General features: G+C 58.7%; 130 protein-coding genes and 1 pseudogene (1 of these 131 running past the window's edge). 71 read left to right on the top strand and 60 right to left on the bottom strand.

The features are described 5' to 3' along the window. Window positions 1-935 carry the 3' portion of a pyruvate kinase gene (gene pyk, locus GOW09_RS20260; protein ID WP_152456997.1) on the top strand. 511 nt of this gene lie to the left of the window's left edge, so 935 of the gene's 1,446 nt are visible here — the last part of the coding sequence; the start codon falls outside the window, past its left edge; it ends in the stop codon at window positions 933-935. Between the two features lie 12 nt (window positions 936-947). Here the strand turns inward: pyk and GOW09_RS20255 are convergent, their stop codons facing one another. Further along, the gene (locus GOW09_RS20255) at window positions 948-1,409 is read right to left on the bottom strand and encodes an Lrp/AsnC family transcriptional regulator (protein WP_174829475.1); all 462 of its coding nucleotides are present in this window, start codon (window positions 1,407-1,409) and stop codon (window positions 948-950) included. A 198-nt stretch (window positions 1,410-1,607) separates the two neighbouring features. Here GOW09_RS20255 and GOW09_RS20250 point away from each other — a divergent pair, with 198 nt between their 5' ends. The 5 genes from GOW09_RS20250 (at window position 1,608) to GOW09_RS20230 (ending at window position 5,674) form a co-directional block, all read left to right on the top strand. Further along, a complete protein-coding gene (locus GOW09_RS20250; protein WP_170344758.1) occupies window positions 1,608-2,045 on the top strand; it encodes a universal stress protein in 438 nt (145 codons plus the stop codon). Between the two features lie 13 nt (window positions 2,046-2,058). Next, window positions 2,059-3,609, top strand: a complete 1,551-nt coding sequence (locus GOW09_RS20245; RefSeq protein ID WP_171120377.1) for a sodium:alanine symporter family protein — start codon at window positions 2,059-2,061, stop codon at window positions 3,607-3,609. A gap of 182 nt (window positions 3,610-3,791) precedes the next feature. After that, a complete protein-coding gene (gene rpmI, locus GOW09_RS20240; RefSeq protein WP_010443552.1) occupies window positions 3,792-3,992 on the top strand; it encodes a 50S ribosomal protein L35 in 201 nt (66 codons plus the stop codon). A gap of 14 nt (window positions 3,993-4,006) precedes the next feature. Beyond that, entirely contained in the window at window positions 4,007-4,372 is a 366-nt protein-coding gene (gene rplT / locus GOW09_RS20235; protein ID WP_152457001.1) for a 50S ribosomal protein L20, read from the top strand. Window positions 4,373-4,498: 126 nt separating this feature from the next. Beyond that, window positions 4,499-5,674: a peptidase S41 gene (locus GOW09_RS20230; RefSeq protein ID WP_171120375.1), complete on the top strand. Its 1,176-nt coding sequence runs from the start codon at window positions 4,499-4,501 to the stop codon at window positions 5,672-5,674. 90 nt (window positions 5,675-5,764) lie between these two features. Here the strand turns inward: GOW09_RS20230 and GOW09_RS20225 are convergent, their stop codons facing one another. Further along, entirely contained in the window at window positions 5,765-7,156 is a 1,392-nt protein-coding gene (locus GOW09_RS20225; RefSeq protein ID WP_171120373.1) for an aspartate aminotransferase family protein, read from the bottom strand. 221 nt (window positions 7,157-7,377) lie between these two features. Between GOW09_RS20225 and GOW09_RS20220 the strand changes: the two genes are divergently transcribed. Then, a complete protein-coding gene (locus tag GOW09_RS20220; protein ID WP_171120371.1) occupies window positions 7,378-9,006 on the top strand; it encodes an acyl-CoA synthetase in 1,629 nt (542 codons plus the stop codon). Here GOW09_RS20220 and GOW09_RS20215 read toward each other — a convergent pair. From GOW09_RS20215 to hmgA, 8 genes are all read right to left on the bottom strand, one after another. Beyond that, a complete protein-coding gene (locus GOW09_RS20215) occupies window positions 8,985-9,338 on the bottom strand; it encodes a DOPA 4,5-dioxygenase family protein (protein WP_171120369.1) in 354 nt (117 codons plus the stop codon). The two genes, GOW09_RS20220 and GOW09_RS20215, sit on opposite strands and share 22 nt — an antisense overlap. An 86-nt stretch (window positions 9,339-9,424) precedes the next feature. Beyond that, window positions 9,425-10,063 carry a maleylacetoacetate isomerase gene (gene maiA, locus GOW09_RS20210; protein WP_171120367.1) on the bottom strand — a complete coding sequence of 213 codons (639 nt, stop codon included), beginning with the start codon at window positions 10,061-10,063 and terminating at the stop codon, window positions 9,425-9,427. A gap of 11 nt (window positions 10,064-10,074) precedes the next feature. Further along, window positions 10,075-10,272, bottom strand: a complete 198-nt coding sequence (locus tag GOW09_RS20205; RefSeq protein ID WP_171120365.1) for a DUF2783 domain-containing protein — start codon at window positions 10,270-10,272, stop codon at window positions 10,075-10,077. A gap of 5 nt (window positions 10,273-10,277) precedes the next feature. Then, entirely contained in the window at window positions 10,278-11,888 is a 1,611-nt protein-coding gene (locus GOW09_RS20200; protein ID WP_171120363.1) for an FAD-dependent oxidoreductase, read from the bottom strand. 135 nt (window positions 11,889-12,023) lie between these two features. Next, entirely contained in the window at window positions 12,024-12,974 is a 951-nt protein-coding gene (locus tag GOW09_RS20195) for an MBL fold metallo-hydrolase (RefSeq protein ID WP_039541551.1), read from the bottom strand. 10 nt (window positions 12,975-12,984) lie between these two features. Next, the gene (gene fahA / locus GOW09_RS20190; RefSeq protein WP_171120361.1) at window positions 12,985-14,241 is read right to left on the bottom strand and encodes a fumarylacetoacetase; all 1,257 of its coding nucleotides are present in this window, start codon (window positions 14,239-14,241) and stop codon (window positions 12,985-12,987) included. A 21-nt stretch (window positions 14,242-14,262) separates the two neighbouring features. After that, entirely contained in the window at window positions 14,263-14,886 is a 624-nt protein-coding gene (locus tag GOW09_RS20185; protein ID WP_171120359.1) for a LysE family translocator, read from the bottom strand. Then, on the bottom strand, window positions 14,883-16,238 hold the full coding sequence (gene hmgA, locus GOW09_RS20180; RefSeq protein ID WP_152457011.1) for a homogentisate 1,2-dioxygenase: 1,356 nt from the start codon (window positions 16,236-16,238) through the stop codon (window positions 14,883-14,885). The genes GOW09_RS20185 and hmgA overlap by 4 nt, the downstream gene beginning before the upstream one ends. A 57-nt stretch (window positions 16,239-16,295) precedes the next feature. Here hmgA and GOW09_RS20175 point away from each other — a divergent pair, with 57 nt between their 5' ends. From GOW09_RS20175 to GOW09_RS20125, 11 genes and pseudogenes are all read left to right on the top strand, one after another. Next, window positions 16,296-16,748, top strand: coding sequence for a MarR family winged helix-turn-helix transcriptional regulator (locus GOW09_RS20175; protein WP_171120356.1), 453 nt, complete (start codon window positions 16,296-16,298; stop codon window positions 16,746-16,748). 60 nt (window positions 16,749-16,808) lie between these two features. Beyond that, window positions 16,809-18,059, top strand: a complete 1,251-nt coding sequence (locus tag GOW09_RS20170; protein WP_171120354.1) for an adenylate/guanylate cyclase domain-containing protein — start codon at window positions 16,809-16,811, stop codon at window positions 18,057-18,059. A gap of 438 nt (window positions 18,060-18,497) precedes the next feature. Next, window positions 18,498-19,472, top strand: coding sequence for an MHYT domain-containing protein (locus GOW09_RS20165; protein WP_371808063.1), 975 nt, complete (start codon window positions 18,498-18,500; stop codon window positions 19,470-19,472). Window positions 19,473-19,620: 148 nt separating this feature from the next. After that, window positions 19,621-20,475, top strand: a complete 855-nt coding sequence (locus tag GOW09_RS20160; RefSeq protein ID WP_171120351.1) for a xanthine dehydrogenase family protein subunit M — start codon at window positions 19,621-19,623, stop codon at window positions 20,473-20,475. A gap of 11 nt (window positions 20,476-20,486) precedes the next feature. Continuing rightward, window positions 20,487-20,981 carry a (2Fe-2S)-binding protein gene (locus tag GOW09_RS20155; protein ID WP_152457016.1) on the top strand — a complete coding sequence of 165 codons (495 nt, stop codon included), beginning with the start codon at window positions 20,487-20,489 and terminating at the stop codon, window positions 20,979-20,981. Beyond that, window positions 20,978-23,404, top strand: coding sequence for an aerobic carbon-monoxide dehydrogenase large subunit (locus GOW09_RS20150; RefSeq protein ID WP_171120349.1), 2,427 nt, complete (start codon window positions 20,978-20,980; stop codon window positions 23,402-23,404). The genes GOW09_RS20155 and GOW09_RS20150 overlap by 4 nt, the downstream gene beginning before the upstream one ends. Window positions 23,405-23,463: 59 nt before the next feature. Further along, window positions 23,464-24,339 carry a MoxR family ATPase gene (locus tag GOW09_RS20145; protein ID WP_171120347.1) on the top strand — a complete coding sequence of 292 codons (876 nt, stop codon included), beginning with the start codon at window positions 23,464-23,466 and terminating at the stop codon, window positions 24,337-24,339. After that, a complete protein-coding gene (locus GOW09_RS20140; protein WP_171120345.1) occupies window positions 24,336-25,523 on the top strand; it encodes a VWA domain-containing protein in 1,188 nt (395 codons plus the stop codon). The genes GOW09_RS20145 and GOW09_RS20140 overlap by 4 nt, the downstream gene beginning before the upstream one ends. After that, window positions 25,520-26,305 carry an XdhC family protein gene (locus GOW09_RS20135; RefSeq protein WP_171120343.1) on the top strand — a complete coding sequence of 262 codons (786 nt, stop codon included), beginning with the start codon at window positions 25,520-25,522 and terminating at the stop codon, window positions 26,303-26,305. The genes GOW09_RS20140 and GOW09_RS20135 overlap by 4 nt, the downstream gene beginning before the upstream one ends. A 103-nt stretch (window positions 26,306-26,408) precedes the next feature. Beyond that, a complete protein-coding gene (locus GOW09_RS20130) occupies window positions 26,409-26,861 on the top strand; it encodes a carbon monoxide dehydrogenase subunit G (RefSeq protein WP_171120341.1) in 453 nt (150 codons plus the stop codon). 117 nt (window positions 26,862-26,978) lie between these two features. Next, window positions 26,979-27,110, top strand: a pseudogene (locus GOW09_RS20125) (XdhC family protein); the annotation flags it as partial. Window positions 27,111-27,248: 138 nt separating this feature from the next. Here GOW09_RS20125 and GOW09_RS20120 read toward each other — a convergent pair. Continuing rightward, on the bottom strand, window positions 27,249-28,058 hold the full coding sequence (locus GOW09_RS20120; protein ID WP_152457022.1) for a division plane positioning ATPase MipZ: 810 nt from the start codon (window positions 28,056-28,058) through the stop codon (window positions 27,249-27,251). Between the two features lie 217 nt (window positions 28,059-28,275). Between GOW09_RS20120 and GOW09_RS20115 the strand changes: the two genes are divergently transcribed. Both GOW09_RS20115 and GOW09_RS20110 read left to right on the top strand, forming a co-directional pair. Continuing rightward, the gene (locus GOW09_RS20115; protein ID WP_171120338.1) at window positions 28,276-29,163 is read left to right on the top strand and encodes an AEC family transporter; all 888 of its coding nucleotides are present in this window, start codon (window positions 28,276-28,278) and stop codon (window positions 29,161-29,163) included. Between the two features lie 77 nt (window positions 29,164-29,240). Further along, window positions 29,241-30,848: an MFS transporter gene (locus GOW09_RS20110; RefSeq protein WP_171120336.1), complete on the top strand. Its 1,608-nt coding sequence runs from the start codon at window positions 29,241-29,243 to the stop codon at window positions 30,846-30,848. Here the strand turns inward: GOW09_RS20110 and GOW09_RS20105 are convergent. The 3 genes from GOW09_RS20105 to rplS all read right to left on the bottom strand — a co-directional run bounded on the left by GOW09_RS20105 (window position 30,845) and on the right by rplS (window position 31,854). Next, the gene (locus tag GOW09_RS20105; RefSeq protein ID WP_152457025.1) at window positions 30,845-31,072 is read right to left on the bottom strand and encodes a hypothetical protein; all 228 of its coding nucleotides are present in this window, start codon (window positions 31,070-31,072) and stop codon (window positions 30,845-30,847) included. The two genes, GOW09_RS20110 and GOW09_RS20105, sit on opposite strands and share 4 nt — an antisense overlap. A gap of 165 nt (window positions 31,073-31,237) precedes the next feature. After that, complete coding sequence (gene rpmE / locus GOW09_RS20100; RefSeq protein WP_050605278.1) at window positions 31,238-31,459, bottom strand: 50S ribosomal protein L31; 222 nt, start codon at window positions 31,457-31,459, stop codon at window positions 31,238-31,240. 11 nt (window positions 31,460-31,470) lie between these two features. Next, window positions 31,471-31,854 carry a 50S ribosomal protein L19 gene (gene rplS, locus GOW09_RS20095; protein ID WP_152457026.1) on the bottom strand — a complete coding sequence of 128 codons (384 nt, stop codon included), beginning with the start codon at window positions 31,852-31,854 and terminating at the stop codon, window positions 31,471-31,473. A 370-nt stretch (window positions 31,855-32,224) separates the two neighbouring features. On the opposite strand from rplS, the gene GOW09_RS20090 reads away from it, so the two are divergent. Beyond that, window positions 32,225-33,025, top strand: coding sequence for a GH25 family lysozyme (locus GOW09_RS20090; protein ID WP_171120334.1), 801 nt, complete (start codon window positions 32,225-32,227; stop codon window positions 33,023-33,025). Here the strand turns inward: GOW09_RS20090 and GOW09_RS20085 are convergent. The 11 genes from GOW09_RS20085 to ffh all read right to left on the bottom strand — a co-directional run bounded on the left by GOW09_RS20085 (window position 33,022) and on the right by ffh (window position 40,359). Continuing rightward, entirely contained in the window at window positions 33,022-33,447 is a 426-nt protein-coding gene (locus tag GOW09_RS20085; RefSeq protein WP_171120332.1) for a hypothetical protein, read from the bottom strand. The two genes, GOW09_RS20090 and GOW09_RS20085, sit on opposite strands and share 4 nt — an antisense overlap. A gap of 139 nt (window positions 33,448-33,586) precedes the next feature. Beyond that, a complete protein-coding gene (trmD, locus tag GOW09_RS20080; RefSeq protein WP_171120331.1) occupies window positions 33,587-34,390 on the bottom strand; it encodes a tRNA (guanosine(37)-N1)-methyltransferase TrmD in 804 nt (267 codons plus the stop codon). After that, the gene (locus tag GOW09_RS20075) at window positions 34,387-35,202 is read right to left on the bottom strand and encodes a hypothetical protein (protein WP_171120387.1); all 816 of its coding nucleotides are present in this window, start codon (window positions 35,200-35,202) and stop codon (window positions 34,387-34,389) included. The genes trmD and GOW09_RS20075 overlap by 4 nt, the downstream gene beginning before the upstream one ends. Then, window positions 35,202-35,705: a ribosome maturation factor RimM gene (gene rimM / locus GOW09_RS20070; protein ID WP_171120329.1), complete on the bottom strand. Its 504-nt coding sequence runs from the start codon at window positions 35,703-35,705 to the stop codon at window positions 35,202-35,204. Before rimM ends, GOW09_RS20075 begins: the two co-directional genes overlap by 1 nt. A 148-nt stretch (window positions 35,706-35,853) precedes the next feature. Further along, window positions 35,854-36,489 carry a 5,6-dimethylbenzimidazole synthase gene (gene bluB / locus GOW09_RS20065; protein ID WP_171120327.1) on the bottom strand — a complete coding sequence of 212 codons (636 nt, stop codon included), beginning with the start codon at window positions 36,487-36,489 and terminating at the stop codon, window positions 35,854-35,856. Window positions 36,490-36,501: 12 nt separating this feature from the next. Next, window positions 36,502-36,891, bottom strand: coding sequence for a 30S ribosomal protein S16 (gene rpsP / locus GOW09_RS20060; protein ID WP_010437590.1), 390 nt, complete (start codon window positions 36,889-36,891; stop codon window positions 36,502-36,504). A gap of 40 nt (window positions 36,892-36,931) precedes the next feature. After that, window positions 36,932-37,228 (bottom strand): chorismate mutase, encoded by a 297-nt coding sequence (locus tag GOW09_RS20055; protein ID WP_171120326.1) that lies wholly within the window; start codon window positions 37,226-37,228, stop codon window positions 36,932-36,934. Then, window positions 37,225-37,764 (bottom strand): GNAT family N-acetyltransferase, encoded by a 540-nt coding sequence (locus tag GOW09_RS20050; RefSeq protein ID WP_171120323.1) that lies wholly within the window; start codon window positions 37,762-37,764, stop codon window positions 37,225-37,227. Before GOW09_RS20050 ends, GOW09_RS20055 begins: the two co-directional genes overlap by 4 nt. Then, window positions 37,761-38,312 (bottom strand): GNAT family N-acetyltransferase, encoded by a 552-nt coding sequence (locus GOW09_RS20045; RefSeq protein ID WP_171120321.1) that lies wholly within the window; start codon window positions 38,310-38,312, stop codon window positions 37,761-37,763. Before GOW09_RS20045 ends, GOW09_RS20050 begins: the two co-directional genes overlap by 4 nt. After that, window positions 38,309-38,866, bottom strand: coding sequence for a GNAT family N-acetyltransferase (locus tag GOW09_RS20040; RefSeq protein WP_171120318.1), 558 nt, complete (start codon window positions 38,864-38,866; stop codon window positions 38,309-38,311). Before GOW09_RS20040 ends, GOW09_RS20045 begins: the two co-directional genes overlap by 4 nt. Next, on the bottom strand, window positions 38,863-40,359 hold the full coding sequence (gene ffh, locus GOW09_RS20035; protein ID WP_171120316.1) for a signal recognition particle protein: 1,497 nt from the start codon (window positions 40,357-40,359) through the stop codon (window positions 38,863-38,865). The genes GOW09_RS20040 and ffh overlap by 4 nt, the downstream gene beginning before the upstream one ends. 251 nt (window positions 40,360-40,610) lie before the next feature. On the opposite strand from ffh, the gene GOW09_RS20030 reads away from it, so the two are divergent. Continuing rightward, entirely contained in the window at window positions 40,611-41,498 is an 888-nt protein-coding gene (locus GOW09_RS20030) for a sulfotransferase domain-containing protein (RefSeq protein ID WP_171120314.1), read from the top strand. Here the strand turns inward: GOW09_RS20030 and GOW09_RS20025 are convergent. Continuing rightward, window positions 41,495-42,019, bottom strand: a complete 525-nt coding sequence (locus tag GOW09_RS20025) for a hypothetical protein (RefSeq protein WP_171120312.1) — start codon at window positions 42,017-42,019, stop codon at window positions 41,495-41,497. The two genes, GOW09_RS20030 and GOW09_RS20025, sit on opposite strands and share 4 nt — an antisense overlap. Window positions 42,020-42,297: 278 nt before the next feature. On the opposite strand from GOW09_RS20025, the gene GOW09_RS20020 reads away from it, so the two are divergent. Beyond that, window positions 42,298-42,828 (top strand): prolyl-tRNA synthetase associated domain-containing protein, encoded by a 531-nt coding sequence (locus GOW09_RS20020; protein ID WP_171120310.1) that lies wholly within the window; start codon window positions 42,298-42,300, stop codon window positions 42,826-42,828. On the opposite strand, the gene GOW09_RS20015 is transcribed toward GOW09_RS20020, so the two are convergent. Beyond that, the gene (locus GOW09_RS20015) at window positions 42,829-43,566 is read right to left on the bottom strand and encodes an aspartate/glutamate racemase family protein (RefSeq protein ID WP_171120308.1); all 738 of its coding nucleotides are present in this window, start codon (window positions 43,564-43,566) and stop codon (window positions 42,829-42,831) included. A 70-nt stretch (window positions 43,567-43,636) separates the two neighbouring features. Next, a complete protein-coding gene (locus tag GOW09_RS20010; RefSeq protein ID WP_171120306.1) occupies window positions 43,637-44,218 on the bottom strand; it encodes an FMN-dependent NADH-azoreductase in 582 nt (193 codons plus the stop codon). Between the two features lie 120 nt (window positions 44,219-44,338). Between GOW09_RS20010 and GOW09_RS20005 the strand changes: the two genes are divergently transcribed. The 3 genes from GOW09_RS20005 to GOW09_RS19995 all read left to right on the top strand — a co-directional run bounded on the left by GOW09_RS20005 (window position 44,339) and on the right by GOW09_RS19995 (window position 46,667). Beyond that, on the top strand, window positions 44,339-45,217 hold the full coding sequence (locus tag GOW09_RS20005) for a LysR family transcriptional regulator (protein ID WP_171120304.1): 879 nt from the start codon (window positions 44,339-44,341) through the stop codon (window positions 45,215-45,217). Next, a complete protein-coding gene (locus GOW09_RS20000) occupies window positions 45,214-46,128 on the top strand; it encodes a DMT family transporter (protein ID WP_152457043.1) in 915 nt (304 codons plus the stop codon). The genes GOW09_RS20005 and GOW09_RS20000 overlap by 4 nt, the downstream gene beginning before the upstream one ends. Window positions 46,129-46,253: 125 nt before the next feature. Continuing rightward, window positions 46,254-46,667, top strand: a complete 414-nt coding sequence (locus tag GOW09_RS19995) for a universal stress protein (protein ID WP_171120303.1) — start codon at window positions 46,254-46,256, stop codon at window positions 46,665-46,667. Here the strand turns inward: GOW09_RS19995 and GOW09_RS19990 are convergent. Further along, a complete protein-coding gene (locus GOW09_RS19990) occupies window positions 46,664-46,999 on the bottom strand; it encodes a metalloregulator ArsR/SmtB family transcription factor (RefSeq protein WP_171120302.1) in 336 nt (111 codons plus the stop codon). The two genes, GOW09_RS19995 and GOW09_RS19990, sit on opposite strands and share 4 nt — an antisense overlap. Window positions 47,000-47,230: 231 nt before the next feature. On the opposite strand from GOW09_RS19990, the gene GOW09_RS19985 reads away from it, so the two are divergent. The 6 genes from GOW09_RS19985 to GOW09_RS19960 all read left to right on the top strand — a co-directional run bounded on the left by GOW09_RS19985 (window position 47,231) and on the right by GOW09_RS19960 (window position 50,836). Beyond that, window positions 47,231-47,563 (top strand): AtpZ/AtpI family protein, encoded by a 333-nt coding sequence (locus GOW09_RS19985; protein WP_152457046.1) that lies wholly within the window; start codon window positions 47,231-47,233, stop codon window positions 47,561-47,563. Window positions 47,564-47,565: 2 nt separating this feature from the next. After that, window positions 47,566-48,324: a F0F1 ATP synthase subunit A gene (locus GOW09_RS19980; RefSeq protein ID WP_152457047.1), complete on the top strand. Its 759-nt coding sequence runs from the start codon at window positions 47,566-47,568 to the stop codon at window positions 48,322-48,324. Between the two features lie 48 nt (window positions 48,325-48,372). Next, window positions 48,373-48,597, top strand: coding sequence for a F0F1 ATP synthase subunit C (locus GOW09_RS19975; RefSeq protein WP_005981269.1), 225 nt, complete (start codon window positions 48,373-48,375; stop codon window positions 48,595-48,597). Between the two features lie 86 nt (window positions 48,598-48,683). Further along, window positions 48,684-49,235: a F0F1 ATP synthase subunit B' gene (locus tag GOW09_RS19970; protein ID WP_171120301.1), complete on the top strand. Its 552-nt coding sequence runs from the start codon at window positions 48,684-48,686 to the stop codon at window positions 49,233-49,235. Window positions 49,236-49,240: 5 nt separating this feature from the next. Next, window positions 49,241-49,801: a F0F1 ATP synthase subunit B gene (locus GOW09_RS19965; protein WP_152457049.1), complete on the top strand. Its 561-nt coding sequence runs from the start codon at window positions 49,241-49,243 to the stop codon at window positions 49,799-49,801. Window positions 49,802-50,002: 201 nt separating this feature from the next. Beyond that, entirely contained in the window at window positions 50,003-50,836 is an 834-nt protein-coding gene (locus tag GOW09_RS19960) for a hypothetical protein (RefSeq protein ID WP_171120300.1), read from the top strand. Between the two features lie 42 nt (window positions 50,837-50,878). Here the strand turns inward: GOW09_RS19960 and GOW09_RS19955 are convergent, their stop codons facing one another. Then, window positions 50,879-51,649: a FadR/GntR family transcriptional regulator gene (locus GOW09_RS19955; RefSeq protein ID WP_171120299.1), complete on the bottom strand. Its 771-nt coding sequence runs from the start codon at window positions 51,647-51,649 to the stop codon at window positions 50,879-50,881. 150 nt (window positions 51,650-51,799) lie between these two features. Between GOW09_RS19955 and GOW09_RS19950 the strand changes: the two genes are divergently transcribed. The 4 genes from GOW09_RS19950 to GOW09_RS19935 all read left to right on the top strand — a co-directional run bounded on the left by GOW09_RS19950 (window position 51,800) and on the right by GOW09_RS19935 (window position 57,445). Beyond that, a complete protein-coding gene (locus tag GOW09_RS19950; RefSeq protein WP_171120298.1) occupies window positions 51,800-52,993 on the top strand; it encodes a PLP-dependent aminotransferase family protein in 1,194 nt (397 codons plus the stop codon). A 44-nt stretch (window positions 52,994-53,037) separates the two neighbouring features. Then, window positions 53,038-53,445: a hypothetical protein gene (locus tag GOW09_RS19945; RefSeq protein ID WP_171120297.1), complete on the top strand. Its 408-nt coding sequence runs from the start codon at window positions 53,038-53,040 to the stop codon at window positions 53,443-53,445. 140 nt (window positions 53,446-53,585) lie between these two features. Continuing rightward, window positions 53,586-57,041, top strand: coding sequence for a chromosome segregation SMC family protein (locus GOW09_RS19940; RefSeq protein WP_171120296.1), 3,456 nt, complete (start codon window positions 53,586-53,588; stop codon window positions 57,039-57,041). Window positions 57,042-57,094: 53 nt separating this feature from the next. Beyond that, entirely contained in the window at window positions 57,095-57,445 is a 351-nt protein-coding gene (locus GOW09_RS19935; protein WP_171120295.1) for a hypothetical protein, read from the top strand. 12 nt (window positions 57,446-57,457) lie between these two features. Here the strand turns inward: GOW09_RS19935 and GOW09_RS19930 are convergent, their stop codons facing one another. From GOW09_RS19930 to cobD, 4 genes are read right to left on the bottom strand one after another with little or no spacing between them, the layout of a single operon-like run. Further along, complete coding sequence (locus tag GOW09_RS19930) at window positions 57,458-58,144, bottom strand: hypothetical protein (RefSeq protein ID WP_171120294.1); 687 nt, start codon at window positions 58,142-58,144, stop codon at window positions 57,458-57,460. Between the two features lie 49 nt (window positions 58,145-58,193). Then, complete coding sequence (locus tag GOW09_RS19925; RefSeq protein WP_171120293.1) at window positions 58,194-59,357, bottom strand: lytic murein transglycosylase; 1,164 nt, start codon at window positions 59,355-59,357, stop codon at window positions 58,194-58,196. Between the two features lie 12 nt (window positions 59,358-59,369). Beyond that, the gene (cbiB, locus tag GOW09_RS19920; RefSeq protein WP_171120292.1) at window positions 59,370-60,290 is read right to left on the bottom strand and encodes an adenosylcobinamide-phosphate synthase CbiB; all 921 of its coding nucleotides are present in this window, start codon (window positions 60,288-60,290) and stop codon (window positions 59,370-59,372) included. Continuing rightward, window positions 60,287-61,252, bottom strand: coding sequence for a threonine-phosphate decarboxylase CobD (gene cobD, locus GOW09_RS19915; RefSeq protein ID WP_171120291.1), 966 nt, complete (start codon window positions 61,250-61,252; stop codon window positions 60,287-60,289). Before cobD ends, cbiB begins: the two co-directional genes overlap by 4 nt. A 185-nt stretch (window positions 61,253-61,437) precedes the next feature. Between cobD and GOW09_RS19910 the strand changes: the two genes are divergently transcribed. Then, window positions 61,438-61,800 carry a response regulator transcription factor gene (locus GOW09_RS19910; RefSeq protein WP_117869888.1) on the top strand — a complete coding sequence of 121 codons (363 nt, stop codon included), beginning with the start codon at window positions 61,438-61,440 and terminating at the stop codon, window positions 61,798-61,800. On the opposite strand, the gene GOW09_RS19905 is transcribed toward GOW09_RS19910, so the two are convergent. After that, a complete protein-coding gene (locus GOW09_RS19905; RefSeq protein ID WP_171120289.1) occupies window positions 61,782-62,771 on the bottom strand; it encodes a glutathione S-transferase family protein in 990 nt (329 codons plus the stop codon). The genes GOW09_RS19910 and GOW09_RS19905 overlap by 19 nt on opposite strands. Window positions 62,772-62,983: 212 nt before the next feature. On the opposite strand from GOW09_RS19905, the gene GOW09_RS19900 reads away from it, so the two are divergent. Beyond that, window positions 62,984-63,337 (top strand): hypothetical protein, encoded by a 354-nt coding sequence (locus tag GOW09_RS19900; RefSeq protein ID WP_170344817.1) that lies wholly within the window; start codon window positions 62,984-62,986, stop codon window positions 63,335-63,337. A 165-nt stretch (window positions 63,338-63,502) separates the two neighbouring features. Here GOW09_RS19900 and GOW09_RS19895 read toward each other — a convergent pair whose 3' ends face one another. Further along, complete coding sequence (locus GOW09_RS19895) at window positions 63,503-64,675, bottom strand: MalY/PatB family protein (RefSeq protein WP_171120287.1); 1,173 nt, start codon at window positions 64,673-64,675, stop codon at window positions 63,503-63,505. Window positions 64,676-64,769: 94 nt separating this feature from the next. Here GOW09_RS19895 and def (GOW09_RS19890) point away from each other — a divergent pair, with 94 nt between their 5' ends. From def (GOW09_RS19890) to speB, 6 genes are read left to right on the top strand one after another with little or no spacing between them, the layout of a single operon-like run. After that, window positions 64,770-65,288, top strand: coding sequence for a peptide deformylase (gene def, locus GOW09_RS19890; protein WP_171120285.1), 519 nt, complete (start codon window positions 64,770-64,772; stop codon window positions 65,286-65,288). Next, a complete protein-coding gene (gene def, locus GOW09_RS19885) occupies window positions 65,285-65,779 on the top strand; it encodes a peptide deformylase (protein ID WP_171120283.1) in 495 nt (164 codons plus the stop codon). Before def (GOW09_RS19890) ends, def (GOW09_RS19885) begins: the two co-directional genes overlap by 4 nt. A gap of 2 nt (window positions 65,780-65,781) precedes the next feature. Beyond that, a complete protein-coding gene (gene fmt, locus GOW09_RS19880; RefSeq protein ID WP_171120281.1) occupies window positions 65,782-66,696 on the top strand; it encodes a methionyl-tRNA formyltransferase in 915 nt (304 codons plus the stop codon). 6 nt (window positions 66,697-66,702) lie between these two features. Beyond that, window positions 66,703-66,939, top strand: a complete 237-nt coding sequence (locus tag GOW09_RS19875) for a hypothetical protein (protein ID WP_170344822.1) — start codon at window positions 66,703-66,705, stop codon at window positions 66,937-66,939. A 1-nt stretch (window position 66,940) separates the two neighbouring features. Then, window positions 66,941-67,177, top strand: a complete 237-nt coding sequence (locus tag GOW09_RS19870; protein WP_171120279.1) for a GlsB/YeaQ/YmgE family stress response membrane protein — start codon at window positions 66,941-66,943, stop codon at window positions 67,175-67,177. Between the two features lie 60 nt (window positions 67,178-67,237). After that, window positions 67,238-68,059 (top strand): agmatinase, encoded by an 822-nt coding sequence (gene speB, locus GOW09_RS19865; protein ID WP_152457068.1) that lies wholly within the window; start codon window positions 67,238-67,240, stop codon window positions 68,057-68,059. A 1-nt stretch (window position 68,060) separates the two neighbouring features. Here the strand turns inward: speB and GOW09_RS19860 are convergent, their stop codons facing one another. The 7 genes from GOW09_RS19860 to GOW09_RS19830 form a co-directional block, all read right to left on the bottom strand. Next, complete coding sequence (locus tag GOW09_RS19860; protein WP_152457069.1) at window positions 68,061-68,663, bottom strand: alpha/beta hydrolase; 603 nt, start codon at window positions 68,661-68,663, stop codon at window positions 68,061-68,063. 65 nt (window positions 68,664-68,728) lie between these two features. Further along, entirely contained in the window at window positions 68,729-69,352 is a 624-nt protein-coding gene (locus GOW09_RS19855) for a trimeric intracellular cation channel family protein (RefSeq protein ID WP_171120277.1), read from the bottom strand. Then, a complete protein-coding gene (gene rnhA / locus GOW09_RS19850; protein WP_152457071.1) occupies window positions 69,349-69,816 on the bottom strand; it encodes a ribonuclease HI in 468 nt (155 codons plus the stop codon). The genes GOW09_RS19855 and rnhA overlap by 4 nt, the downstream gene beginning before the upstream one ends. Next, the gene (locus GOW09_RS19845) at window positions 69,809-70,396 is read right to left on the bottom strand and encodes a class I SAM-dependent methyltransferase (protein ID WP_171120275.1); all 588 of its coding nucleotides are present in this window, start codon (window positions 70,394-70,396) and stop codon (window positions 69,809-69,811) included. Before GOW09_RS19845 ends, rnhA begins: the two co-directional genes overlap by 8 nt. Further along, complete coding sequence (locus GOW09_RS19840; RefSeq protein WP_171120273.1) at window positions 70,393-70,845, bottom strand: DUF3429 domain-containing protein; 453 nt, start codon at window positions 70,843-70,845, stop codon at window positions 70,393-70,395. The genes GOW09_RS19845 and GOW09_RS19840 overlap by 4 nt, the downstream gene beginning before the upstream one ends. Then, window positions 70,842-71,792 (bottom strand): 4-hydroxy-3-methylbut-2-enyl diphosphate reductase, encoded by a 951-nt coding sequence (gene ispH, locus GOW09_RS19835; protein WP_171120271.1) that lies wholly within the window; start codon window positions 71,790-71,792, stop codon window positions 70,842-70,844. Before ispH ends, GOW09_RS19840 begins: the two co-directional genes overlap by 4 nt. A 190-nt stretch (window positions 71,793-71,982) precedes the next feature. Continuing rightward, window positions 71,983-72,558, bottom strand: coding sequence for an NYN domain-containing protein (locus GOW09_RS19830; protein WP_117869875.1), 576 nt, complete (start codon window positions 72,556-72,558; stop codon window positions 71,983-71,985). 141 nt (window positions 72,559-72,699) lie between these two features. Here GOW09_RS19830 and folK point away from each other — a divergent pair, with 141 nt between their 5' ends. From folK to GOW09_RS19775, 11 genes are all read left to right on the top strand, one after another. Then, the gene (gene folK, locus GOW09_RS19825; protein WP_171120268.1) at window positions 72,700-73,269 is read left to right on the top strand and encodes a 2-amino-4-hydroxy-6-hydroxymethyldihydropteridine diphosphokinase; all 570 of its coding nucleotides are present in this window, start codon (window positions 72,700-72,702) and stop codon (window positions 73,267-73,269) included. Between the two features lie 94 nt (window positions 73,270-73,363). After that, window positions 73,364-73,717 carry a DNA-directed RNA polymerase subunit omega gene (rpoZ, locus tag GOW09_RS19820; protein ID WP_117869873.1) on the top strand — a complete coding sequence of 118 codons (354 nt, stop codon included), beginning with the start codon at window positions 73,364-73,366 and terminating at the stop codon, window positions 73,715-73,717. Window positions 73,718-73,743: 26 nt separating this feature from the next. Then, window positions 73,744-75,876 carry a bifunctional (p)ppGpp synthetase/guanosine-3',5'-bis(diphosphate) 3'-pyrophosphohydrolase gene (locus GOW09_RS19815; RefSeq protein WP_117869872.1) on the top strand — a complete coding sequence of 711 codons (2,133 nt, stop codon included), beginning with the start codon at window positions 73,744-73,746 and terminating at the stop codon, window positions 75,874-75,876. Window positions 75,877-75,892: 16 nt separating this feature from the next. Continuing rightward, window positions 75,893-76,591 (top strand): DUF2062 domain-containing protein, encoded by a 699-nt coding sequence (locus tag GOW09_RS19810; RefSeq protein ID WP_171120266.1) that lies wholly within the window; start codon window positions 75,893-75,895, stop codon window positions 76,589-76,591. Further along, window positions 76,584-77,330 (top strand): pyridoxine 5'-phosphate synthase, encoded by a 747-nt coding sequence (locus tag GOW09_RS19805; RefSeq protein WP_171120263.1) that lies wholly within the window; start codon window positions 76,584-76,586, stop codon window positions 77,328-77,330. Before GOW09_RS19810 ends, GOW09_RS19805 begins: the two co-directional genes overlap by 8 nt. Next, window positions 77,327-77,950, top strand: a complete 624-nt coding sequence (locus GOW09_RS19800; protein ID WP_171120261.1) for a LysE family translocator — start codon at window positions 77,327-77,329, stop codon at window positions 77,948-77,950. The genes GOW09_RS19805 and GOW09_RS19800 overlap by 4 nt, the downstream gene beginning before the upstream one ends. Next, window positions 77,950-78,420, top strand: coding sequence for a hypothetical protein (locus GOW09_RS19795; protein WP_171120259.1), 471 nt, complete (start codon window positions 77,950-77,952; stop codon window positions 78,418-78,420). Before GOW09_RS19800 ends, GOW09_RS19795 begins: the two co-directional genes overlap by 1 nt. A 4-nt stretch (window positions 78,421-78,424) precedes the next feature. Then, a complete protein-coding gene (gene acpS / locus GOW09_RS19790) occupies window positions 78,425-78,844 on the top strand; it encodes a holo-ACP synthase (protein WP_171120258.1) in 420 nt (139 codons plus the stop codon). 60 nt (window positions 78,845-78,904) lie between these two features. Next, complete coding sequence (lepB, locus tag GOW09_RS19785) at window positions 78,905-79,744, top strand: signal peptidase I (RefSeq protein ID WP_152457082.1); 840 nt, start codon at window positions 78,905-78,907, stop codon at window positions 79,742-79,744. Further along, window positions 79,741-80,433, top strand: coding sequence for a ribonuclease III (gene rnc / locus GOW09_RS19780; protein WP_152457083.1), 693 nt, complete (start codon window positions 79,741-79,743; stop codon window positions 80,431-80,433). Before lepB ends, rnc begins: the two co-directional genes overlap by 4 nt. A gap of 4 nt (window positions 80,434-80,437) precedes the next feature. Continuing rightward, complete coding sequence (locus GOW09_RS19775; protein WP_171120256.1) at window positions 80,438-80,956, top strand: GNAT family N-acetyltransferase; 519 nt, start codon at window positions 80,438-80,440, stop codon at window positions 80,954-80,956. Between the two features lie 2 nt (window positions 80,957-80,958). Here GOW09_RS19775 and GOW09_RS19770 read toward each other — a convergent pair whose 3' ends face one another. Then, on the bottom strand, window positions 80,959-82,341 hold the full coding sequence (locus tag GOW09_RS19770; RefSeq protein ID WP_171120254.1) for a multicopper oxidase family protein: 1,383 nt from the start codon (window positions 82,339-82,341) through the stop codon (window positions 80,959-80,961). A gap of 159 nt (window positions 82,342-82,500) precedes the next feature. Between GOW09_RS19770 and era the strand changes: the two genes are divergently transcribed. From era to GOW09_RS19755, 3 genes are all read left to right on the top strand, one after another. After that, window positions 82,501-83,409, top strand: coding sequence for a GTPase Era (gene era, locus GOW09_RS19765; RefSeq protein WP_171120252.1), 909 nt, complete (start codon window positions 82,501-82,503; stop codon window positions 83,407-83,409). Beyond that, window positions 83,406-83,735: a DUF1491 family protein gene (locus tag GOW09_RS19760; RefSeq protein WP_152457087.1), complete on the top strand. Its 330-nt coding sequence runs from the start codon at window positions 83,406-83,408 to the stop codon at window positions 83,733-83,735. Before era ends, GOW09_RS19760 begins: the two co-directional genes overlap by 4 nt. A 110-nt stretch (window positions 83,736-83,845) precedes the next feature. Then, entirely contained in the window at window positions 83,846-84,169 is a 324-nt protein-coding gene (locus tag GOW09_RS19755) for a SemiSWEET transporter (RefSeq protein ID WP_152457088.1), read from the top strand. Window positions 84,170-84,225: 56 nt separating this feature from the next. Here the strand turns inward: GOW09_RS19755 and GOW09_RS19750 are convergent, their stop codons facing one another. Then, on the bottom strand, window positions 84,226-84,615 hold the full coding sequence (locus GOW09_RS19750; RefSeq protein WP_152457089.1) for a VOC family protein: 390 nt from the start codon (window positions 84,613-84,615) through the stop codon (window positions 84,226-84,228). Between the two features lie 290 nt (window positions 84,616-84,905). Further along, window positions 84,906-85,157 (bottom strand): hypothetical protein, encoded by a 252-nt coding sequence (locus GOW09_RS19745; protein ID WP_152457090.1) that lies wholly within the window; start codon window positions 85,155-85,157, stop codon window positions 84,906-84,908. Between the two features lie 194 nt (window positions 85,158-85,351). Here GOW09_RS19745 and recO point away from each other — a divergent pair, with 194 nt between their 5' ends. After that, window positions 85,352-86,077, top strand: a complete 726-nt coding sequence (gene recO, locus GOW09_RS19740; protein WP_171120249.1) for a DNA repair protein RecO — start codon at window positions 85,352-85,354, stop codon at window positions 86,075-86,077. On the opposite strand, the gene GOW09_RS19735 is transcribed toward recO, so the two are convergent. The 3 genes from GOW09_RS19735 to GOW09_RS19725 all read right to left on the bottom strand — a co-directional run bounded on the left by GOW09_RS19735 (window position 86,061) and on the right by GOW09_RS19725 (window position 88,989). Beyond that, complete coding sequence (locus GOW09_RS19735; RefSeq protein WP_171120247.1) at window positions 86,061-86,453, bottom strand: META domain-containing protein; 393 nt, start codon at window positions 86,451-86,453, stop codon at window positions 86,061-86,063. The genes recO and GOW09_RS19735 overlap by 17 nt on opposite strands. A 40-nt stretch (window positions 86,454-86,493) precedes the next feature. Further along, complete coding sequence (locus GOW09_RS19730) at window positions 86,494-87,048, bottom strand: hypothetical protein (protein WP_171120385.1); 555 nt, start codon at window positions 87,046-87,048, stop codon at window positions 86,494-86,496. A gap of 249 nt (window positions 87,049-87,297) precedes the next feature. After that, window positions 87,298-88,989: an acyl-CoA dehydrogenase family protein gene (locus tag GOW09_RS19725; RefSeq protein WP_171120245.1), complete on the bottom strand. Its 1,692-nt coding sequence runs from the start codon at window positions 88,987-88,989 to the stop codon at window positions 87,298-87,300. A gap of 144 nt (window positions 88,990-89,133) precedes the next feature. Here GOW09_RS19725 and GOW09_RS19720 point away from each other — a divergent pair, with 144 nt between their 5' ends. Next, window positions 89,134-89,898, top strand: coding sequence for a sulfite exporter TauE/SafE family protein (locus tag GOW09_RS19720; RefSeq protein WP_171120243.1), 765 nt, complete (start codon window positions 89,134-89,136; stop codon window positions 89,896-89,898). Window positions 89,899-89,902: 4 nt separating this feature from the next. On the opposite strand, the gene GOW09_RS19715 is transcribed toward GOW09_RS19720, so the two are convergent. The 3 genes from GOW09_RS19715 to GOW09_RS19705 all read right to left on the bottom strand — a co-directional run bounded on the left by GOW09_RS19715 (window position 89,903) and on the right by GOW09_RS19705 (window position 92,729). Further along, entirely contained in the window at window positions 89,903-90,457 is a 555-nt protein-coding gene (locus GOW09_RS19715; protein ID WP_254705346.1) for a hypothetical protein, read from the bottom strand. 24 nt (window positions 90,458-90,481) lie between these two features. Then, complete coding sequence (locus tag GOW09_RS19710; protein WP_152457096.1) at window positions 90,482-90,772, bottom strand: hypothetical protein; 291 nt, start codon at window positions 90,770-90,772, stop codon at window positions 90,482-90,484. A gap of 358 nt (window positions 90,773-91,130) precedes the next feature. Then, window positions 91,131-92,729 (bottom strand): phosphoenolpyruvate carboxykinase, encoded by a 1,599-nt coding sequence (locus GOW09_RS19705; RefSeq protein ID WP_152457097.1) that lies wholly within the window; start codon window positions 92,727-92,729, stop codon window positions 91,131-91,133. On the opposite strand from GOW09_RS19705, the gene GOW09_RS22420 reads away from it, so the two are divergent. The 8 genes from GOW09_RS22420 to GOW09_RS19665 are packed head-to-tail and all read left to right on the top strand — an operon-like array spanning window position 92,728 to window position 98,495. Beyond that, window positions 92,728-93,051 (top strand): hypothetical protein, encoded by a 324-nt coding sequence (locus GOW09_RS22420; RefSeq protein WP_217360294.1) that lies wholly within the window; start codon window positions 92,728-92,730, stop codon window positions 93,049-93,051. The two genes, GOW09_RS19705 and GOW09_RS22420, sit on opposite strands and share 2 nt — an antisense overlap. A gap of 21 nt (window positions 93,052-93,072) precedes the next feature. Then, on the top strand, window positions 93,073-93,777 hold the full coding sequence (locus GOW09_RS19695) for a response regulator transcription factor (RefSeq protein WP_170344852.1): 705 nt from the start codon (window positions 93,073-93,075) through the stop codon (window positions 93,775-93,777). A 59-nt stretch (window positions 93,778-93,836) separates the two neighbouring features. Continuing rightward, complete coding sequence (locus GOW09_RS19690) at window positions 93,837-95,528, top strand: sensor histidine kinase (protein ID WP_170345114.1); 1,692 nt, start codon at window positions 93,837-93,839, stop codon at window positions 95,526-95,528. A gap of 4 nt (window positions 95,529-95,532) precedes the next feature. Further along, window positions 95,533-96,003, top strand: coding sequence for an HPr kinase/phosphorylase (locus GOW09_RS19685; protein ID WP_171120241.1), 471 nt, complete (start codon window positions 95,533-95,535; stop codon window positions 96,001-96,003). Continuing rightward, window positions 95,988-96,881: an RNase adapter RapZ gene (rapZ, locus tag GOW09_RS19680; RefSeq protein WP_254442765.1), complete on the top strand. Its 894-nt coding sequence runs from the start codon at window positions 95,988-95,990 to the stop codon at window positions 96,879-96,881. Before GOW09_RS19685 ends, rapZ begins: the two co-directional genes overlap by 16 nt. Then, complete coding sequence (locus GOW09_RS19675; protein ID WP_152457103.1) at window positions 96,878-97,270, top strand: PTS sugar transporter subunit IIA; 393 nt, start codon at window positions 96,878-96,880, stop codon at window positions 97,268-97,270. The genes rapZ and GOW09_RS19675 overlap by 4 nt, the downstream gene beginning before the upstream one ends. 16 nt (window positions 97,271-97,286) lie before the next feature. Further along, the gene (locus tag GOW09_RS19670) at window positions 97,287-97,556 is read left to right on the top strand and encodes an HPr family phosphocarrier protein (protein ID WP_152457104.1); all 270 of its coding nucleotides are present in this window, start codon (window positions 97,287-97,289) and stop codon (window positions 97,554-97,556) included. Window positions 97,557-97,595: 39 nt separating this feature from the next. After that, on the top strand, window positions 97,596-98,495 hold the full coding sequence (locus GOW09_RS19665; RefSeq protein ID WP_171120236.1) for a lysophospholipid acyltransferase family protein: 900 nt from the start codon (window positions 97,596-97,598) through the stop codon (window positions 98,493-98,495). Between the two features lie 73 nt (window positions 98,496-98,568). Here GOW09_RS19665 and GOW09_RS19660 read toward each other — a convergent pair whose 3' ends face one another. After that, window positions 98,569-99,444 (bottom strand): 3-hydroxybutyryl-CoA dehydrogenase, encoded by an 876-nt coding sequence (locus GOW09_RS19660; RefSeq protein ID WP_171120234.1) that lies wholly within the window; start codon window positions 99,442-99,444, stop codon window positions 98,569-98,571. A 163-nt stretch (window positions 99,445-99,607) separates the two neighbouring features. Here GOW09_RS19660 and GOW09_RS19655 point away from each other — a divergent pair, with 163 nt between their 5' ends. Then, window positions 99,608-100,411 carry a DUF6473 family protein gene (locus tag GOW09_RS19655; RefSeq protein ID WP_254442764.1) on the top strand — a complete coding sequence of 268 codons (804 nt, stop codon included), beginning with the start codon at window positions 99,608-99,610 and terminating at the stop codon, window positions 100,409-100,411. Between the two features lie 50 nt (window positions 100,412-100,461). On the opposite strand, the gene GOW09_RS19650 is transcribed toward GOW09_RS19655, so the two are convergent. From GOW09_RS19650 to GOW09_RS19625, 6 genes are all read right to left on the bottom strand, one after another. Next, entirely contained in the window at window positions 100,462-101,391 is a 930-nt protein-coding gene (locus tag GOW09_RS19650; protein ID WP_152457107.1) for an electron transfer flavoprotein subunit alpha/FixB family protein, read from the bottom strand. Beyond that, window positions 101,391-102,149, bottom strand: a complete 759-nt coding sequence (locus GOW09_RS19645) for an electron transfer flavoprotein subunit beta/FixA family protein (protein WP_152457108.1) — start codon at window positions 102,147-102,149, stop codon at window positions 101,391-101,393. The genes GOW09_RS19650 and GOW09_RS19645 overlap by 1 nt, the downstream gene beginning before the upstream one ends. 191 nt (window positions 102,150-102,340) lie before the next feature. Then, entirely contained in the window at window positions 102,341-102,913 is a 573-nt protein-coding gene (locus GOW09_RS19640; protein ID WP_171120232.1) for a cob(I)yrinic acid a,c-diamide adenosyltransferase, read from the bottom strand. After that, window positions 102,914-103,117, bottom strand: coding sequence for a twin transmembrane helix small protein (locus tag GOW09_RS19635; RefSeq protein ID WP_152457110.1), 204 nt, complete (start codon window positions 103,115-103,117; stop codon window positions 102,914-102,916). A gap of 78 nt (window positions 103,118-103,195) precedes the next feature. Next, window positions 103,196-104,023 (bottom strand): SDR family NAD(P)-dependent oxidoreductase, encoded by an 828-nt coding sequence (locus tag GOW09_RS19630; protein ID WP_171120229.1) that lies wholly within the window; start codon window positions 104,021-104,023, stop codon window positions 103,196-103,198. 69 nt (window positions 104,024-104,092) lie between these two features. Then, on the bottom strand, window positions 104,093-104,722 hold the full coding sequence (locus tag GOW09_RS19625; RefSeq protein WP_253284302.1) for an SH3 domain-containing protein: 630 nt from the start codon (window positions 104,720-104,722) through the stop codon (window positions 104,093-104,095). Between the two features lie 203 nt (window positions 104,723-104,925). On the opposite strand from GOW09_RS19625, the gene parC reads away from it, so the two are divergent. Then, the gene (parC, locus tag GOW09_RS19620) at window positions 104,926-107,274 is read left to right on the top strand and encodes a DNA topoisomerase IV subunit A (protein WP_171120227.1); all 2,349 of its coding nucleotides are present in this window, start codon (window positions 104,926-104,928) and stop codon (window positions 107,272-107,274) included. Window positions 107,275-107,370: 96 nt separating this feature from the next. Continuing rightward, window positions 107,371-107,961, top strand: coding sequence for a hypothetical protein (locus GOW09_RS19615; protein WP_171120224.1), 591 nt, complete (start codon window positions 107,371-107,373; stop codon window positions 107,959-107,961). On the opposite strand, the gene GOW09_RS22415 is transcribed toward GOW09_RS19615, so the two are convergent. Then, window positions 107,942-108,131, bottom strand: a 190-nt coding sequence (locus GOW09_RS22415) for a hypothetical protein (protein WP_216597966.1), incomplete at its 5' end; no start/stop codon positions are given. The genes GOW09_RS19615 and GOW09_RS22415 overlap by 20 nt on opposite strands.

Raw genomic sequence — 108,131 nt, 5'->3', positions numbered from 1 at the left:
TGTCGGCCAAGGACCGAGAGGATCTGGAGTTTGTCTGCCAACTGGGTGTCGACTGGTTGGCGCTGAGCTTCGTGCAGCGCGCCAAGGACGTTTTCGAGGCTCGCGCGCTTGCGGATGGCCGTGCTGCGATCCTGTCCAAGATTGAAAAACCTGCCGCAGTTGAGGCGTTTGACGACATCCTTGACGCGTCGGACGGGATCATGGTGGCACGCGGCGATCTGGGTGTGGAACTGCCTGTTTCTGCCGTGCCTCCGATCCAGAAACGACTGGTCCGTAAATGCCGTGGGGCAGCCAAGCCCGTCATCGTCGCCACACAGATGCTGGAAAGCATGATCGAAAGCCCGATGCCGACCCGTGCCGAAGTGTCGGACGTTGCGACGGCGATCTACGAAGGCACTGATGCCATCATGCTCAGCGCGGAATCGGCAGCCGGTGCCTATCCGATCGAAGCGGTGCAGACGATGAACAAGGTTGCCATCGAAGTCGAAGCCGACCCGACATATACGCAGATCATCGCGGCGTCGCGTACCGCCAAGGGAACCACCGTTGCGGACGGGATTGTTGCCGCCGCGCGTGAAATAGCCGAGAAAACCGATATCAAGGCGATCTGCTGCTTTACGCAAAGTGGCACGACAGCCGCATTGACCGCGCGCGAACGTCCCGGTGTTCCGATTATCGCGATGACGTCGCTGATGGGAACGGCGCGCAGACTCTGCCTGAGCTGGGGGTGCAATTGCGTCATGACGCCCGAGCTCGAGCGGTTCAAAAGCGCGGTTGTAAACGCAGCGCGCGCCGCAAGGGCAGGGGGCTTTGCAACTGAAACCGACCAGATCGTTGTCACCGCCGGGGTGCCGTTCAACGTACCGGGTACCACCAACATTCTGCGCGTGGCGCCCTGTGACGAGCGACTGATCTACAGCACGGATCCCGAATAACCGGAACGGGTATCAAGGCCCGGACACCCGTTGGCCAACCGGCTCTTTCACGGCCTCCATGACCGTGAATGAGCTGGTTTGGTGAATCCCGGGCAGCTTGTTGATTTTCTCACCCAGTATCATCCGGAAATGCGCGATATCGCGGGTGCGGACAGTCAGCAGGTAATCGAACGACCCCGCCACCATCAGGCAGCTTTCGATTTCCGGCACATCGCGTACGGCCTCGTTGAATTTATCCAGGGATTGCTCGGCCGTTGCGGTCAGCGACACCTGTACGACGGTCAGAAGGGCCAGCCCCATTCTCTCTTTGTCGACGATGGCGCTGTAGCCCTTGATATAGCCGTTCTTTTCCAGCCGTTTCACGCGTTCCGAACAGGGCGTATTCGTAAGGTTTACGCGCGCCGCAAGCTCAACTATTGAGAGCCGGCCATTGGCCTCAAGCTCGTGCAGGATGCGCTGATCGATATTGTCCAATTCTCTACTAATCAGTAAATCTTCCTGTTTTTTTAGTGCAGAACGATAATTTACACTGAGTATAGGCCAAAAAAATCCCCAATTCCTAGTGAAAATTCCTGATACTTACCAAAGGGCGGTCTTATTGAAAGTTCCAAGTTCCGGCTGCCCTGCCGGGGGCACGGGCCCCGGCCAAATGAAAAAAAATGGAGGAACGACATGACAACAAAGATTGTCATAGGACTCGACGGGACAGAGACCGGTGAGCGCGTGATTGCCTTTGCCAAGGATTTGGCAAGGTTGATCGGCTCGTGTGAACTGGTGGTCGCTTATGTGATCGAATGGTCCCCTTACACCTTTCAGACACCGGAAGAAAACGCACAGCGTCACAAGCGAAGGGAAGAAGAGGTTGATCTGGCAACGTCGCGTATCGTGACACCTGCCGTTGAGGCCCTCAGAGAGGCTGGTTTCGAAGCGCAGGGTGTTGTTCGTCATGGCGACGTGGCGGAGACCTTGAACGCCATTACAATGGAAATGGGCGGCTCGCAGATCGTTGTCGGCCGGTCTTCGGCAGACGGGATCAAGAAACGTATCTTCGGCAGTTCGACGCAAAACCTTGTGATGCATGCCGACGTTCCGGTCACGGTTGTGAACTGAAGGGAGGGACAAAATGAGAATGCTTAAACACCTCGGCGCCTCAACGGCCGCCGCCATTGTCGCCAGCCCTGCCTTTGCGCAAGAAGCTCCGGGGCTTGATGAAAAAATCAACCAGACTTTCGCTAATCTGACCGGTCCATTCGTCAGCTTCATCTTCGCGCCATTCCCCGGGACCAGTTTCCCATGGATCGTGATGTGGCTGGTGATCGCTGCGACGGTTTTCACGCTGTATTTTGCTTTTGTGCAGATGCGGTTTTTTGGCCACGCAATCAGTCTTGTCAAAGGTGACTATTCCGACCCCAATGATGCGGGCGAGGTCAGCCATTTTCAGGCTCTGGCCACAGCGCTTTCCGGTACAGTCGGTCTGGGCAATATCGCGGGTGTTGCTGTTGCCGTCGGCATCGGCGGACCGGGTGCAACCTTCTGGATGATCCTGGCGGGTCTTCTGGGGATGGCGTCGAAATTCACCGAATGTACGCTGGGCGTGAAGTACCGCAACGAGTACGAAGACGGCACCGTTTCGGGTGGCCCGATGTACTATATGTCCAAAGGGTTCAACGAACTGGGCTTGCCGGGTGGCAAGATCCTGGCGGTTTTGTTCTCGATCTTCTGTATCCTTGGCGCGCTGGGTGGGGGCAACATGTTCCAGGCCAATCAGGCGCATCAGCAGATCGCGGGAATCGTGGGTGACTATCCGGGCTGGATTACCGGGCTGGTCTTCGCAGCGGTTGTTTTCATGGTCATCGTCGGCGGCCTGAAGTCTATCGCACGGGTGACCGAGAAGGTGGTACCGTTCATGGGCATTCTCTATGTTCTGACCGCTCTGGTCATCATCTTGATGAATGCGGATATGATCGGCTGGGCCTTTGGTCAGATCTTCGCCGGCGCCTTCACCGGTCTGGGTGTTGCGGGCGGCATGGTCGGGGCGTTGATCCAGGGCTTCAAACGTGCGGCGTTTTCGAACGAAGCGGGTGTTGGCTCGGCAGCGATTGCGCACTCGGCTGTTCGGACCAAGGAACCGATCACGGAAGGCTTCGTTTCCTTGCTGGAACCGTTCATCGACACCGTGGTGATCTGCACAATGACCGCTCTGGTCATCATCATCACCCAGCAATTGATCATCGATCCCGAAACCGGCAACTACATGCTGAATGAGGCCGGCACGGCGATTGCCACTGTTGACGGCAACTCGGGTGTCAGCCTGACCTCTGCCGCCTTCGGCAGCGCGTTCGGTTTCTTCCCGTATATCCTGGCGGTTGCGGTGATCCTGTTTGCCTTCTCGACCATGATCAGCTGGTCCTACTATGGCCTCAAAGCCTGGACTTACCTGTTCGGTGAGGGCCACGCCAAGGAGCTGGTGTTCAAGGTCATCTTCTGCATCTTCGTTGTTATCGGCGCGGCGGCCAATCTTGGCCCTGTCATCGACTTCTCGGATGCGGCAATCTTTGCGATGGCGGTCGTGAACGTGTTTGCGCTCTACTTCCTGATGAAGGTGGTGCGTGAAGAACTGGCCAGCTATGCGAGTCGACTGAAGACCGGCGAAATCCGCAAATTCGAACACTAAATCAAACCACCGGGGCGGCCTTTGTCGCCCCGGTGCCTGATCAGCCTGTAAAAAGCGCAGATTCTGGTCCAAACCCCCTTGCCAGTATAGTCGAACTTGCGTAAACGGCGCTTCTGATCGCGTGACCGGCCGAGATGGCATGCCGAGTCGCGTCTGAAACCGAACCCCGAAAGGAGACGGAAATGCCTAAGATGAAGACAAAGTCGAGCGCCAAAAAGCGCTTTAAGGTGACTGCGACCGGTAAGGTCCTTGCTGGCCAGGCCGGCAAACGTCACGGCATGATCAAGCGGACCAAGAAATTCATCCGCGATGCCCGTGGCAACACCACCCTGTCCGCCCCCGACGCCAAGATCGTCAAGGGCTACATGCCCTACGACCGCTAAGAGGAGATTAAGAGATGTCCCGCGTTAAAGGTGGAACCGTAACTCACGCCCGTCACAAGAAGGTTATCAAGGCCGCCAAAGGTTACTATGGCCGCCGCAAGAGCACCTTCAAGGTTGCCCGTCAGGCCGTCGACAAGGCGAACCAGTATGCAACCCGCGACCGTAAAAACCGCAAGCGCAACTTCCGCGCGCTGTGGATCCAGCGTATCAACGCTGCTGTCCGTTCGCATGACGAAGCACTGACATATTCCCGCTTCATCAACGGCCTGAACCTGGCCGGTATCGAGGTGGACCGCAAAGTTCTGGCCGACCTGGCCGTGCACGAACCGGAAGCGTTCGGCGCGATCGTCGCCAAAGCTCAGGCAGCTCTGACCGCCTGATCCTCTTTCGAGAGACAGTGAAAGAAAGGCCGTCCCATTTGGGGCGGCTTTTTTGTTTTCCATAGATTGGGCGTCGGTGTTAAGCACACTCTGGACATCGTCCAGCAGTCGTGCGCACCTTAAACTATGTCGCTGGTACAAGACTTTGAGCAAGTTTTAGAAACTGCCTTGCCACGCGATCCCAGCTTTCGGCGGATCGAACAGACGGCGATAGACAGTTGCATTAGTGATGCCCGAAGATACGCTTCAGAAGGTCTAAAAGAGGCCTTTCTGTTTTCAACAATGCGCCTACTGGCACTTCCCGACAACGGGCACACACGGCTGATTCCGAATGATGCCATCTCGGTGCTCCCGCTGAGATTCGTGAGCATCGGAACTGCCATCCAGTTAGTTGGTACGGCACCAGAAACAACTGCGCCCAGAGGAAAGCTGGTTGCAGTCAACGGCACACCGTTAAGCCAAATCGAAGCCGCCTCACAAACATTTCTGGCAGGAACGCGCCAAAGGAAACGGGTAATCGGATCGACTATACTCGTGTGGCCCTATGCTTTGGCTCGTCTCGGTTTTTCCTCAAAAGACGAAACTACCGAGTATCGCGTGCAAGACGAGAACGGTCAGATATCCGAATTCGAAGTGGAAAACGGCCATACGGTTCCTGCATCAACGCTCTACCCGAGAAACGAGCATGGCCGGGCCGATCCGGCTTGGGCACCCGAGAGACTTGTGGAGACTAAGGGCTGGCGGGGACTTGGGCTTTCGATACTGTTGCCCAGTTTTCTCGATTCAGGAGAAGGTGCGCTGCCGAAAGCCATCTCAGGTGCAGCAGAACAAGTAAGCGTTTGCTCGGAAAATACGCTCTTGATTGACATTCGTGGAAACACCGGTGGCGACTTTCTCAAAACGATGCCCTTGATCGACGCCATCTCTGAAAACGCAAGCAGGCAGGTTGTTGTGCTTGTCGATAAATTCACGTTTTCGGCTGCGATAGTTTTTGTCGCCATCCTCAAACATCGATTGGGACCTAGGCTCAAGCTCGTAGGGGAGGAAATGGGTGACGGGTTGATGTTTTTTGCCGAGGGAGGTTCGCTCGATTTGCCCACCAGCGGGGCGGTCGTTCGATACTCATCGGCTTTTCACGATTGGGAGAACGGAACCAGCGATGAAACCACACCAGCCGAGATCGCGCGGCAACTAGTTCCGGCTGGAACACTGGATTTGGATTGGGAATTGATCACCGAACCTACCGCTGAAGATGCACACGGCGCGTTCTATCAACGAATTCTCAGAAGTCTGAGAAATTAGACGAATGGCAGGAGAGCCCGCGTAGATGCCACGCGAACGCAAAAAAACCGGCGCATTCAGCGCCGGTTTTCGTAAATTCATTGAGGGAATTCACCCGAACACACGCCCCAGCGCGCCATCGACCGCGTCGGTGATCTGGTCGATGTCATCAGCCGTGGCGATCAGGGCGGGCGAGAAGCACAGCGTGTTGTTGCGGCTTGGGATCGAGCGGTTTGTGACACCGATGATCACGCCCTGGTTCATACAGTCGGCCACAACCGCCTGCGCCAGTTTCTCGTCCACAGGCTCTTTGCTGGTACGGTCTGCGACCAGCTCGGCACCCAGGAACAGGCCCTTGCCGCGCACGTCGCCAATGACCTTGTGTTTTTCCATCAGCGCCTGAAGGTTGCCCATCATGCGGTCACCCATGGCCGCGCAATTGCCCAGCAGGTTTTCATCCTCGATGATGCGCATGTTTTCGATTGCAGCAGCCGGACCGGCAGTGCAGCCACCAAAGGTCGAGATGTCGCGGAAATAGCTCATCGGGTCCGAAGCATCATCCTTGAACATGTCAAAGACTTCCTCGGTGGTGACCATGCAGGCAATCGCGGCATAGCCCGAGGCGACGCCCTTGGCCATGGTCACGAAATCCGGCTTGATGCCGTATTGCTGATAACCGAACCATGTGCCGGTGCGGCCCACGCCGCAGACAACTTCGTCGATATGCAGCAGCACGTCGTATTTCTTGCAGATCTCCTGCACGCGCTGCCAGTATCCTTCGGGCGCTTCGATCACGCCGCCACCTGCGGTCACCGGCTCGAGGCACAGTGCGCCAACGGTGTCGGGGCCTTCGCGCAGGATGACCTGTTCGATCTGATCTGCGGCCCATTCGCCAAAGTTCTCTTCGGGGGCACCGTCCAGTTCGTGCTTGCGGTATTCCATGCAGTGGGGCACGCGCACGAAATCTGGCGCAAAGGGGCCGTATTGTGCGGTGCGCTCGTCCTGACCGCCTGCCGACATGGTCGCCAGAGTCGAGCCGTGATAATCGCGGTCACGATACAGGATCTTGGTCTTCTTGCCGCCGTATTTCTTGTGCGCGATCTGGCGCACCATCTTGAACGCCTTCTCGTTCGCCTCGCTCCCTGAGTTGGTGTAATACACGCGGCTCATGCCGGGCATCTTGTCGATCAGTTGCTCGGCAAAGATCGCGCCGGGGATCGAGCCGGCCGAATTGGCGAAATAGCACAGCTTCATCAGCTGGTCGTAAACGGCCTTGCAGATCGATTCGCGGCCATAGCCGACGTTGACAGTCCAGACGCCGCCGGAAACCGCATCCAGATGCTCTTTGCCTTTCTGGTCCCAGACGCGCATGCCCTTGCCTTCAACAATGATGCGGGGGTCATTGGTTTCAAAGGGTTTGTGCTGGATCAGATGATGCCAGATATGGGCGCGGTCGGCTTCGACCACGCGGGAAAGATCGTTTTCGTTGAACGTGCCGTCCATGACAAGTCCTTTCAGTGAGGTGCGGTGCACGGGGTGCGGAAATGGCGTGCCCCGGCATATGTTTAAGATGCTTCAGATCACCGCGAATGGCCGGATCTAAGTAGGGCCAGATCGCACCATCCCGTATTGCCAGTCAATAAGGGTATCGTAATACTACGGATTTGTCAGAGCACCAAGTTTGTGCTCAAGTCGCGCAAACCGAGTGCAGGGAGGATCAGCAGTTGGCAGCGACGAATATCTATGAGCGTCATTTGGACAAATGCCGGGCGAATTACACACCCTTGTCGCCCCTCTCGTTCATTGAGCGCACGGCGCAGGTTTATCCCGATTACCCGTCGGTCGTTTATGGTGAGCGGCGGTATACTTGGGCTGAAACCTATGCCCGGTGCCGCCGGCTGGCGGGGGCCCTGAATGCGCGGGGTATCGGAAAGGGTGATACCGTTTCAATTATCGCCGCAAACATCCCCGAGATGTACGAAGCGCATTTTGGTGTGCCCATGGCGGGTGCCGTTTTGAATGCCATCAACACGCGTCTGGATGCTCCGATAGTCGCTTTCATCCTGAACCACGCCGAAGCCAAGGCCTTGTTGGTTGACCCCGAGTTTTCCGGCGTCGTGAAAGAGGCGCTGGAGCAGGTTGATCATGATATTCTGGTAATCGACATCGAGGATCCCAGCTTTGAAGGCGGTGAAAGGCTTGGCAGCCTGACCTATGACGCCCTGATATCAGAGGGAGACCCCGAATTTGACTGGTCACTGCCCGAGGATGAATGGGATGCGATCACGCTGAACTATACGTCCGGCACAACGGGCAATCCCAAGGGCGTGGTTTATCACCACCGCGGCGCCACGCTGAATGCACAATCGGATTTGCTGGACTGGGATATGCCCAAGCATTCGATCTATCTGTGGACCTTGCCGATGTTTCACTGCAACGGATGGTGCTTCCCCTGGGCCATGGCCGCCAATGCGGGCGTGTCCGTCTGTCTGCGCGCCGTGCGTGCCGAGCCGATCTATGCGGCATTCCGTGATGAGAAGGTCACCCATTTCTGCGGTGCTCCCATCGTTTTGAACATGCTGGCCCACGCGCCGGATGAACTGAAAGACTTTGACCATCAGATCAAGGTTATGACCGCGGGCGCTCCGCCGCCGGCCGCCGTGATCGAAGCGATGGAAGCTATGGGGGTCGAGGTCACGCACGTTTATGGCCTGACCGAGACCTACGGGCCCTCGGTCGTTTGTGCGTGGAAGGATGAATGGAACGACAAGGGACCCGAAGACCGTGCTGCCCTGAAAGTAAGGCAGGGCGTGCGGTATACGGCGTTGTCTGGCCTGATGGTGGCCGATCCCGAAACGATGGAGCCCGTGCCCGCGGATGGCGAGACCATGGGCGAGATCTTTATGCAGGGCAACGTGGTGATGAAAGGGTATCTCAAGAACCCTGATGCCACCGATGGGGCCTTCAAGGGCGGCTGGTTCGCATCCGGCGATTTGGGCGTCATGCACCCGGATGGCTATATCGCGCTCAAAGACCGGTCCAAAGACATCATCATTTCAGGCGGCGAGAACATCTCCTCCGTCGAGGTCGAGGGCATTCTCTACAAACACCCGGCAGTCATGGAAGCCGCGGTTGTGGCCCGGCCAGACGAGAAATGGGGCGAAACCCCCTGTGCCTTTGTCGAACTGAAGCCCGGTACAACCGCGACCGAGGCAGAGCTGATTGCCTTTTGCCGGGACAACATGGCCCATTTCAAAGTGCCCAAGACCGTGGTGTTTGGCACCCTGCCGAAGACTTCAACCGGCAAAGTGCAGAAATTCGTTCTGCGGGATCAGGCGCGGGCGCTGGGCTGAAGCGTGTCAAAGATCGACAGGTCCAGATCCAGCATTTCACCCATCCAAATCGCGCGATCGCGGTGATCGGCCAGATGGTCGCCGGTTTCCGGGTGGGTGAAAACGGTAAGGCCCCGCCGGTTCAGCATCAACCACGGAGTGACCTGATCGAAAGCATCAGCCGCAAAACTCAATTGGCAGCTCCAGCGCGGGTGGGGGCCGACATTGCGGCTATGCATGCGTCCCATCCGGACGGGGAACAGACGGGCGGCCTCTTCGCAGACCTGTTGCGCCGTGTGCTGCGTGTCGGCGTCGTAATAGACATGGGCGTGGTATCCGTTGATCTCGGGCATCAGAACCTCTTTTGCTTTGATGAAACAAAGCTAAGTCCGATTGCGACGGACGCCTAGGCACACCGGCACACAGGACCTGTGCAAGCTTATTGGGGTGCGTGCCTGTCAGGATGCGCCGCAACAAATGCGGGATGATCGGCGCAGGCCTTTTCGACACCCAGCAGACGGGGCATGTCCGACAGGTCGACCTTCCACCGGCGTGCATTGTAGATCTGCGGGATCAGGCAGATGTCGGCGAGGCCGGGCTGTGAACCAACGCAATAGGGGGTTTGTTCAAACTCACCCAACATAGTCTCGAAGGCCTGCAACCCCGGCCGTATGAAGTGCCGCATCCACTCTCCGGGCATGTCGGTCGGGTCTTTGCTGAGGGTGGTCGCATGGCGAGCAACTGAAAGGTTGCAAACAGGGTGAATGTCCACCGCAATCGCATAGGCCAGCGCCTGCACGCGTGCGCGCCCTGCTGCATCGTCGGGCAGAAGGTTCAATTCACGTGTCTTGTCCAGATAGTCGAGAATGGCCAGAGACTGTGTCAGCCGCTGCCCGTCAATATCCAGCACCGGAACCAACCCTTGTGGATTTCGCGCGATATGTGCATCGCCCTTGTGTTCGCCGCCCACCAGGTCGACGACAACCGCGCGATAGTCGATCCCGGCCAGATTCAGGGCGATCCGCACCCGATAGCTGGCCGAGGACCGCCAATAGTCATAAAGGACGGTTTTGCTCACATTCGAATCCGTCACTTGTCGGCCAGGGTGGCGGCGCGAATAGCGTCAGACAACACCGCCTTGTCGCCGATGTGATTGGCCAGCACCAGAACCAGTCGGGCGTTCAGCGCGTCACTGTCGGCTTTTTCAAGCCCTTCATGCGCGGCCAGCAGCTCGGCATAGAAGTCGTCAGCATCGTCGATATTCGGTGATAGGATCAGGTCTGACATCGCGCTCACTCCTTGCCACAGGCTCTGCGGATTGCATGGCGGAAACTGTTTTCTTCATAACTGTCCCGGCGCGCCGCCACGTGCTGATCAGGACGGATCAGATAAACCGCGCTGGTTGCGTCGCCCAGATAGCGACGTTTCAGCGCCAGGGTCTGGTCATCCTTGACCGACAGCGCCAACCGCGTGACCTCGACCCCGACTTCTTCCAGCACTTCTGGGGCATCCGCATCAATCGTCAAAAGGGTGAATTTGCCTGCCAGTTTGGGCAACAGGAACGCATCACCCAGCGGCGCATCCGGGCAGGCCGAGCCGGGGCGCGTTTCGGCTGGGCCATCCAGCGCGTCGGCAGAATTGAGGGTCGAGCCGTCATAGGTGCAAGGTTGACTCAGGCGTCCTGAATTCACCAAAGGACGCGCAAATTCGTACTTCTCGCTGAGGTCCAGAACCGCATCCCGCAGAACCCGCGACATTTCGGATTTTGGAGTGATGAAATCGGTTGAGCGGCTGGATTTCTGGATGTTCTCATCAGCCCCGTGCACGCGTTCCGCGTTGTAGCTGTCCAGCAGGCTTTCGGGAGCTTTCCCATCCAGCACCAGTTTCAGTTTCCAGCACAGGTTGTCAGTGTCTTGCAGGCCGGAGTTGGCACCGCGCGCGCCAAAGGGGCTGACCTGGTGCGCGCTGTCGCCTGCGAATAGGACACGCCCTTTGCGGAAGCTCTCCATGCGGCGGCACTGGAATGTATAGATCGAGACCCACTCCAGCTGAAACTCGACGTCATCGCCCAGCATCGCCTTGAGGCGCGGGATCACATTCTCGGGGCGCTTTTCGCGTTCCTTGTCGATGTCCCAACCCAGTTGCAGGTCAATACGCCAGACATTGTCGGGTTGTTTGTGCAAAAGCGCGGATTGCCCGCGATTGAACGGCGGGTCAAACCAGAACCAGCGTTCCGAAGGGAAATCGGCATCCATGATCACGTCCGAGATCAGGAAATTGTCTTCGAAAACACGCCCTTCGAAATCGATGCCCAGCATGCGCCGGGTGGGCGACGCGGCACCATCGCAGGCGATCAGCCATTCGGCCTCGAGTGTATAGGGGCCTTCGGGGGTTTCGACCTCCAGCCGAACATGATCTTCGTGCGTACCGATTGCGTCAACCTTGTTGCGCCCGCGAATTTCAATCGGTGCGCCTTTTGCCTGCAACTCGCGCACGCGTTCCACAAAGAAGTTTTCAAAATGGTATTGCTGCAAGTTGATGAAGGCCGGGTTGGCATAACCTTCGTCCGGCTGAAGGTTGAAATCATAGACCTGACGGTCGTCGAAAAAGACCTTGCCCCGGTCCCACAGCACGCCTTTGTCGACCAATCGCTGGCCGCAACCCAGCCGGTCTGCGATTTCCAGCGTACGCTGAGAAAAACAGATGGCGCGGCTGCCGAAGCTGACTTTGTCATTCTCGTCCAGAACCACAACTTCGACCCCTTGCTGGGCCAGATCGATGGCGGCGGCCAGACCAACCGGCCCCGCACCGATCACGATGACCTTGTGCCTGACGGGCGTCGGGCTGTCCTGATCCGGGCTGCGTTTATATCCGTAAAGCGGCGTTTCAAAGATCTTGTTCATGGGCTCCCCCCCGAAACAGATGCACCGATGTGCTGCATGTCCTGTCCCCCGGCGACGGGCGCCGGAGGTCTTAGTTTATGGTTTCATCGAATCCCGCCGCAAAAAACGATCTGGATCAAACTCGACCGTTTTTCGTCAGCCTTGCAGGGCTTCCCACATCTCGAGGTCGCGCTGGGCGGTCCAGATGCGGGGCGTGTCAATGCCGCGCGCCTCGTCATAGGCGCGGGCCACGTTGAACGGCAGGCAGTGCTCGTAGATTGCGTAGTCGGCGAACTTCGGATCACATTCAGCGCGGACTGCGTCCCAGGCCTCTTTCAGGGACCCGCCGCGCGCCGCGACCTTCGCCGCCGGCCGGTATGTGCTTTCGACAAAATCGCGGGTGTTCTCGATGGCCGCATTCACCATGTCCTTGCCAACCAGCGCATCGCCGCGCCCCGGTGCGATGGCGTCGACATCGAACCACTTGATCTCGTCCAACGTGTCACCCCAATCGCTGAAATGACCGTCACCGCAATAGCAGGCCGAGTGATATTCGACGATATCGCCGGTGAACATCACGTTCTGATCCGGCACATGGATGACGATATCGCCTGCCGTATGCGCGCGGCCCAGATGCATCAGGTCGATCCGGCGGTTGCCCAGATACACCGTCATCGTATCGCTGAAGGTGGTGGTGGGCCATGTCAGGCCGGGGATGCTTTCATGCCCTTCAAAGAGGCGCGGGAAGCGCTGGAATTCGCTGTCCCAGTCTTCCTGACCCCGCTCGACAACCATGGCGCGGGCCATGTCCGACATCAGGATCTGCTGCGCGCCGAACGCGCTTGCGCCCAGAACACGCACTGCGTGGTAGTGGGTCAGGGCCACATGCGTGATCGGTTTGTCGGTGACGGAACGCACGCATTCGATAACCTTATTTGCCAGACGCGGAGTCGCCTGCGCCTCGACGATCATCACGCTGTCGTCACCGATGATCACACCCGAATTCGGATCGCCTTCAGCAGTAAAGGCATAAAGCCCTTCTCCGACTTCAGTAAAGCTGATCTTTTTTTCCGACATGTCCCCCTGGGACGCGAATGCCTTGGCCATGGTGGGTTCCTTATCGTGAATATGGGTTTTCAAGAGCGGGCAAAACGGTGCCGACACATTCACCGAAGCCGATCGTGTAGCCGTCGCCCTGGGCTGCGCCGGTAAGGGTCAACGTGTCGCCATCCTCGATGAAGCTGCGGGTTTCACCGCTGTCCAATGTCAGAGGTTCCTTGCCGCCCCAGCTAAGCTCCAGCAACGAGCCACGTTCAGGTTTGGTTGGCCCGGAAATGGTTCCCGATCCCAGCAGGTCGCCCGTGTTCATGGGGCATCCTGATGTGGTGTGATGCGCCAATTGCTGCGCAGCGGAATAGTACATCTGGTTGTAATTGGTCCGGGCAATCGTCGTGGCGGGTTGTCCGGCAGGTGCCATGGTGATCGCCAGATCGATGTCATAGAGCATCGGCCCGCAATCCTTGAGGTGATCCAGCAACTCGAACTCGCGGGATGGCGTGTCACAGCGGAATGGCTCGAGCGCCGCCTTGGTCACGATCCACGGGCTGATCGAGGTTGCCGTGGCCTTTGCCTGAAACGGGCCCAGCGGCTGATATTCCCATGCCTGAATGTCGCGCGCAGACCAGTCATTCAGAAGCACGTAACCGAAGATATTGTCATCCGCTTCCTGCACGGTGATCGGACCATCCGAGGGCGTTCCGACAATCGCGCCCATCTCAAGCTCGATGTCAAAACGGCGACTGGGCAGGAAGGCGGGCAAGTCCTGATCGGGGGCTTTCAACTGACCCCAGGGGCGGCGAATATCCGTGCCTGAGACCACGACCGAAGATGCGCGGCCGTTGTAACCAATGGGAATGTGCAGCCAATTCGGCGGCAGGGCGTTTTCCGGCCCCCGGAACATGGTGCCCACGTTGAAGGCATGGTTTCGGCCTGCGTAGAAATCGGTGTATTCGCTGACCGCAAAGGGCAGATGCATTTCCGCATCGGCCTGTTTGAAAAGCAGCGGTTCGACCTTGGCTTGTTCATCTGACCCTTCGGCCAGCAGGCTGATCAGCCGCGCGCGCAGCGCGGTCCAGACGGCTGGGCCTTCCTCCATCAGAGGGTTCCAGAACGGCATGTCGAACAGCGGCTCATCGCTCAGGGTGATCAACCCCTCGGCTTCGGCGGCCGTGACGTCGAGGATCATGTCGCCGATGGCCACACCGCAGCGGGGATCATCACCTTCGGTCGAGAAGACACCGTAAGGCAAATTGTTCAGTGGGAACGGATGTGTCGCGTCATTGGCCGACGCCACCCAGGATGTCATTAGAGGCATACGATGTCCCTGTTTTGTTGGTTAAGCAGAAGGGCGAAGGGATTTCAGCCCCAACAAGATAGCAGCGAGGATCATGAAGCTGCCGCCAATGCGGTCAAGCCACAGCTTTGCCGGACCTTGCAAACGGCGAGCCAGCCAGCTTGCGCTGCCGCCATATGCGCTCAGGAGCATCCCGTCCATGACCAGATAGGTAGACGACAGAATGGCGAATTGTGGCCAGAAGGGCAGGGCTGCGTCAATGAACAGCGGAAACAGTGCTGCAAAAAAGACCACGGCCTTGGGATTTGCGGCGGAAGTAATGAACCCCTGCATCCAAAGCGATTTACGGCTGGCCTTGGGCGCGGTTTGCGTTTCAGACATACGGGCCTTTAGGATCTGCTTAATCCCTAGATAAACCAGATAGGTGACACCAAGCCACTTGATGACCGTCAGTGCGGTTGCAGATGTGGCGATCAGGGCGGCTAGGCCCAGCCCCGCCGCCAGCATTTGCAGAAAGTTCGCCGTCAGATCTCCGGCAGCGGTGAACAGCCCGCGCCGAAGCCCGTTAGTCGCTGAGTTTGACAACATCAGCAACTGGCTGGGTCCCGGTGTGCTCATCAGCAGCAGGACCGTTGCCACATAGGTGATCCAGATATCCAAGCTCATTTCTTGCCCGGCGTTCCGTCGAACTTCTTCTCAAGCGATGTCCAGCAGTCGATGTAATCATCCTGCAACGGCGCTTCGGTGGCGGCAAACGGGGTCAGGTGCTGCGGGAAGCGGGTTTCGAACATGAACGACATTGTCTGGTCCAGCTTGTCCGGCCCCAGGTTGGAGTATGACGCCTTGTCGAAGGCTTCCCTGTCGGGGCCATGCGGGATCATCATGTTGTGCAGGCTTGTGCCGCCGGGAACAAAGCCCTGAGGTTTCGCGTCGTACTGGCCGTAGATGTTGCCCATCAGCTCGGACATGATGTTCTTGTGGTACCACGGCGGGCGGAACGTGTCTTCCATCACCATCCAGCGTTCGCGGAACAGGACAAAGTCGATATTGGCCGTGCCGGGCTGGCCGGACGGAGCCGTCAGAACGGTAAAGATCGACGGGTCGGGGTGGTCAAACAGGATCGCGCCGACGGGGCAATAGTTGCGCAGGTCGTATTTATAGGGCGCATAGTTGCCGTGCCATGCCACGACATCCAGTGGGCTGTGGCCGATCTTGGTTGTGTGGAATTGCCCGCACCATTTGATTGTCACGGTAGAAGGGGTTTCACGATCCTCATAAGCGGCCACCGGTGCCTTGAAGTCGCGCGGGTTGGCCATGCAGTTGGCACCGATTGGTCCGCGCCCCGGCAGTTCAAACTTCTGACCGTAATTCTCGCAGACAAAGCCGCGCGCAGGGCCTTCCAGAACCTCGACCCGGTACAGCAAACCGCGTGGAATGATCGCGATTTCCTTGGGTTCCAAGTCGATGATTCCCAGTTCTGTCGCAAATCGCAGGCGCCCTTCCTGTGGCACAACCAGCAATTCGGAATCAGCCGAGAAGAAATAGTCATCCACCATGGATTCCGTGACCAGATAGATGTGGCTTGCCATGCCGACCTGCGTGTTCACGTCACCTGCGGTCGTCATGGTCCGCATACCCGTCATCCAGTTCAGACCTTCGTCGGAATGCGGGATGGGATCCCAGCGGTACTGGCCAAGGCTGATCACATCCGGATCAATGCAGGGGGCCGATTTCCAGTAGGGCAGGTCAATTTTTTCATAACGATGTGAATGCTTTACGGATGGGCGAATACGATAGCACCAGGTGCGCTCGGGTGGGTTGGCGGTAAAGGCCGTGCCACTCAGCTGCTCTCCGTAAAGACCATAGTTGCACCGTTGCGGGCTGTTCATCCCTTGCGGCAGGGCCTCGGGCAGGGCCTCGGTTTCAAAGTCGTTCCCAAAGCCTGGCATATAGCCTGCATGAGTTCCGACAGGCGTCGCAGCCTGTGTCAGCGTATGCGGATCAGTCGGACGATTCATTGCGTTTTCCTCCGTTTGCTGCTTGTCGGTTAATAGTTGATTTTGTAACTAACAAGCATGACACACGATGAATCCGAAAAAAATGATGACTTTTATCTGCAAAATTTTCTGCCCTTCCTGCTGAATCAGGCGGCCGAACGGGCTTCGCTAGAGTTTCAGGCAGTTTACAAGGGCCGTTATGGGATGCTCAGAACCGAATGGCGGGTATTGTTCCATCTGGGTTTGTTTGGCGAGATGACTGCCAAGGAAATCGGTGAGCGCGCCAGAATGCACAAAACCAAAATCAGCCGTGCTGTCGCCAAGCTGGAACAGCGTCGATACCTGAAACGCACACGGGACGAAGCGGATCGGCGGGCGGAATGGTTGACACTAACACCAGCAGGGCAAGCTGTGTATCGTGACCTGCGCGGCGTTGCTGCCAATTACGATGCGAAACTGTCAGGCCTGTTCAAACCGGAAGAGGCTGCGTTGTTGCGACAAATGCTGCAAAGGTTGGCTGGTTTGGACTGACCTGTGGCAATTGACGCGGCCCGCCCCCAAATGGGGATCATACTTGATACGGACAACAAAATGACATTGCCAGATTCCGCTTCAGTTTTCTCACATTCCCTGATCGAATGGCTGGTCAACAAGGGGTTAGAGGGCGCCGGGCAAGAAGAGCTGTTGGAAGGGTTTTGTGCCCGATTGGTGGAAATGGGTATTCCGTTGATGCGCTTTCATGCGGCGCAGTCGACCTTGCATCCGGTTTACGGAGGTACCGGTTACAGCTGGTACAACGGCGCGGGCGGTGAATCCGAGAAGTTTGAATACACGGAAACGCCCAGCGAAGTTTGGCAGCAAAGCCCACTCTATGCGCTGCTGAACGATGATCTGGATGAAATCCGGGTCAAACTGGTCGACCATAATGAACCCAGCCGCTTTCCCTTGTTGAATGATCTGCGTGAAATCGGAGCGACAGACTATTATGCCACCGGCCTGTCATATGAAGGGGCCAGTCAACTACGCCCCGACGGCACGAAAAAGGTCAGCGATGGTGTTCTGATGTCCTGGACCAGCGACGCACCGAACGGATTCGAAGACAGCGATCTGAACAAAATACAAACTGTACTGCCGCATCTGGGGCTGGCGCTCAAATCCGCCAAGAACCAGGATCTGGCCAAGGATCTGATGCGGGTTTATCTGGGGCGGGATGCCGGTCGCCGGGTTCTGTCGGGTGAAATTCGGCGTGGGTCTTTGCAGCAAATCGATGCTGTGATCTGGAATTTCGACCTCGAAGGCTTCACCACGCTGTCCGAAGACCTGCCGGGGCATGAGATCATCAACATGCTGAACGACTATCTGGCCGTCGCCGTGGGTGTGGTGCATGACAAGGGCGGCAACATCCTGAAATTCATGGGTGACGGCCTGATGGCAATGTTCGATGTCGGAGAGATCGACGAAGACGCCCGTGCCGCGCTTGATGCTGTGCCCTTGTTGCAGTCCCGCATGGATGAACTGAACGCAAGGCGCCGCGCGCAAGGTCTGCCGGTGGCCAACTATACGCTGGCCCTACATTCGGGCGAGATTCTCTATGGCAATATCGGGTCCGAGACCCGGCTGGACTTCACTGTGATCGGCCCGGCTGTCAACCAGGCCGCCCGCATTGCGGGAATGCACCGGTCTTTGGGTCAAAGGATCCTTATCTCGGACGATGTCGCCCGCGCTGCACAGCCCTGCGCGCAGGAGCTTGTCTCGGTCGGCCGCTACATGCTGCGCGGCGTGAATGAACCAAAAGAGTTGTTTACGGTGTACAGTCCCGGCGGGCCCTCAGAATCCGATTGAAACTGCGGCTATTCCTTCCAGCGGTTCCGAAACTGAAAGTCTTGATGGAACGCCTTTAACCCGCCGGGTTTGAGCGGCGGTTTGGACCGGATGTTCGACTATAGTGTGAATATGAACATTAAGCTGGTTAGAGCCCAAAGCCGTCGATGACTCATCTCACAGCAGTCCTGCCCAACGAGCAATAAACGCTGAGGTAGACTCTGGTCCTTGTTTGCAATGGCCGTGCAGGAATTTGTTTCCGCCGGATGAACCTTTGCCAGGTACAGGCAAAGATTGAATTAAGAAATCCGCTGCGGCATTGTCCGGCCCATGGAATTTCTGGACTTCGGACATAACCCTTGGTTGGTGGTTACATCGTTCGTTGTGGCGCTAGTTGCTGGGGCCACGGGATTGTCTTTGACGAGGGATTTGTCCGAAAAGTCGCTTTCACAACGCAGGTTGGCCATCGCGTTGGGTGCCGTTGCTTTGGGTGGTGGGATCTGGTCAATGCACTTCGTGGCTATGCTTGGCCTAAGGCTGCCCATCCTGTTTTACTATGATGCCGCAATCACGCTCGCATCTGCGCTTATTGCGATCCTTATGGTCGCCTTGGCGCTTGTCCTTTTGCATTTCACTGAGCGCTCCAGGGGGATCATCATTGCTGCCGGAGCAATCGTAGGCGCGGGCATCTTGGCGATGCACTATGTGGGAATGGCTGGCATGCAGCTTTGCAAACCCGTTTATACCCTTCAAGGGGTGCTCGGGTCGTCGGTATTGGCTATTGTCCTGTGCATTCTGGCGATCGGCATTGCCTATAATGAGCGTTCCAACAGGACCATCGCGATCGGCACGCTATGTTTTGGCGTAGCTGTCTTTTCAGTGCATTTCCTGGCCATGGCAGGAACCAATTTTGTAGCCTTGAAAGATATCCGAGAGTTTGGGCCCGTCATCAGCAACGAAGTGATGGCCGTTGGGGTGATCCTGTCGAGCTTTGTTATCTTCGGCGCATTTTTGTGGGTCGGCACAACTTATCTTGTGCCTATGCAAGCCACAGAGATCCCGATGACAGGCGTGGCCCAAGACGAGCCTTCACCAGATCAGACCCCACCCATTCGCATCCCCTGTGAAAGAGACGGAGGCAAGGTCTTTATTGCCGCGCCTGACGTTGCATTTGTCAGGGCGGATGGTCACTACACGCAGGTCTACACCCGCACAGAAAAATACTTTTGCGTCTGGCCGATCACTGAAGCGGTCAAACGGCTGGAGCCAACTGGCTTTTTGCGCGTGCATCGCAGCTATATCGTGAACCCCAAAAAAGTCGCGCGGTTTGAACGGACCAAAGACAAGGGACAATGCACCTTTGGTGAGGCCGATCTTCCCCCGGTGCCGGTCAGCCGATCAAACCTGAAAGCAGCAACGACCGCCTTTGGGTAACGCGTGGTAATTCAGGCAGCGCAACTCGTGCGTCCTGAAGCGCATTTCGTGCAAAATTAGCGAAAACAAAGTGTTTTCCCGGGTCAACAACCCGACGTCGCGCGAGCTTCTCTAACAGCCAGAACAGTTGCTGCAGGGAGGAGAGGCAATGATTCCAGCTGCCTTTGAATACTATAGACCTAAGGATTTGGCGGGCGCCCTGTCCGTACTTGTGGAGCACGGAGATGACGCACGGGTCCTCGCAGGGGGGCACAGTCTGATACCCATGATGAAGCTCCGCATGGCCGAAGTACCGCATCTGATCGACTTGCAGGATGTGGAGGGATTGAGCGGCATCTCCATTGAGGGCGATAGCATCCGCATCGGCGCGATGACGACGCAACATGACATCATCGACAACGCTCAATTGACGTTGGCTGCTCCGATCATGCGCGAGGCTTCTTTGCAGATCGCAGACCCGCAAGTGCGTTACATGGGCACGGTTGGCGGCAACGTTGCAAACGGCGACCCGGGTAATGACATGCCGGGCTTGATGCAGTGTCTGGACGCGACTTTCACTTTGGTCGGGCCGGATGGCCAACGCAAAGTCGCGGCCCGTGATTTCTACGAAGCGGCTTATATGACTGACCGTGAGGATGAAGAGATCCTGACAGCGGTGGAGTTCGATGCACCAAAGGGCGGGTACGCCTACGAAAAGCAAAAGCGCAAAATCGGCGACTACGCCACTGCGGCTGCTGCGGTTCTTTTGACTAAAGAAGGTGGGACTTGCACCTCGGCTTCCATCGCGATGACCAATCTGAGCGACACTCCAGTTCATTCTGAAAAAGCTGGTGCTGCGCTTGTCGGCACGTCCGTGGATGATGCGGCAATCAAAGCGTCGGTGGACGCGATGTTGGGCGACATTGACCCCACACAGGACAACCGTGGTCCCATTGAATTCAAACGTCACGCAGCGGCGATTATCTTGCGCCGTGCGATCGAAAACGCCTGGGCCAGAGCCTGAGGAGAGAGATCATGTCAAAAAAGAAACATTTCACTCTAACAGTGAATGGCGAGGAGCAAGAGTTCCTGGCTGAACCGCGCGAACTGCTGATCCACACCCTGCGCGAACGGCTGCGCAAGACCGGTCCGCACATTGGTTGCGAGACCTCGCATTGCGGCGCTTGCACTGTGACCATGAACGGCAAATCGGTGAAGTCCTGTACCGTGTTCGTAGCACAGGCTGACGGTGCCGAAATCACCACGATCGAAGGGCTTGGTAACCCGGACAGCCTGCACGTGCTGCAGGAAGCTTTCAAAGAACACCACGGTCTTCAATGCGGCTTCTGCACACCGGGTATGATCACCCGCGCATCCAAGCTTTTGGAAGAAAACCCGAACCCAACTGAAGAAGAGGTGCGCTTTGGCATGGCGGGTAACCTCTGCCGCTGTACCGGGTATCAGAACATCGTCAAATCTATCCTCGCCGCCGCGGCCGAGATGAACTCTGCGAAGGAGGCGGCACAATGAACAAGGAACTGACCCGCGAAGAACGCGCCGACGCACTGGGAGGAATGGGTTGCAAACGCAAGCGCGTTGAAGATGCCAGGTTTACCCAAGGCAAAGGCAATTACGTTGACGACATCAAACTGCCCGGCATGCTGCATGGTGATTTCGTGCGTTCGCCCTATGCCCACGCCAAGATCGTGTCGATCAATGCCGAGGCCGCTTTGGCGCTGGACGGTGTGATTGCCGTACTGACCGCCGAAGACCTCGCCCCTCTTGGTCTGCACTGGATGCCGACGCTGGCGGGCGACAAGCAGATGGTTTTGGCTGACGGCAAGGTGCTCTTCCAAGGTCAGGAAGTGGCTTTTGTGGTGGCAAAGGACCGTTATATTGCAGCCGATGCAGTCGAGCTGGTCGAAGTGGAGTATGAAGAACTCCCCGTTTTGACCGATCCCCACGAAGCATTGGAATCCGACGTGGTTCTTCGCGAAGACCTGATGGGCGAAGGTGGAGCGATTCCAGATGGGGCCCACGGCCCACGCAAACACCCTAACCACATCTTTACCTGGGAGGTTGGCGAGAAGGATGCGACCGAGCAGGTAATGGGGGAGGCTGACGTGGTCGCTGAAGAGATGGTGTATTACCATCGCACGCACCCATGTCCGCTCGAAACTTGTGGCTGCGTGGCTTCGATGGACAAGGTCAACGGCAAGCTCACGCTGCACGGCACGTTCCAGGCGCCTCACGCTATTCGCACAGTGGTCAGCCTGATCTCGGGCATTGAAGAGCACAATATCCGCGTGATCTCGCCCGACATCGGTGGCGGCTTTGGCAACAAGGTTGGGGCTTACCCCGGCTATGTGTGCTCGGTCGTGGCCTCGATTGTCACCGGCGTTCCGGTGAAATGGGTCGAGGACCGTATGGAAAACCTGATGACCACCGCTTTTGCCCGTGACTACTGGATGAAAGGTAAGATCAGTGCCACCAAAGAGGGTAAAATCACCGGCCTCTGGTGCCACACGACCGCAGACCATGGTGGCTTTGACGCCTGTGCCGACCCGACCAAGTTCCCGGCTGGGTTTATGAACATCTGTACCGGGTCTTACGATATTCCGACTGCGTATTTGGCAGTGGACGGCGTTTACACCAACAAAGCGCCGGGCGGGGTCAGTTATCGCTGCTCCTTCCGTGTAACCGAAGCCGCTTACTTCATCGAACGTATGATCGAGGTTCTGGCGATAGAGTTGAACATGGACGCGGCCGAGCTGCGCCGGATCAACTTCATCAAGAAAGAGCAGTTTCCCTATCAGTCCGCGCTTGGGTGGGAGTATGATTCCGGCGACTATCACACTGCGTGGGACAAGGCACTAAAGGCCGTCGATTACGAAGGGCTGCGTGCAGAACAAGCTCAACGGATCGAGGATTTCAAGGCGGGCAAAACCCGAAAGCTGATGGGCATCGGCCTGACGCATTTCACCGAAATCGTCGGTGCTGGACCCGTCAAAAATTGTGATATCCTTGGTCTTGGCATGTTCGACAGCTGTGAAATCCGCATTCACCCGACCGGCTCAGCGATCGCACGCCTTGGCACCATCTCGCAAGGCCAGGGCCATGCCACGACCTTTGCACAGATACTCGCAACCGAGATCGGCCTGCCGGCGGATAGTATTACCATCGAAGAGGGTGATACGGATACCGCGCCCTACGGTCTTGGAACATACGGCTCGCGCTCGACGCCGGTAGCCGGTGCCGCGACCGCGATGGCAGGGCGCAAGATCCGCGCCAAGGCACAGATGATCGCGGCCTACCTGCTGGAAGTGCATGACGATGATGTCGAATTCGACGTGGATCGTTTCGTGGTCAAGGGCGCGCCTGAAAAGTTCAAGACGATGAAGGAAATCGCCTTTGCCGCCTACAATCAGGCCATTCCGGGCATCGAGCCGGGTCTGGAGGCGGTCAGCTACTATGACCCGCCGAACATGACCTATCCCTTTGGCGCCTACGTCTGCGTGATGGACATCGATGTGGACACCGGTGTGACCGACATTCGCCGCTTCTATGCGCTGGATGACTGCGGCACGCGCATAAACCCGATGATCATCGAGGGCCAGGTGCACGGTGGTTTGACCGAGGCGCTGGCTGTCGCTCTGGGGCAAGAGATCGCCTATGACGAGATGGGCAACGTCAAGACCGGCACATTGATGGATTTCTTCCTGCCGACCGCATGGGAAGTGCCGAATTACGAGACCGATCACACCGTTACCCCCAGCCCGCACCACCCAATAGGTGCCAAGGGTGTCGGTGAAAGCCCTCATGTGGGCGGCGTGCCCTGTTTCTCCAACGCGGTGAATGATGCCTTCCGTGCCTTTGGCCTGCGTCACACCCATATGCCGCACGATCACTGGCGGATCTGGAAGACAGCAAACGAACTGGGCCTTCACGGCTAAGCTTCCGGCGCGCGCGGCAGGGATGGCTGCGCGCGCCTCATAAACCACTTGAGGCTCTGATGACCTGGACCGATCTCCAATCTGCACTTGTAGAACAGAACTACGTCGCCTCAGACGATCTGGCGGTGTCGCTGCATCTGGCTTTGTCATTGCGCCGCCCTCTACTGCTGGAAGGCGCGGCGGGCGTAGGAAAAACCGAAGTTGCCCGAGTACTGGCTGCGGCCCAGAACACGCAGTTGATCCGCCTGCAATGCTATGAAGGTCTGGACGCCTCTCAGGCGATCTACGAGTGGAATTACCAACGACAACTACTGGCGATCCGTGCGTCCTCTGAAGCAGGCGAGACCGGCAAGGCGGTCGAGGATCGGATATTCTCGCGTGAGTATTTGTTGGAGCGCCCCTTGCTGTCGGCGATCACGCAAGACGTTTCTCCGGTTTTATTGATCGATGAAATCGACCGCGCAGACGAAGAGTTCGAAGCTTTCCTGCTCGAGATCCTCGCTGATTACCAAATCACCGTTCCGGAGCTTGGCACCATCAAAGCCACCGCCGTGCCAACAGTTATACTGACCTCGAATGGCACCCGCGACTTGTCGGACGCGCTAAGGCGCCGCTGCCTTTTCGCTTATGTCGATTATCCTGACAGGATAACGGAACTCGCGATCCTGAAGGCCCGGTGTGCTGGGATTGAAGCGCAGCTGGCCGATCAGGTGATCGGGTTCGTCCAGACGCTGCGCAAGGAAGAGCTTGAGAAGGTGCCCGGAATCGCGGAGACACTGGATTTTGCCGCCGCGCTCATGGGGTTAGGGATCGCTGATCTGACGGAAAACCCGGCAGCCCTCCAAGCCACACTCACGACACTTCTAAAAACGCAGAGCGATCGCGCACATATAACCAGCGAAGTGGCACAACGCATCGCGGGGAAGGCCGCATGACCCGCGTGACCCGCTTTGCTGGCCGAGATCCCGGCGCTACGGCGCGCATGGCAGGGTTCCTGGCCCATTTGCGGGAGAATGGCCTGCGCCTTGGCGTGCAGGAAACCGAAGCAGCTCTGACGGCGTTGACCTGTGTTGAGGCAGCCAACCCTGAAGAGGCGCGTTGCGCACTCAAGGCCGTCTGCACGGGATGCAAGGACGAAGCGCAGAGGTTTGATCCGCTGTTTGATAGTTTCTGGATGGATGCCGGTCGCGTGCGAACAAAGGTCATGCCGAAAATGTCGACCCACCCCAAGGGCGACGACAGCGTACATTCGTCACGAGATGCCAAAGGAGAAGACGTTGGAGGCGCTGGCGATGCGACAGCGCCAGACGGAGGTGACGGTGATGCCGAAAGTGATGGCGACGGTAAGCTGATCGCCACCGAAATGCGCAACCTGTCCCGGCGCGATCTACGTGATCTGGTACGGGCAGAAGAGATTGCCGAGGCCGAAGAAGTTGCTCGCCGCCTCGGACAAGCGCTGCGCGACCGCCGCTCCCGCCGCCGCATCGCTGCCCGCAAGGGCGATCGACTGCATTTCCGCAAAACAATCCGGCGCAGCCTGGCGACAGGGGGCGAACCCATCCGACTCATCAAGCGCAAACGCCCTGATCGTAGCCGTAAAATCGTAGCGCTATGCGATGTTTCCGGCTCTATGACCGTCTATGCGCAAGTATTCCTGGCCTTTTTGGCCGGCCTGATGCGCGGTGATCCAACCGCCGACGCATACCTGTTTCACACACGCCTCGTGCGGATAACCGAGGCTTTACGCGATAAGGACACGATGCGCGCCATCGGTCGGATGTCCTTGATGGCGGATGGGTTCGGCGGAGGTTCCAAAATCGGGGAAAGCCTGGATCGATTTGCATCTACCTACGCGCGCCGTTTTGTCGATGGGCGTTCAGTCGTGATGATCCTCTCGGATGGCTATGACACCTCTTCCCCTGACCACATTGACGCGGCGCTGACCAAGCTGCGCAAACGCGGCTGCCGCATTCTTTGGCTGAACCCGCTCAAAGGCTGGCGCGACTATGCGCCCGTCGCAGCGGGCATGACGGCAGCCTTGCCTCATTTGGACCTCTTTTCCGCCGCCAACACGCTGGCGGACCTCGCCGCGCTGGAGAAGGAGTTGGTATCGCTATGACCCCCGCTGAGTTGTTTTCATCTGACTTGGCAGAAACAGCCCAATCACTGCGCGCAAAGGAACAACCTTTTGCCTTTGCAACAATCGTGCGCACTGCCGGAACCACCGCGGCAAAACCCGGCGCAAAGGCAATCATTGGTGCGGATGGCACCATATTGCACGGGTTTCTTGGTGGCGGCTGCACCCGTGGCGCTGTGAGGCGAGCCACCTTGGAAGCCCTCGAAACCGGCGCACCCAAGCTTGTGTCGGTCGCGCCGGAAGACTTTTTGAACGATATCGGCGTCAGTGCCGGAGCAATGGTGGAGGGCGTATTCTATGCGCGCAACGGTTGTCCCTCTCGTGGCACCATCGACATTTTTATTGAGCCCTGTCTTCCGATGCCAGAGTTGACAATACTCGGAAACTCGCCGGTCGCAGAGGCTTTGGCACAAATCGCACCGCATTTTCACTGGTCAATCTCACGTGCTGTGGATGAGGAGAATGCACTTGGAAAGATGAGTGCGATCGTCGTGGCGACGCAAGGGCAAGGTGATCTTGACGCCTTGCGCGACGCGCTTGCTTGTGAAGCAAACTATGTCGCCTTTGTGGGCAGTAAGAAGAAATTCGCGGCCCTGTCTGAAAAGCTCTCCGAAGCTGGTGTGCCCGAGGTCACACTCGCGATGGTTTCAGCCCCAGCTGGTTTGGACATTGGTGCTGTCACACCTGAAGAAATCGCGCTTTCCATCCTGGCGGAACTGATCACCGTGCGCAGGAATTCCGTAGAAAGGAACCCAAATGCGTAAACTTTTCAAAATCTTAACTCGTGGTTTCAAGCCATCTACAGAGCAGGCTGAGGTGCTTGCCACGATTAAATACCCCTGTTGCTGAACAAAGAAAGGAACCGCCATGGAACTGGCCGACGAAATTATCATCGATGCCCCTAGGGATGTGGTTTACGCAGCTTTGAACGACCCCGAGATACTTAAACGTTGTATTCCCGGGTGCGAAGAACTGATCAAGAAATCCGACACCGAACTTGAAGCCAAAGTTGTACTCAAAGTTGGCCCCGTGAAAGCGAAATTCAGCGGAGATGTGGTGCTCAAAACCGATGGCGCGCCAGAGACGTTTTCGCTGGATGGCCAAGGCAATGGTGGCCCGGCTGGACATGCAAAAGGCGGAGCCGACGTCACACTGACTGAAAATGGGTCTCAGACCATTCTGCGCTACGAAGCCAAGGCCGTGATCGGCGGCAAGCTGGCGCAACTTGGGAGCCGTCTTATCCAGAGTACAGCAAAGAAACTCGCCGCCAAATTCTTCAAATCCTTTGCAGAAGTCATGTCGGAAGAACCCGTTTCTTGATCCACACGTCCTGAACACCGGGTTGATGTCCTTGGCCATGCAGTTGACCAGCTAAACGTTGGTAAGCTGTTTGTTCTGATCACATCGATCAGTATCAAGGGCTGAACGGCGCGCGAAGTAGGTTCGCGCGCCGTTGTCTCTTCAAGCGGGAGGATGGTCGGCTATATGTCCAATGGCTGCATTGACCGGGACATCCGACTAAAGGTGGTCTCGGTGCTTGAAACCGGCGGCACGGCCAAAACGATCTGAAACGTTGCAGGGTCTTCTTTCTTTGCTCTCAAGCTTCCATGCGGGACGTCTTTGCAGCTGTTTCTGAATGCAAGTCCAGAACCAAAGAACATTCATACTGCCTAAAAAAGTCCGCATAGCGGCCGCCGGGACAGCTGATCAGAAGTCAATCTCCACACCCGGCAGATTCAGCTCTTTCATCATGTCACGCAGTTCCTGCCGGGCTGCGATGTTCGAGATGTTCAGCTGTTTGACCCCGATATCCTTGAGGTCCAACAGTGTCAGGCCACGCGGGAACAGCTCGCGGAAGATAACCCGTTCGGAAAAGCCCGAGGCGACGCGGAAGCCGATGCGCTGGGACAGCATTTCGATCGCGCGCTGCATCTTTTCCTTGTTGACCATGCGCTGCGTACCGACCCGGTTGCGGACAACGACCCAGTCGATCGGCTTCAGCCCCGCCTGTGCCCGCAGTTGACGAGCGTTCCAGACCATTTCGGAATAGACGGACGGGCCAAGGATTTTTTCGCCCTTCGAGTCGATCCGCGCCAAAAGGTCAAAGTCAATGAAACTGTCGTTCAACGGGGTGATCAGCGTGTCGGCCAGCGAATGCGCCACCTGACTCAGACGGGTGTGAGACCCCGGGCAGTCGATCAGAATAAAGTCGCTGTCGCTTTCCAGCTGGGATACGGCAGCAGACAGGCGATGGTCATAGATGTTCTCGCCCGGTTTCAACGTTGCGGCATCGATCTCGGGCAGGTCGTGATGGCGCGGGCTGGGCAGAGTCAGGTCCGAGCTTTTGAGGAAATTGTTGCGGTTCTCGAAGTATCGTCCCAGACTGCGCTGACGCAGGTCCAGATCCAACGTGCTGACCTTGTGTCCCAATCGGGCCAGCGCGGTCGCCACATGCATCGACACGGTCGATTTGCCTGCGCCACCCTTTTCGTTCCCGACCACAATGATATGTGCCATGCTTGTATTCCCAAGTCCCGCCGTGCTTCACTACACGTTGTTGTCAGCCACTATATGTTGTGTCGGCGGCGAAGGAAAGAACCTCAAGCGGCGCTTTCGGGCAATATCAGACTCTAATCGGGAAAACCCAACGCTGCGCACGGGTTACACAGAGCGCTTGCCATTGCAATGGCACTGATTCACTGTCGACAAACGGTTTCGGCAAGGAGATTTTTGCTTGGAGCACCTGTTCCTGAACGTTTTGAACGTGGTTCTGCCCGTCCTGATCTGCGCTGGAATTGGATATGTTCTTGCCGTGATTCAGGCGCCTTTCGACAACAAGGTCATTGGTGGGATCGTTTCAAAAGTAGGCTATCCGACATTGATCATTTCTCATCTGTCGAACACCAAACTGGCCGTGGGCACGTTTCTTGACATGATGACGGCCGCTGCCCTTGCGGTGGCCGGTTTCGGGGTGTTGGGGTATGTCGTGCTAAAGGTTCTTCGCTTGCCGGTGAGGGCATTTCTGACGCCGTTGATGCACGGCAATGTCGGCAACATCGGCCTGCCAATCACTTTGCTGGCGCTGGGCGATGCAGGTATGGCCTATACCATGGCGTTCGTGGTGGTTGTGCTGATCAGCATCTTTACCGTCGGCATGTGGATCCCGGCCGGAGAATTCTCGACCAGGAAACTGGCGACGTCCCCGATTATCTATGCCGTGGGCCTCGCCCTGATCCTGATGGCAACGGGACAAAGCCTGCCGCAACCGGTCGCAAAGTCCTTTGACATCTTGGGTGGATTGTCGATCCCGCTCATGCTGCTGACCCTGGGGCATACGCTCGCGACGCTGCGTGTGAAAAGCCTGGGTCGCGCGGTTCTGCTGACGGCCCTGCATCTGGCGATGGCGGTTGCAATTGCCAGTGTTCTGATCTGGTTGTTTGGTTTCACGGGAACCGAGCGGGGTGCGCTGATCCTGTGTTGCCTGATGCCTTCATCCGTGGCGACTTATCTGTTTATCGACCAGCATGTTCCGGAATACGGGCCGGATGTGGCGGGGTTCATTCTTGTCTCGACGCTCAGCACTTTGCTGGTGCTGCCCGTTGCGCTGTCATACTGGATCTGATGCAACCCTATGCGCAGGGCCAGAAATCGTTAAACTGATGATGTTTGTATTCAAACTTCTTGGTCAGTGGGTGTTTTATGGGCGATGAGAGCTCGGTCAGTGTATCTCCGCAGTCCCGCGCCCGTGTGGTGCTGGCCATGACGGCCATCTGCATGATGGTCGTGGGGTTCAACACAACTGCTGTGACCACCATATTGCCCAATCTCAGGGCCGAATTCGATTTGACCCCGTCAGGTTTGCAATGGGTGATGGCCACGTATTCCGTGACCAGCGCCACGCTTGTCTGCATCGTCAGCCGGCTGGGTGACATTACCGGCAAGATGGGCGTGTTCTTTTTCGGCATGATCGTCTTTGCAATCGGGTCTTCCTTTGCGCTGTTGGCGCAGGACGGGGCGATGCTGCTTATCGGGCGCGGCGCGCAAGGCGCGGGCGCGGCTGCTTTGTTCGGCACGTCCCTGTCATTGTTGACGGCGGCCACGCCCGAAGAGCAGCGCGCCAGCGTTACCGGCATCTGGGGGGCGATTGTCGGTCTGGCGATCGGTGTCGGGCCCATCGTCGGTGGCGCTTTCGGCCATTATGTCAGCTGGCGCGCCGTCTTTGCAGCCGACCTGGTTCTGTTGGCTGTGGCCTTTGCCATCGGGCTGCATGTCAGCAAACGGAAATACGTTCCCGATACCCGTCTTGCCGGGGCAAAGTTCGATTATGCGGGGGCCGTTGCCATTCTGTTTTTCCTCGGGCCATTGTCCTTTGCGCTCAGCAACGGGGAAAGCGGCGGGTGGACTTCGCCTTTGACACTGGTGCCGCTGGTCGTGGCGGCCGTGTCGACAATTGCCCTTGTCATCGTATCCCGCCGCAGCGACGACCCTTTGATCGAGCTTCGGTACTTTCGCCATCCGCGTTATCTGATGGCCGCGGCGGGGATGTTCTTTACTGGCTTCACGCTGTTCTGCTTCTTCGTCTATTTCAATACATTCGTCCAATCGCCTGATGCCTTTGGGTATTCGTCCATCGATGCGGGTCTGGCGATCATGCCGCTCAGCCTCAGCATGTTTGTGATCTCGGTCACTGCACCCCGCTTTCTTGCCCCCTACAGCTTTCAATGGCCGATCGCCATTGGCCTGGGGGCGATGGCCTGCGGGTTCCTGCTGCTGATGACAACAACGAACACAACGCAGTTTTCCGAAATCTGGTGGAAGCTGCTGATCGTCGGTGTCGGATTGGGCATCTGCTTTTCGCTGTTGCCACGTCTGGGCCTGCGCCTGCTGCCCGAGCAGCATGTGGGGCAGGGTTCGGGGGTCATCAACGCCTGTCTCTATTTCGGAGCAACCCTTGGTGCCGTGGTGGGCGGTCTGGCCGAAGCGATCACCAGACGCCGAGGTCTGTCCGAGGTGATCGACGCGCTGCCTGCCGTGTCAACCCAGCGCGAGGATCTGGCCCATGCGCTGGCACATGGAACGCCGAACCAGATACAGCAATTGATCTCGGGGATGGATCCGTCTGCGGGAGATACATTGGCGAAGGCCCTGCGGGATGTGCAGGACAACGCCTTTGACAATGCCATGTTGGTTGCCGCGATTGCGGCGCTGGCCGGAATGACGCTGGCGCTGATGTTGCTGCGCGGGCCGGTTCCCCCTGTACACAGTGCGGCGGAATTGACCCGCAATCCGCGACAACCAAGCTCCTAACCGCCGAGGTAGACCCCTTTCTGAGGGCGAAAAAAGACCTTCTGATCGTGTAGCTTGCCCAGAAGTTCGTGAATACGCCGCAACGTGTCTTCCCGGTCGGTCCTGCTGTCCTCTGGTTCATCCGAAGCAGCATGTGACAACGAAGCGATCGAGTCGCGCAACGCCGTTTCAATCAGATCCATATCATCGACTGAAAGCTCGATCATGTCGTTGTACTGGGGCATGTCCGGGTCTCCGTGGAAGCTGAGGGTTGTTCACACGGAGTGTAACATCACTGGGTCTTTGCAAAAACGCACCTTGTCCGGTTTCGCGTCCATAAGACACATGGAAGCTTCCAGAAAAAAGGCCGCCCCCATGGGACGGCCTTTCGAAATCGAAACAAGTCAGACTTAGAAGCCCAGACCTTCGTATTTCTTTTTGAACTTCGACACGCGGCCGCCGGCGTCCATCAGGCGCGACGAACCACCAGTCCATGCAGGGTGCACGGAGGGGTCGATTTCTAGAGCCAGCTGGTCGCCTTCGGCGCCCCAGGTGGATTTCATCTGAACCACTGTGCCATCGGTCATTTTGACGTCGATGACGTGATAATCGGGATGGATGTCTTTTTTCATCTTTCCGTTCCTTACGCTTCGGCGCCAGCCTTGGGCTTGTAGTTCGTGACCTCTGCGATACGCGCGGATTTACCGCGGCGGGTGCGCAGATAGTACAGTTTGGCGCGACGAACGCGGCCACGGCGGACAACGGTGATGCTGTCGATGTTGGTCGAATACAGCGGGAACACACGCTCCACGCCTTCGCCGAACGAAATCTTGCGAACGGTGAACGAACCGGCAATGCCATTGCCGTTGTTGCGCGCGATGCAGACGCCTTCGTAGTTCTGCACACGGGTGCGCGACCCTTCGGTCACCTTATAGCCGACACGAATGGTGTCACCGGCCTTGAAGTCGGGGATGTCTTTCCCCAGGGCGGCAATCTGTTCCGCCTCAAGCTGTGCGATAAGATCCATCGCAGGTACTCCTATATGCTCGTGGTTGGCCCACGAAGTTTGGGCACGGCCTGAGAGCTCTTGGTCTTCACCGGGTCCTGCATGCAGCCCGCCAGAGGTCAGATCGAATGTTCCTTTGGTCTGGTTTGATCTGACACATCCCCGCCGAAGAAAGCCGGGCTTGAAGCCGATAATCAAACCAAAACACCGGAGTCGCAGAATGCGGCACCGGATTGCGGTCGTTTAAAGGTATTGAGTGCCGGGATCAAGAACAAATTGTATGGCGAAGCAGTGGGAATCCGCCTTTCGAAAATCCCACCGTTGCCACAGCGGTCAGATCAGACATTCTGAAGGAAATTGAAAGAGCAGAAGTTTCAGACAGGACCCCATGATGCGAATTGCACTTATGCTGACGATTGCAGCCGCTTTGCTTATGTCGTGCGGACGCGGCGGCCCGAAACCGCAGGTCGTGGAACCCACGCCGGGTGTGGACAGGACAGCACCGTCCGTAATCTATCCTGATTTTGGTGATGCCGATCCGCATGACTGGGAGGGCCGTCACCCCGGCTTGTATCCGATCCACGGGCTTGACGTCTCGCGCTGGCAGGGACCGATAGACTGGCGCACAGCCAAAGCTTCGGGCGTAAGCTTTGCGTTTCTGAAAGCAACCGAAGGCGGCGATGTGGCGGATCCATTATTCGACGACCACAGGCGCGGTGCTCAGGCGGCGGGCGTGCCGTGGGGGGCTTATCATTACTATTATTTCTGCCGATCGGCCCGGGAACAGGCGCGTTGGTTCATTCAGAACGTCCCGAAAGGGGCAGATCTGCCGCATGTTCTTGACATGGAGTGGACGCCGCATTCCAAGACCTGCACGTTGCGGCCCGATGGCAGAACCGTCCGCGCCGAAGCGCAGCGCTTTCTGGACATTCTCGAACGGCATTATGGCCGGCGTCCCATCGTCTATACGACAGTGGATTTCTTTGCGGATACGGATATCGGGCGTTTGCCCAAAACCGAGTTCTGGTTGCGATCCGTCGCAGGCCATCCGCGTCAGGTCTATCCCAGAACGGTCTGGCGGTTTTGGCAATACACCGGCACCGGGCTGGTGCCGGGGGTTCAAGGCAGGGTGGATATCAACACGTTCAACGGCACCCCAGAAACTTGGGCCAGCTGGAAAGCGCGCCGCTAGTTTTTGGCTGTTCCGTAGGTTTTGATAGTGCCGCCCCCGACCAGGTGGTCCAGCCGCCGTTCGCGTTCATCACCAAAGGCGTTGCGCACCCAGAACGATTCACCCGCGGTCAGTTCGCGCCGCTCGAAACCGCGTGCGCGCAGGCAGCGATCAACCTGATCGATTTCGCCCTGTTGACGCAGCTCGTCCTGAAATGGCGCGGTGACCGCAGGCCCGACGATGATGCCCCAAAGCAGGATATTTGTTGCATAACCGCCGATTACGGCGCTGTTGCCGCCCTCGTCAGCTTCCTGAGAGCAGGAGTCAACGGCAACCTTCGCAGAGTGCAGATTGTGACCGGCTTGCGTCGGAACCGACATCCCAAGCGGTTTGGTGGTACAGGCGGAGGCAACCAGTAACGTGCCAAGCAATAACTTTTTCATAATGCCTTCTATTTCACTTCTTATTACCCAAAAACTAATGGGGCATGGAAGTGAATAAGTTCAGGTGCGTTCAACTTCAAATGGCATTCTGACAAACAACGAAACTGAGGCATCCCGGCCACAACGAGCGGGTCTAGTCCTAGGATTCTGATCTGGCTTTGGCGTATTCTGCCCAGATATCAGGACGCCGTTCGCGCGTGATGTCTTGTGCCATTTTTTGCCGCCATTCCGCGATCCGGCCATGATGGCCCGACATCAGAATCTCGGGGATCGGGCGCCCTTTCCAATCTGCGGGGCGGGTATACTGGGGGTGCTCCAGCAAACCCGAGGCAAAACTTTCTTCTTCGGTCGAAGCCTGATTTCCAAGCACTCCGGGAATCAGCCGTACCGTGGCATCGATCAGGGCTTGTGCCGCGATTTCGCCGCCGGTCATGACGAAATCACCCAACGACACCTCTTGCACGCCATAATGTTCCAAAACGCGCTCGTCCACGCCTTCAAAACGACCGCACAGAAGGGTCATGCCGTCACAACGGGCAAGATTCTGCATCATGCGCTGGTCCATGCGACGCCCGCGCGGGCTGAGGTAGATCAGCGGCCAGTTCCCTTGAACGCCTGCCATCGCATGTTCGATCGCATCACCCAGAACATCGGCCCGCAGAACCATGCCCGCGCCACCCCCGGCCGGGGTGTCATCAACGTTGCGATGTTTGCCTATACCGAACTGTCGCAGATCCACTGTTTCCAGTTGCCAAAGCCCTTCCTGCAAGGCTTTGCCTGTCAGGCTTTCGCCCAGAACACCGGGGAAAGCGGACGGGAACAAAGTGATGATCTTGGCTTTCCAGACCCCGTGCAGATCAGGGCTCGGCGTCATCAGCTCGCGTGGTTTCAGGGAAGGACGGATCGCCTTGCGGCCGTGGGATCTGCTGGGTTTCTCTGTCATGTCTGGCGGGCCAGTTCGTTCTGTGCGGATTGAATCAGTGCTTTCTTCTGGGTGATCATGGCGGCGTCGTCCAGCGAGGATCGGTTCAGCGCCAGGATTTCCTGTAGCACATCGTCTGAAAATGTTGGCGTGCCATGTGCAGGCCCGACAAGTTGTGACGAAAGCTCGGGTGGCAGGTTCAGAAATTCGGCCAAGGGCGCACCTGCACCAAGGCGGTGGTTCTGCAACGCCTCCATCCATTCTGTTCTGACCGTGACGGATGGCAACCGATTCCGGACGGCATCAGCGGTTTCCTGAAGCGATGGCAAATGGGCAAGGTCGGAGGAAAAGGCGTCCAAGTCCTGCACCGTGCGTGATTTCTGCAAGTCGTGTGCCCACAGGCTCCGCAGCCATTGATCGCGGGCGCGCAAGGATATGTAGATCGTGATTTCGGTTTCATGACCCAGAAACCGACGCCGCACGACGCTGACCAGAGTTTCCGCCAGTTCCGGTGCGGCACCGTAACCTTCACGCTTGTTTCTGCTGGGGCGCAAGCCTGCGAAATTCTCTTCGCTCAGGATCAACCCCCGGCGTGCGCCGAAATCCAGATCGTCCAGAAACGCGTGCAGGTGGCTTCCAAAACCCGCCAATGTGGAATCCAGCCGGTAAAGCGAGTGACGCGTGGCGCTCTCGCTCAAGCCGCTGTTGCGCGTCTTGTAGGGCAGAACCAACGCGAAGCGTGGCCAGATCAGTTTCCGGTTTTCATGGAGGAAGGACTGTGCTGCGGTCATGCCTGTCTTGTGCAAGCCCAGATGCAGCAGGACCCGACGCATCATATCAGGCCTTCGGGCGGGTCGGCCACGATACGGCCTTGTTCCAGATCCACCGTGGGTACAACTTGCATCGTGAAAGGCAGCAAAACAGTGGTTTTCAGGCCCGGCCCGTGCAATTCTAACAAGTCTGCGGCGCCGTGGTTCTGCACCGATTTGACCTTGCCCAGCAGGGTGCCTCCGGTGTCATAGACATCCAGCCCGATCAGGTCGTTGTGGTAGAATTCATCATCGGGCAGCGACGGCAGCTGATCGCGCCTTGCGTAAAGGCGCAACCCATTCAGGGCATCCGCCTGTTCCTTGGTTTCAACGCCACCAAGGCGGGCCGCGAATCCGTTCTTGATGGCGCGCGTCAATACCACAGGATAACGCTCTTTGCCCGCTTCATCGGTCAGCGGCGAATAGGTCTCGATATCTTCGGGAACGGCGCAAAAGCTTTTCAGCCTCACCTCGCCTCGCACACCGTAAGCCCCCGCGATGCTGCCGACGCAGATCAGATCACTCATTGGCTGCCCCAGTCGTCAAACATATCCCGTTTCTCCATTCGCCAAGCCCGTTGCAGGCTTCGCGCTGGTTGTTGCGCTCGAAGAACACGCCCACAATAAAGGCGATCAACAGCAGAATGGGAAGTCGTATCAATCCGAACATAAGGCCTTACCGTGTTTCGATCGTCAGGCCCTGCGCCCGGGTTTCCCAGCCGACCTGTTCCAGTTCAGGTGTATCTGACATCTGTTCCGGCCGGCCGACACAGAAATAGCCGATCAGGCGCCAGGTTTCAGGAACATTCAGATCGCGCTTCATCTGGTCGGGGTCCAGAATGGAAACCCAGCCCAGCCCCAGCCCTTCCACCCGAAGTGCAAGCCAGAACAAAGTGATCGCGGACACGACAGAGTAGCGCCGCATCTCGGGCATCGTGCCGGCGCCGAGCCCCAGCCCTTTTTCGGTGCTGTCGTCGCAGAAGACGGCCAGTTGCACAGGCGCTTCCTGCATCCCGGAAAGCTTCAGCCTGCTGTATAGCTGCGCCTTGTCCCCCGAGTAGCCCGTCAAAGCGTGGTCATTGGCGGTGCGAAAATTCTTCAGCGCTGCGGCCCTTGCCGCTTCGCTTTCGACGCGGATCACGCGCCAGGGTTCGCTGAGCCCCACCGAAGGGGCCAGTCGAAATGCGTCGAGGCAGCGCGCCAGCACTGCCTCGTCAATCGCATCGGTGCGGAACCGGCGCACATCCCGCCGGAGCCGCAACAACAGGTCGAACTGCGTGCGAAAATCGTCTGTAAAGGGGTGATCCCGCACGCGTGTGCCTGCTTATTCTTCTGCTGCGGCTTCTTCTGCCGGAGCAGCAGCGGCCTCGGCTGCTTCAGCGGCCTTGGCGGCTTTCTCTTCGGCGCGCTCCTGGGCTTTCTTGCCCGGAGTTCCCTTGTTGGGGTTGTTGCGCTCGGCCTTGTCACGGGCACCGGCCGCTTCCAGCATGCGTGCGATACGGTCGGTGGGCTGTGCGCCCTGATCCAGCCAGTACTGGATGCGCTCCATGTTCATTTTCACGCGCTCTTCGCTGTCTTTCGGCAACAGCGGGTTGTAGGTGCCCAGTTTCTCGATGAAACGGCCATCGCGCGGCATACGGCTGTCAGCCGCAACGATGCGATAGAAAGGACGTTTTTTCGAGCCGCCGCGGGCGAGACGAATTTTCATTGCCATGGTGGTATCTCCTTTGAATGGCGTTACTGGGATTTCCCAGTCAATTCTGGTGTTTCTTGTGGTGTCGGATGACTTCCTGAATGATGAAATTCAGGAAAGCCTTGGCGAAATCGGGGTCCAGGTCTGCCTCATTCGCCAGGTCTTCTAACCGTGCGATCTGCGCAGCTTCGCGCGAGGGATCGGACGGGGGAAGGTCGTGTGCGGCCTTGAGCTTGCCAACGGCCTGCGTGTGCTTGAACCGCTCGCCCAGCGTATAGACGAGGATCGCGTCCAGTCGGTCGATGCTTTCGCGATGCTCTTTCAACAGCGTGGCAGCCTGTGTCACGGGGTTGGTCATTGGCCGGTCCTCTCGGTGGTCAAGTCTATCTGCGGGTGGCGCCAGATCTGAGCGTGCTTGCCCAGAAGTTCGGCATTCTCAAGCTCAAGCGTTGCACCAAGCCGTTCAGCCAAAGCGCGCGAACGATCATTTGCATGGGCGATGTACGAGATCACACCGTTCAGGCCCTGGTGCCGGGCGGCATGGTCACGCGCAGCCGATGCAGCTTCAAAGGCCAGCCCCTTGCCTTCGGCTTCTTCCATCAGGGTCCAACCCAGTTCCGGTTCGGCCCAGCCCGGCACGTAGATCATTCCGGCCCAGCCGACGAATGTGCCGCTGGTCTTTTCGGTCAGGTGCCACAGGCCATAACCCCGCAACGCCCAATGACCCAGCCGGTTCGACAATGAGCTCCAGCATTCGCGCGCATCCCTGGGGCCGCCCACCATATGGCTGCGCTGGGTCGCGAAGAATGCGGTCATCGCGGGCAGATCATCCAGATGCGGCGCGCGCAGGATCAGGCGTTCGGTTTCAATGGTGGGAATGGTGAAAGAGGTCATGCGTATGCCTCCATTCCGCCATTCACCAGATCCGAGGGCGCCGGGTGCCGCCAGATTTCGGATTTTCCGAACTTGGGGTGGTCATAGTGATACTCGAACTGCGCGCCCAGACGCTTGGCCACGGCCTTGCTGGCGTGATTGTCCAGGTCGATCAGTGAGATCGCGGTTTCCCAGCCCAATACATCATAGGCGTAGGCGCGTGCAGTCAGCGCGGCCTCGGTCGCATAGCCCTTGCCGGTGGCGTGGTTCAACAGGGTCCAGCCAACTTCGGGTTCCGGCCAGCCTTCGGGAAACCAAAGCCCGATCCGCCCGACATAGGTGCCGGTGTCTTTTTCATCGACGCTCCAATACCCATAGCCGCGCAAGGCCCAGTGCCCCAGCAGCGAGGCGACCACCCGCCAAACCTCATCCCTGCGCAGAGGGCCGCCGACGAACTTGGCCGCATCGCTTGCAAAGAAGGCGGTGTCTGCATCGACGTCGGCCTCGGACGGTGCGCGCAGGATCAGGCGTTCGGTTTCCAGCGTAGGGATCGGCATCGCGAATGTCATGCCTGTACCTCGCGGTAGCGCCAGACATGCTGGGTTGGCCCAAAGGCGCTTTCTGCATCGGCATCACGCGCTGCGCCCAGTCGTTGGGCAAGCGCGTTCGAACGGGTGTTGGATTGCGAAACATAGCTTACGAACTGCCCCGATCCCAGCAGGTCAAATCCGAAATCACGCACGGCGGCGCAAGCTTCGGCGGCATAGCCCTGCATCCGGTGTTCAGCGCCGAACATATAGCCAAGTTCCGGTTCGTGATCGTCCCATTCCAAGCCCAGAACAACGAAGCCAATTGCCCGATCATCACCCTTGAGCGTGACCGTGAACAGGCCGTGACCATGCAGAAGCCAGCCCGCAGTATAATAGGAAAACTCGGTCCACGCGGCTTGCGGGGTGTCGCCAAAGCTGTCCTTGCAGATCGAGGTCCACACCGGCAGGTCTTCCAGTGTGGGCACGCGCAGTACCAGCCGCCGGGTCTGAATGACCGGCAGGGCTGCGCGATATTGCGCTGCTGCCATCGCCGCCTTTCCGGACGGGGGCTGGGTACAGCGTGCGGGGGTCACTTTTTCTTTCCGAACCCGCTCAGGCCCGGTGGCAGACCCATGCCGCCGCCCAGACCGGGCATCTTGCCGCCCATGGCCTTGGCCGCCTGTTCCAGCGCCTTGGGATCCATGCCTGCGGCCATCTCCTCGGGGCTGGGGCCGCCTTTGCCGAACATGCCTTTCATGGCCTGTTTTAGCATCTTGCCTTTGCCCATCTTGCCCATCTTCTTCATCATGTCCGACATCTGCCGGTGCATCTTGAGCAGCTTGTTGAGGTCGCTGACCTCCATCCCGGACCCCGCCGCGATGCGTTTCTTGCGGCTGGCCTGAAGGATCTGCGGGTTGGCGCGTTCGCGCTTGGTCATCGACTGGATCATGGCGATCTGCTGGCGCAGGATCCTGTCGTCCAGACCGGCCTGATCCATCTGCTTGGCCATCTTGCCCATGCCCGGCATCATGCCCATCATGCCCTGCATGCCGCCCATCTGGATCATCTGTTCCAGCTGCATCTTCAGGTCGTTCATGTTGAACTGACCCTTGACCATGCGCTTCATCATGCGCTCGGTCTGTTCCATCTCCATCGTTTCCTGGGCCTTTTCGACCAGGGCAACGATGTCACCCATGCCCAGAATTCGACCGGCGATCCGGTCCGGCTCGAATGTTTCGAGCGCGTCCATCTTCTCGCCCAGACCGACAAAGCGGATCGGCTTGCCGGTCACGGCGCGCATCGACAGGGCCGCACCGCCGCGCCCGTCGCCGTCCATCCGTGTCAGGACCACGCCCGAGATACCGACCTTGGCGTCGAACTCTTCAGCCACCTCGACGGCGACCTGCCCGGTCAGGCCGTCGACCACCAGCAGCGTCTCGCGCGGGTCAACGGCGTTGCGGACCTGTTCGACCTCATCCATCAGGACTTCGTCGATGTGCAGACGACCCGCAGTATCGAGCATGTACACGTCGTAACCACCCAGCGTCGCCTGCTGTTTGGCGCGCTTGGCAATATCGACAGGTTTCTGGCCGGGAACGATCGGCAGGGTGTCCACCCCGATCTGAGTGCCCAGAACCGCAAGCTGATCCATCGCCGCCGGACGGTAGACGTCCAGCGAGGCCATCAGGACCTTCTTGCCCTCTTTCTCTTTCAGACGTTTCGCCAGCTTGCCGGTGGTCGTCGTCTTACCCGAACCCTGCAAGCCGACCATCAGGATCGGCGCGGGCGGGTTGTCGATCTTCAGCGCACCGGGGTCTTCCTCGCCACGCAGGGTGTCAACCAAAGCGTCATGCACGATCTTGACGACCTGCTGGCCGGGGGTGATCGACTTGGTGACTGCCTGACCGGTGGCCTGGCTTTGAACTTTCTTGACGAATTCCCTTGCAACCGGCAGCGAGACGTCGGCCTCAAGCAGGGCAACGCGGACCTCACGCAGGGCGGTTTTAACGTCTTCTTCGGACAGGGCACCCTGTTTGGTCAACCGGTCGAAGACGCCAGAGAGGCGTTCGGATAGATTTTCAAACATGCCTGCGGCCTCCTTAGCCGGTTCTGGTTTGGCGCCCCTTAGATAAGGGCAGACGGGTCAATGCACAAACGCCCCCACGGGCGAAACTCGCTGGTGGGGGGCGATCCCTGAACGACTCAAGGGACCGGAAGATCGAAAGGCTTCCGGATGTTGGGGCGTCATCTACGCCTCTGGGCCGTGTGAGTCAAGATAAGCTATGTGAGTGTCACATTGCGGGCTATTCTGCGTGATTGAAGCTGAGGGAGGGGGCGATGAAGAATGGTCTGCCGCGAAAGACGACCGACTATGTCGGCGAAGTGACCAACACCGATATATGGTCCGGATTCGAGATCCGGCCCAGCGACGTCTTTGTGTGCACACCGCCCAAATGCGGCACCACTTGGACGCAAACACTGGTGCGCATGCTCATCACCGAAACGGCCGACCCCAGTGTGTACGACAACAGGGTCTCACCGTGGCTTGATTGCAGTTTTCGCGATCGGGTCGCGCAGGCGGATGAACTGAGCGCGCAAAGACATCGGCGCTGTATCAAGACACATACCCCGCTTGATGGCATCGTGTTCTCGCCAAATGCGCAATACTTGGTTGTTCACCGCCATCCGGTTGACGTTCATTTTTCAATGCGCCGCCATGTCGAGAATATGAAACATGACTGGCTTGATTACCTGTTCCCTGACGATCTGTCGGAAGCTTTCGACATGTTTTTGAACCGGCCCGCGTCATCCAAGGGCACAGATGACCTGACCCTCAGATCGATCATTCATCACTTCCATTCCTTTTGGAAGTATCGCGACCTGCCCAACATTCATTTTCTGCACTATGCCGAGCTCAGCCGGGATCTTCCGGGACAGGTCGCGCGGCTTGCACGGATCATGGACATCGAAATTGACCCGGACCTGGTCAAAGACATAGCCGAGGCCGGCAGTTTCGGATCAATGAAAAACAACGCCATACGTCTGGAGCAAACCCCCGGATTCACCAGTGGGTTTCACGACTTTGCGCAGTTCTTCTCTTCGGGAACAAGCAACAAGTGGGAAGGCAAACTGACCGAGCAGGACATGGCGCGATATGACGCCTGCATGTCCCGGCTGGTCTCAGCCGAAGAGCGCTTGTGGCTGGAACGCGGCCTGGCGTCTTAGTTTGTCCCGACTGCGCGACGGTCTTGGCCTGGTTTCGATGGAAGCCAGTCATTCACCGCCTCGGCCAACCGGTGAGAGCCGGAGCCGCCGGAAAACGCTTCGACAATTGGATGGCGACCCGCGCTCATGCCTTTCTCAAGAACAAGGACCGGGCGATACAGCGTCGAGGTGCCGTTTTTGCTTCGGGATGTCGTGCTTTCGATTTCTGCGTGGGACAGGTTGGACAGTTTGTGTTCAACCGCTTCGTAACCGAAAACCGATTGGCGGCGAATCAGGATACTGTCTTTGTGCCGATCCAGAATGATCTGAACCCGTCTTACGAAAGCGCAAAACGCACCAAACCCAAGACCGCCTCCGCCAAGGGCAAAGATCAGGCCGAACCAGATGCCTTCGCCGCCCGTGCTCATCAGAAAAATACCGGGTCCGACAAAGGCCAGAATGAAAATGACCAACGTGATACCGATGAACCAGGGCGTATTGGCGATGATCAGTTGGTTCGGGGTGTCTCGGGTCACTTTCATGGCGGTACGCTAGCACCGTTCCAACACCCTGTTCCAGTTTGTTTCATCACCGTCTTGCGTGAAATCAGGCTGAAACGCGCAGGGCCAGCGCAGCACCGTCCTTGATCTCGGGCAGTGTGGTTGGCGGGGTCAAGGCCAGGTTCGGCACGCCAGACACTGACTGCGCCTGTGATGCGCGCGATCTGCATTCTGGGTGGTATCACCCGGGCAATTGTATCTCTCGCGCTTGAATTCCAAGTTTTGTTGCGCGATGAGCAATCCAAAAAAGCGAGGGCTTCATGGACGCTTCATCCACCTATCAGGACACTTTGCCGCTGAGTTCGGACGCATTGCTTGCGCAGATGGAAGATTGGGGGCTGACCTATCGCCTGCATACCCATGTGCCATTGCGTACGGTCGAGGATGCAAAGGCGGTCGAAGACCAGTTCATGACACCCGGAGAGAACGCGCTGCGGGTCAAGAACCTGTATCTGCGCGACAAGAAAAAGCGCAACTATCTGGTGACCTTGGAACAAAGCCGCGAGATTGATCTCAAGGCTTTGGGGGCCGAGTTGGGCATAGGCAACCTGTCCTTCGGCTCGGCGGACCGGCTGTTTCAGAATCTCGGCATACGTCCCGGCGCCGTCAGTCCGCTGGCGATGATCAACGGTGTTCAGAATGATGTCAGGTTCTTCATGGATGCGGCGGCACAGCAGGCCGAGGTGATTTACATGCACCCCCTTGTCAACGACCGCACCGTGGCTCTGACGCGGGCCGACATGATGGCCTTTTTCGATCGCATCGGCTGCGCGGTCACGTGGTTGCCCTGATTACGTCAGCGCCTCATTCAATGCGGCGGCAACATGCGCGGCTGACGGGTTGACGAACAGATGCCCGTCAGCTTCGAACACCGGATCGTCCAGGTGGTTGGGAAAAGCCAGTGGAAGCTCGGTACAGGCCAGCAGGATCGCGGTTCCGGGGCTGGCGTGCTTGTCGCAAAACGCCAGCAGTCTGGCGCGGGCGATGTCAGACGCACCACCGTAGAAATCACTGTCGATCATGGCCTGCATCTGGGAAATCTCGGGTTCAGGCAACCGTTCATTCGCGGCAATGCCTTCGGCGGCCAGTCGGTTCGCATAGTTGGTGGCCTGCATTGTCACGGTGGTTCCCAGGACCAGAGCCCGTGATGCGCCGGTACCTGCCGTCGCCTCGGCGGTTGCGTCAAAGATGCTGAGGATCGGCATCGAGACACCCTGCCGTATCGCGTGAAGCCGCGCATGGGGGGTGTTGGACGCGATAATGCCAAAATCGCACCCGGCGCGTTCGAGAGTCAGCAGGGCGTCGCGGAACACCGCGTCAAAATCCGCCCAGCTTGCCTCATCACCGGCGACACCGCGCAGGGCGCGCGTTCTGGCCTGCGTAACGGATTCGATGGTCATCGGTGGGATCGGCAAAGGCGAACCATGGCCGCGTTCCGCGTGATAACGCCCGGCCCCTTCGGCAATCGCCCGGTAGTAATCGACGGTCGAGGCCCAGCCAACACCGCCCAGAATGCCGATTTTCTTCATGTGGCCCATCCAGTCTGCCTGTTTGCTCGCATGCAGACTGGACGTTTCCACGCTCGTTGGCCAGAGGCGATCAGGCAGCAAGCTCCGCAACCGCCTTGTGGGCACTTTCCAGCGCCGCATCCGGGTTCACGGCCATCTGATCCGCGGCGATGACGTCGACGTCATGAATGCCGATGAAGCCCAGAACGTGGCGCGCGTAATTGGTGGCGAAATCAGCTTCGGATCCGACAGGAACACCGCCCGATGCGATGGCCAGAATGGCACGTTTCCCTTCCAGCAGGCCTTTGGGTCCGTTTTCCGTGTAGGAAAAGGTCAGGCCCGCGCGCGCCACGAGGTCGACCCAAGCCTTGAATGCGGCAGGCACCGAAAAGTTGTAGATCGGCAGGCCGATGACGATGGTGTCGGCCTTTTGCAGTTCGGAAACCAGTTCGTCCGACAGGGCCAGCCGGTCGCGCTGTAGATCGTCGCGCTGCTCGGCGGGGGTGAAATTGGCGGCGATCCAGTCTTCTGTCAGCAGGGGCAGGGGGGTGGCCAGATCGCGGCGGATGATGCGGTCTGCACCCAGTTGCTTGACCACACGGTCAGACAGATCGCGCGTGGTCGAGTTCACGCGGCGGGCGGATGAGTCGATGTGAAGGATCGTTTTGGTCATTGTTTTGGTCCTTTCAGTCAGGAGAATCTTGTCCTGCGCCCAATATGATTATTGCGTTGATGAACAAAACTCGGATACATCAACAGTTATTGTTGGAAATTGCACAGTGACGACTTTGCCATGGATAATTGGGATGAAGTGAGAACCGCCTATCAGGTGGCACGCATGGGGACGGTCAGCGGCGCGGCAGATGTTCTGGGTGTTCACCACGCCACCGTGATCCGCCACATAGATGCGATCGAGGCGCGATTGGGTGTCAAACTGTTCCAGCGCCATGCCCGTGGGTATACGCCGACCGAAGCAGGAGACGATCTGTTGCGCGTGGCGCAGGCGACCGAAGATCAGTTCAATCAGCTTGTGGGCCGGATGAAGGGACGCGGAGACGATGTCTCGGGTGAATTGGTCGTGACTTCCCTGGGGTCTCTTGCCCCGTTGGTGGTGCCGACGCTCACCGCGTTTCAAAAGATGCATCCGGACCTGATCGTGCGATACCTGACGGGCGACCGGCTGTTCCGGCTGGAATACGGTGAAGCGCATGTGGCGATCCGCGCCGGATCGGCCCCTGATCAACCCGACAATGTCGTCCAGCCTTTCCGGCAAGAGGAAGTTGGTCTTTATGCCAGCGCCTCGTACATCGAACGGTTCGGCAAGCCATCCGGAATCGAAGATTTTGCACGCCATCACTTCGTCAGTTCCGATGATGAGACCAGCCGCGCGCCGTTCACACGCTGGTTGCGCGCGACGGTACCCGCCGATCGCATCACCTTCCGCTGTACCAACAACTTCTGCATGCGCGAGGCCGTTCTGGCCGGTGCCGGCATTGGCTTCATGGCCCGTTGGGAGGCTGCCCGCCACGACAATCTGGTCGAGGTGATTGATCCGCTGCCGGAATGGTTCGGCAATCTGTGGCTGGTGACCCACGTGGACTTGCACCGCACCACCAAGGTACAGGCCTTTCTGAGCTTTCTGAAAGAAGAAGCCAAAGGCTGGCAGCCATGAGCCCGCAGATGCGTGGCCATCTGGCCATGCTTGCCTTTTCAGCCCTTGTGGCAGGCAGCTTTTCGTTGGGGTCCATGATCGCCAACGAAATCGCGCCAGCCGCCCTGAATGCGGTTCGCTTTGCGATTGCGGCTGCCGTGATTGGTTTGGCCGCACTGGCGACAACCGGCCTGCCGCGCAGCGCCGCGCAGGCCCCTTGGCGCTATCTGGTGCTCGGGGCTTTGTTCGCCACCTATTTCGTCCTGATGTTCTATGGGTTGCAAACCGCCCCACCTGTCAGTGCGGCAGCGGTGTTCACCCTGACACCAGTTGTCTCTGCCATGGCGGGGTGGGTCTTGTTGCGCCAAATCACGACTCCGCGCATGGCGCTGGCCCTGACCATTGGCGCTGTGGGGGCGCTTTGGGTGATTTTCCGGGCCGATTGGCAAATGTTCCGCGCCTTTGAAATCGGTGGCGGCGAAATCATCTATTTCTGGGGCTGCGTCGCCCATGCGATCTATACGCCCATGATACGCAAGCTGAACCGAGGAGAGCCCGCCGTGGTTTTCACCTTCGGTACGCTGGTCGCCGGGTGTCTGTTGTTGGTCGTGTTCGGCTGGTCCGACCTGATGGCAACCGATTGGGCCGGGCTTCCGGCTATTGTCTGGATCGGCCTGTTCTACATTTCGTTCTTTGCAACGGCAGCCAGCTTCGTGCTGGTGCAGTTTTCTTCCTTGCGGCTGCCGTCGGCCAAGGTCATGGCCTATACCTACCTGGTTCCCAGCTGGGTCATTTTGTGGGAGATTGCGCTGGGCAAAGGCGTGCCAACCGGTTTGATCCTGGGTGGTGTGGCGCTGACAATCATCGCCCTGCTGATGTTGTTGAAAGAGGAAGTTCCGCCCTCGGTGCCAGTGCGCCGCGCCATGGAATAAGCCATGTCTTCGCTGGAAAATCCGGCAGATCCAATATGCATTCCAGAGGTGGAATTTGTTGAGCCAGATCAAGGCACCCCTGTGGGCCTTTCCATAACCTCTTTGGCAGGCAAATGGAGGAGATCATGTTCAAACATATCATGTTGCCGGTTGACCGGCATCTACCGCCCGAAGTTCGCAAAGCAGCCGATGTTGCCGGGCAGGTTGCAAAGTGGCAGGGCGCCAAAATCACTCTGATCAGCGTTACCGGGGCTCATATGGGTGAATCCTCGGAAACCGAGGCCGAGATCGACAAGGAGTTGGCGGAGTTCACCGAACAGTTGGCCGCAGAAAGTGGATCAGACGTTTCCATGCGCAAAATCCACTCGGTCGACGTTGCCGCTGAGGTGGACAGCGATCTGACCCGCGCGGCCGAGGAGATCGGCGCAGACCTGGTCATTGTCGGCACCCACGCGCCCCGGATCACCGACTATATTTTTTCCAGCCACGCCGGTTATCTGGCGAAACACGCCAGCATGTCTGTTTTTGTGGTGCGCTAGGCCTCGCCCGACGTTGGCAGTTCAGCTTCCAGAAACCGTTCGAACGCGTCCAGATTGACGGGCTCGAATTGTCCGAACCCCTGCATCCAGACCGAAGCGGCGCGCAAGGCGTCGGGTTCCAGCTTGCACCATTTTACCCGCCCGCGTTTTTCCTGACTGATCAGACCGGCCTTGGTCAGGATGACCAGGTGTTTGGAGATCGCGGCCAGCGACATCTCGAACGGTTCGGCCACATCCGTCACCGCCATGTCATCCTCCAGCAGCATCGCCAGAATGGCGCGGCGGGTGGGGTCGGCGAGGGCTGCAAAGACTGTGTCGAGATCGTTGGACATGTGACCGCTCAACCATAGCCGTCGGGATTGGTCAACCATTTGGTTGAATATGCGGATTCAGGGCTTTGGCGGTGCAACGGCGGTCATCGAAACGAATGGCGCGTCTTGGGTCTTGTGAAAATCATAACAAATTCAATATTTTAGACTGCGTCAACGAGGGCATTCAAGGTCGTTGACTCTGCGCGCGCCGCGCCTTAGCACCATGCCCAAGACTGTACGAGGGAAACGCCCGTGACCGATGATGACCAAAAGCAGCGTATGGCGCAGCTGGAGGCCAAGATCGAGGCGGCGAAAAAGGCCAAAGCGCCAAAGCCTCGTGCGGATGCTGACGTGTCCGGGGGTGAGCTTGCCTGGCGGATGGTCATCGAAATGGTATCCGGTCTGGGGATCGGATTTGGCATCGGATACGGGCTGGACAGCCTGCTCGGGACGATCCCGATCTTTCTGGTGCTGTTTACATTGCTGGGCCTTGTCGCGGGCGTGAAGGTTATGCTCCGCAGCGCGAAAGAGGTTCAAGAGAAACAAACGGCGGCAACGGCTGCCGAGAAGGACGAGAGGGACTGAACGTGGCAACCGAGACCACCGCAGCAGAAGGCAGCAGCCTGGTATTCCACCCGATGGATCAGTTCATCGTCAAGCCGCTGTTCGGCGATGGTGCAGTAGGCATGTTCACCGTCACCAACGTGACCCTGTGGTTGTTCTTTGCGGTGCTGGCCATAATCGCTCTGCTGGTACTGCCCACCTCGAAACGCGCCATCGTTCCGACCCGTATGCAGTCGGTGGCCGAGCTGGCCTATGGCTTCATCTACAAGATGCTGGAAGACATCTGCGGCAAGGAAGGCGTGAAATACTTCCCCTATGTCATGACCCTGTTCATGTTCATCGTCTGCGCGAACTTCCTGGGGCTGATCCCGACCTCGTTCACCACCACGTCGCATTTTGCCGTGACCATCCCGCTGGCGCTGGCCGTGTTCCTGACCGTGACCGTGCTGGGTTTCGTGAAAAACGGCGCCGCATTCCTCGGTCTGTTCTGGGTCTCCAGCGCGCCTCTGGCGCTGCGCCCGATCCTGGCGATCATCGAGCTGATCTCGTACTTCGTGCGTCCGGTCAGCCACTCCATTCGTCTTGCCGGAAACGTCATGGCTGGCCACGCGGTTATCAAGGTTTTCGCAGGCTTCGCCGCGATTGCCGTGATCTCGCCCGTGTCGGTTCTGGCGATCACCGCTATGTATGGTCTTGAGGTCCTTGTGGCCTTCATTCAGGCCTACGTATTCACCATTCTGACCTGTGTTTATCTGAAAGATGCGCTGCATCCGTCGCACTAAGGTCCGAACACCCAACATCGAAACTTCCAATTCGTAAGGAGATACATCATGGAAGGCGATCTCGCACACATCGGCGCAGGCCTGGCAGCAATCGGTTCCGGCGCAGCCGCAATCGGGGTGGGCAACGTAGCAGGCAACTTCCTGGCCGGCGCCCTTCGCAACCCTTCGGCGGCTGCTTCGCAGACCGCAACCCTCTTCATCGGTATCGCGTTCGCAGAAGCCCTGGGGATCTTCGCATTCCTGGTCTCGCTGCTGCTGATGTTCGCCGTATAATCTGCGGAACCTGATCCTTACGCGCAGGTGGGTCCAAGCCATAGCGGCCCACCTGTTGTAAAGACAAGTTTCCGACGGAGGATATCATGGCGACTGAACCCCTTACAAAAGAGGTAGCTGGCTCGTGCGTCGACTCCTATGGCTCTGCCATCGGGATGCCGCAGCTCTGCTTCGATTGGTTCCCCAACCAGATTTTCTGGCTGGTCATTACGCTGGTCGTCATCTTTCTGGTCCTGTCCCGCGTGGCTCTGCCCCGCATCGCGGCAATCCTGGCTGAACGTCAGGGGACCATTACAAATGACCTGGCTGCGGCCGAAGATCTGAAGGCCAAGGCGGTCGAGGCCGAAGAGGCCTATAACAAGGCGCTGGCCGATGCCCGTGCCGAAGCGCAGCGTATCGCTGCCGAAGCACGCGCTGAAATTCAGGCTGGACTGGATGACGCGATTGCCAAGGCGGATGCGGAAATCGCTGCCAAGGCGGCGGAATCGGAAAAGGCAATCGCTGAAATCCGTGCCGGTGCGCTAGAAAGCATTCAAGTGGTTGCCAAGGATACGGCGGCTGAACTGGTCACCGCACTGGGCGGCGAGGCAGATGCCAAAGCCATAAACAGTGCAGTAGACGCACAGACGAAAGGATAAGTGACATGCGGAACACTCTTGCCCTTATCCTGACCGTTGGTGCCGCCAGCCCCGCGCTGGCTGCAAGCGGCCCGTTCTTTTCGCTTGGCAATACCGACTTTGTCGTCCTTCTGGGCTTCATCGTCTTCATCGCGGTCCTGTTCTACTTCAAGGTCCCCGGTATGATCGGTGGCGCGCTGGACAAACGTGCCGAAGGCATCAAATCCGAACTTGACGAAGCCCGTGCTCTGCATGAAGAAGCCCGCAGTTTGCTGGCCTCGTACGAGCGCAAGCAGCGTGAAGTTCAGGGGCAGGCCGATGCGATCGTCGCGGCAGCGAAGGAAGACGCGGCCTTGGCGGCAGAACAGGCGAAAGCTGACTTGGAAAAGTCGATCGAGCGTCGTCTGGCCGCAGCTCAGGACCAGATCGCTTCGGCCGAAGCGTCTGCACTGAAGGAAGTGCGTGATCAGGCCGTATCGGTTGCGGTTTCGGCGGCCAGCTCGGTTCTGGCAAAGCAAATGACCGCAGCGCAGGCCAACAAGCTGATCGATGCATCGATTGCAGATGTGGATGCAAAGCTGCACTGACGGGTGACCCCGACAGACACGTGATACAGACGACCCGAGAGCTTTTGGCTGTCGGGTCTTTTGTTTTAGTCGTGCTTCTGTTTCTGTTGTTTCAAACACTCCGAATCCTACGACCTGCCGGGGATCAGGTTGATAGGAGCGCCCTGATGGGGGCGTGAAAACAACAGGGAAAGACAGGCGGTGTCAGGCAACGCAGTTTCGATGAATATTGTCGGCGTCGTCCGAAATGGCGGGTCAGCGCTGATCGACACGATCAACAGAATCGAAAACCTGTCTGCGCAGTTGCACCGGTTCACCGTCACCATTGCCACGAACGACAACACGGACGGTACGGATCAAGTGTTGTCTGATTATGCGGGTCAAAGCCGGCATGTCGATATCCTGCGACTGGATGGTCTTGCGTCAGAATTGCCAAACCGGGTCGAGCGTATCACGGCGGCCAGAAATGCAGTTCTCAAAAAACTCGAGGATCAGGACACGGACCTGGAGTTGACGCTGGTGTTGGATCTGGATGGTCCGAATACCTGCCTGGATGCCCAGGCGGTTCTGACAGCAGCGCAGCGGGTCGCCCCGTTGTGGGAGGGTGTTTTCGCCAACCCAAAACCAGCATATGACGATATCTACGCTTTGCGTTGTTCGGGTTGGTGTGATGAAGACGTGTGGCAACGCATTCAAAGCACGCGCCGGCCGCTGTTCGGGCGTCGCAAGTGGCGCCGGTCCGTCATGAAGTCCGCTGTTTTTGACCGCCAGTTTCACATTCCTGCCGATACGCCCCTGATCCCGGTCGACAGCGCATTCGGCGGCGCCGGTTTGTATAAATCCCGCGCGCTGCGAGGGTTGCGCTATACTTGCCGGGACGAAAAAGGCCAACAGGTGTGCGAACATGTAATGCTGCACAAACGTCTGAGAGATCGCGGCGCAAGGCTGTTCATCGACCCGGCGCTGACGACACTGGCCGCGGAGAACCGTCTGGGAGAAGGCAGCGGCGCGCCGTTCCCCCGACATCTGCTGCCAGCCGCGTCAGGCGCTGCCTAGTCCCGGCCTTGCCCTGCCATGTCTGCAAAATCCGGACCGCGCTCAGCCCCGCCCGGTTTCGTGTTGCAGCCTTTGTTGCGCAATAGCTTCGTTCCGATCGGCCTTTTGCTGGTCCGCCATGCAGCGTTCCACAAAATCCAAATGGCGTTCGATTGCATTTCGGGCGGCCAGAGGATCACGCTCTTGCAGCGCCGCATTGATGGCGCGGTGCTGATCCAGGATGGCCTCGCGGGTGGCGCGCTGACGGAACATGGTCTGACGGTTGTAGAACACCCCCTGCACCAGGAGGTCATACATCGACCGCATCATGTGCAGCATCACCACATTGTGGCTGGCTTCGATGATGGCCATGTGGAACTCGGCGTCCAGCTGCGCCTCGTCATTCGCGGCGTTTCGGTTGTGGGCCGCCTGCATCTTGTCAAAGATCGCCTGAACGACCTTCAGGTCGCTGTCTGACCCCAGGCGCGCCGCCCGTTCCGCCGCCAGCCCTTCCATGTCACGGCGAAAGGACAGGTAATCGAATACGGCTTCTTCATGGCTGCCAAACAGGCGGATCAGTGCCGGTGAAAAGGCAGAGCCCAGAACCTCGGCCACATAAATCCCGGATCCGGCTTTCGCGGTCAAAAGGCCCTGTTCCTGAAGGTCGGCAATCGCATCTCGCAGGGACGGGCGCGAAACGCCCATGCGCTCTGCCAACTCCCGCTCGGATGGCAGGCGCTCGCCGGGGCGCAGGATGCCTCGCAGGATCAAAAGCTCGATCTGGCGAACGACTGCGAGCGACAGCTTTTCCGTCTGAACTTTGTGAAATGGCATCTCTTCTTCCGAAATTGGTCAATTCATTTGACCATGGACGTCGGTGCTGTTCAAGAATCCCCGGTCGCATCCATTGAATAATTAGGTCAGTAATATTGACTTTAATAGTGGAGAGCTTAGGCTGCGCCGAATTGAGATCGGAGGAGCCTCATGTCCCAACACCCTTTGTTTGCCACCCGGGCCTCGCGAATGAAAGCGTCAGAGATTCGCGAATTGCTGAAGCTGCTTGACCAACCCGGCATCATTTCCTTTGCCGGTGGGATTCCTGATCCCGCACTGTTTCCCGCCGATGCGTTTGCACAGGCGTTTCAGCAGGCCCTGGGGCCGGATTTGCAAGCGCAGGCGCTGCAGTATTCGGTCAGCGAAGGCTATGTCCCATTGCGGCAGTGGCTGGCGCAGCACATGCGCGAAATCGGGGTGGCCTGTGACATCGACAACATCCTGATCACCTCGGGGTCACAGCAGGCGCTGGACTATCTGGGCAAGCTGTTCCTGTCCCCCGGTGACACGGCCCTGGTCGGGTGGCCCACTTATCTGGGCGCGCTGGCTGCATTCAACGCCTACGAGCCACGCTTTGACCGGCTCAATGGCAATCAGGGGGCCAAGGAATACAAGGCCGCAGCGGGCGCAGGCGCAGTGAAATTTGCCTATCTGTCGGCGGATTTTGCGAACCCGACAGGAGAAACCGTGGACTTGCAGGGCAGAGAGGCTCTGCTGGATCTGGCCGAGGAACTGGATTGCGCGTTGATAGAGGACGGAGCCTATCAGGCTCTGCGCTATGACGGGGATCCTATCCCCCCCATACTGTCATTGGAGCAGGCCCGCAAAGGGTCAATCGAGGACTGTCGGACGATCTATTGCGGCAGTTTCTCGAAAACGCTGTCGCCGGGTTTGCGTATGGGATGGGTCGTTGCGTCCAAGCCAGTCATTTCCCAAATGGTGCTGTTGAAACAGGCAGCTGACCTTCATTCCGCGACCATCAACCAGATGGCTGTGCATCAGGTGGCGCAGGCCTGTTTCGACACCCATATTCCGAAAGTACGAAATGTCTATCGCGCCCGTCGTGATGTGATGCTGAACGCCATGGACCAGCATATGCCTGACGGGGTGGAATGGACACGTCCCGAGGGGGGAATGTTCATCTGGGTCACGTTGCCCGAGGGGATGGTTGGCTCTGACCTGCTGGCGCGTGCGCTGGACACCGTCAAAGTAGCTTTTGTTCCGGGGCAGGCGTTTTTCCCGGATGGCAGCGGGGCAAACACGATCCGTCTCAGTTTTTCGAATTCTGACGAGGCGACAATACGCGAAGGCATTCGCCGACTGGGAGAGGTGCTGCGGGCCTGACGTCCGGAAAGGTTCTGTTAACCAAAATGCTGCAACTCTGCGGCATGATCCGGTTTCTCGCACCTCTGTTGCTGGCCGCCTGCGCCGCCGGCACTCCGCATTTCCGCGACGTTCCAGCCACGCGCGTGGCTGTGAATGGCAGTGTCTTTGATGTGCGTGTGCGCGGCGACCTGGCCGAGGCTGTGCGGATCAACGCGCAATACGCCCCTCGGCTGGGCCCGGTCCGGGATCGCGCCGCTTTAGCGATGGCACAGGTTTCGGGATGTCCAATTCTGGACGTGCTGGGGGATGCAGCCGTGACCGTTGGGGTTTTGGGGTGTGACCGTGATGCGGGTGAGCGGCTTTTGCTGACGGCCGTCTCGACCCCCAATTACGAATGCATCGACTTTGGTCTTTATGAAAACGTCGGTGGGGAAAACGGGTATCAGGTCTTTGAATGCACGCCGTATTGAGATGCGCGCGTTCTTGCGTGTTTCGGCAAGATGTTGTGGATAACTTGGGGTGATATCCCATATCCTGCGCAACTCCGTTGACTCAGACCCCATCCCTTGCGCAGACTTCCAATGCACAGGAATCATGGGGCACGCAGCCATTGCGTTTCAGCAAGCTCAAACTGACCGGCTTCAAAAGCTTTGTTGATCCGACCGATTTGATCATCGCGGACGGGTTGACCGGTGTGGTGGGCCCGAATGGTTGCGGCAAATCCAACCTTCTGGAAGCTTTGCGTTGGGTGATGGGTGAAAACCGCCCCAAATCCATGCGCGGTGGCGCGATGGAAGACGTGATCTTTGCCGGGGCCGCCACGCGACCCGCGCGCAACTTTGCCGAAGTTGTCCTGACCATGGACAACTCGGAACGTCTGGCGCCGTCGGGGTTCAACGACAGCGATCAACTGGAAATCGTTCGCCGCATCACCCGCGATGTGGGCAGTGCCTACAAGACCAATGGCAAAGACGTTCGTGCGCGCGATGTGCAGATGCTGTTTGCCGATGCTTCGACCGGTGCGCATTCGCCCGCGTTGGTCGGACAGAACCGCATTGCCGAGTTGATCAACGCCAAGCCGCGCGCCCGGCGCCGCATTCTGGAAGAGGCCGCCGGGATCTCGGGCCTGTATCAGCGTCGCCATGAGGCCGAGCTCAAGCTGAAAGGCACCGAAGCCAACCTGACCCGCGTCGATGACGTGCTGGAGCAGTTGGGCGGACAACTGGCCCAGCTTGCGCGTCAGGCCCGTCAGGCGGCCCGCTATCGTGAAATTGGCGAACAGCTGCGTCAGGCCGAGGGGATGCTGCTGTATCGACGCTGGAAAGAGGCCGACATGGCCCGCCAGCAGGCCGAAGAAAAACTGCGTGAGCGGATCACCGAAGCCTCCCGTGCCGAGGCTGAAGCCCGCGCTGCCGCCGCAAAACGTGCCGAGATCGAGGAAACCCTGCCGCCGCTGCGCGAGGAGGAGGCCATTGCCGCCGCCGTGCTGCAACGCCAGCAGGTGCAGCGCGATCAATTGTCCGATCAGGAAACCCGCGCCCGTCAAGCGATCGAGACGCTGACCAACCGAATCCAGCAGCTGGCCAACGATATCGAACGCGAAGCCGGATTGAACCGCGATGCGGTACAAATGATTGAACGGCTGGAATGGGAAGCGCGCGAACTGGCCAAGGCGGCAGAAGGTCACGATGAGAAAGTGGCCGAAGCGGCGGAAATCGCCCGCGAGGCAGCCTCGATCCTACAGGAACGCGAAGACCACCTGTCGCAGCAAACCGAAGATATGGCCCGTCTTGTCGCCCGGCACCAGTCCGCCCAGCGTCTGGTCGAAGACAGTCGCAAGACACTGGCCCGATCCGAAAGTGAAGAGGAAGAAGCCCGGAAAGCCGTGGACGAGGCCAAGACGGCCCTGATCCGCGCCAGCGAGGCGTTTGAAGACGCCCAATCGGGCGAAGAAGAAGCCCGTGAAGCGGTGGAAGCCGCCGAAGAGGCGCTTGCCGCGGCGGATGAACTGCGCAACGAAACGCAAGCGCGCGAAGCCGAGGCCCGGGCGAGACGGTCTGAGGCAGAAGGCGAGCTGGGCGCGATCCGGGCCGAAACCACGGCGCTGGCCAAGCTGGTGGAGCGCGACACGGCGGAAGGCGGTCAGGTGCTGGACCTGCTGCGCGTCGAACCCGGTTATGAAAAGGCTTTGGGTGCTGCTCTGGCCGACGATCTTCGCGCGCCGCTGGTCGAGGGTGACGGGCCATCCGGCTGGGTGCAGGTGGCTGGATATGACAGCGACCAGCCATTGCCTGAAGGGGTCGAGCCTCTGGCGCTTCATGTATCGGGCCCCGATCGTCTCAGCCGGCGCATTGCGCAGATCGGGTTGGTGGATGCGGATCAGGGCGCACGGTTGCAGGCATCGCTGAAACCCGGCCAGCGTCTGGTGTCGCGCTCGGGCGACCTGTGGCGCTGGGACGGGTTCCGGGCCTGGGCCGAAGACGCGCCAAGTGCTGCTGCTCTGCGGTTGGAGCAGCTCAACAAGCTGGAAGCACTGAAACAGGACCTTGCCCGTGCCGAAGCACAGGCTGACGGTGCCCGTGCCGCGCATGAGGCGCTGTCTCAGCAATTGGCGGACGTGACCGAGGCAGACCGGCGCGCGCGTGAGGCCCGCCGTGCTGCTGATCAGCGCATGGCCGAAACCGCGCGCGCACTGTCGCGGGCCGAGGCCGACCGCAATCTGGCCCAGGGCAAGCTGGAAACCCTGACCCTCGCCGTTGACCGCCACAAGGACGACGCCATGGCCGCCCGCGCGCAACTGCGCGACGCCGAAGGGGCTTTGGCCGGTCTGGGTGATCTCGACAGTGCCCGCGCACAGGTCGAAGACATCAAGCAGACGGTCGAGGCGGCGCGGATCACCATGCTGACCCACCGTTCGACCCATGACGAGCTGCGCCGTGAGGGGGACGCTCGCACGCGTCGTACCCAGGAGGTCGCGAAAGATCTCAGCGGGTGGCGCCACCGTTTGGAAACGGCTGAAAAGCGGATTTCCGAACTTGCCGAGCGCAAGGAAAGCTCGGAAGAAGAGCTGACGGAGGCCATGGCCGTGCCCGGCGAAATCGCCGAGGCGCGTGAGGAGCTGAACGAACAGATCGAAGCCGCAGAAGCACGGCGCGCCGAAGCCGCCGACAAATTGGCCGAAGCCGAGGCTATGCACCGTGAAATCGTTCTGGCCGAACGGGAGGCCGAGCGTCTGGCATCAGAAGCGCGCGAAAGCCGTGCCGCGGCCGAGGCGCGCTGTGACGCGGCCAAGGAAAGTGTTGTCGCGGCGGCGGAACGGATTGCCGAGGATCAGCAACTGACCCCGAACCAATTGCTGAACCAGCTGGACGTGAACCCCGACCAGATGCCAGCTGCGGACGTTCTGGAATCCGAAGTGAACCGTCACAAACGTCAGCGCGATGCGATGGGGGCCGTGAACCTGAGGGCCGAGGAAGACAGCAAGGAAGTTCAGGAAGAATTCGATACGCTCAGCAGCGAAAAAGCCGATCTGGAAGAGGCAATCAAGGCGCTGCGCAGCGGGATCGCCAGCCTCAACCGCGAAGGGCGCGAGCGGTTGCTGACCGCGTTTGAACAGGTGAATTCGAACTTTGCCATGTTGTTCAAGCATCTCTTTGGGGGCGGCGAGGCCAATCTTGTGATGGTCGAAAGTGACGACCCGCTGGATGCGGGCCTTGAGATCATGTGCCAGCCGCCTGGCAAGAAACTGTCGACTCTCAGCCTGCTGTCGGGCGGAGAACAGACCCTGACGGCGACCGCGCTGATTTTCGGCGTCTTCCTTGCCAATCCAGCTCCGATCTGCGTGCTGGACGAGGTTGATGCGCCTTTGGATGATGCAAACGTGACGCGTTTCTGTGATCTGCTGGACGAGATGTGCCGCCAGACTGACACGCGGTTCCTGATCATCACCCACCATGCGGTGACGATGGCGCGCATGGATCGCCTTTTCGGTGTCACAATGCAGGAACAGGGAGTCAGCCAACTGGTTTCGGTCGATCTGAAGAAAGCCGAACAGATGGTCGCCTGACCGCTCACTGGAAGTTTATGACGGTTGCGGCTTTATCGCGCTAACGTGAGCGCATGACGCGCTTCCTGATCCCCGCCCTCATCGCCGCCGGCCCTGTATTTGCAGCCGACTGGCCCGTCAAAACCGGGGATACGCCCCTTACAGCCGCAGAGCTTGATGCTTTGGCGGGGCAGACACTGACCTTTTACGACGACGGACAGGCCAAATTCTCGGCCGGGGGCGCCTATTCCTACACATACGCAAGCGGAGATTCTGCCTTTGGAACTTACGCGATTGCCGATGATGGCAGCGTGTGCATCGCGTACCGCAATGGGTTCAGCCGCTGTGATCTGTACGTGCGTAGCGGGGGGCGACTGATCCTGATAGACGAGAAGGGCGACCGCTATCCGGTGCGGCCGGAGTAGTGCGTACCATGATTAGTGTTCTTTCTTCGCCGCGAGAGGACGGACAAGTTCGGAAACGGCACTTTGAACGATAAGTATGTTCCGCCGCCAAGCTTTAATATTCTTAGGATCAACGTCAGGCCAATCATAGACTGAGCCATGATGATTGATGGTTACAAGTCTGATCTCTGCGAATATATCGTCAGAAACGTATAGAAGTAAGTCGCAGCCTTTTCCACCTAACTCAGCGGCCAGCGGGTTCAGCGATTCACGACATAGCAAAGCTTTATCGTCGTCTTCTTGGCCGATAAAATCTACTTGTGAATAAAGACGAGACACGGTTTGCGGGTTTTTGAGTGGGGAGTAGTTTGGATTCAATATGGCTCGCAATGATATGCCAAGCGTCCCTTCGGGCACATGAATTTCTAGTGCTTCTAGATCTTGGTGTCGCCAATAGACTGAGGTTGCATCCTCGGATAGCCAGGCAATCTTATCGTCTGACCAAGCGGGGGAGACCACAAAGCACACAGCTGTCTCTCTTGAAATCAATGGTAAATAGCCTTCTCCACAAACTGTCTCAGTTGAGGGCCTGTCAGAGTTGCCTTGTTCTGGTTTGTCGATCTTGCGCAATGGCAAGATGAAAGGGACAATAAGAAGCAATACAATTGAAATCACGGTAGCGCGTCGAAATTTTGAGCGATTGCTGGAGAGCTTTGGCATCATGACCGCAAGTTGAAGACTTCTGCTAAATGCAAGACTTAGTAAGACACTATAATTGTCCTAGCAACTCCACCGTCGGCCATGCATCCGCAGGCAATCCCAATCTCACCTGTTCGGCCCGCACTGCGGCGCGGGTACCGGCACCCAGAATCCCGTCGATCTTGCCCACATCATATCCTTTGGCTTGCAGCTTGGTTTGCAATTGCTTCATCTGCGCGCCGCTCAGGCCCGGCGTGGGGTTGCCAGCATCATAAATTTGTGCCCCTTCCAGACGTGTCCCGAAATAGGCGGCAGTCAATACATAGACAAAGCTCTGGTTCCATTCGAAATAGACGTCGAAATTCGGATAGGCCAGAAAGGCCGGGCCCTTGTGCCCCTGGGGCAGGATCAGCGAGGCAGGCAGGTTTGCCAGCGACCCGCTGCGTGCCTGAACGCCCATGGCCTGCCAATCGGCCACCGACCGGGGCTTGCCGGGGCCGGACAGAGACCAGTCCATCTGCGCGGGCACCGCGACCTCTTGCAGCCACGGTTCGCCTGCGCGCCAGCCCAGATGCGACAGCATCTTGGCCCCGGACATCAGCGCATCGGGGGCCGAGGTTTTCAGGCGGACATGCCCGTCGCCGTCACCATCGACACCGTTTTCCAGAATGTCCCGCGGCAGCATCTGGACCATACCGATTTCCCCGGCCCACGCGCCCGTTGTGCGGGCCGGGTCGAAATCACCATTCTGATAAAGTTCGATGGCCGCGAAGATTTGAGGGCGGAACAGGTCGGGGCGACGGCAGTCATGGGCCAAAGTCACCAGTGCATTGCGGGTGTTGAAGTCGCCCTGAAAGGATCCGTAGTCGGTCTCGAACGCCCAGAAGGCCAGCAACACCCCGCGTGAGATGCCGTATTGCTTTTCGATCCGGTCAAACACCGCGTCATATTTGCGCGACATCGCCTGCCCGCGTTCGATCCGATTGGCCGAGATCAGCCGCCGGGAAAACTCGATAAAGGGTTTCTGAAACACCCCCTGCGCCCGATCGGCCTTCAGCACGGCGCTGTCCTGCTGCACGCCTTTGAAAAATGCGTTCACGGTGGATTTGTCAAAGCCTTGCTGCACGGCCTCGGCCTTTAGCCCTTTGACAAAGGAATTGAAGCCACCACCACATTGGGCCAGGGCAGGTTGGGCAAACAAGGTGGCGGCGATCAGGCCGGAAAGAAAACGCATGACAAATGTCCGTCAGTAAATCAGGTCGATCCCAACCGACACCGACACGAGCCCAAGCGCAAGCCCCCAAACACGCCACAACATGCGACATGCGCGGAAAATGTCCAAAGCTCCGATCTCGCGCTGAGCGTTGCCATTGACCCATGCCAGATCCCGCACCTTGCCGTCATAGCTGCGCGGCCCGGCTAGGGCGACGTTCAGCGCGCGGGCCATGGCGGCCTCGGGCCAGCCCGCATTGGGCGAGATGTGACGGTGCGCATCTGCCAAGATTTCGCGCCAGCGCGACCACTGGCCCGACAGCGCCACGATCATCACGCAGGTCAGGCGGGCTGGGATCAGGTTCAGCAGGTCGTCGAACCGTGCCGAAGCCCAGCCAAACGCGCGGTACGTTTCGTTGCGATATCCGATCATGCTGTCGGCCGTGTTCACCGCCTTATAGACCAGCAGCCCCGGCAACCCGGCAATCAGAAACCAGAAAGCAGGCGCGATGACGCCGTCGCTGAGGTTCTCAGCGGCGCTTTCGATGGCCGAGCGTGCCACCTGTGCCTCGGTCATGTCCCGTGTATCGCGTGAGACGATCATGGCCACCCGTGCCCGCCCCTCTGACAGCGAGGCCATCAGCCCTTCGCCCACGGCGCGCACATGGGTGACCAACGATTTTTGCGCCAACAGGATCGCGCAGACCAGGATTTCAGCCACCGGCCCCAACAGGGACAAACCCCAGCCAAGCGCCCCAGCGCCGCAAACCAGCAGGACAAGCACACCCACCCCTTTTGAACGGCGCTGGGCCCCGTGGTTCAGGCGTGTATCCAGCCAGCCGATCAGGTTGCCGATCATCACCGCCGGATGCCTGACGCGCGACCAGAGCCAGTCGGGTTCCCCCAGTGCTGCGTCCAGACACATGGCACAGACCAGCATCAGGCCAGGGCTCACAGGGCCGCCTCCAACCTGTTCCATCCATCCTCGGGCGGGAGCCCAAGGCGCAGATAGGTTTCAGAATAGGGGAAGATGCGGCTCCAGATATGGGACCGTGCCAGACGACCTTGCCAATGGGCGGCGTTGTCGACCTGATAAAGTCGGAACAGGCTGGTGCCGCCGATCACCTTGGCCCCCTTTCTTGTGACCAGCGCATCCAGCCTTGAGGCCTCGTCAGCCAAACGCGCACGCGTGGCGTCCGCCCAACGGTTGTCCATCAAAGCCTGTGTGCCGACCCGCAAGGCCGGACCTGATACCGACCAAGGGCCGGTCAGATCGTTCAACCGGCTAATCATATCCGGCCGTCCGATGGCAAACCCCAGCCTTACCCCGGCCAGCCCCCAGAATTTGCCAAAACTCTTCAGCACGATCACGCCGGGGCGGTCTGCAAGATGGATCAAGGACTTGTCCGGCATGACGTCGCAAAAGCTTTCGTCAATCACGGTAAGTGGTGCCGATACGTCGCTTTCCTGCCAGATACGCCCGTCCGGGTTGTTCGGATGTACGATCACGCGGGCGTCGCTGGGCGCGTCTTGCCGTATCTTCCACCCCTGCGCCGAAAAGGCGGCGGCGTGTTCGTTATAGGTGGGTGGCGTGATCTGTACCGTACCCGTCGCGGCCAGAGCCGGCAGACGCGCGATGATCGCCGACGCTCCGGGCGCGGGCAGGATCGCGGCACGCTGCGGCACGTTCCAGAACCGGCGCGCGGCATCGCTGAGCCGTTCAAACGCCCCGTGATCCGGCAATTCGGCCCAATCCCCGGCCGTCAGGCCGGACACGGGATAGGCATGAGGATTGATGCCGGTGGACAGATCGATCCAGTCGGTGCGTTGCCCGCCATATTTGACAATCGCCTTGTCCAACCCGCCGCCATGGTCACGAACCGCGCGTGGATCCAGATCTTCGTCCAAAGTGTTCATCTGCTCTCTCTGCGAGAAATTACCGCTTTTGGACCGCTTCAAGCGGATTTTCGCCTCTTACACAAGCAAATCCGCCTGTTCACGGGCCTGTGGGGCTGCTGTTAACACTTTGTTAAGGAAATAACGAGATCACGGACCACGGGGGTCGGCACCACTCACCATACCAAGTGCCGAGGTTGTTGCAAATGAAAGTTCTGATTGTTGAGAGTAATCCCGACCTTGGTCGGGTCTGGAAAAGGCATCTGGAACGGCAGGGCGCCGAGGTCACGCTGGTCGAGACGCAGGAAGCCGCCATTCTGGCGCTGTACGGCACGGATTTCGAAATCATCGTGCTGGATCTGGTCCTGGAAACCGGAAGTGCATTGGCCGTGGCCGATTTTGCAAGCTATCGCCGCCCCCAGGCGCGGGTGATCTTTGTCACTAACACCACTTTCTTCTCGGATGGATCGATATTTGCCCACAGCCCGAACGCCTGTGCTTATGTGCAAAGCGAAACACCGCCAGAGGATCTGGCGGCGATGGTCGAGCATTACGCCGCAGGGCGCTGATCGCGGCGGTGCGGTTCTGTGTAATCCAGCACCGGGTTCACCGGAATGATCCGGTGCGGATTGATGCTGTCATGGCTGTAGTGATAGTGGCGCACGATATGGTTCATGTTCACCGTGGGTGCCACCCCGGGCCATTGGTACAGTTCACGCGTATAGGCCCATAGGTTCGGGTAATCGATCAGGCGCCGCTTGTTGCATTTGAAGTGCAGATGATAGACCGGATCAAAGCGGATCAGCGTCGTAAACAGCCGCCAGTCAGCCTCGGTGATCCGATCCCCCATCAGGTAACGGTTCCGGGCCAGACGATCTTCCAGCCAGTCCAGCGTGTCGAACAACGGGCCCACGGCGGCGTCATAGGCCGCTTGCGAGGTGGCAAAGCCGGACTTGTAGACGCCGTTGTTGACGTCTGAATAGATGCGCGCGTTGACCTCTTCGATTTCATCGCGCATCGCTTCGGGCCAGTAATCATCGGTATTGCCGGTGATCCCGTTGAAGGCCGAATTGAACATGCGGATGATTTCCGAGCTTTCGTTCGACACGATGGTTTCCTGCCGCTTGTCCCACAGGATCGGCACGGTCACGCGACCCGAATAGGCTGGATCGGCTTTGGTATAGATCTGGTGCGCAAAGCCCAGCCCATAAAGGTCGTCTCCTGTCGCGCCGTGAGCGTCTGTTTCAAAGGTCCAACCCTGATCCAGCATGTCCGGATGCACGACCGACACCGAGATCAGATCGCTCAGCCCTTTCAACTCGCGAAAAATCAGCGTGCGATGGGCCCAGGGGCAGGCATAGCTGACGTACAGGTGATAGCGCCCGGGTTCTGCTTTGAACCCGCCTTTGCCTGATGGCCCCGCCTTGCCGTCAGCGGTCAACCAATTGCGAAACTGCGCGGCGCTGCGCTTGAATGCACCACCCGTGGATTTGGTATCATACCAGGTATCTTGCCATTTTCCGTCGACCAGCAGGCCCATGTCTTTTCCTCCGCATGTGCGTTTCGAAAACATAGGGCCAGGGCTTGCATCTTCCTATGCGAGCGCCCGCGCAAATGCTCTGCATCCGCGCACAGTCGAGTTCGGGATTTCTGTGCAACAAACCTCGGCCGGATCGTGTTTCTGTGACGTGGTTCACTGGATTTTTACAACTTATCCCGCACAATAGAAGTCATTCACGGGGGAACGGATTAATGAGTACCTATGTTTCAAAGGAAATACGCGCCGAGTTGGACGCGGCCCGAATCGCCACATTGAAAAAAGCCAGCCGTTTACGGGTGGAGATGGGCGACAATACCTACAAAATACTCAAATTGTGGAAAGACGGTTTTACGGTTGAAGCGGAAACCACGCCGCGCTTGCGCGGGCTTGTTGATATCTTTGACGGGGCCAACCACCTCTATCAATGCCTCATCGTCGCGGATGAGGATGAAGGCGGTGAGATGCGGTATGAATTCAAACGCAGCACGGCCGCCCATGACAGCGCGCCGCTTGACTTTTACCGCGCGCCCGATGCGCCGATCGCCCTGCTGGGGCATGACGACTAGGGGCGAATTTCAACTGGTATTCCCATTTGGCCCAGGGTTTGGTCGATGCCAAAGGCCAGCGGTGCCAGCCTAATGGCAGGCACGCGCGGCCCAAAGCGGCCTCAACCAAGGCAACCGGCACCTGTGAAAACAGGGCAAGGTTTGCAAGCCCCGGCCGGCACGTACTTATTGCAGATCCCCGAAAGCACGTTTCAGCCGCAGGCAAGCATCCTCGACCCGCGCCCGTTGCGTGGCGAGGTTGAACCGTTCAAACGTTTCTCCTCCAGTGCCGAAACCCGGACCTGACGATGTCGCGATCCGCGCGTCCTCGCGCAACCGGCGGACAAATTCAGCGTGATCCATGCCGGTGCCCGAGAAATCGACCCAGGCCAGATAGGTCGCCTGCAAGGGCATCGACCAGAGCCCCGGAATCTCGGTGATTGTCTGATCGAACAGACGCCTGTTTCCCTCCAGATGCGCGATCTGGGCATCTACCCATTCGGCCCCTTCGGGGCTGTACGCGGCGGTGATCATCGCCACGCCCAACGCGCCGGGATCGTAGTCCAATGTTTGCAGCCGTTGCTTCATGGCCGCGCGAAGTTTGGGATCGGGAATGATCATGTTGCCGGTCCGCTGCCCGGCGATGTTGAAGGTCTTCGACGCCGCAGTCAGCGTCACGGTCCACGGACGTGCATCCGGGGCTGCCACGTCCATCGGCACAAATTTGGCGCCGGGATAGACCAGATCGTGGTGAATCTCGTCCGATACCAGTATTAAACCGTTCCGTTCGGCAAACGCAGCCACGGCCTGCAACTCGTCGGGCGTCCAGACACGACCCGACGGGTTTTGCGGCGAACACCACAGTAGCATCTTCTCGGACCCGTCCAACCGGGACTGGGCGTCGTCCAGATCCAGGCCGTAACTTTCCCCGTCCCGCACCAAAGGGCATTCCACGACCCGGCGGCCCGATTTGTTCACCTTGTGGGCAAACTCATGGTAAACGGGGGTGAAGATCACGATGCCATCACCGGGATCGGTCCAGACATCCAGCGACAGGGCGATTGCATTGCCCAAGCCCTGGGTCGTCAGAATCCAATCCGTGTCGATTTCCCAATCATGGCGGGTTTTCATCCACCATTGAACCGAGGCCAGATAGTCCGGGTGCATCCATGAATAGCCGAACACGCCGTGATCTGCGGCCTTGCGCACGGCCTCGATCACGCAGGGTGCCGTCTGGTAATCGGAATCGGCCGTCCACATGGCCAGACCGTCCTCGGGCGAGACGCCATACAGCATCTCCATCTTGTCCCATTTTGAACTGTTGGTGCCCCGGCGGTCGATCAGGTCGTTGAAAGTCATGTCTGCTCCATTTTCTCGACCGAAAGCTAACCGCAAATCGGGCGGGTGCAAGGGGGGCGTTGCGGCGCGGGGCGGGATGGCCTAAATCAGCCTCATGAAACGCACTATCCTGATCCATCCCGATCCCCGCCTGAAAAAGGTCTGCGCGCCCGTATCCGACCTGACGGACGAGCTGCGCACGCTGGCTGACGACATGCTGGAAACCATGTATGACGCGCCCGGGATTGGCCTCGCCGCGCCGCAGATCGGTGTGCTGGAACGGTTGATCGTGCTGGATTGCATCAAGGAAGAAGGCGAAACACCGCGCCCGCTGATCATGTTCAACCCTCAGGTCATCGCCTCTTCCGAGGAAACCAATGTATACGAGGAAGGATGCCTGTCGATCCCGGATCAATATGCCGAAGTGACCCGCCCCAAGGTGGTCGATGTCACCTGGATGGACGAGAAGGGAAACCTGCGACAGGAGACGTTCGACGGGCTTTGGGCCACTTGCGTGCAGCATGAAATCGACCATCTGAACGGCAAGCTGTTCATTGATTACCTAAAACCGCTGAAACGGCAGATGATTACCCGCAAGATGCAAAAGCTCAAACGTGAACGGGCGCGCGCATGACCGTCCGCACCTGTCTGCCCTGGCCCGACAAACGCTTGCGCACAAAGGCGGATGAGGTGACTGAAATCACCGATGACATTCGCCGGATTTGGCAGGACATGATCGATACGATGGAGGCCATGCCCGGTGTCGGTCTGGCCGCGCCGCAGATCGGAGTGATGTTGCGTCTGGCCGTGGTCGATGGGTCGGCCGAGCGGGGCAAGGCCGTGCGTCTGGCGAACCCGGAAATCCTGCACAGCTCGATCGAACTGCGTGAACATGAAGAGGCCAGTCCGAACCTGCCGGGCGTGTCGGCCAAGGTAAAACGCCCACGCGCGGTGACTGTCAAATTCCTGAACGAGCAGGGCGTGGTGGACCGTCGCGATTTTGTCGGCATCGAGGCCACCAGTGTCCAGCACCAGATCGACCATCTGAATGGCCGGATGTATTTTGACCGGCTCAGCAAGGTCAAACGCGACATGCTGCTGCGCAAAGCCAAGAAACAGGGTTAAAGATGCGCGTTGTTTTCATGGGAACCCCGGACTTCTCGATGCCGGTTCTGGATGCGCTGGTCGAGGCCGGGCATGAGATCGCCGCCGTCTATTGCCAGCCCCCGCGCCCGGCGGGGCGGGGTAAGAAGGATCGCCCGACACCGGTCCACGCGCGTGCCCAGGCGCTGGGTCTGGACGTGCGTCACCCAACCTCGCTGAAACCGGCCGAGGAACAGGACAGTTTTGCGGCACTGAACGCGGATGTGGCGGTGGTTGTGGCTTATGGGCTGATCCTGCCCCAGCCCATCCTCGATGCGCCGGCTCATGGCTGCCTGAACATTCATGCCAGCCTCTTGCCGCGCTGGCGCGGGGCAGCTCCGATCCACCGCGCGATCATGGCGGGTGATGCGCAAACCGGCGTCTGTATCATGCAAATGGAGGCGGGCCTTGATACCGGCCCCGTTCTGTTGCGGCAGGCCACCGATATCGGGCCCGAGGAAACCACCGCGGAACTGCATGACCGGCTCTCGGCGATGGGCGCGGCCTTGATCGTTGAGGCGTTGGCAAAGCTGCCCGGCCTGACCCCTGATCCGCAGCCCGAGATTGGTGTCACCTATGCCGCCAAGATCGACAAGTCCGAGGCCCGCGTGGACTGGTCGCGCCCCGCGGTCGAGGTCGATCGGCAGGTCCGCGGCCTGTCGCCCTTTCCCGGGGCCTGGACCGAGATCGACGGCAACCGGGTAAAACTCCTCGCTTCGCGTCTGGCCGAAGGGCAGGGCGCGCCGGGCGAAGTTCTGAATGACGATCTGTATGTGGCTTGCGGGCAGGGCGCCATAGAACTGCTGCGCTTGCAAAGGGCGGGCAAAGGCGCGCAGGATAAGGAAACGTTCCTGCGGGGCTGGCCAATCCCGATCGGCACCCGGATGTCTTCGGAGTAAAGCCATATGTTCATGGTGATGATGGGCACTGTCGTGATTGCCGGGATCGTCGGGTATCTGTCCGAACAGACCGGTTTCACCCATAACGGCTATTTGCAATCCATCATCATCTGTGTGGGCGGGGCGTTCCTGTTCTATTTCGTCCGCATCATGTTCGGCATCAGCTTTGGTCCTCCGGGGCTGGATGCGGTGATTTCCTCTGTTGGTGCCTTGATCATCGTGCCGACCCACTGGAGGAAGTGACATGCCAATCGTCGCCCTGATCATCATCGGTGCAGCGGCAGGGTTTCTGGCCACCCGCCTGATGCGGATCGAGGCGGATATCCCGACGACCATGCTGATCGGTATCGCAGGCGCCCTGATCGGAGGGATGCTGCTGCGGTTTCTTGTAACCGTTATGGGGTGGCTGTCTGGTTTTGTCGGGGCGGTTCTGGGTGCGTTGCTGGTGATTTGGATCTGGCAGACCTACCTGCGCCGTTAACCCCTTGACCCGGCGTCTTTCCTCCGTCCAGATCGCCTTCAACGAAAAAGGGGAATGATGATGCCGCATGATTTGAAGCCGGGTGATGTCGCTCTGATGGGCGTTCCTTTGGATCTGCATTCCTCGTTCCTGCAAGGGCCGGCCTTCGCCCCCGGACGCATCCGCGAGGCGCTGCATTCCGGTGCCGCCAACCTGACGGCCGAGGATGGCACCGATCTGGGTGCAAGCGCCAAATTCAGGGATACCGGCGATCTGGATGTGTTCGAAATGCGCGGGCAGGAACCGATTGACCGGATCGAGGCCGAAGCGGCGAAACGGATCGCAACCGGCGCGCGCCTGTTGTCTCTGGGCGGCGACCATTCGGTGGCCTATCCGCTGATCAAGGCCCATGCGGATCGGTACGAAGGGCTGAACATCCTGCATATCGACAGCCACCCTGATCTGTACGACACGCAGGATATCGGACCGCTCGGCCATGGCTGCCCCTTTGCCCGAGTGATGGAGACCTGCCCGGTCAAGCGTCTGGTGCAGGTCGGCATCCGCACCATGAACGCCCATCAGCGCGAACAGGCCGATAAGTTCGGGGTCGAGGTGATCGACATGCGCAACTGGCGCCCCGACTTGCAGATTTCATTCGATGGCCCGGTCTACCTGTCCCTTGATCTGGATGCGCTGGACCCGGCCTTTGCGCCGGGCGTCTCGCACCATGAACCCGGTGGGCTGAGCACGCGCGAGGTTATCGACCTGATCCACCGGTTCAAAGGTCAGCTGGTCGGAGCGGATATCGTCGAGCTCAACCCGCATCGCGACCCCTATGGCATGACGGCGATGGTGGCCGCGAAATTCGTCAAGGAAATCGGCGCGCGCTTGCTGAACGGCTGACTTACCGTTCGTCGCACACCGTCGCAGACCCAAGTGCCGGAGCACCCCTGGTGGACAAATCGAACCGGTTCGCCTCGGCAGTGGTCATCCAGTGCATACTGTCGGCCGGGGCTGCGAACAGGGTGTACCAGTAAAACTCCTCGTCCACGCCGATATCCTTGAAATAGTCCAGGTATCGGTCATGTTCTGGATCGTCCTCGGGCAAGTCGGTCGCCACCAGACCCGACCCGGCCCAGCTGTGGACACCGACACAGGCCCCCGGTTGCAGCACGCGGCGGTTTCCGGCCAGGAACAAGTCGGTGCCACCGCTGGCCACCAGCCCGTTCGATGGAACAACGGTATCGAACCCGGCCCTGTGCACTTCGCGGGCGAAGATGACATTGGCGTCATCATCAACCGATCCTTCAATGTATTGCAGAACCAGAGTGCGGGCTTCGGGGTTTTGGGCTGTCACTTCCTCAAAGGCAGACAGCGTTGTCTCGTCAATCGTGCCCGAGGCGATGATCTGGTCGCCCTGCGCAACAAAACTGACAGGGGTGTAATACGCGCCGCATGAGGCGAGCAGGGCCAGGCAGGCTGTGATGGATGCAAGTCTAAGTGTCACGTTGGCCTCCGGGCTGTGCTTTCAAAAGGGGTAACAGCATGCCGCTTTGGCGTCCACTGTCAGGCTCAGTTGCGCGGCGGACGGCTTTTGTAGACCGGCAATTGCCAGCCAAGCATCAACGACCCGGCGCGCAACGCCCAGCACACCAAGGCGCAGAGAGCCAGAGAAAACGCAGGCTCTGCCCCCAATCTGGCAGCCAGAACTGCCGTTAGGGCACCTGTAAAGGCGCAGGACACATAAAGCTCGCCTTGTTTCAGCACCAGCGGCACTTCGTTGCAGACCACATCGCGCATCAACCCGCCCAGGCATCCGGTCGTCACACCCATCAAAACGACAATGACCCCGGACTGATCCAGCGACAACGCCGCGCCGGTTCCGGCCGCGACAGCCACTGACAGTGCAAAACTGTCCAGCCAGACCAGCCAGTTATAGCGGCTTTCCACCAGATGTGCGGTAAAGAACACCAGGACCGATGCCGCGACTGCGATCAGGATGTAATCCGGCTGCCCGACCCAAAAGATCGGGTGACGGTCCAGCAAAAGGTCTCGTACAGTGCCGCCACCTACGGCCGTCAGGCAGGCCATGAAGGCAAATCCCACCAGATCCAGCTGGGCACGGCTGGCCACCAGTGCCCCTGTCAACGCGAAGATCAGAACCGAGGCATAGTCCAGCAGCGTCAGCGCGGTCACGCCTGTGCCTTCTTCGGTTTGAACGGCGCCATTCCGGCCCGGGCCAGCTCATCAGCTTTTTCATTCTCGGGGTGGCCTGCGTGGCCCTTGACCCATTCCCATGTCACATCATGCCGTTCCTGCGCCTCATCCAGACGCTGCCAAAGATCGACATTTTTGACCGGTTTCTTGTTCGAGGTTTTCCATCCGTTGCGTTTCCAACCGAAAATCCAGCCGGTGACGCCGTTCTTCACATAGGCGCTGTCGGTGACGACGGTTATCTTCGACGGTCGCTCCAGCGCTTCAAGGGCGCTGATGGCGGCCAGCAACTCCATCCGGTTGTTGGTCGTCTCGGCTTCGCCCCCGTTCAGCTCGCGCTCTTTCAGAACGCTGTCCCCGTCCATCGCGCGCAACAGCACACCCCAGCCTCCGGGGCCGGGGTTTCCGGAACAGGCACCATCCGTATAGGCAAACAATTCAGGCATGGGCGAACACCAGAATATATCCGTCATACGATCCGGCCAGGCCTTTGCCCATGCCATGGACTGCGCGGTCAATCGTGAACCCTGCCTTGTTCAAGGCGTCCTCGATCTCGGCCTCCGTGTAATAGGAATAATAACGATCCAGGTCATCCCGGTGTTCACCAGTACCCAGCTTCATTCCCAGAAACAGCTGTCCACCGGGTTTCAGGGCCCTGTGGATCGATTGCAGATGGCGTGGGAAATCTGCGCGGGGTGCGTGCAGCAGGGAAAAGCTGGCGTAAATCCCGTTATATTCGGCTGTCTCGGTGACGTCATCGAACGTACCCAGATGTGCATCCACACCGTTTACGCGTGCATGTTCGACAAAGGCTGGCGTGGCATCCAGTGCCCGAACTTTCAGCCCCTGACGCATCAGGAACCCGCTGTCCGACCCCGGCCCGGACCCCAGATCCAGTACATAGCCTCCTGCACCGACCGCATCGGCGAAAGCCTGACGAGCCTCAAGCTGCTCGGGCGGCAGGGGGATTTTCAGATATTCGGCCACCTTGTTTGTATAGGCTTTGATCGTACGTTCATCGGTCACAGGTACACTCCGACTGCAAGGCTGGCCAATACGACTGCGGTCAGCAGGATGCGCAACTGCATCCACCAGACCGGTGTAAGGCGCCAGTAGGAAAACAGGGCATCCAGCAACAACAAGCCAACGAACCCATATATCAGATTGGTGCCCGCATTGACCGGCCCGCCACCTGTCATGGCAAAGGCCCAAAGCGCGGGCAGAACCGACAACAGATAACACAGGGCCGCTTTGCTGCCCGATGTCTTGGTGGCAAAACCCCAGAGAACACCGGACATGAAGCTGAGGATGACCGATCCATAGAACAGTTGCACATAAGGCCCCACGAAACGTGGGCCAAAGGTTTGCGCGCCCCAGGCATTCAGGTCGCTGTTCAGATAGGTCAGGGCGCCCCAGACAAACGGGATCAGTCCCGCCAGCCCCAGATAGAGAGGCGCTTTCGGCACTCCGTTCACGCCGGTTGCCTCAACACGCGGGGGACTTTGAACTCGACGTTTTCAACGGCGGTTTCGACCGGCTCGACGGTGACATCATAATGCGCGCTGAACGCTTCGATCACCTCGTTTACCAGAACCTCCGGGGCCGACGCGCCTGCGGTGACAGCCACGGTCGAGATACCCTCGAGCGCGCGCCAGTCAATCTCGGTGGCACGCTGGACCAGCTGCGCGTACTGACACCCCGCGCGCGAGGCAACCTCGACAAGGCGGCGCGAGTTCGATGAGTTCGGCGCGCCCACAACCAGCAAGGCATCCGCCTTGGGGGCCACGGCTTTCACCGCTTCCTGCCGGTTAGTGGTGGCATAACAGATATCTTCCTTGTGCGGTCCGACAATGGCCGGGAATCGGGCCTGAAGGGCGGCGATGATATCCTTGGTGTCATCGACCGAAAGGGTGGTTTGGGTGACAAAGGCCAGCTTATCCGGGTCACGCACCTGCACCGTGGCCACGTCGTCCACGGTCTCGACCAGCAGCACATCGCCCTCGGGCAGCTGCCCCATGGTGCCCACGGTTTCGGGATGGCCTTTGTGGCCGATCATGATCATCTGCAACCCCGCGTCCGCGTGGCGCTGCGCCTCGACATGCACCTTGGAAACCAGAGGACAGGTGGCGTCAACATAGATCATCTCGCGCTGGGCAGCCTCGGCGGGAACGGATTTTGGCACCCCGTGGGCGGAAAAGATCACCGGGCGGTCATCGGGGCATTCCTGCAATTCCTCGACGAAAACGGCCCCTTTGGCGCGAAGGCCGTCGACCACGAATTTGTTGTGCACGATCTCGTGGCGCACATAGACCGGTGGGCCCCATTTCTGCAAAGCCATCTCAACGATTTTGATGGCACGGTCCACACCGGCGCAGAACCCGCGTGGGGCGGCAAGGTAAAGTGTCAGTGGCGGCTTTTTCATCAGGCTGTCTCCTTGTGGCACAGGTAAGTCTTTTCCCGGCCTTGGTCCAGACAGGACATCGTCATTCATCTGACACGAATCGTTGCTAATCGGGTGATGTTTAAGCACCTGTACCTTGTTAAAGAAGCGCGGCCAGGACCGATGTCCTGACCGCGCGATTTTTCCCCATCATGACAGGCCTATCGTCTTGTCAGCTGTTGCTGGCAACAGCGACGCTGCGATGCTCCGTCGGCATTTCACGCGGCGGGCGACCGATGACATCGCGCAAATCCTCCAGTTCGATGAAATTGTCGGCCTGGCGGCGCAGTTCATCCGAGATCATCGGCGGTTGGCTGCGAATGGTCGACACCACCGATACGCGCACGCCCTGCCGTTGCAGGCTGGCGATCAACGGGCGGAAATCCCCATCACCCGAGAACAGCACGATATGATCGACGCGCGGCGCCAGTTCCATGGCATCGACGGTAAGTTCGATATCCATATTTCCTTTGACTTTCCGACGCCCCATGCTGTCGGTGTATTCCTTGGCCGGTTTCGTGACCATGGTGAAGCCGTTGTAATGCAGCCAGTCAACCAATGGACGGATCGGCGAATACTCGTCGTTTTCCAGCAGCGCTGTATAGTAGAAGGCCCGAAGAAGCTTGCCGCGGCGCATGAATTCCTGCCGCAGAAGTTTGTAGTCAATGTCGAAACCGAGTGCTTTTGCCGCGGCATAAAGATTCGAGCCGTCGATGAACAGCGCTAGCCGTTCGTCTTTATAAAACATAAATGTTCCCTTCCGGTATAATCCAGTGCGTGCCGCGTTACGTGAGTGAGTGAGTGATAAAATGACGCGCTCTGGTACGCCTATAGTTAGAACTTCTGTCGATTATCGCAAGTATGCAATGGGTCGAATGTAGGGTATCACATGAGCAAATCCATGCCAAATGCCGTTGTTGCGCTGGGCGCAAATCTCGATTTGAGAGGAAATGGTCCCGCTGTAACACTTCAGAACGCGCTTGACGCGTTATCGCGTCACGATGTGGTGATTCGCTCCGTCAGTCGTTTTTTTGCAACGCCGTGCTTTCCCGCCGGGGCCGGCCCGGACTATGTGAATGCCGCGGCGCTGATTGCAACCGAGAGGTCTCCTTCGCAGCTGTTGCAGGTGCTGCACGAGGTGGAGCAGGAATTCGGGCGCGAACGGGTGCAGCGCTGGGGGATGCGGACGCTGGATCTGGATCTGGTCTGTTTCGAAGATCAGGTCCTGCCGGATCGCGCCACGTTTGATCGCTGGCTGACCCTGCCGACCGACGCGCAAAGGCAAGAGGCACCGGATCAGTTGATCTTGCCGCATCCGCGCCTTCAGGATCGCGCCTTTGTCCTCGTGCCGATGGCCGATATCGTGCCCGACTGGCGCCATCCGGTTCTGGGTCGCACGGTCTGCGAGATGATCCAGACCCTTCCCGCGGCAGAGGTTGCGGCGGTCACGGCGTTGTGATCCGTGCAAATGCAGCATTTCCTGCTTGTCAAGGCGCGGATTCGCGCTTAGATAAACCCCTTCCTGACATGGATTCAGAAACGGAGAGCGCCCAATGGCCCGCGTGACGGTTGAAGATTGCGTAGACAAGGTTCCAAACCGGTTCGAGCTGGTGATGCTCGCCGCCCATCGGGCGCGTGAGATTTCCGCCGGTGCAGCGATTACCGTTGACCGCGACAACGACAAAAACCCTGTCGTGTCTCTGCGTGAGATCGCCGACGAAACCCAAAGCGCGGACGAACTGCGCGAGCGCCTGATCGAGGCCAACCAGACCCAGATCGAGGTTGACGAGCCCGAAGAAGATCAGATGGCGCTGCTGATGGGTGCCGAAACGGACAAACCCGCCATGGACGACATGTCGGAAGAGAAGCTCCTGCGCGCTCTGATGGAGGCTCAAGGGCAGGGGTAAGCCCTGAAGACGAAGGTGCGGACCGGATGATTTCTGCTGACGATCTGATTGCGCTGGTCCGCAACTACAATCCCAAGACGAATGCTGACCGCATTGCGCTGGCCTATGAATTTGGCCAGCAGATGCACGAGGGGCAGTTCCGCCATTCCGGCGAGCCCTATTTCACCCATCCCGTTGCCGTTGCCGCCATCCTGACAGAACAGCGTCTGGATGATGCGACCATCATCACGGCGCTGCTTCACGACACGATCGAAGACACCAAGGCCAACTATGGCAAGGTGGCTGAACTTTTCGGGGATGAAGTCGCCAAACTGGTCGACGGCGTCACCAAGCTGACCAATCTGCAACTGTCCAGCCGCGAGACCAAGCAGGCCGAGAACTTCCGCAAGCTGTTCATGGCCATGTCCAAGGACCTGCGCGTGATTCTGGTCAAGCTGGCCGACCGTTTGCACAACATGCGCACGATCAAGGCGATGCGTCCCGAAAAACAGATCGTCAAGGCCCGCGAGACGATGGATATCTACGCACCGCTTGCGGGCCGGATGGGTATGCAGTGGATGCGTGAAGAACTTGAAGACCTGGCTTTCCGTGTCCTCAACCCTGAAGGCCGCCAGTCGATCATCCGTCGCTTTATCACCCTGCAACGCGAAACCGGCGACGTGATCCATCGCATCACCGGCGACATGCGGCACGAGTTGGAAAAGGCCGGGATCGAGGCCGAGGTGTTCGGCCGCGCCAAGAAACCCTATTCGATCTGGCGCAAGATGCAGGAAAAGGATCAGGGCTTCTCGCGCCTGTCAGACATCTATGGGTTCCGCATCATCACCCAGACCGAGGAAGACTGCTATCGAACTCTGGGTGCCATCCACCAGCGCTGGCGCGCGGTGCCGGGGCGCTTCAAGGACTATATCAGCCAGCCCAAATCGAACGGTTACCGCTCGATCCACACCACGGTGTCGGGCCGGGACGGTAAACGGGTCGAGGTCCAGATCCGCACCCGCCAGATGCACGACGTGGCCGAAACCGGGGTTGCGGCGCATTGGTCCTATCGCGACGGTGTGCGCACCGAGAACCCGTTCGCCGTCGACCCGGCCAAATGGATTTCCAATCTGACCGAGCAGTTCGACAACGAGGAAGATCACGAAGACTTCCTCGAGGCCGTCAAGCTCGAGATGTATTCGGACCAGGTGTTCTGTTTCACCCCCAAGGGCGACGTGGTGAAGCTGCCGCGTGGCGCGACGCCGATCGATTTTGCCTATGCCATTCACACCCGGATCGGTCATGCCTGTGTCGGGGCCAAGGTTGATGGTATCCGCGTTCCGCTCTGGACGCGGCTCAAAAATGGCCAGTCCGTGGACATCATCACCGCCGATGGTCAGACGCCACAGGTCACGTGGCTGGAGATTGCAGTCACCGGCAAGGCCCGTACCGCCATTCGCCGCGCCCTGCGCGAGGTGGATCGGGAACGATTCATCAAGCTGGGCAAAGAACTGGCCCGTTCCGGGTTCGAGCATGTGGGCCGCAAGGCGACCGACAAAGCACTCGATACCGCGGCAAAACACCTGCGCCTGAAAGATCGGCACGAGCTGCTGGCCCGCCTCGGCAGCGCCGAACTGACTGCGCACGAGGTGGTTCAGGCCGTCTATCCCGAACTTGCCAAGGACGACGGCGACGCCATCCCGCTGCGCCGTGCGGTGATTGGCCTGGAGCCGGGGCAGAAGTTCGACCGGGCCCCCTGCTGTCAGCCGCTGCCGGGGGAACGTATCGTCGGTATCACCTATCGGGGCAAGGGCGTGGTCGTGCATGCCATCGATTGCGATCGGCTCAGCGAGTTCGAAGGCGAACCTGACCGGTGGGTCGATCTGCACTGGCATTCGGGCACGCACCCGGCCGTCTATGGCGCGACGCTGGATCTGACCATTGGCAACGATGCCGGGGTTCTGGGGCGTATTTGCACATTGATCGGCGAGAAAAAGGCCAATATCTCGAACCTCGAGTTTGTTGACCGCAAACCGGATTTTTACCGCCTTCTGATCAATGTCGAACTGCGCGACCTTGAACAGCTTCATTCACTCATGCTGATGCTGGAGGCGGAAAGCGATGTTGCTGCGGTCGAACGGTATCGGGATCAGGTCAAAACTTCGGTTGCGGCTGGCTGAGAAGGGGTGATCACGGGTGGTATTCAAGCGCCGAGACCGACGCTCTCCAGTCCAGATCGCATCGGATTTCGTCTATCCGCGTGGCGGATGGACCCGCGCCTTCCATTACGTGAAACACCGCGTCCGGCGCTTGCCGGATACCCCTGACCGGATCGCGCGCGGCATCGGGGCAGGGGTGTTTGCCGCCTTTACGCCGTTTTACGGGTTGCATTTTCTTGTCGCCGCCATCGGTGCCCGGCTGATCAAGGGAAACATTCTGGCCGCGCTCAGCGGCACGTTTTTCGGCAACCCGCTCACTTATGTTCCGATCGGGGTGATCTGCCTTCAGACCGGGCATTTCCTGCTGGGCACCGAATACGAAGAAGGCGACACACAAGGGCTGATGGGCAAATTCGCCAGCGCCATGGGGGATCTCAAGAACAATTTTCTGGCGTTGTTTACGGATCGCGTGGCCGACTGGCACGGGCTGTCGCAGTTCTACGATGACGTCTTCTATCCCTACATGATCGGTGGGATCATTCCGGGCGTCGTTGCGGGGGTGATCTGCTATTACCTCAGCCTGCCGCTGATCTTGACGTATCAGCAGCGCCGCCGCGCCAAGATCAAGGCGAAGTTCGAGGAAATCAAGCGTTTGGCCGAAGATTCGGCTGCCGTTTCTTCGGCAGAGCCTCTAGGCTCGGGCAAGAACATGCAAAAGGAATCGAGTGATGTCTGAGAACCATCTGCGTCTGGGTGTGAACATCGATCACGTGGCCACCGTGCGCAATGCGCGGGGTGGGGATTATCCAGATCCGCTGCGCGCTGCCAAACTGGCGGAAGAAGCGGGGGCGGATGGCATCACCGCGCACCTGCGCGAAGATCGGCGCCATATATCGGACGTCGATATCGACGGGCTGATGGAGGTTCTTTCGGTGCCGCTGAATTTTGAGATGGCCGCAACGCCCGAGATGCAGAAGATCGCCCTGCGCCACAAGCCTCACGCGGTCTGCATCGTGCCCGAAAAGCGCGAAGAGCGCACCACCGAAGGCGGGCTTGAAGTCGCGCGCGAGGAAAACAAGCTGGCGCATTTCATCGCGCCTCTGCGTGAGGCCGGCTGCCGCGTGTCGATCTTCATTGCCGCCGATCAGCGTCAGATCGAAGCCGCCCACCGCATCGGTGCCGAAGTGATCGAGCTGCACACCGGCGCCTATTGCGACGCCCATGCTGAAGGTCGCATGGAAGATGCCGAACGCGAGCTTGAGTCGCTGCGCCAGATGTCCACCTTCGCCCATTCGCTGGGGCTCGAGGTTCATGCGGGCCATGGCCTGACCTATGACACCGTAAAACCGGTTGCCGCCTTCCCAGAAGTCAAAGAGCTGAATATCGGTCATTTCCTGATTGGCGAGGCGATTTTTCTGGGCCTGACCCCGGCCATTCAGGAAATGCGTCGCCTGATGGACGAGGCGCGCGCGTGATCACGCCCGGCTTTGTTGCCATCTGGCTGGCCTGGCTGATGGCTGGCGGCTCTCCGGGTCCTGCCACGATGGGCATTGCCGGAACCGCCATGAACGAAGGCCGCCGCGCCGGTCTGGTCTTTGCGCTGGGCATCTGTGCCGGGTCCGCCGCCTGGGGCATTGCCGCAGCACTTGGCTTGTCGGCGATCATGCTGGCCAATGTCTGGGTATTCGAGGTGATCCGATATGTCGGCGTGGCCTATCTGGGTTGGCTGGCCCTCAAGGCCCTGCGCCGCGCGATGACCGCGGATGAGGTCGCTTTGGGCAAACCGGTCACAGGTTCGCTGCCGACGATCTTCGCCAAAGGTGCCGCCATCCACCTGACGAACCCCAAGGCGATCCTCAGCTGGGGCTCGATCTATGCCATCGTCGCGCCCAATGATGCCAGCCTGTCGACGCTGCTGGGTTATTTCGCCATGCTCTATGCCGGATCGTTGATGATCTTTATCGGCTATGCGTTTCTGTTTTCATCCGAGCGCATGGTCCGAACCTACCGCCGCGCCCGCCGCTGGTTCGATTTCGCCTTTGCGGGGTTCTTCGGGGTGGCGAGTTACAAGATTTTGACGGTGCGGTTGGGGTGATGAAACTTTGGACACCCGAACAGAAAACCTTGTTGTTTAACCGGGTTGGATACGTGGCGTTGTTCATGATTTTTCTTGTGTCGTCGGGAGGCTCAGGCTTTGCCGAAGAAAAATTGGGCCTGAAAGGTTTTTTTTTCTTTCCGCTCGATGCCTTGGTATTCCCAGTTATTTTGGCGTCGTTGGTCCAAACTCTTCTATGGTCTAAGCGGCTTACTCAAGCGAATCCAAACGCTACGCTATGGTACAACGCCACTTACATGGTTGGTCTGTCATTGTCGGTTTTATGGGCTGCTCAAATCTCAGTATTGGTTTACGGTTTTGGGCATTGGCATAGAATTGACTTCTGGGACCTGATCCTGAGAAACGTCTTTTTACTTTTCTGGGCAGGGGTTGCCACAGCTATTTGTCGTGCTGTGTTGGGGCAAGCTATGCAAACAAAGCAAACGCTTTTTGGCGAAAAAAGAAACTGAGAAAATGATCCTCGGCATCGGCACAGACCTCGCAAACATCGACCGCATCCAGGGCACGCTCGACCGGTTCGGCGACCGCTTCCGCAATCGTGTCTTCACCGACACCGAACAGCGCAAAGCCGAACGCCGCGCCGATACGGCCGGAACCTATGCCAAGCGCTGGGCCGCGAAAGAGGCGTGTTCCAAGGCGCTGGGCACCGGTCTGCGCATGGGCATCGCGTGGAAGGACATGGCCGTCACCAATCTGCGCACCGGCCAACCGGTGATGCACGTGACCGGCTGGGCCGCCGAGCGCCTCAAGGAAATGACCCCCGACGGGCACGAGGCGATCATCCACGTCACCCTGACCGATGATCACCCCTGGGCGCAGGCTTTTGTGGTGATCGAGGCGCGTCCGGTTCAAGATCAGGCCGCGCAGCCTTGACTTGCCCCCATCCCCCCCGCATGTAGCAGCGAAGCCAAGCAAAGAACTGGAGCGAGCAGAATGGCCGAGGACGCCAAAACCGGAAATCCCGTCTGGGAGACGATCAAGACCATCGTCTACGCGCTGCTGATTGCCGGCGTGTTCCGCACCCTCTTCTTTCAACCGTTCTGGATCCCCTCGGGCTCGATGAAGCAGACGCTGCTGATCGGCGATTTCCTCTTCGTCAACAAGATGGCCTATGGCTATTCCTACGCATCCTGCCCCAGCCTGATCATCCCCAGCGTCGGCCTGAACGTGGATGCCGAAGATATCTGTGGCTGGATGCAGGGCGAAGACAATACCCGTATCTGGGGCGGTGATCCCGAACGTGGCGATGTCATCGTCTTTCGCCATCCCGTCACCGGACGTGATTATATCAAGCGCCTGATTGGGTTGCCGGGTGACCGGATCCAGGTCCGCAACGGCCAGATCATCCTCAATGGCACTCCGGTTCCTCAGCAGCCCGACGGCGTGTTTACTGAAATTGCCGAACCGCAAGGCCCGCAGCGCCTGCGCCCCCGCTGTGAAAACGGCCCTGTTGGAATCGGCGGTACCTGTGAAAAGTCGCGCCTGATCGAAACCCTGCCCAACGGTGTGTCCTATGACGTGCTGAACATTGGCAACCAGGCATCGGACAATACCGGCATCTATACCGTGCCCGAGGGCCATTATTTCTTCATGGGTGACAACCGTGACAATTCCAGCGACAGCCGTCTGCCGCAATCTGCCGGTGGTGTCGGATACGTGCCTTACGAAAACCTGATCGGTCGTGCCGACCGGATCATGTTCTCGTCCGCAGGTCGTTCGATGCTGTTCTTCTGGACATGGCGCAGTGATCGGTTCTTCAAGGCGGTCAATTGAAGCTCTCGGCTGAAATAAAGGCGTTCCAGCGGCGATTGGGGTATGAGTTCAAAAACCCCGAACTGCTGGTGCGCGCGCTGACCCATGGCTCGGTGTCTTCGTCCACCCGACCCGACAATCAGCGGCTGGAGTTTCTGGGAGACCGCGTTCTGGGCCTGGTCATGGCCACTGCGCTGCTTGAAGCCGACAAAAAGGCGTCCGAGGGTCAGTTGGCCCCACGGTTCAATGCACTGGTCCGCAAAGAGGCTTGCGCTGATGTAGCCCGTCAGATTGATCTGGGCGCGGTGTTGAAACTCGGCCGGTCCGAGATGCTGTCCGGTGGCCGTCGCAAGCAAGCGCTGCTGGGCGACGCGATGGAGGCCGTGATCGCCGCCATCTATCGGGATGCGGGGTTCGAGGCTGCCCGCGATGTCATCCTGGCGCTTTGGGGGGACCGCATCCACAAGGTCGAGGCAGATGCGCGTGACGCCAAGACCTCTTTGCAGGAATGGGCGCAGGCGCGTGGGCAAAAGCCGCCCTCATACGTCGAGGTTAAACGCAGTGGCCCAGACCACGCCCCGATCTTCACCATTGCGGCCCGCCTTCAGGACGGCACCGAGGCGCAAGCCACTGCAGGATCCAAACGTCAGGCCGAACAGGCCGCGGCGAAAGCTTTGCTGGAACAGCTCAGCCCGGCCGGGTCTTCCTAGGTACATGCGGCTCAGACCAGCCCGGAAATCGGACGCCGCCAGCCTGGCGGCGCTGTCGATCGAAGTCTGGATCAGCACCTACCTGCGCCATGGCGTGAGCGCCTTCTTCGCCGAGTTTGCACTGTCCGAGTTCACCGCTGCACGGTTCGAAGCGCTGCTTGAAGAAGGCAAGGACCTTCTGATTGTTTCGGAAAACCGCGATGGCATAGATGGGTACATTCGGTTGGCAGAGGGTCGTCCTGCCCCGATCGACGGGCTGTCCGATCTTGAGATCGTGACCTTTTACGTGCAGCCGCGTCACCACGGAAAGGGCATCGGGTCAGCTTTGTTGCAGGTGGCCATCGACCATTGCCGCAACAAAGGCCGCACCGAAATTTGGCTGACGACCAATTCCGAAAACGCTCCGGCCATCGATTTCTACCTGTCCAAAGGTTTCCGTCAAGTTGGCGTCACGGATTTCCATATCGCGGACCAAGCCTATCCGAACTACGTTCTGGCGTTGAACATGGCACCGCTGGACTAGCGTCAAATCACCCGGATGAACCCGGTCAGCCCGGTTTTCTGGTGTTCGATCACGTGGCAATGAAACGCCCAGTCGCCGGGATTGTCCGCGACCAGCGCGATGTCGACGGTCTCGTCTTTGAACAAAAGCATGGTATCGGACAGCAACGGTGGCAGTTTGCGCAGGTTCGACGTCAGCGGAACGAAGGCCAGCCCGTGCAGGTGGATCGGGTGTAGATTGGGCGATTCATTGCGCAGTCGCAGAACATAGCTCTTGCCCCGTTGCAGAACGGCCAGCGGTCCGGTTCCCTGCGCCGCATCGCCCGGCCAGGGCGTGCGGTTGATCGACCAGAAACTATAGCCCAAAGACCCGCAGAACCCGTCATTCGGGGCGCCGCCTTCCGGGGTCCAGCCGAACACGAACTCATGCAACTCGGCCTGATCAAGATCAGGGCGCGGGACAGGGTTTGCCTGCAATGGGCGCAGCTCTCGCAGATCACGCGCGATGGAGTGTCCCGTGGCCCGCAACCGGACCATGGCACGGTGCTTCTGTCCGGGAAACTTTGCCAACAGCAGGGCTGATTGCCCTTCGTCGTCCGGCATCCGAACGGCCAAATCCACCCGTTGACCCGGGGCCAGCAAGAGCGGCTGGGCTGCTGTGGGCCGTGTCACGTCTGTTTCTACCGGATGTCCGTCCCATGCGATGATACGGGTCTGGGCCCCTTCGGGATGCAAGTTGTAGATGCGGGTCGTGTCCGTGTTGACCACCCGTATGCGCACCAGGCTGCCTGCGGCGTGGTCATATACTGCCTCGCTCTGCCAATTGGCGGTCTGCACGTTGCCGAACGTGCCGGCCCGCGCCGCGCCGCGGGCGGTATAGGCCGGCAGAAACGCGTCGTCTTCGTCCAGCCGGAAATCCCGCAGATTGATCACCTGTTCGCTGTCGAATCCCGGGTCTTCCGGTTCGGCAATCACCATCACACCGGTCAGCCCTCGGGCCATCTGGTCCATCGTCATGCAATGCGGATGATACCAATACGTGCCCGCATCCGGCGGCGTGAGTTCATAGGTAAAGCTCTCGTTCTCGCCGATGGGCATCTGGGTCAGATAGGGCACACCGTCCATTTCGTTGCGGATGCGCAGCCCGTGCCAATGCATCGCAGTATAATCGGGCAGGGTATTGCGCACCGTCAGGCGCAATGTTTCGCCCTGGCGCCCGTAAAGAACCGGCGGCGGCGCATCCGGTGACAGGCTGACCATCCCCGTGGTCCGCTGACCGCGCAACCGATAGCTGGCAGGTTGTACCACCAGTTCCTGAACGGGATCGCTGGCCGCCAGAGACAACCCTCCCAAACCCAGAGCACCGGCGGCGGCGCTGCTTCCAAGAAGAAACTCGCGACGTTTCATGAGAACCTCACTGAACGGATCTGATGCCGGGCTGGGATTGGCTGGGCGTCCGCGTCCATCTGACACCTCAAACGCAAGGCTGCAATGCGACAAATCCCTCTGGTCCGCCGGACCTTTCTGCTATAGGGGTGCGCACCTGCAAACAGGATCGCCAGACTCATGACCACACGCGCCGGATTTATTGCCCTGATCGGAGAGCCCAATGCGGGCAAGTCCACCCTGCTGAACCGCATGGTCGGGGCCAAGGTTTCGATCGTGACGCATAAGGTGCAGACCACCCGCGCGCGTATCCGTGGCGTGGCGATGGAGGGCGACGCGCAGCTGGTTTTCGTCGACACGCCGGGGCTGTTCAAACCCCGCCGCCGCCTGGATCGCGCCATGGTCGCCGCCGCATGGGGCGGGGCCGCAGATGCGGACGTCGTTGTGCTTATGGTCGAGGCGCATCGCGGTATCACCGAAGGGGTCGAGCGCATCCTCGAAGGTCTGGAAGAAATCGGACAGGGCCGCACCATCGCGTTGGCCATCAACAAGATCGACAAGGTGCCGTCCGAGAAGCTGCTGGCGCTGACCAGTGACCTGAACGCACGTTACCCGTTTGCCGAAACCTTCATGATCTCTGCTGAAAAGGGCCACGGCGTCGAGGACCTGCGCAAATGGCTGGCCTCTGAATTGCCTGAAGGTCCCTGGCTCTATCCCGAAGACCAGATCGCCGATCTGCCTCTGCGCATGATCGCCGCCGAAATGACGCGCGAGAAGCTGACCCTGCGCCTGCATCAGGAATTGCCCTATCAACTGACCGTCGAGACCGAAAACTGGGAAGAGCGCAAAGACGGCTCTGCCAAGATCGATCAGGTCATCTATGTCATGCGTGACGGCCACAAAGGCATCGTGCTGGGCAAAAAGGGTGAGACGATCAAAGCCGTCAGCCAGGCCGCGCGCGCCGAGTTGGAAGAGTTCCTCGACCGCAGGATCCACCTGTTCCTGCAAGTGAAGGTCCGGCCCAATTGGCTGGAAGAATCCGAGCGGTATTCGGAAATGGGGCTGGATTTCAAAGACGGAAACGCATGACGCGGCTGACGGCGGAATTCTGGGTTCACGCCTATCTGGCGCGGCTGCGATTTCAGGATATCCCGGCCTATGTGGTCGCCCATGGCGATGACACCGCAGGCGCAGTTCTGGTCAAGCTGAACACACTGGACGGGCAGGCCGTTGCCTTCCAACGCAGCTTTGATCTGATGAGTGGCGAACGGAAATGGGTCGAACTCTCGTCCGGTCTTGAAGGTGACGTGGACCAAGCCATCCAGCGCCAACGCAGCTTTGACCCCGACCTCTGGGTGATCGAGGTCGAAGACCGGCAGGGGCGGCACCTGCTGGGCGAAGAAGGGCTGGAGTGACCAGTACTGAAGGGTCTTTGACGCAGAGACCAAAATGACTATTTTACCCCGGCAATTACACTGGCAGGGCTGGCTTGCCCTGTGGACAGGCGCAACCAAGAGGTGCTTTCGTGGCTGAAACGCTTGCTGAGAAACTGGAAAAATCGGAACTCGGCCACTGGATGCAGCGGTTCGAAAGCTTCATGGTCTTTGTCGGGGTTGTTGGTCCTTTTGCCACGCTTCCGCAACTGGTCAAGCTCTACTTTACCCATTCAGAACACGCTACTGGTCAGTCGCTTCTGTCCTGGTCGCTTTATGCCGGGCTGTCCTTCCTGTGGTTTGCATATGGTCTGGTGGTGGGCAAGTTGCCCATCTATGTGGGCAACGGTATCTCGATGGTGCTGAACCTGCTGATGGTCATAGGAATTCTGGTTCATGCGGGTGTGACGTTCTGAACTTCACGCTGGCTTGGGTCTTTCTTGTTTGCGGTCGCAGACGATGCGTGGGGCCATCAATCCGCGTCGCCAAAATAGACAAAGCTCATTTTGTTCCCGTCAGGGTCGCGTGCGTAGGCACCAAAAAAGTTTGGGCCATATTGGGGGCGGTCCCCCGGATCACCTTCGTTTGTTCCGCCATTTGCAAGCGCGGCCGCGTGCGCATCACGCACTTCTTCTGTGCTTTGGCACAGCAGGCCAACCATGTTTCCGTTGCCGATTGTCGCGTCTTTTTTGTCGAACGGTGTCGCGACCCATATGCATCCGCCGCCGCGCAGCTCATAGCATACAGCATGCGGCATATACTCGGCGACGACCTTTCCGCCGATCCGGGGCATAACCGCGTCGTAATAGCTGCGTGCCTTGGCAACGTCGTTGGAACCGATCATGACGTAATTAAGAGACATTTTGGGAATCCCGCTTTAGAACATAAGAAGAACATTATGGCCTGAACGGGATTAAAGCAACGCATTCTTTTGCCCGCAGTTGGCGACACCCCGGACGACAGACGGGGTTTCCATCGGCCAAGCGGCAGCAGGCGCGTGCTGGCGGGGCACATTGGTGATCTGAAGAATGGCGGCGGGTTCATGTTGAGGCACAACGGAATCCACCGTGGTCAGGTCTGGTCGCTATATCGTGCCGGACCGTTGCAATGAAAAGCCGATGCTCTGCCCTTCAGTCTATGCATGTCTTGGGATCACGCGCCATGTCCGCCGTTCCACCCGTCTTCGTACTCGCCCAACACCCTGGACAGGTGCAGCAGAGACGCAGAAAAGCGTGCGTAGACATCCCTCGACAACATCGGCTTGTTGTCATCCAGCACCTGCACAAGTTCGACAACGGTCGAAGCAAATGTCTCATAGACCTGCATGTCGGCCGCCGTTGGGTCCGGTGTCCAGATTTCGCGTTCGTCGTAATATGTGGCGGGTTTCGGTTCGTCATCGATCATGGTGCGGCCCCTTCTGTTGAAGCGCAGTTGGGGGTCGTAAAAACGCGTACAAGCCGGGTGGCGCGAAGTCACAAAACTATGGCGGCTTCGGAAAAGAACGCGCGCTGAAAAGGGGTTGAAGCACTTCCGCTCTTGCGCGCCAACGTCGCTTGGGATTTTCTGCGAACCAACCAAACCAGCAACAGGGTCAGGTTTTGGACTGGCGCGATCATGGAATACTCCTGACATTACGCCGCCATGGTGAAACAGCGGCGATCATCGAGGTCTTTACCGAAGGCCACGGGCGTCACGCCGGTGTGGTGCGTGGCGGGACCAGCCGCAAGATTGCGCCGATCCTGCAACCTGGGGCGCAACTGGACGTGCTGTGGCGCGCGCGGCTGGAAGAACATATCGGCACCTTTCAGGTCGAACCCCTGCGGTCCCGCGCGGCAGCCGCGTTTTCAGGGCGGCTGGCACTGTCCGGGCTGAACGCGGTCGTTTCGCTGTTGTCCTTTTGTCTGCCCGAACGGGAACCACACCCCGCGCTTTATTCCCGGACGGAACAGTTGATGGATCTGTTGGGGCAGGATGAAGTCTGGCCTCTGGCCTATCTGCGATGGGAGCTCGCGTTGCTTGACGAACTTGGCTTTGGCCTTGATCTGACAGCCTGCGCCGTGACCGGTGTGACCGAAGGATTGATCTATGTATCCCCCAAAACAGGCCGTTCCGTCAGCGCCAATGGCGCCGGGGAATGGGCGGACAAGCTGTTGCCCCTGCCGCCTTGTCTGCGAGGTGAAGGCACTGCGCCCGATGTCGAGGTCGCAGAGGCCCTGCGCACGACCGGATATTTTCTGGAGCACCGCGTTGCTCCGTCTTTGGGGCATAATCCGCTGCCCGAAGCGCGGGCCCGGTTCGTGGATCAGGTCACTCGGCGGCTGTGAACACCATCTCGTGCCCGTCCTCATTGCGCAGGATCAGCACATTGCCTGACACCTCGGATTGGGTCATGGCCATGAGGGCGGCAAAGTAGAACCCTTCCGCTTCGAGCCCCGCGCAGGCGGCGCGCGTCGCGTTGAGGTTCTGAACCTCAAACCACGGGTAGGGCGCGTTGAGTGTTCCGTCATAGCTGTTGCACGGAGCGTTCCCGGTAATCCTGCCTTCTTCGGGAAACCGCAGCAGAGCGCTCGCCTCATAGGGCTGACCATCGATCTCCCTCAGAACCCAGGTCTGGTCCGCCGCACCATAGGCGGCGACGGTTTCGTCCTTCTCGCATTGGAACAGTGCCAACAAGGGCAGGGTCAGGATCAGGCGAGTCATGGCTGGGTCTTAGCGCATAGGGGATGTTGTTGGAACCGGATCAGTAGGGAAGAGACCCGTTCAGCAGTCGCGCACGCACTTCCTGCCGGGGTTTCCAGTTATAGCGCGTATCTTCACGCACCGGCGCCCAGAACAACGCGCCACTGTTGCGCCAGGGATCAAGAATAATGCCGTCATACATCGAATCCCCCTTGGCGCTGATCAATGCCGAATGGTGGATGATGCGAAAAGACGTCGGCGGCGACGTGGCCCAGTGCAGATCCAATGTTCGGAAGTTTTCCTGCCGCAGCCGCTTGGTCATGGCTTCTGCCCAATCGTTGCACAGCCCCTTTTCGCGGAACCCGTTGATGACCTTGGCGTTGTGGATGATGGCGGGGTCGGTGACATTCCAATCCCGCGCCAACTGCTGCGAGTAGGAATAGGCGATGGTGGCCGCTCTCTGAGCCTCGGCCGGATCGACATCCGGCCCGAGCATTCGGATCGACTGGGCAAGCGCTTCGACATCGCTCTGATCGGCCGTTGGCGCAGGGGTGGTGCAGCCCGCAAGAACGAGCACCGCCAGAGTGGCGCAAAGTGCAAAGAAGGATCGGGTCATGCGATGTACCAGGTGCTGATCGGGTTTCGGTCGGGTCAATCTGACGCTCTAACGGCGAATGGGCCGGGATCAAAGGGGAAGTTTGGGTTGCTGCGGACACGGTTCGCCGTTGCCCTGCCGGTCAGAGATGCAAAAATGGTCCGTACAAAACGGAAGGTCCGTGGGTAGGAGGCGTACAAAACCTCAAAAACCAAGAAAAAGACCCGGCGCAATGGCCGGGTCAGTTGGGGAAACGGGCGCCGGTTCCGGTCACCCGAGCAGACGTCGTGCGATGACCTGTGCCTGAATCTCGGCCGCACCTTCGAAAATGTTGAGAATGCGCGCGTCGCACAGAACGCGGCTGATCTTGTATTCCAGTGCAAAGCCGTTCCCGCCGTGAATTTGCAGCCCGTTATCGGCGGCTGCCCAGGCCACACGGGCGCCCAGCAGTTTGGCCATGCCCGCCTCAAGATCACAGCGTTGGCCGTGGTCTTTTTCCCACGCGCTGAAATAGGTCAGCTGGCGCGCGATCATGATCTCGACCGCCATCATTGCCAGCTTGCCCGAGACACGCGGGAAGTTGATCAGCGATTTGCCGAATTGCTTGCGGTCGATGGCATATTGCATGGCGATATCCAGCGCGCTTTGCGCCACGCCGATGGCGCGCGCGGCGGTCTGGATGCGGGCACTTTCAAAGGTTTCCATCAGCTGTTTGAAACCCTTGCCTTCTTCACCGCCCAGCAGGTTTTCACCCTTGACGTGGAAGCCGTCAAAGCCCAGCTCGTATTCCTTCATGCCGCGATAGCCCAGAACCTCGATCTCACCCCCGGTCATGCCGGGGGTGGGGAAGGGATTGTCGTCCGTGCCGGGCGTCTTTTCCGCCAGGAACATGGACAGGCCGCGGTGATCTGTGCTGTCGGGATCGGTCCGCGCCAGCAAGGTCATGACATGGGTCCGCGCGGCGTGGGTGATCCAGGTCTTGTTGCCGGTGATCCGGTAATCACCGTTCTCGTCCTTCACGGCCCGGGTACGCAGGCTGCCAAGATCCGAACCGGTGTTGGGTTCAGTGAAGACAGCCGTCGGCAGAATTTCGGCGCTGGCCAGTTTTGGCAGCCAGTTGGCCTTTTGCTCTTCCGTGCCGCCGGCGATGATCAACTCGGCCGCGATTTCCGAACGGGTGCCCAGCGAGCCCACGCCGATATAGCCACGCGACAGTTCTTCGGAAACGACGCACATGGATGCTTTGGACAGTCCGAAACCGCCAAACTCTTCGGGGATGGTCAGCCCGAAAACGCCCATTTCCGCCAGTTCTTCGATGATTTCCAGCGGGATCAGCTCATCCTTGAGGTGCCATTCATGGGCATACGGTTCGACCTTTTCCTGCGCATAGCGGCGGAACTGGTCGCGGATCATTTCAAGTTCTTCGTCCAGGCCCGACGCGCCGAACATTGTGGCGCCGGCCTGATCCTGCATTAGCTCGACCAAACGGCTACGTGCGGTTTGTGAATTCGCCTGCGCCATCAAGGTCTGTACTTCGGACGACTGAAAGCCCGACAGCGCATCCCAGCCGAGGCCCATATCCTGAAGGCGCACGACTTCGCCCTGGTTCATCGGGATGCCACCAGCGACCTGATGCAGGTACTCGCCAAAGGCTATCTGGTGAAGCAACTGCTCGAGTTCGCCGAACTTGCCTTCGGCCTGAAGTGCTTCGGCCCAGCGCTGCATCTGTTGCAGCGACTGGTTGTACGTGGCCAGCCATGCCAGTCCATGCGCGGCGGTCTGGTTTGCCTCGATCAATGCACCAGAGATACGGCCATCCGCCGAGACCATGCCGCGCACGGATTCGCGGGCTTTTTCAAAAACGGCTGCTACCGCGGGTACGGCAGCCCGGGTCAAGTTCAGAAGATCGGGCAAAACTGCAGCAGTTGTCATCTCGGTCATATCCTGTCCGTCGTGGGCCATGAATCGCGTCCTTTCCTCGGTCGTCTGGTCATATCATGCTGCACGTGCAGCGCAACAAAAATACTTATTACGCTACGAAAAAGTTCAAATATTACCCCAACATTTTTGCAATGCAGAAGAAAATCCAGATGATATCTAGGGGACATGACCCTGTTTTCCATTCTTTCCCCGCAGGAACTGCTGATGGCCATGGCAATCGCGTTTGCCTCTGGATGGGTCAAAGGCATGGTTGGTTTCGCGATGCCCATGATTTTGGTGTCGGGGTTGAATTCATTTCTGCCGCCGGATCTGACCCTGGCGGGACTTATTCTGCCGACGCTGGTGACCAATGGGCTGCAGGCCCTACGCGGTGGTCGTGTCGCCGCGGTCGCCTCGATTCGGCGCTTTCGGGTTTTCCTTGTTGTTGGCGGTCTTCTTCTGCTGCTCAGCGCACAGTTGGTCGCATTGATCCCGGGGTCTGTCTTTCTGGTTCTGATGGGCGGCTTTGTGTCAGTTTTTGCGCTGTTACAGGTTCTGGGGTTCAGAATGGCGTTGAACCAACCCTCGACCGTAGTCGAGGCTGTGGTAGGTGGCGTGGCGGGGTTTGTTGGCGGCATGTCAGGAGTTTGGGGGCCTCCGACAGTTGCCTATCTAACGGCGCTGAACACCCCCAAGACCGAACAGATTCGAATTCAGGGCGTAATCTACGGTTTGGGGGCGGTTTTGTTGCTGGTCGCACATATTGGATCAGGCATTCTGTATGCAGAAACACTTGAATTTTCGGCAGCCCTGATCGTTCCGGCCCTGGCCGGGATGTGGATAGGCATGAAGCTGCAGGACCGTATTGATCAGGCAAGTTTTCGCAAAGCGACCTTGTTCGTTTTGCTGATTGCGGGCCTGAACCTGCTTCGACGCGGTTTGGTGGGGTAACGCGTCAGCCCGAGCGCTTGTCGGCAAACCGGAAAGCAAAATACAGGCCCATCATTAGGAAGAACAGACCCGAGATATCGCCGATCAGGAATGCGATATATTCCACCGTCGCGCTGCCAAAAGCCAGGTTGGTCAACCCGGAGACAAGGAAGGACGTTACGATTCCGACGCCCATCACACATATCCAACAGGGTTTGCGATCCGGACGGGGAAACAGATCCCACCCGATTGCCTTCAGAAGATAAAACACGGTCGGGACCGTCAGAACCGCAATCGCCATGGCCATCAGGCGGCTGGGCAGGAACACATCCGTTCCACCCAAATAGGCAAAAACGATGAACACGCCGGGCAATAATGCGAAAACGGCGCGCCACCCCAACAGCCAGGCTGTCAGAACCCGCACGCCATGCGGCAGAAACAACAGGCTCGCGCGGCTTGGGTATTCCGGGAAAAACACGTTCTGCAACGGCATCAGGACGGCGAATGTAAGGAACGACGCCAGCACATAGGCCAAAGAGGCCAAAAGCGTTTCAGTAGCCCACCCGCGCAAAGTTATCACGGCTTCTTGCGCGGGTGGATCGCATCATTTGGGTGCATGAACGATGTACCGTCCCCGGTTGGCGCTGCCGCTTTGAGAAAGATAGCCTTTTTCGACCAGCGATTTCAGCGCGCGAAAGAATGTTGGGCGCGAAACACTTTGAACCAACGTGTGCTCGATCAAACCGAATGTGCGCACTTCCTGATCGGACTTGGAAAGCTCTTCGGCGGCATAGTAGATGTCGCGTTCAACCGGAGATAGTTTCTCCAAGCCTAACGTACGCTCCATGCTTTGCATCAGCTTGCGCAGTTCGGTGAGTTTCGAGATCTCAGTCATAATGTTACCTATCGTTTGCCGTGCCATTTGCCGCCTAATTGCGACTGTTTGAGCCATGCTGAATGACGCGCAAGTCAGCAAGTCTCGTATTGACACTCATCCCCTCTCGCTTAGACTAGGTGACTGATTAGGTTGCTCAATCCAGCGTTGTGAGTGTGCGCATATGAGCGACCCCCAATCTAATTTCAGTCAGTGCCCGGCGCAGAAGTGCCGGGTTTTTTCGTCTCAGCGACTATCAGGGCTAGCGCAAATTGCATTTTGAAACAACGCAATTGTATGTGCTTTTTGCGACAAACAACCTTAGCAAGAAGTACAGTGGGCGAAATAAAAAAGGGGCGCTGTGGCCCCTCTTCCTGTCTTATCCAATTGCGACGGCTTTGATGTCGTCGTCGATGAAGGGCAGATATTGTTCAAAGTTCTCGGCAAACATCTGCACCAGTTTTTCGGCCTGTTTGTCGAAGGCTGCCTGATCGTCCCAGGTACGACGCGGGTCCAGCAGAACTTCGGCAACCCCCGGGACAGAGACTGGAACGTCAAAGCCGAAATTGGCATCCTTGCGGAACTCGGCGTCGCGCAGAGACCCTTCCAGAGCGGCGGTCAGCAAGGCGCGTGTCGCGCGGATCGGCATCCGGCTGCCCACGCCATAGGCGCCGCCGGTCCAACCGGTGTTCACAAGCCAGCAGGTCGCGCCGTGCTGGGCGATCTTGTCCCGCAACAGGTTGCCGTATTCCTCAGGGCGACGGGGCATGAACGGCGCGCCGAAACAGGTCGAGAATGTCGGCTGCGGCTCGGTGATGCCGCGTTCGGTCCCGGCCACTTTTGACGTGAATCCCGACAGGAAGTGATACATGGCCTGGGCCGGCGTCAGCCGCGCGATCGGAGGCAGAACGCCAAATGCATCGCAGGTCAGCATAATGATATTCTTCGGGTGACCACCCAGAGCGCTTTTGGATGCGTTCGAGATATACTCGAGCGGATAGGCGCAGCGCATGTTGGCGGTCAGCGAGTCATCGTCGAAGTCCAGTTCCTTGGTTTCGGGGTCAAAGACCATGTTTTCGATCACGGTTCCGAACTTCGAAGTGGTGGCATAGATTTCCGGCTCTGCCTCGGCATTCAGGTTGATGGTCTTGGCATAGCAACCGCCTTCGAAGTTGAAGGTGCCGCGATCGGACCAGCCGTGCTCGTCATCCCCGATCAGTATACGCGAAGGATCTGCGGACAAGGTGGTCTTTCCAGTGCCGGACAGGCCAAAGAACACGGCCGTATCGACCGGGTTGCCAACAGCATGGTTTGCCGAACAATGCATCGGCATCACACCTTTTTCAGGAAGCATGTAGTTCAGCAGGGTGAAAACGGACTTCTTGTTTTCACCGGCATATTCAGTGCCGCCGATCAGGATCAGTTTGCGGTCGAAGTTCATTGCAATCACGGTCTCGCTGCGGCAACCGTGCTTTGCCGGGTCGGCCTGAAAGCTGGGGCAGTTGATGACGGTGAAATCGGCCGTGAACTCATCCAGGTCTTCGCGGTCCGGGCGACGCAGCAGGTGGCGGATGAACAGGTTGTGCCACGCCAGTTCGGTAATCATTCGTACATTGATTGCGTAAGCCGGGTCCGCGCCACCGACGAGGTCCTGTACGAAATAGTCGCGGCCTTTCATGTGGGCCAGCATGTCTTCGTACAGTGCGTCAAAGCCCTCGGGGCTCATTTCGGCATTGTTTTCCCACCAGATGGTTTCGGCAACGCTGTCGGTCTTGACCACGTGTTTGTCCTTGGGCGACCGGCCGGTGAACTTTCCTGTGGTAACTAGGAACGCTCCACCATTGCCAAGTGTGCCTTCGCCGCGCTTCAGCGCCTCTTCGATCAGCGCCGGTTCCATGAAGTTGTAATAGACATTGCCCAGACCCTCGATGCCCTGATCTTCGAGGCGGAATTGCGGGTTAACCCGTCCAGATGTCATGTGTGTCTTCTCCTGTGGCGGCGCGAAGGTCGTTGGCCGTTGCGCCTTTGGGGCAGTGAGCCGGGAAAACCGGCGGCTGAGCGCGTCTTATCACGGTCATTCAGGGCATGAACAGGCGGGTTTGACGCAGTTAGCGCAACCAAGTCCGGGTTTAGCGCCATCAGAAATTCAATGTCGGAAAAGCGGGCAGATTTTTGCGGGCATCAAGGCAAATTTGCCGCAGACCTGCCGCAACAAAGGCATGATTCGCAGTTACGGATTGATTCGGCGTCTTAAAACCGCCAACAATGCCTTACAAATAAGCGAATTATTGCGCGAGTGAGCAGGAATAGGGGTGAGCCCGATGTCAAAGATTGCACTTGTGGATGACGATAGAAACATTCTGACGTCTGTATCCATGACCCTCGAAGCCGAAGGTTTCGAGGTTGAAACTTATAATGATGGCCAGGCCGCGTTGGATGCGTTCAACAAGAAACTGCCGGACATGGCTGTTCTGGATATCAAGATGCCGCGAATGGACGGCATGGATCTGCTGCAACGGCTGCGTCAGAAGACGCAGATGCCGGTGATCTTCCTGACCTCGAAGGACGATGAGATCGACGAGGTGCTGGGCCTGCGTATGGGCGCCGATGACTATGTAAAGAAGCCTTTTTCGCAGCGTTTGCTGGTCGAACGCATTCGGGCTTTGCTGCGCCGCCAAGAGGCGACCAGCGGCGACGCGGTCGCAACCAACAGCAATGACACCAAAGTCATGGAACGCGGCGACCTGAGAATGGACCCGCTGCGCCATGCGGTCAGCTGGAAAGGCAATGATGTGTCCCTGACCGTGACCGAGTTCCTGTTGCTTCAGGCGCTGGCCCAACGTCCGGGATTCGTCAAAAGCCGCGACCAGTTGATGGATGTCGCCTATGATGATCAGGTCTATGTGGATGACCGCACGATCGACAGCCACATCAAGCGCCTGCGGAAAAAAATGCGCGCGGCTGACCCCGAGTTCTCGGCGATTGAGACCTTGTATGGTATCGGTTACCGGTACAACGAAGAATAGGCGCGGCCGCCTGCAAGAGGTAATGGGGTCTCGTGCGCGACACCGAACAAGCCAGCGAAATGCGCGACGGTGACGTCGTTCTAGGGGATGACTGGGTCATTCCTCAGGACCCCGAGTCAGCGGAGCTGAGGGAAAAGCGATCCCGGAGGAACCTGTTTTCTCTGCGCGGTTCACCTCTGGCGCGCAAAATCATCACGTTCAACTTGATCGCTCTGGTGATTCTGGTCACTGGGTTGCTGTATCTGGATGACTCGCGAAAAGAAAAGGTTCAGCAGACCGCCCGCAATCTGCTGGGCGATGCGCAGCTTGTCAGCAACGTGTTTGAAACCCAGCTGCGTCAGGGCGCACAGCAATCCGGGCAGAATGCCGGGAACCTGGACGTCAAGGATACCTTGTCTGGCCTCACCCTGCCCGAAGGGGGCGAGGTTTTTGTATATGACGCCAGCGGCACGTTGATCGGCTGGACACGTGGTGCCCCGCAAGCCTCCGACATGCCGGTTCTTCTGCAATCCGAGGCCGAGATGCAGACCGGCAGCACGGTGATCAGCGACACGCTGAATGCCGTCTGGACAGGTTTGTCGAACCTGCTCAACTGGTCAACTGAAACCGAGGCACCGACGTTGGCGCAGCGTGTTCAGACCATCATTCCGCAAGCGATTGCCGGTAACAGCCAGGTACAGGCGGTACAGGACAGCGCGGGTGAGACGGTCATCGTGGCTGCCGCACCGATCCTTTATGCGGATGTTCCCGCCGGCGCGGTGGCCATTACCGGCCCGGCCGGTGAAATCGACGCGCTTGCCCGCCGCGAGCAGGAGCGCATTCTTCAGATGTTCGTGGTGGCGCTGCTGGTTTCCGTGGGCCTCAGCCTTGTTTTGGCCTCGACCATTGCCAACCCGCTGGCCGATCTGGCATCCGCGGCAGAGATGGGCAAAGACCGGGGCACGGGTGTCAATCCCGGGCGCATCCGCATTCCCGACCTCAGCGCCCGTCCTGATGAGATCGGACGTCTCAGTCGCGCTTTGCGGGGTATGGTGACCGCGCTGTACAATCGGATCGACGCAAACGAACAGTTTGCCGCCGATGTCGCCCATGAAATCAAAAACCCGCTGGCCAGCCTGCAATCCGCCGTGGGAACCCTGCGGATGGTCAAACGCGAGGATCAGCGCGACAAGCTGCTGGACGTGATCGAGCATGACGTACGGCGTCTGGATCGGCTGGTCAGCGACATATCAAATGCGTCGCGTCTGGATGCGGAACTGGTCAAGGAAGAAGAGCAGCCCTTTGACCTGCTCAAGCTGCTGGGCAATCTCGGCCAGTATCTGGGCGAGGATGCGCGCTCCAAGGGCATCGATTACATTACGGATCTGCCCTCTGAGCCAATTGTGATCAACGGGCTGGAGGCGCGTCTGGCGCAGGTCTTCGTCAACCTGATCACCAACGCGATTTCCTTCTGCGAAGAAAACGACGCCATTCGCGTCTGGGTCAGACAGCGGGACAACCGTGTGTTGGTCGTTGTTGAAGACACCGGCCCTGGAATTCCCGAACAGGCGCTTACCAAAGTGTTCAAGCGTTTCTACTCGCAGCGTCCGGCGGAACATTTCGGCAATAACTCGGGCCTGGGGCTGGCGATCTCCAAGCAGATTGTCGAAGCCCATGGCGGAGTGATCTGGGCTGAAAACATCCGCCCGACCGAGGCCGATATCACATCGGATCCTCTGGGTGCCCGCTTTGTCGTGGGGTTGCCCGTTTAAACCCATGCATATTGATTCGTTGTCACTCGCGAAAGATCAGGACAGCGCCTGTGTTCATGCCTCCTGCGTTTCGGTTGCCGGACGCGGGCTTTTGATCATCGGTGCTTCCGGCACAGGGAAGTCCGGGCTGGCGTTGCAAATGATGGCCTTCGGCGCGAAACTGGTCGCCGATGACCGCGTCAATTTGGAGATGCGGCAGAATCGGGTGATCGCTTCGGCCGTATCGCAGATCCGCGGCTTGATCGAGGCGCGCCAAATTGGCCTGATCAAAGCCGAACCCAGTGGTCCGGTTCCGCTGGATTACGTTGTGGATCTGGATCAGCCAGAGCCCGAGCGTCTGCCCGAACCTTTGACGGTTTCCGTGCTGAGGCAAACTGTTCCCTTGCTTCGGGGCGCGGGCGTGCCCAACTTGGCTGTAGCGATGATGCAGCTTCTAGGAAATGGGCGCGTAAACCCGGAATGGCCGAATTCATGACATCGCAAAGGCGGATCGTACTTGTCACGGGGCCCTCCGGGGCAGGAAGATCCACGGCCATTCATGTGCTGGAAGATCTGGGCTTTGAAGCCATCGACAATCTGCCGATGGGTCTTTTGTCGCGCTTGCTCGACAGTGCTGACAGCGACCGTCCCATGGCTTTGGGTATAGATGCCCGCAACCGGGATTTCTCGACGATCGGTTTCATAGAATTGGCTGAAAAGCTGGGCCGCTTGGCGCAGGTCGATCTGACGGTTCTGTACCTGGATTGCAGTGATGATGTTCTGGTGCGCAGGTTTTCAGAAACCCGAAGGCGGCATCCCGTCGCCAAGAATGCCAGCCCGGAAACCGGCGTTCAGCGCGAAAAAGAGCTGCTGGCGCCGATACGAGAGATTGCGGATACGCTGATCGACACCAGCCTTCTGAACGTGCATCAGCTGCGGGAAGAGGTCGAGCACTGGTTCGCCCCGCAAGGCGGGCGGCATCTGGCGGTTTCCATCGAATCCTTTTCTTACAAACGTGGCCTTCCGCGTGGATTGGACATGGTGTTCGATTGCAGGTTTCTGGCGAATCCGTACTGGCGCCCGGAATTTCGCGCAGCGGATGGTCGAAACCCTGACGTTGCGCACTATGTGCAGTCAGACGCTAACTACTTACCGTTTTTTGAACGTGTGCTGGACTTGCTGACCCTGTTGCTGCCGGCCTTTCGGGCCGAGGGAAAAGCGCATCTTTCCGTGGCGTTTGGGTGCACAGGGGGCCAGCACAGATCAGTTGCCCTGGCAGAGGCCGTTGCAAAGGCCCTTGCGGAAGATGGGCAGCAGGTGGCAATTAGGCATCGCGAGATGGAACGTCGGTCGTTGAATGTGAGGTCGGATTGATCGGAATTGTGATCGTTGCACATGGTGGGTTGGCTCAGGAATACCTGGCCGCCACACAACACGTGGTCGGACCACAGGCCAGCCTCGTGGCGGTCGCGATCGAGGCTGACCATGACCGGGACGAAAAACAGGCCGAAATCTGCCGTGCCGCTGACGAAGTGGACACCGGCGATGGTGTCGTTGTTGTCACCGACCTCTTTGGCGGAAGCCCCTCGAATCTCAGCCTGCGTGCCTGCGCGCCTCAGGACCGGCGTATTCTGTATGGGGCAAACCTGCCGATGCTGATCAAATTGGCCAAAAGTCGCCACTTGCCCATTGGTGATGCCGTCCGTCAGGCAATGGAGGCTGGACGGAAGTACATCAATGCGCAGAATGTGACATTGGATTAAAAACGGATTTTTGAATATGACGAGCCGAAGCCTGAAAATTATCAATGAAAAGGGCCTGCATGCACGCGCCTCGGCAAAGCTGGTTGAGGTTGTAGAGGGGTTCGATGCACATGCTGAGGTGTCAAAAGACGGACTTTCTGCATCAGGCGACAGCATCATGGGCCTTTTGATGTTGGCAGCATCGCGCGGAACAACTATTGACGTCGAGACGTCCGGGCCGGATGCTGAGGCATTGGCAGAAGCTCTGGAAACGCTTGTGAACGACAAGTTCGGAGAGGGGTTCTAAGCCACCCCGCCGGGACAGGAAGAACGGGAAGACCAGGAATTGGCGGAAACGACGCACGAGACCAAGACAAACCCGGTGGTGGATGGGACCACAGATCAGGGTGAGATCTACGACCGTAGAACGCTGACCTATGCGAATTCATTCGACGATGCCTGGACAGCGACCGCCATTCGGGCCATCGAGTGGTGCACAGGCAAGCTGACCATTTTGCGCATGGTCAACAAGTTCGAAAAAAAGAACGAATACTATCGCGGCCAGCGGTTCTGGGGCGGTGCCCTCAAGACTATGGGAATCGACCTGACCACACCGCAGGAGCAGATTGACCGCATTCCCAAGACCGGCCCGGTCGTTGTCGTCGCCAACCACCCGCACGGTATGGTCGATGGCATGATTCTGGCGGAACTGATCGGCCGGGTACGCAGCGATTACCGCATCCTGACCCGTTCGGTTCTGACGGGTCTGGACGAAGCGGCCACGTCATTCATGATCCCGGTTCCGTTCCCACATGACCCCGAGGCGCAGGCCAAGATGCTGGAAATGCGCGGCAAAGCCATGGAGCATCTCAAAAACGGCGGCGTTGTGGCGCTGTTCCCATCCGGTGTTGTGATGTCCTCGGATGATTGGTTCGGGCCTGCGATCGAGCGGGAATGGAACGTGTTCACCGCCAAGATGATCCGCCGTTCGGGCGCGCGCGTGGTGCCGATTTTCTTTCCGGGCTGCAATTCACGCTGGTATCAGATCGCCAACCGTGTCTCTGCAATTCTACGGCAGGGATTGTTGCTGCATGAGATCGTCCGATCCTGCAACAAACCCCAGTCGCCGGTGATCGGCGAACCGATTTCGGACCACGACATGGAGTTGCTGGAGCGCGATCCGCGCGGTTTCATGGCCTGGCTCAGAAATCACACCATGTCTCTGGGCAAGTCGGAACAGACCTGATCCGCGTCTTCATCTGGCCAAAAATATCCCGGGGGTGAGCCCGGACAAAGTCCGGGCGAGGGGGCCGGCCCCCTCAGCGTGTCGGCACCGGAGCTTCGCCTCGGTAATCATAAAAACCGCGCTCGGTCTTGCGCCCCAGCCACCCGGCCTCGACATATTTCGTCAGGAGAGGGCAGGGACGATATTTGGTATCGGCCAACCCGTCATGCAGCACGTTCATGATCGCCAGACAGGTATCCAACCCGATGAAGTCCGCCAATTCCAGCGGGCCCATGGGATGATTCGCCCCAAGTTTCATTGACTGGTCGATGGATTGAACGTTCCCCACACCTTCATAGAGTGTGTAGACCGCCTCGTTGATCATGGGCATCAGGATCCGGTTCACGATAAAGGCCGGGAAGTCCTCGGCGCTGGCCGCCGTTTTGCCCAACCGATCCACCACCGCTTTGCAGGCGTTGAAAGTTTCTTCATCCGTGGCGATGCCGCGGATCAATTCCACCAGCTGCATAACAGGGACAGGGTTCATGAAATGAAAACCCATGAACCGTTCGGGCCGATCCGTGCGGCTTGCCAGGCGGGTGATGGAAATCGAGGATGTATTTGACGTCAGAATCGTATGCGGCAGCAGGTGCGGTTGGAGGTCCTCGAAAATCGCCTGCTTGATCGTTTCCCGCTCGGTTGCCGCCTCGATAACCAGATCGGTTTGACCCAGTTTCGGCAGCTCAAGAGTGGTCGTAATCCGTTTTAGCGCAGCCTTCATCGCCTCGTCGGTGATTTTGCCACGCGACGCCTGCCGCGCCAGGTTGCCTTCGATCGTGGCAATGGCGTTGTCCAGTGCATCCTGGCTGACATCGTTCAGCAAGACGTCGTATCCCGCCAACGCCATAACATGGGCAATGCCGTTGCCCATTTGCCCCGCGCCAATCACCCCGACCGATTTAACTTCCATGTTCAGCTGCCTTTGCCCTGTAGGATACCGCGACAGTATCGGCAGACCGGGGCAGGCGGCAAGAGGATCAAGGCGGTCAATTTCGCTTCAAATGCGCGCATTAGGAAAATCTCAATATCTATGACCACAAGATGGCACCGGGTGAGAAAACGGGGGGCTTGATATGAGCTTTCATCAGACAAACAGCGGTAGGGAGTCCGCCTGCCAATATGCCAATTCGAAACTTTGGTTCCGGGGTCCACCCGGCACGTTGGATCAGCCCTATGTGGCCTGTCTGGGAGGAGAGGAAACTTTCGGCAGATTCGTCGATAACCCGTTTCCTGCCGTGCTTGAGAAGCGATTGGGAAAGCCATGCGTCAACTTCGGCAGCCTGTTTTGCGGAGTCGAAGCGTTGTCCACTGATCCGGGGGTGCTGAATCTGGTCAATCAGTCAGACCTATGCGTGTTGCAGGTGCCCGATCTTCTGCGCCAATCGAACCGGTTTTACCGCGTGCACCCGCGCCGCAACGATCGGTTCCTTGAACCCACCGCGGACTTGCTGGGGCTGTACCCGGATGTTGACTTCACGGAAATCCATTTTGTGCGCCATTTGTTGGAGCAGCTGAGCGCAACAGAAGACGCCCGTTTCGAAGTCGTAGCGCAGGAACTGCGAGAGGTCTGGATACGCTCCACCAGGGACATGATAGAACGGATCGAACCCGGCGTGGTACTGCTTTGGCTGCATGTGCAGCGGCAAACCGGATCGCATGTCGACCATATCGTGCCCGACGCCGCCATGATCGAACAACTGCGCCCGCTATGCGCTGATGTCGTCGAGGTTTCGGTGCCTGTATCCGCTCAATCAGATTCTCTCGAAGATGTTATGTTCGGAACGCTTCAGCAGCCGATTGCGGAACATATGATCGGCCCGTCCGCGCATCGAGAAATTGCCGAACACCTGCTGATCGCCTTGCGGAACCTGAACTGAAAAAGGCCCGCCTGTTGGCGGGCCTTTGCGGATCAATCCGGATATCCGGTTCAGCCGAGCTTTTCAGTCAGTTCCGGTACCGCCTGGAACAGGTCTGCGACCAGGCCGAAATCGGCGACCTGAAAGATCGGCGCCTCTTCGTCTTTGTTGATCGCCACGATGACCTTCGAGTCCTTCATGCCGGCCAGGTGCTGGATCGCGCCCGAAATACCGACGGCGACATACAGATCCGGGGCAACAACCTTGCCGGTCTGACCCACCTGCCAGTCGTTCGGTGCATAGCCCGAGTCAACGGCCGCACGCGACGCACCAACCGCGGCACCCAGCTTGTCGGCCAGCGTTTCGATCAGTTTGAAGTCCTCTTCTGAGCCGACACCACGGCCGCCCGAAACAACGACGCCAGCCGAGGTCAGCTCTGGACGGTCGCTTTCCGCCACCTTGTCCTCGACCCATTCGGACAGGCCGGGGTTTTCGCCGACCGACACGGTCTCAACCGCGGCCGAACCGCCTTCGCCGGCCGCATCAAAGCTGGCGGTCCGGATGGTGACGACCTTCTTTGCGTCGTTCGACTTAACGGTCTGGATCGCGTTGCCCGCGTAGATCGGGCGCTCGAAGGTCGAGCCGTCAACCACGCCGGAGGCATCCGAGATCACCATCACGTCCAGCAGGGCTGCAACGCGGGGCATCACGTTCTTGGCGTCGGTGGTGGCCGGTGCCACGATGTGCTCGTAGCCATCGGCCAGGCCCACGATCAGGGCTGCGGTCGATTCCGCCAGGCGGTGGCCCAGCGACGGGTCTTCGGCGACCAGCACCTTGGAGACACCGTCGATCTTGGCTGCGGCCTCACCGGCAGCAGCGGCAGACCCGCCTGCGGCCAGAACGGTTACGTCACCCAGCACTTTCGCGGCGGTCACGGCCTTTGCGGTCGCATCCATCGCAAGTTCGCCGTTGTTCACTTCGGCAAGCAGAAGTACAGCCATTACACAGCCCCCGCTTCTTTGAGTTTCTCGACCAGCTCGTCAACCGAGCCCACGATGATGCCTGCCGCGCGTGCCGGCGGCTCTTCGGTCTTGACGATTTCCAGACGCGGGGTGACGTCGACGCCATAATCGGCGGCGGTTTTTTCATCCAGCGGCTTTTTCTTCGCCTTCATGATGTTGGGCAGCGAGGCATAGCGCGGCTCGTTCAGGCGCAGGTCCACGGTAATGATGGCCGGCATCTTGACGCTGATGGTCTGCAACCCGCCATCGACCTCGCGGGTGACCTTGGCGGTGTCACCTTCGATGTCCAGCTCGGACGCAAAGGTGCCCTGGGACCAACCCAGCAGGGCCGACAGCATCTGGCCGGTGGCGTTCATGTCGTTGTCGATCGCCTGCTTACCTGCCAGAACAATGCCAGGCTGCTCTTCCTCGACCACTTTGGCCAGGATCTTGGCAACGGCCAGAGGCTCGATATCGGTGTGTACATCGTCAGCCGCCACAACCAGGATTGCGCGGTCGGCACCCATGGCCAGCGCGGTGCGCAAGGTTTCCTGCGCCTGCTTTACGCCGATCGAAACAGCAACGACTTCGTCGGCCTTGCCGGCTTCTTTCAGGCGGATCGCTTCCTCTACTGCAATTTCGTCGAACGGGTTCATCGACATTTTGACATTGGCGAGATCAACACCGCTACCGTCCGCTTTCACGCGGACCTTCACATTGTAGTCAATCACGCGTTTGACAGGCACCAGTACCTTCATTGTAGCGCTTTCTCCTCAAAAAAACGGTAAGCCGCGCAGGCGACTCCACCAATGCTCTCGACCGACTAGATAGCGCCTGCCGCAGTGTCACAACAGAGCAAAATCGTCACGTCATGGCGTCGGGACGTCGCGTTTTGCAATTTTTTTGCCAAGAGGCGAAAGAATATTACCCGCGACTCTGTATTTCGCGATCAGCGGTTCGCGCCCGGAACCCACAACACGTCGTCTTTGCCGTTTGCGTTTGCGCAGCGTGCTGCAACAAAGAACCAATCGCTGAGACGGTTGAGGTATTTGACCGCCACGTCGTTGACGGGCTCCATATTCGTCAGCTCGACCGCAAGCCGTTCCGCCCGACGCGAAACGGTCCGGCAAACGTGCAGATGTGCTGCCAGACGCGAGCCACCGGGCAGGATGAAGCTGCGCAGAGGTTCCAGCGTCACGTTCATTGCGTCGATCTCGGCTTCCAGCCGGTCGATCTGGGCAGGCACGATACGCAGGGGGGGATAATCGGCCTCGGCGTCTTTTTCCATGTCGGGGCGACAGAAGTCGGCACCCAGATCGAACAGGTCATTTTGAATGCGCGACAGCGCGGTTTCGACATCACCTTCGGCCTCGGTCCGTGCCACGCCGACAAAAGCGTTCAGTTCGTCCACGGTGCCATAGGCTGCGACGCGGCCCGAATATTTTGCCACGCGCTCTCCGTTGCCTAGGGCGGTTTTCCCGTCATCGCCAGTGCGTGTGTAGATTTTGTTGAGTACGACCATTTATTGAACTCCCTGTCCGCGCAGATACACGAAAAGCACGATCAGCAACACGGCGATGAACTGAAATAGAATGCGCAGGCGCATCATCTTGTTGCTTTTCTTGGCCGCTTCCATGCCGCCTTTGCCAAAATTCGCGATGCCTAAGGCCAGCACTACGACAACTGCCGCCATAGCCAGAAGCAGAATGACCATCACAAGGTCCATTTGAAGTCACCGTCCGGTTTTTTTCGATTACCACCCATCTAGCGTCAGGGCGTCGAAAAGCGAACGGGAAATATCGTCTCAGATATCCGAAAGGATTCGATCAGAGGCGTTTGTAGGCAGAATGCGGCGCAGTATCCCGGCGATATATGTCGGAGTGGTCACATAGTAACGTGGTTTGGGGCGTCGGGCCTCGACCGCATGGGCCAGCTTGTCCGTGACGGCAGAGGCGGGCAGTTCAAATCGGTCTGGCCCACTGCTTTCATAAAGGCGCTTCAGTAACGAGTCTTCGTACTTCTCCCGAATGGCCGAGTTTTCCCAGTCGATATATTTCTCGAACAATGGGATCGCCTTTTCCCGGAGTTTAGAGGTGATGGGGCCGGGCTCGATCAGGACGACGTGGATGTCGGTATCCCGAAGTTCCAGCCGCAGCGTGTCGGTCAGCCCTTCGATCGCGTATTTTGTGGCGACATACGCGCCGCGCCACGGGAAGGCGACAAGCCCCAGAACCGAGGAACACTGCACAATCCGGCCATGACCCTGTTCCCGCATGACGGGAATGACCTGTCGGGTCAGCTCGTGCCAACCAAAGACATTGGTCTCAAATATATGGCGCAGGCCATCCGTCGGAACATCCTCAACCGCGCCGGGCAAGCCATGTGCGCCATTGTTGAAAAGGGCATCCAGCGAGCCGCCTGTAGCCTCGAGAACGTGGGACAAACCCGATGTAATGCTGTCTGCATCAGTGTAGTCGATTCTGGGGCTTTCAAAGCCTTGTGCGCGTAGGCGATCACAGTCGCGTTGCTGGCGGCAGGATGCAAAAACGCGCCAGCCTCTTGCACGCATACCGTGTGCCGCGTCCAGACCGATGCCTGACGAGCATCCCGTGATAAGAATCGATTTCTGCATATGCCTTCCGAGCCTGATCCCCGCCCATAGCTATGGCGGGGTTTGCGGCAGGGCAATGACACTTCGATGTCAGTTCGTTGTTTTCCGGACGAGTGATGCCGAAATCCACCCAACCTGTTGCCCCGGCAACACGCGCAGGCGCAACCAGCCGGTACCTGAATCCCCGAATACCTCAACCTGCTGGCCGATCCTGGCTTTGCCGATGATCGGATAGATCGTCCCCGGCCCATCACGCAGGTTCACGCGGGTTCCCGAAATTTCACGGATATCCTTGGCGGCCTCGACAGGGGCGGGCAGTTCAACCGTTGGCAGCTCGGCGTCGGTGGTGACCTGTTCGAGAGAGGCCAGACCCTGTTCCAGCGACGCAAGGGTCAGAGTGACGTTTTCGTCAGCGAACAGTGAGGGGTTTGCCTTCAGGCCAGCTGCGACTTGCGACAGCAGCGCTTTGGTTTCTGCTTCGTCCAGCTCGGCCACGGGTTCAGTGACCGATGCGACCGGCGCCGGAGGCTTTACCGCAGCACGCGCGACCAGAGTTTCGGCGGGCGCGGATTCGATAGCCGGCCTTGAAGGTTTCGGGGCAATGGCAACACGCTCGGGCTCCGCTGTGCGGACACCTCGCGGCTCAAAGTCAGGACCTCCGCTCATCACGTAAAAAGTCCAGCCGAGTGCGGCGAAAGTAACAAGTACAAGGCGCGTCATGGCGCATCCCCCAATTCAATCGTAACAACAAAATAGGCAGCAATCATTCAATTGTTGGAATGGTAGCATAATATAAGGGCAGAGTCGAAAATTCGGGGAAAACACCGACTTGCCTCCCCCTGTTGCAAAAAGCCCGACTTGTCCCCAGTAAAATACGCGTTGCTTGCTTTACCAAGGCGTTCTTGCGTCGTATCACATCATATATGAACGATACGATCGACGACCCCAACATGGAGGCCCCCGACCACGGGGGTGAGGTTGCAGAACCGCTGCGCCGCGCGATAGGCGAGCGTTACCTGACCTATGCGCTGTCCACAATCATGCATCGCGCCCTGCCGGACGCGCGGGACGGATTGAAACCGGTACACCGGCGAATCCTCTATGCGATGAGAGAGCTGCGACTCAGTGCAACCGGAGGTTTTCGCAAATCCGCCAAGATTTCCGGCGACGTGATGGGCAATTACCACCCGCATGGCGATGCCGCGATTTACGACGCAATGGCGCGCCTGGCGCAGGACTTTAACGTGCGTTACCCGCTGGTCGATGGGCAGGGGAATTTCGGGAATATCGACGGCGACAATCCGGCGGCCTCGCGATATACCGAGGCGCGGATGACCATCGTGGCCGAGGCGCTGCTGGAAGGTCTGAACGAAGACGCCGTGGATTTCCGCGACAACTATGATGGCACGCTGACTGAACCGGTGGTGCTGCCTGCGCAGTTTCCGAATCTTTTGGCCAACGGCGCCAGCGGTATCGCCGTCGGCATGGCCACGAACATCCCGCCTCACAACATCTCGGAGCTTTGTGACGCCTGCCTCCACCTGATCAAAACACCGGACGCGCGGGACGACACGTTGCTGAAATATGTCCCCGGCCCGGATTTTCCGACCGGTGGCGTGATCGTCGAACCACCCGAGAACATCGCCCAGGCTTATCGCACCGGGCGGGGCTCGTTCCGGCTACGCTGCAAGTTCGAGGTCGAGGATCTGGGTCGCGGCCAGTGGCAGATCGTGGTCACCGAGATTCCCTATCAGGTTCAGAAATCCAAGCTGATCGAAAAGATCGCGGAACTGATCCAGACCAAGAAAATCCCGATCCTCGCAGATGTGCGCGACGAATCCGCCGACGATATCCGTCTGATCCTCGAGCCACGCTCCAAGAACGTGGACCCCGAGGTGCTGATGGGCATGCTATACCGCAACTCGGACCTCGAGGTGCGGTTCAGCCTGAACATGAACGTGCTGATCGATGGGGTGACACCCAAGGTCTGTTCGATGAAGGAAGTGCTGCGCGCCTTCCTCGATCACCGGCAAGAGGTGCTGCTGCGCCGCTCGCGTCACCGCATGGCCAAGATCGACCACCGGTTGGAAGTGCTCGAAGGCTTTATCGTCGCCTTCCTGAACCTCGACCGTGTAATCGACATCATCCGTTATGACGACGACCCCAAGGCCGCGCTGATGCGCGAGGACTGGGGCATCGACCACGTTCGCGCCACCGATGAATCTGACTACGTCACACCCAAGCCGGGCGAGGGCGAGCTGTCAGAAGTTCAGGTCGACGCCATCCTCAATATGCGCCTGCGCTCCTTGCGTCGTCTGGAAGAGATGGAGCTGGTTCGCGAACGTGACGCGCTGATGGAAGAGCGCGCCAATCTCGAAGATCTGCTGGCCGATCCCGCCCTGCAATGGGCCAAGATTGCCGAGCAATTGAAAGAAACCAAGAAGACCTTTGGCAAAGACTACGAAGGCGGTGCACGCCGCACCAGATTTGCCGAGGCGGGGCAGGTCGAGGAAGTGCCGCTTGAGGCGATGATCGACAAGGAACCGATTACGGTCGTCTGCTCGCAGATGGGCTGGATTCGCGCCATGACCGGCCATATCGACCTGAAGCGCGAGTTGAAGTTCAAGGACGGCGACGGCCCGCGTTTCATCTTCCACGCGGAAACGACCGACCGGTTGCTGGTCTTTGCCTCGAATGGCCGATTCTATACCGTCAGCGCAGCCAACCTGCCCGGCGGGCGCGGCATGGGCGAGCCCTTGCGCCTGATAGTCGACCTGCCGAACGGGGCGCAGATCATCGACATTCTGATCCACAAGCCGGGACGCAAGCTGCTGGTGGCCTCGGACGCGGGCAACGGCTTTATGGTGCCGGAAGATGACGTGCTGGCGCAGACGCGCAACGGCAAACAGGTGCTGAACGTCAAGGGTGACGAGACCGCGATGATCTGCAAGCCGATTGACGGAGACCACGTCGCCGTGGTGTCGCAAAACGGCAAGTTCCTGGTTTTCCCAACCCAGGAACTGCCCGAGATGACGCGCGGAAAAGGCGTGCGTTTGCAAAAGTACAATATGGCACGCGGCCGGCAGGGAACGCTCGAGCTGGATGGCGGATTGTCGGATGTAACGACCTTCAACTGGGAAGAAGGCCTGAAATGGTCCATGGGCGGCGACAAGACCCGACATGAGGCGGATATGACGCAATGGCTGGCAAAACGGGCCAGTGTCGGGAAAAAACCGCCCTATGGCTTCCCGCGCGACTATAAGTTTTCGTGATCGCGCTGCTGCGCGGGTGAATTTCCGCCGATACGGCTTTGCACAACCCGTATCGGTGCGCTAGATCAACAAAAAACAGGCCTATCGAGACGAGACATGTTGCGCATTCTGACGCTGATCACCGGACTGGCCCTGATGGCCGCTTGCACACAGACACAGGTGTATGAGCCGCCTGAATCCCTCGGAGAATTCAAGCTTCGTGTGAATTATGCCTTTGCGGACAAGGCCGTTCAGGGACCTGTGTCGCGGGACGCCACACCTGACGAATGGACGAAGGCGATCCAGAACGCGGTTGATATTCGTTTAGGGCGTTACGAAGGCACACAGGAATATGACCTTGGCATCAGCCTTGAGGGTTACATGCTGGCCCCGCCGGGGATCCCTGTGATCTACAACCCTAAAAGCACTGCGATTGTGTTGGTCAACGTCTATGACGTGAAGAAAAAAGAGTTTCTGGCCAAGGGTAAGCAATTTCAGGTGCTCGAAGACACCACCGGCGGAAGTGCCCTCAAAGGATCGGGGCATGAGCGCACAAAAGAAGAACAGATGAGCGGTCTGGCCCTCAAAATTGCCGACCGGGTCGAGGAATGGCTGGCTGAAGAGCACAAGGATAATGGCTGGTTCGACCGGCGGCCGGACCTGATCCAGCCTCTGGAATCCGTCGAGGTCACGCAAAATCCAACGTGATCGGCGCATTTCCCTCAGGATGTGCTTGATTTTCCCCTTTGAACCAAATATCTCGCGCGCGCAGATGTAACCACGGGACCAAGGGTCCCCCAAATCGCAAAAGGGCGCCTGAGGAATGGCAAAGGAAAAGTTTGAGCGTACAAAACCGCACGTCAACATCGGCACGATTG

Origin of the sequence: Ruegeria sp. HKCCA5463, assembly GCF_013034175.1 — a bacterium.
Classification (GTDB): domain Bacteria; phylum Pseudomonadota; class Alphaproteobacteria; order Rhodobacterales; family Rhodobacteraceae; genus Ruegeria.
This window is presented reverse-complemented; position numbering and strand designations above follow the sequence as displayed.

Excerpts from the sequence above, each read along its gene's own strand:
- GOW09_RS20250 (WP_170344758.1), top strand. The coding sequence starts at position 1,608 with ATGACAACAAAGATTGTCATAGGACTCGACGGGACAGAGACCGGTGAG.
- GOW09_RS20245 (WP_171120377.1), top strand. The coding sequence starts at position 2,059 with ATGAGAATGCTTAAACACCTCGGCGCCTCAACGGCCGCCGCCATTGTC.
- rpmI (WP_010443552.1), top strand. The coding sequence starts at position 3,792 with ATGCCTAAGATGAAGACAAAGTCGAGCGCCAAAAAGCGCTTTAAGGTG.
- rplT (WP_152457001.1), top strand. The coding sequence starts at position 4,007 with ATGTCCCGCGTTAAAGGTGGAACCGTAACTCACGCCCGTCACAAGAAG.
- GOW09_RS20230 (WP_171120375.1), top strand. The coding sequence starts at position 4,499 with ATGTCGCTGGTACAAGACTTTGAGCAAGTTTTAGAAACTGCCTTGCCA.
- GOW09_RS20225 (WP_171120373.1), bottom strand. The coding sequence starts at position 7,156 with ATGGACGGCACGTTCAACGAAAACGATCTTTCCCGCGTGGTCGAAGCC.
- GOW09_RS20215 (WP_171120369.1), bottom strand. The coding sequence starts at position 9,338 with ATGCCCGAGATCAACGGATACCACGCCCATGTCTATTACGACGCCGAC.
- GOW09_RS20205 (WP_171120365.1), bottom strand. The coding sequence starts at position 10,272 with ATGTCAGACCTGATCCTATCACCGAATATCGACGATGCTGACGACTTC.
- GOW09_RS20200 (WP_171120363.1), bottom strand. The coding sequence starts at position 11,888 with ATGAACAAGATCTTTGAAACGCCGCTTTACGGATATAAACGCAGCCCG.
- GOW09_RS20195 (WP_039541551.1), bottom strand. The coding sequence starts at position 12,974 with ATGGCCAAGGCATTCGCGTCCCAGGGGGACATGTCGGAAAAAAAGATC.
- fahA (WP_171120361.1), bottom strand. The coding sequence starts at position 14,241 with ATGCCTCTAATGACATCCTGGGTGGCGTCGGCCAATGACGCGACACAT.
- GOW09_RS20185 (WP_171120359.1), bottom strand. The coding sequence starts at position 14,886 with ATGAGCTTGGATATCTGGATCACCTATGTGGCAACGGTCCTGCTGCTG.
- hmgA (WP_152457011.1), bottom strand. The coding sequence starts at position 16,238 with ATGAATCGTCCGACTGATCCGCATACGCTGACACAGGCTGCGACGCCT.
- GOW09_RS20175 (WP_171120356.1), top strand. The coding sequence starts at position 16,296 with ATGACACACGATGAATCCGAAAAAAATGATGACTTTTATCTGCAAAAT.
- GOW09_RS20170 (WP_171120354.1), top strand. The coding sequence starts at position 16,809 with ATGACATTGCCAGATTCCGCTTCAGTTTTCTCACATTCCCTGATCGAA.
- GOW09_RS20160 (WP_171120351.1), top strand. The coding sequence starts at position 19,621 with ATGATTCCAGCTGCCTTTGAATACTATAGACCTAAGGATTTGGCGGGC.
- GOW09_RS20155 (WP_152457016.1), top strand. The coding sequence starts at position 20,487 with ATGTCAAAAAAGAAACATTTCACTCTAACAGTGAATGGCGAGGAGCAA.
- GOW09_RS20150 (WP_171120349.1), top strand. The coding sequence starts at position 20,978 with ATGAACAAGGAACTGACCCGCGAAGAACGCGCCGACGCACTGGGAGGA.
- GOW09_RS20145 (WP_171120347.1), top strand. The coding sequence starts at position 23,464 with ATGACCTGGACCGATCTCCAATCTGCACTTGTAGAACAGAACTACGTC.
- GOW09_RS20140 (WP_171120345.1), top strand. The coding sequence starts at position 24,336 with ATGACCCGCGTGACCCGCTTTGCTGGCCGAGATCCCGGCGCTACGGCG.
- GOW09_RS20135 (WP_171120343.1), top strand. The coding sequence starts at position 25,520 with ATGACCCCCGCTGAGTTGTTTTCATCTGACTTGGCAGAAACAGCCCAA.
- GOW09_RS20130 (WP_171120341.1), top strand. The coding sequence starts at position 26,409 with ATGGAACTGGCCGACGAAATTATCATCGATGCCCCTAGGGATGTGGTT.
- GOW09_RS20120 (WP_152457022.1), bottom strand. The coding sequence starts at position 28,058 with ATGGCACATATCATTGTGGTCGGGAACGAAAAGGGTGGCGCAGGCAAA.
- GOW09_RS20110 (WP_171120336.1), top strand. The coding sequence starts at position 29,241 with ATGGGCGATGAGAGCTCGGTCAGTGTATCTCCGCAGTCCCGCGCCCGT.
- GOW09_RS20105 (WP_152457025.1), bottom strand. The coding sequence starts at position 31,072 with ATGCCCCAGTACAACGACATGATCGAGCTTTCAGTCGATGATATGGAT.
- rpmE (WP_050605278.1), bottom strand. The coding sequence starts at position 31,459 with ATGAAAAAAGACATCCATCCCGATTATCACGTCATCGACGTCAAAATG.
- rplS (WP_152457026.1), bottom strand. The coding sequence starts at position 31,854 with ATGGATCTTATCGCACAGCTTGAGGCGGAACAGATTGCCGCCCTGGGG.
- GOW09_RS20090 (WP_171120334.1), top strand. The coding sequence starts at position 32,225 with ATGCGAATTGCACTTATGCTGACGATTGCAGCCGCTTTGCTTATGTCG.
- GOW09_RS20085 (WP_171120332.1), bottom strand. The coding sequence starts at position 33,447 with ATGAAAAAGTTATTGCTTGGCACGTTACTGGTTGCCTCCGCCTGTACC.
- trmD (WP_171120331.1), bottom strand. The coding sequence starts at position 34,390 with ATGACAGAGAAACCCAGCAGATCCCACGGCCGCAAGGCGATCCGTCCT.
- GOW09_RS20075 (WP_171120387.1), bottom strand. The coding sequence starts at position 35,202 with ATGCGTCGGGTCCTGCTGCATCTGGGCTTGCACAAGACAGGCATGACC.
- rimM (WP_171120329.1), bottom strand. The coding sequence starts at position 35,705 with ATGAGTGATCTGATCTGCGTCGGCAGCATCGCGGGGGCTTACGGTGTG.
- rpsP (WP_010437590.1), bottom strand. The coding sequence starts at position 36,891 with ATGGCAATGAAAATTCGTCTCGCCCGCGGCGGCTCGAAAAAACGTCCT.
- GOW09_RS20055 (WP_171120326.1), bottom strand. The coding sequence starts at position 37,228 with ATGACCAACCCCGTGACACAGGCTGCCACGCTGTTGAAAGAGCATCGC.
- GOW09_RS20050 (WP_171120323.1), bottom strand. The coding sequence starts at position 37,764 with ATGACCTCTTTCACCATTCCCACCATTGAAACCGAACGCCTGATCCTG.
- GOW09_RS20045 (WP_171120321.1), bottom strand. The coding sequence starts at position 38,312 with ATGACATTCGCGATGCCGATCCCTACGCTGGAAACCGAACGCCTGATC.
- ffh (WP_171120316.1), bottom strand. The coding sequence starts at position 40,359 with ATGTTTGAAAATCTATCCGAACGCCTCTCTGGCGTCTTCGACCGGTTG.
- GOW09_RS20030 (WP_171120314.1), top strand. The coding sequence starts at position 40,611 with ATGAAGAATGGTCTGCCGCGAAAGACGACCGACTATGTCGGCGAAGTG.
- GOW09_RS20025 (WP_171120312.1), bottom strand. The coding sequence starts at position 42,019 with ATGAAAGTGACCCGAGACACCCCGAACCAACTGATCATCGCCAATACG.
- GOW09_RS20020 (WP_171120310.1), top strand. The coding sequence starts at position 42,298 with ATGGACGCTTCATCCACCTATCAGGACACTTTGCCGCTGAGTTCGGAC.
- GOW09_RS20015 (WP_171120308.1), bottom strand. The coding sequence starts at position 43,566 with ATGAAGAAAATCGGCATTCTGGGCGGTGTTGGCTGGGCCTCGACCGTC.
- GOW09_RS20010 (WP_171120306.1), bottom strand. The coding sequence starts at position 44,218 with ATGACCAAAACGATCCTTCACATCGACTCATCCGCCCGCCGCGTGAAC.
- GOW09_RS20005 (WP_171120304.1), top strand. The coding sequence starts at position 44,339 with ATGGATAATTGGGATGAAGTGAGAACCGCCTATCAGGTGGCACGCATG.
- GOW09_RS20000 (WP_152457043.1), top strand. The coding sequence starts at position 45,214 with ATGAGCCCGCAGATGCGTGGCCATCTGGCCATGCTTGCCTTTTCAGCC.
- GOW09_RS19995 (WP_171120303.1), top strand. The coding sequence starts at position 46,254 with ATGTTCAAACATATCATGTTGCCGGTTGACCGGCATCTACCGCCCGAA.
- GOW09_RS19990 (WP_171120302.1), bottom strand. The coding sequence starts at position 46,999 with ATGTCCAACGATCTCGACACAGTCTTTGCAGCCCTCGCCGACCCCACC.
- GOW09_RS19975 (WP_005981269.1), top strand. The coding sequence starts at position 48,373 with ATGGAAGGCGATCTCGCACACATCGGCGCAGGCCTGGCAGCAATCGGT.
- GOW09_RS19970 (WP_171120301.1), top strand. The coding sequence starts at position 48,684 with ATGGCGACTGAACCCCTTACAAAAGAGGTAGCTGGCTCGTGCGTCGAC.
- GOW09_RS19965 (WP_152457049.1), top strand. The coding sequence starts at position 49,241 with ATGCGGAACACTCTTGCCCTTATCCTGACCGTTGGTGCCGCCAGCCCC.
- GOW09_RS19960 (WP_171120300.1), top strand. The coding sequence starts at position 50,003 with ATGAATATTGTCGGCGTCGTCCGAAATGGCGGGTCAGCGCTGATCGAC.
- GOW09_RS19955 (WP_171120299.1), bottom strand. The coding sequence starts at position 51,649 with ATGCCATTTCACAAAGTTCAGACGGAAAAGCTGTCGCTCGCAGTCGTT.
- GOW09_RS19950 (WP_171120298.1), top strand. The coding sequence starts at position 51,800 with ATGTCCCAACACCCTTTGTTTGCCACCCGGGCCTCGCGAATGAAAGCG.
- GOW09_RS19945 (WP_171120297.1), top strand. The coding sequence starts at position 53,038 with ATGATCCGGTTTCTCGCACCTCTGTTGCTGGCCGCCTGCGCCGCCGGC.
- GOW09_RS19935 (WP_171120295.1), top strand. The coding sequence starts at position 57,095 with ATGACGCGCTTCCTGATCCCCGCCCTCATCGCCGCCGGCCCTGTATTT.
- GOW09_RS19930 (WP_171120294.1), bottom strand. The coding sequence starts at position 58,144 with ATGCCAAAGCTCTCCAGCAATCGCTCAAAATTTCGACGCGCTACCGTG.
- GOW09_RS19925 (WP_171120293.1), bottom strand. The coding sequence starts at position 59,357 with ATGCGTTTTCTTTCCGGCCTGATCGCCGCCACCTTGTTTGCCCAACCT.
- cobD (WP_171120291.1), bottom strand. The coding sequence starts at position 61,252 with ATGAACACTTTGGACGAAGATCTGGATCCACGCGCGGTTCGTGACCAT.
- GOW09_RS19910 (WP_117869888.1), top strand. The coding sequence starts at position 61,438 with ATGAAAGTTCTGATTGTTGAGAGTAATCCCGACCTTGGTCGGGTCTGG.
- GOW09_RS19905 (WP_171120289.1), bottom strand. The coding sequence starts at position 62,771 with ATGGGCCTGCTGGTCGACGGAAAATGGCAAGATACCTGGTATGATACC.
- GOW09_RS19900 (WP_170344817.1), top strand. The coding sequence starts at position 62,984 with ATGAGTACCTATGTTTCAAAGGAAATACGCGCCGAGTTGGACGCGGCC.
- GOW09_RS19895 (WP_171120287.1), bottom strand. The coding sequence starts at position 64,675 with ATGACTTTCAACGACCTGATCGACCGCCGGGGCACCAACAGTTCAAAA.
- def (WP_171120285.1), top strand. The coding sequence starts at position 64,770 with ATGAAACGCACTATCCTGATCCATCCCGATCCCCGCCTGAAAAAGGTC.
- def (WP_171120283.1), top strand. The coding sequence starts at position 65,285 with ATGACCGTCCGCACCTGTCTGCCCTGGCCCGACAAACGCTTGCGCACA.
- fmt (WP_171120281.1), top strand. The coding sequence starts at position 65,782 with ATGCGCGTTGTTTTCATGGGAACCCCGGACTTCTCGATGCCGGTTCTG.
- GOW09_RS19875 (WP_170344822.1), top strand. The coding sequence starts at position 66,703 with ATGTTCATGGTGATGATGGGCACTGTCGTGATTGCCGGGATCGTCGGG.
- GOW09_RS19870 (WP_171120279.1), top strand. The coding sequence starts at position 66,941 with ATGCCAATCGTCGCCCTGATCATCATCGGTGCAGCGGCAGGGTTTCTG.
- speB (WP_152457068.1), top strand. The coding sequence starts at position 67,238 with ATGCCGCATGATTTGAAGCCGGGTGATGTCGCTCTGATGGGCGTTCCT.
- rnhA (WP_152457071.1), bottom strand. The coding sequence starts at position 69,816 with ATGCCTGAATTGTTTGCCTATACGGATGGTGCCTGTTCCGGAAACCCC.
- ispH (WP_171120271.1), bottom strand. The coding sequence starts at position 71,792 with ATGAAAAAGCCGCCACTGACACTTTACCTTGCCGCCCCACGCGGGTTC.
- GOW09_RS19830 (WP_117869875.1), bottom strand. The coding sequence starts at position 72,558 with ATGTTTTATAAAGACGAACGGCTAGCGCTGTTCATCGACGGCTCGAAT.
- folK (WP_171120268.1), top strand. The coding sequence starts at position 72,700 with ATGAGCAAATCCATGCCAAATGCCGTTGTTGCGCTGGGCGCAAATCTC.
- rpoZ (WP_117869873.1), top strand. The coding sequence starts at position 73,364 with ATGGCCCGCGTGACGGTTGAAGATTGCGTAGACAAGGTTCCAAACCGG.
- GOW09_RS19815 (WP_117869872.1), top strand. The coding sequence starts at position 73,744 with ATGATTTCTGCTGACGATCTGATTGCGCTGGTCCGCAACTACAATCCC.
- GOW09_RS19805 (WP_171120263.1), top strand. The coding sequence starts at position 76,584 with ATGTCTGAGAACCATCTGCGTCTGGGTGTGAACATCGATCACGTGGCC.
- GOW09_RS19795 (WP_171120259.1), top strand. The coding sequence starts at position 77,950 with ATGAAACTTTGGACACCCGAACAGAAAACCTTGTTGTTTAACCGGGTT.
- acpS (WP_171120258.1), top strand. The coding sequence starts at position 78,425 with ATGATCCTCGGCATCGGCACAGACCTCGCAAACATCGACCGCATCCAG.
- lepB (WP_152457082.1), top strand. The coding sequence starts at position 78,905 with ATGGCCGAGGACGCCAAAACCGGAAATCCCGTCTGGGAGACGATCAAG.
- GOW09_RS19775 (WP_171120256.1), top strand. The coding sequence starts at position 80,438 with ATGCGGCTCAGACCAGCCCGGAAATCGGACGCCGCCAGCCTGGCGGCG.
- GOW09_RS19770 (WP_171120254.1), bottom strand. The coding sequence starts at position 82,341 with ATGAAACGTCGCGAGTTTCTTCTTGGAAGCAGCGCCGCCGCCGGTGCT.
- era (WP_171120252.1), top strand. The coding sequence starts at position 82,501 with ATGACCACACGCGCCGGATTTATTGCCCTGATCGGAGAGCCCAATGCG.
- GOW09_RS19760 (WP_152457087.1), top strand. The coding sequence starts at position 83,406 with ATGACGCGGCTGACGGCGGAATTCTGGGTTCACGCCTATCTGGCGCGG.
- GOW09_RS19750 (WP_152457089.1), bottom strand. The coding sequence starts at position 84,615 with ATGTCTCTTAATTACGTCATGATCGGTTCCAACGACGTTGCCAAGGCA.
- GOW09_RS19745 (WP_152457090.1), bottom strand. The coding sequence starts at position 85,157 with ATGATCGATGACGAACCGAAACCCGCCACATATTACGACGAACGCGAA.
- GOW09_RS19735 (WP_171120247.1), bottom strand. The coding sequence starts at position 86,453 with ATGACTCGCCTGATCCTGACCCTGCCCTTGTTGGCACTGTTCCAATGC.
- GOW09_RS19730 (WP_171120385.1), bottom strand. The coding sequence starts at position 87,048 with ATGACCCGATCCTTCTTTGCACTTTGCGCCACTCTGGCGGTGCTCGTT.
- GOW09_RS19725 (WP_171120245.1), bottom strand. The coding sequence starts at position 88,989 with ATGGCCCACGACGGACAGGATATGACCGAGATGACAACTGCTGCAGTT.
- GOW09_RS19720 (WP_171120243.1), top strand. The coding sequence starts at position 89,134 with ATGACCCTGTTTTCCATTCTTTCCCCGCAGGAACTGCTGATGGCCATG.
- GOW09_RS19710 (WP_152457096.1), bottom strand. The coding sequence starts at position 90,772 with ATGACTGAGATCTCGAAACTCACCGAACTGCGCAAGCTGATGCAAAGC.
- GOW09_RS22420 (WP_217360294.1), top strand. The coding sequence starts at position 92,728 with ATGTGTGTCTTCTCCTGTGGCGGCGCGAAGGTCGTTGGCCGTTGCGCC.
- GOW09_RS19705 (WP_152457097.1), bottom strand. The coding sequence starts at position 92,729 with ATGACATCTGGACGGGTTAACCCGCAATTCCGCCTCGAAGATCAGGGC.
- GOW09_RS19695 (WP_170344852.1), top strand. The coding sequence starts at position 93,073 with ATGTCAAAGATTGCACTTGTGGATGACGATAGAAACATTCTGACGTCT.
- GOW09_RS19690 (WP_170345114.1), top strand. The coding sequence starts at position 93,837 with ATGCGCGACGGTGACGTCGTTCTAGGGGATGACTGGGTCATTCCTCAG.
- GOW09_RS19685 (WP_171120241.1), top strand. The coding sequence starts at position 95,533 with ATGCATATTGATTCGTTGTCACTCGCGAAAGATCAGGACAGCGCCTGT.
- rapZ (WP_254442765.1), top strand. The coding sequence starts at position 95,988 with ATGGCCGAATTCATGACATCGCAAAGGCGGATCGTACTTGTCACGGGG.
- GOW09_RS19670 (WP_152457104.1), top strand. The coding sequence starts at position 97,287 with ATGACGAGCCGAAGCCTGAAAATTATCAATGAAAAGGGCCTGCATGCA.
- GOW09_RS19660 (WP_171120234.1), bottom strand. The coding sequence starts at position 99,444 with ATGGAAGTTAAATCGGTCGGGGTGATTGGCGCGGGGCAAATGGGCAAC.
- GOW09_RS19655 (WP_254442764.1), top strand. The coding sequence starts at position 99,608 with ATGAGCTTTCATCAGACAAACAGCGGTAGGGAGTCCGCCTGCCAATAT.
- GOW09_RS19650 (WP_152457107.1), bottom strand. The coding sequence starts at position 101,391 with ATGGCTGTACTTCTGCTTGCCGAAGTGAACAACGGCGAACTTGCGATG.
- GOW09_RS19645 (WP_152457108.1), bottom strand. The coding sequence starts at position 102,149 with ATGAAGGTACTGGTGCCTGTCAAACGCGTGATTGACTACAATGTGAAG.
- GOW09_RS19640 (WP_171120232.1), bottom strand. The coding sequence starts at position 102,913 with ATGGTCGTACTCAACAAAATCTACACACGCACTGGCGATGACGGGAAA.
- GOW09_RS19635 (WP_152457110.1), bottom strand. The coding sequence starts at position 103,117 with ATGGACCTTGTGATGGTCATTCTGCTTCTGGCTATGGCGGCAGTTGTC.
- GOW09_RS19630 (WP_171120229.1), bottom strand. The coding sequence starts at position 104,023 with ATGCAGAAATCGATTCTTATCACGGGATGCTCGTCAGGCATCGGTCTG.
- GOW09_RS19625 (WP_253284302.1), bottom strand. The coding sequence starts at position 104,722 with ATGACGCGCCTTGTACTTGTTACTTTCGCCGCACTCGGCTGGACTTTT.
- parC (WP_171120227.1), top strand. The coding sequence starts at position 104,926 with ATGAACGATACGATCGACGACCCCAACATGGAGGCCCCCGACCACGGG.
- GOW09_RS19615 (WP_171120224.1), top strand. The coding sequence starts at position 107,371 with ATGTTGCGCATTCTGACGCTGATCACCGGACTGGCCCTGATGGCCGCT.